100 protein-coding genes, 1 tRNA gene and 10 pseudogenes (2 of these 111 only partly in view) are annotated in these 113,149 nt (G+C 71.6%); 54 read left to right on the forward strand and 57 right to left on the reverse strand.

Annotated elements, in window-relative coordinates; all coding sequences use genetic code 11:
- Positions 1–977 carry the 3' portion of an AI-2E family transporter gene (locus ACGF8A_RS02420; RefSeq protein WP_393103376.1) on the forward strand. The gene continues 73 nt to the left of window position 1, outside the view, so only the last 977 of its 1,050 coding nucleotides appear in the window; its start codon lies off the left edge, out of view; it ends in the stop codon at positions 975–977.
- Between the two features lie 21 nt (positions 978–998).
- Here ACGF8A_RS02420 and ACGF8A_RS02425 read toward each other — a convergent pair whose 3' ends face one another.
- Positions 999–3,152 (reverse strand): SpoIIE family protein phosphatase, encoded by a 2,154-nt coding sequence (locus ACGF8A_RS02425; RefSeq protein WP_393103378.1) that lies wholly within the window; start codon positions 3,150–3,152, stop codon positions 999–1,001.
- Between the two features lie 142 nt (positions 3,153–3,294).
- On the opposite strand from ACGF8A_RS02425, the gene aspS reads away from it, so the two are divergent.
- A complete protein-coding gene (gene aspS, locus ACGF8A_RS02430) occupies positions 3,295–5,058 on the forward strand; it encodes an aspartate--tRNA ligase (RefSeq protein ID WP_393103380.1) in 1,764 nt (587 codons plus the stop codon).
- A gap of 389 nt (positions 5,059–5,447) precedes the next feature.
- On the opposite strand, the pseudogene ACGF8A_RS02435 reads toward aspS, so the two are convergent.
- From ACGF8A_RS02435 to ACGF8A_RS02445, 3 genes and pseudogenes are all read right to left on the reverse strand, one after another.
- Positions 5,448–5,589 (reverse strand): annotated as a pseudogene (locus ACGF8A_RS02435) (Uma2 family endonuclease); the annotation flags it as partial.
- Positions 5,590–5,593: 4 nt separating this feature from the next.
- Positions 5,594–6,463: a helix-turn-helix domain-containing protein gene (locus ACGF8A_RS02440; RefSeq protein ID WP_393103382.1), complete on the reverse strand. Its 870-nt coding sequence runs from the start codon at positions 6,461–6,463 to the stop codon at positions 5,594–5,596.
- 146 nt (positions 6,464–6,609) lie between these two features.
- Entirely contained in the window at positions 6,610–7,185 is a 576-nt protein-coding gene (locus ACGF8A_RS02445) for an ATP-binding protein (RefSeq protein ID WP_393103384.1), read from the reverse strand.
- A 154-nt stretch (positions 7,186–7,339) separates the two neighbouring features.
- On the opposite strand from ACGF8A_RS02445, the gene ACGF8A_RS02450 reads away from it, so the two are divergent.
- Both ACGF8A_RS02450 and ACGF8A_RS02455 read left to right on the forward strand, forming a co-directional pair.
- Complete coding sequence (locus tag ACGF8A_RS02450; protein WP_393103386.1) at positions 7,340–8,218, forward strand: helix-turn-helix domain-containing protein; 879 nt, start codon at positions 7,340–7,342, stop codon at positions 8,216–8,218.
- Positions 8,215–8,490, forward strand: a complete 276-nt coding sequence (locus tag ACGF8A_RS02455) for a DUF397 domain-containing protein (protein ID WP_393103388.1) — start codon at positions 8,215–8,217, stop codon at positions 8,488–8,490. Before ACGF8A_RS02450 ends, ACGF8A_RS02455 begins: the two co-directional genes overlap by 4 nt.
- 83 nt (positions 8,491–8,573) lie before the next feature.
- On the opposite strand, the gene ACGF8A_RS02460 is transcribed toward ACGF8A_RS02455, so the two are convergent.
- The 3 genes from ACGF8A_RS02460 to ACGF8A_RS02470 form a co-directional block, all read right to left on the reverse strand.
- Positions 8,574–8,939 carry a PH domain-containing protein gene (locus tag ACGF8A_RS02460; protein WP_393103390.1) on the reverse strand — a complete coding sequence of 122 codons (366 nt, stop codon included), beginning with the start codon at positions 8,937–8,939 and terminating at the stop codon, positions 8,574–8,576.
- A gap of 95 nt (positions 8,940–9,034) precedes the next feature.
- On the reverse strand, positions 9,035–10,753 hold the full coding sequence (metG, locus tag ACGF8A_RS02465; protein ID WP_393103392.1) for a methionine--tRNA ligase: 1,719 nt from the start codon (positions 10,751–10,753) through the stop codon (positions 9,035–9,037).
- A 140-nt stretch (positions 10,754–10,893) separates the two neighbouring features.
- Positions 10,894–12,606 carry a VWA domain-containing protein gene (locus ACGF8A_RS02470; RefSeq protein WP_393103394.1) on the reverse strand — a complete coding sequence of 571 codons (1,713 nt, stop codon included), beginning with the start codon at positions 12,604–12,606 and terminating at the stop codon, positions 10,894–10,896.
- A 614-nt stretch (positions 12,607–13,220) separates the two neighbouring features.
- Here ACGF8A_RS02470 and ACGF8A_RS02475 point away from each other — a divergent pair.
- Positions 13,221–15,284, forward strand: a complete 2,064-nt coding sequence (locus ACGF8A_RS02475; RefSeq protein WP_393103396.1) for a PhoX family protein — start codon at positions 13,221–13,223, stop codon at positions 15,282–15,284.
- Positions 15,285–15,300: 16 nt separating this feature from the next.
- Here ACGF8A_RS02475 and ACGF8A_RS02480 read toward each other — a convergent pair whose 3' ends face one another.
- The 3 genes from ACGF8A_RS02480 to ACGF8A_RS02490 all read right to left on the reverse strand — a co-directional run bounded on the left by ACGF8A_RS02480 (position 15,301) and on the right by ACGF8A_RS02490 (position 18,731).
- Positions 15,301–17,247: an FUSC family protein gene (locus ACGF8A_RS02480; protein WP_393103398.1), complete on the reverse strand. Its 1,947-nt coding sequence runs from the start codon at positions 17,245–17,247 to the stop codon at positions 15,301–15,303.
- Between the two features lie 91 nt (positions 17,248–17,338).
- Complete coding sequence (locus ACGF8A_RS02485; protein ID WP_393103400.1) at positions 17,339–18,271, reverse strand: hypothetical protein; 933 nt, start codon at positions 18,269–18,271, stop codon at positions 17,339–17,341.
- Between the two features lie 250 nt (positions 18,272–18,521).
- Positions 18,522–18,731, reverse strand: coding sequence for a DUF397 domain-containing protein (locus ACGF8A_RS02490; protein WP_393103402.1), 210 nt, complete (start codon positions 18,729–18,731; stop codon positions 18,522–18,524).
- A 171-nt stretch (positions 18,732–18,902) separates the two neighbouring features.
- Here ACGF8A_RS02490 and ACGF8A_RS02495 point away from each other — a divergent pair, with 171 nt between their 5' ends.
- Positions 18,903–19,349, forward strand: coding sequence for an ATP-binding protein (locus ACGF8A_RS02495; RefSeq protein WP_393103404.1), 447 nt, complete (start codon positions 18,903–18,905; stop codon positions 19,347–19,349).
- Here the strand turns inward: ACGF8A_RS02495 and ACGF8A_RS02500 are convergent.
- Positions 19,346–19,780, reverse strand: a complete 435-nt coding sequence (locus tag ACGF8A_RS02500; RefSeq protein WP_393103406.1) for a hypothetical protein — start codon at positions 19,778–19,780, stop codon at positions 19,346–19,348. The genes ACGF8A_RS02495 and ACGF8A_RS02500 overlap by 4 nt on opposite strands.
- A 120-nt stretch (positions 19,781–19,900) precedes the next feature.
- Between ACGF8A_RS02500 and ACGF8A_RS02505 the strand changes: the two genes are divergently transcribed.
- The 5 genes and pseudogenes from ACGF8A_RS02505 to ACGF8A_RS02525 all read left to right on the forward strand — a co-directional run bounded on the left by ACGF8A_RS02505 (position 19,901) and on the right by ACGF8A_RS02525 (position 26,832).
- Entirely contained in the window at positions 19,901–21,088 is a 1,188-nt protein-coding gene (locus tag ACGF8A_RS02505; protein ID WP_393103408.1) for a PP2C family protein-serine/threonine phosphatase, read from the forward strand.
- Positions 21,089–21,236: 148 nt separating this feature from the next.
- Positions 21,237–22,195, forward strand: a pseudogene (locus ACGF8A_RS02510) (hypothetical protein).
- Between the two features lie 62 nt (positions 22,196–22,257).
- The gene (locus tag ACGF8A_RS02515; RefSeq protein ID WP_393103411.1) at positions 22,258–22,617 is read left to right on the forward strand and encodes a hypothetical protein; all 360 of its coding nucleotides are present in this window, start codon (positions 22,258–22,260) and stop codon (positions 22,615–22,617) included.
- Between the two features lie 4 nt (positions 22,618–22,621).
- A complete protein-coding gene (locus tag ACGF8A_RS02520; RefSeq protein ID WP_393103413.1) occupies positions 22,622–25,477 on the forward strand; it encodes a caspase family protein in 2,856 nt (951 codons plus the stop codon).
- On the forward strand, positions 25,477–26,832 hold the full coding sequence (locus ACGF8A_RS02525; RefSeq protein WP_393103415.1) for an extracellular solute-binding protein: 1,356 nt from the start codon (positions 25,477–25,479) through the stop codon (positions 26,830–26,832). Before ACGF8A_RS02520 ends, ACGF8A_RS02525 begins: the two co-directional genes overlap by 1 nt.
- 21 nt (positions 26,833–26,853) lie before the next feature.
- On the opposite strand, the gene ACGF8A_RS02530 is transcribed toward ACGF8A_RS02525, so the two are convergent.
- On the reverse strand, positions 26,854–28,197 hold the full coding sequence (locus tag ACGF8A_RS02530) for a helix-turn-helix domain-containing protein (RefSeq protein WP_393103830.1): 1,344 nt from the start codon (positions 28,195–28,197) through the stop codon (positions 26,854–26,856).
- A gap of 217 nt (positions 28,198–28,414) precedes the next feature.
- Here ACGF8A_RS02530 and ACGF8A_RS02535 point away from each other — a divergent pair, with 217 nt between their 5' ends.
- Positions 28,415–28,597: a hypothetical protein gene (locus ACGF8A_RS02535; RefSeq protein ID WP_393103417.1), complete on the forward strand. Its 183-nt coding sequence runs from the start codon at positions 28,415–28,417 to the stop codon at positions 28,595–28,597.
- Positions 28,598–28,829: 232 nt separating this feature from the next.
- Positions 28,830–29,561, forward strand: a complete 732-nt coding sequence (locus tag ACGF8A_RS02540; RefSeq protein WP_393103419.1) for a GAF and ANTAR domain-containing protein — start codon at positions 28,830–28,832, stop codon at positions 29,559–29,561.
- A 116-nt stretch (positions 29,562–29,677) separates the two neighbouring features.
- On the opposite strand, the gene ACGF8A_RS02545 is transcribed toward ACGF8A_RS02540, so the two are convergent.
- The gene (locus tag ACGF8A_RS02545) at positions 29,678–30,472 is read right to left on the reverse strand and encodes a hypothetical protein (RefSeq protein WP_393103421.1); all 795 of its coding nucleotides are present in this window, start codon (positions 30,470–30,472) and stop codon (positions 29,678–29,680) included.
- 267 nt (positions 30,473–30,739) lie between these two features.
- On the opposite strand from ACGF8A_RS02545, the gene ACGF8A_RS02550 reads away from it, so the two are divergent.
- Together ACGF8A_RS02550 and ACGF8A_RS02555 are read left to right on the forward strand one after the other, a co-directional pair.
- Complete coding sequence (locus tag ACGF8A_RS02550) at positions 30,740–30,994, forward strand: hypothetical protein (protein WP_393103423.1); 255 nt, start codon at positions 30,740–30,742, stop codon at positions 30,992–30,994.
- Between the two features lie 124 nt (positions 30,995–31,118).
- Positions 31,119–32,072: a nucleoside hydrolase gene (locus tag ACGF8A_RS02555; RefSeq protein ID WP_393103425.1), complete on the forward strand. Its 954-nt coding sequence runs from the start codon at positions 31,119–31,121 to the stop codon at positions 32,070–32,072.
- Positions 32,073–32,208: 136 nt separating this feature from the next.
- Here ACGF8A_RS02555 and grpE read toward each other — a convergent pair whose 3' ends face one another.
- The 3 genes from grpE to ACGF8A_RS02570 all read right to left on the reverse strand — a co-directional run bounded on the left by grpE (position 32,209) and on the right by ACGF8A_RS02570 (position 35,469).
- Positions 32,209–32,655, reverse strand: a complete 447-nt coding sequence (grpE, locus tag ACGF8A_RS02560) for a nucleotide exchange factor GrpE (protein WP_393103427.1) — start codon at positions 32,653–32,655, stop codon at positions 32,209–32,211.
- Positions 32,656–32,770: 115 nt separating this feature from the next.
- Complete coding sequence (locus ACGF8A_RS02565; protein WP_393103429.1) at positions 32,771–34,426, reverse strand: alpha-amylase family glycosyl hydrolase; 1,656 nt, start codon at positions 34,424–34,426, stop codon at positions 32,771–32,773.
- Positions 34,427–34,710: 284 nt separating this feature from the next.
- Positions 34,711–35,469, reverse strand: a complete 759-nt coding sequence (locus ACGF8A_RS02570) for a hypothetical protein (protein ID WP_393103431.1) — start codon at positions 35,467–35,469, stop codon at positions 34,711–34,713.
- Between the two features lie 309 nt (positions 35,470–35,778).
- Here ACGF8A_RS02570 and ACGF8A_RS02575 point away from each other — a divergent pair, with 309 nt between their 5' ends.
- The 5 genes from ACGF8A_RS02575 to ACGF8A_RS02595 all read left to right on the forward strand — a co-directional run bounded on the left by ACGF8A_RS02575 (position 35,779) and on the right by ACGF8A_RS02595 (position 42,372).
- Positions 35,779–37,482 carry a lysyl oxidase family protein gene (locus tag ACGF8A_RS02575; RefSeq protein ID WP_393103433.1) on the forward strand — a complete coding sequence of 568 codons (1,704 nt, stop codon included), beginning with the start codon at positions 35,779–35,781 and terminating at the stop codon, positions 37,480–37,482.
- 199 nt (positions 37,483–37,681) lie between these two features.
- On the forward strand, positions 37,682–39,106 hold the full coding sequence (locus ACGF8A_RS02580; protein WP_393103435.1) for a condensation domain-containing protein: 1,425 nt from the start codon (positions 37,682–37,684) through the stop codon (positions 39,104–39,106).
- Positions 39,107–39,115: 9 nt separating this feature from the next.
- Positions 39,116–40,162: a trypsin-like peptidase domain-containing protein gene (locus ACGF8A_RS02585; protein ID WP_393103437.1), complete on the forward strand. Its 1,047-nt coding sequence runs from the start codon at positions 39,116–39,118 to the stop codon at positions 40,160–40,162.
- A 105-nt stretch (positions 40,163–40,267) separates the two neighbouring features.
- The gene (locus ACGF8A_RS02590) at positions 40,268–40,453 is read left to right on the forward strand and encodes a hypothetical protein (protein WP_393103439.1); all 186 of its coding nucleotides are present in this window, start codon (positions 40,268–40,270) and stop codon (positions 40,451–40,453) included.
- A gap of 38 nt (positions 40,454–40,491) precedes the next feature.
- Positions 40,492–42,372 (forward strand): HEXXH motif domain-containing protein, encoded by a 1,881-nt coding sequence (locus tag ACGF8A_RS02595; protein WP_393103441.1) that lies wholly within the window; start codon positions 40,492–40,494, stop codon positions 42,370–42,372.
- Positions 42,373–42,388: 16 nt separating this feature from the next.
- Here ACGF8A_RS02595 and fxsT read toward each other — a convergent pair whose 3' ends face one another.
- From fxsT to ACGF8A_RS02630, 7 genes are all read right to left on the reverse strand, one after another.
- A complete protein-coding gene (gene fxsT / locus ACGF8A_RS02600; protein WP_393103443.1) occupies positions 42,389–46,339 on the reverse strand; it encodes an FxSxx-COOH system tetratricopeptide repeat protein in 3,951 nt (1,316 codons plus the stop codon).
- A gap of 207 nt (positions 46,340–46,546) precedes the next feature.
- The gene (locus ACGF8A_RS02605; RefSeq protein ID WP_393103445.1) at positions 46,547–48,091 is read right to left on the reverse strand and encodes a hypothetical protein; all 1,545 of its coding nucleotides are present in this window, start codon (positions 48,089–48,091) and stop codon (positions 46,547–46,549) included.
- 113 nt (positions 48,092–48,204) lie between these two features.
- On the reverse strand, positions 48,205–48,513 hold the full coding sequence (locus ACGF8A_RS02610; protein WP_393103447.1) for a trypco2 family protein: 309 nt from the start codon (positions 48,511–48,513) through the stop codon (positions 48,205–48,207).
- Positions 48,514–48,522: 9 nt separating this feature from the next.
- On the reverse strand, positions 48,523–48,669 hold the full coding sequence (locus tag ACGF8A_RS02615; RefSeq protein ID WP_393103449.1) for a hypothetical protein: 147 nt from the start codon (positions 48,667–48,669) through the stop codon (positions 48,523–48,525).
- A 218-nt stretch (positions 48,670–48,887) separates the two neighbouring features.
- Positions 48,888–49,091, reverse strand: coding sequence for a cold-shock protein (locus ACGF8A_RS02620; RefSeq protein WP_007383480.1), 204 nt, complete (start codon positions 49,089–49,091; stop codon positions 48,888–48,890).
- A 151-nt stretch (positions 49,092–49,242) separates the two neighbouring features.
- The gene (locus ACGF8A_RS02625; protein WP_393103832.1) at positions 49,243–49,488 is read right to left on the reverse strand and encodes a MerR family transcriptional regulator; all 246 of its coding nucleotides are present in this window, start codon (positions 49,486–49,488) and stop codon (positions 49,243–49,245) included.
- 175 nt (positions 49,489–49,663) lie between these two features.
- Entirely contained in the window at positions 49,664–50,260 is a 597-nt protein-coding gene (locus tag ACGF8A_RS02630) for a tellurite resistance TerB family protein (protein ID WP_393103451.1), read from the reverse strand.
- Between the two features lie 223 nt (positions 50,261–50,483).
- Between ACGF8A_RS02630 and ACGF8A_RS02635 the strand changes: the two genes are divergently transcribed.
- A complete protein-coding gene (locus tag ACGF8A_RS02635) occupies positions 50,484–50,696 on the forward strand; it encodes a DUF4287 domain-containing protein (protein ID WP_393103453.1) in 213 nt (70 codons plus the stop codon).
- 75 nt (positions 50,697–50,771) lie between these two features.
- Here the strand turns inward: ACGF8A_RS02635 and ACGF8A_RS02640 are convergent.
- Positions 50,772–51,827 (reverse strand): annotated as a pseudogene (locus tag ACGF8A_RS02640) (acyl-CoA dehydrogenase family protein); the annotation flags it as partial.
- A gap of 90 nt (positions 51,828–51,917) precedes the next feature.
- Here ACGF8A_RS02640 and ACGF8A_RS02645 point away from each other — a divergent pair.
- Together ACGF8A_RS02645 and ACGF8A_RS02650 are read left to right on the forward strand one after the other, a co-directional pair.
- Positions 51,918–52,865 carry an ABC transporter ATP-binding protein gene (locus ACGF8A_RS02645; RefSeq protein ID WP_393103455.1) on the forward strand — a complete coding sequence of 316 codons (948 nt, stop codon included), beginning with the start codon at positions 51,918–51,920 and terminating at the stop codon, positions 52,863–52,865.
- Positions 52,862–53,875, forward strand: a complete 1,014-nt coding sequence (locus ACGF8A_RS02650) for an ABC transporter (RefSeq protein ID WP_393103457.1) — start codon at positions 52,862–52,864, stop codon at positions 53,873–53,875. Before ACGF8A_RS02645 ends, ACGF8A_RS02650 begins: the two co-directional genes overlap by 4 nt.
- A gap of 22 nt (positions 53,876–53,897) precedes the next feature.
- On the opposite strand, the gene ACGF8A_RS02655 is transcribed toward ACGF8A_RS02650, so the two are convergent.
- The gene (locus ACGF8A_RS02655) at positions 53,898–54,878 is read right to left on the reverse strand and encodes a hypothetical protein (RefSeq protein ID WP_393103459.1); all 981 of its coding nucleotides are present in this window, start codon (positions 54,876–54,878) and stop codon (positions 53,898–53,900) included.
- Between the two features lie 700 nt (positions 54,879–55,578).
- Here ACGF8A_RS02655 and ACGF8A_RS02660 point away from each other — a divergent pair.
- The 3 genes and pseudogenes from ACGF8A_RS02660 to ACGF8A_RS02670 form a co-directional block, all read left to right on the forward strand.
- Entirely contained in the window at positions 55,579–56,835 is a 1,257-nt protein-coding gene (locus tag ACGF8A_RS02660) for a glycosyltransferase (RefSeq protein ID WP_393103461.1), read from the forward strand.
- A gap of 491 nt (positions 56,836–57,326) precedes the next feature.
- Complete coding sequence (locus ACGF8A_RS02665) at positions 57,327–57,770, forward strand: hypothetical protein (RefSeq protein ID WP_393103463.1); 444 nt, start codon at positions 57,327–57,329, stop codon at positions 57,768–57,770.
- 21 nt (positions 57,771–57,791) lie between these two features.
- Positions 57,792–58,097 (forward strand): annotated as a pseudogene (locus tag ACGF8A_RS02670) (NADase-type glycan-binding domain-containing protein); the annotation flags it as partial.
- 55 nt (positions 58,098–58,152) lie between these two features.
- On the opposite strand, the gene ACGF8A_RS02675 reads toward ACGF8A_RS02670, so the two are convergent.
- The 4 genes from ACGF8A_RS02675 to ACGF8A_RS02690 all read right to left on the reverse strand — a co-directional run bounded on the left by ACGF8A_RS02675 (position 58,153) and on the right by ACGF8A_RS02690 (position 62,667).
- The gene (locus tag ACGF8A_RS02675) at positions 58,153–58,284 is read right to left on the reverse strand and encodes a hypothetical protein (protein WP_393103465.1); all 132 of its coding nucleotides are present in this window, start codon (positions 58,282–58,284) and stop codon (positions 58,153–58,155) included.
- Between the two features lie 109 nt (positions 58,285–58,393).
- Positions 58,394–60,481: a SpoIIE family protein phosphatase gene (locus ACGF8A_RS02680; protein WP_393103467.1), complete on the reverse strand. Its 2,088-nt coding sequence runs from the start codon at positions 60,479–60,481 to the stop codon at positions 58,394–58,396.
- 146 nt (positions 60,482–60,627) lie between these two features.
- The gene (locus tag ACGF8A_RS02685) at positions 60,628–61,470 is read right to left on the reverse strand and encodes an alpha/beta fold hydrolase (RefSeq protein ID WP_393103469.1); all 843 of its coding nucleotides are present in this window, start codon (positions 61,468–61,470) and stop codon (positions 60,628–60,630) included.
- 246 nt (positions 61,471–61,716) lie between these two features.
- Complete coding sequence (locus tag ACGF8A_RS02690; RefSeq protein ID WP_393103471.1) at positions 61,717–62,667, reverse strand: alpha/beta hydrolase; 951 nt, start codon at positions 62,665–62,667, stop codon at positions 61,717–61,719.
- Between the two features lie 458 nt (positions 62,668–63,125).
- On the opposite strand from ACGF8A_RS02690, the gene ACGF8A_RS02695 reads away from it, so the two are divergent.
- Positions 63,126–63,563, forward strand: coding sequence for an NfeD family protein (locus ACGF8A_RS02695; protein ID WP_393103473.1), 438 nt, complete (start codon positions 63,126–63,128; stop codon positions 63,561–63,563).
- A gap of 29 nt (positions 63,564–63,592) precedes the next feature.
- A complete protein-coding gene (locus ACGF8A_RS02700) occupies positions 63,593–64,708 on the forward strand; it encodes an SPFH domain-containing protein (RefSeq protein WP_393103475.1) in 1,116 nt (371 codons plus the stop codon).
- Between the two features lie 148 nt (positions 64,709–64,856).
- Here ACGF8A_RS02700 and ACGF8A_RS02705 read toward each other — a convergent pair whose 3' ends face one another.
- Positions 64,857–65,093 carry a twin-arginine translocase TatA/TatE family subunit gene (locus ACGF8A_RS02705; protein WP_393103477.1) on the reverse strand — a complete coding sequence of 79 codons (237 nt, stop codon included), beginning with the start codon at positions 65,091–65,093 and terminating at the stop codon, positions 64,857–64,859.
- A gap of 173 nt (positions 65,094–65,266) precedes the next feature.
- On the opposite strand from ACGF8A_RS02705, the gene ACGF8A_RS02710 reads away from it, so the two are divergent.
- Positions 65,267–65,656 carry a BlaI/MecI/CopY family transcriptional regulator gene (locus tag ACGF8A_RS02710; protein WP_393103479.1) on the forward strand — a complete coding sequence of 130 codons (390 nt, stop codon included), beginning with the start codon at positions 65,267–65,269 and terminating at the stop codon, positions 65,654–65,656.
- A 6-nt stretch (positions 65,657–65,662) separates the two neighbouring features.
- On the forward strand, positions 65,663–66,595 hold the full coding sequence (locus ACGF8A_RS02715; RefSeq protein ID WP_393103481.1) for a M56 family metallopeptidase: 933 nt from the start codon (positions 65,663–65,665) through the stop codon (positions 66,593–66,595).
- 78 nt (positions 66,596–66,673) lie between these two features.
- Here the strand turns inward: ACGF8A_RS02715 and ACGF8A_RS02720 are convergent, their stop codons facing one another.
- Both ACGF8A_RS02720 and ACGF8A_RS02725 read right to left on the reverse strand, forming a co-directional pair.
- Positions 66,674–67,129, reverse strand: coding sequence for a tellurite resistance TerB family protein (locus ACGF8A_RS02720; protein WP_393103483.1), 456 nt, complete (start codon positions 67,127–67,129; stop codon positions 66,674–66,676).
- 66 nt (positions 67,130–67,195) lie between these two features.
- Positions 67,196–68,176 (reverse strand): sporulation protein, encoded by a 981-nt coding sequence (locus tag ACGF8A_RS02725; protein ID WP_393103485.1) that lies wholly within the window; start codon positions 68,174–68,176, stop codon positions 67,196–67,198.
- Between the two features lie 268 nt (positions 68,177–68,444).
- Between ACGF8A_RS02725 and ACGF8A_RS02730 the strand changes: the two genes are divergently transcribed.
- From ACGF8A_RS02730 to ACGF8A_RS02740, 3 genes are all read left to right on the forward strand, one after another.
- A complete protein-coding gene (locus ACGF8A_RS02730; protein WP_393103487.1) occupies positions 68,445–69,785 on the forward strand; it encodes a hemolysin family protein in 1,341 nt (446 codons plus the stop codon).
- A complete protein-coding gene (locus ACGF8A_RS02735) occupies positions 69,782–70,804 on the forward strand; it encodes a hemolysin family protein (protein WP_393103489.1) in 1,023 nt (340 codons plus the stop codon). The genes ACGF8A_RS02730 and ACGF8A_RS02735 overlap by 4 nt, the downstream gene beginning before the upstream one ends.
- Positions 70,805–70,907: 103 nt before the next feature.
- On the forward strand, positions 70,908–71,897 hold the full coding sequence (locus ACGF8A_RS02740) for a TerC family protein (protein WP_393103491.1): 990 nt from the start codon (positions 70,908–70,910) through the stop codon (positions 71,895–71,897).
- A 645-nt stretch (positions 71,898–72,542) separates the two neighbouring features.
- Here the strand turns inward: ACGF8A_RS02740 and rph are convergent.
- Positions 72,543–72,644 (reverse strand): annotated as a pseudogene (rph, locus tag ACGF8A_RS02745) (ribonuclease PH); the annotation flags it as partial.
- Between the two features lie 244 nt (positions 72,645–72,888).
- Here rph and ACGF8A_RS02750 point away from each other — a divergent pair.
- Positions 72,889–73,206, forward strand: a complete 318-nt coding sequence (locus ACGF8A_RS02750; protein WP_393103493.1) for a hypothetical protein — start codon at positions 72,889–72,891, stop codon at positions 73,204–73,206.
- A gap of 269 nt (positions 73,207–73,475) precedes the next feature.
- Here the strand turns inward: ACGF8A_RS02750 and ACGF8A_RS02755 are convergent, their stop codons facing one another.
- From ACGF8A_RS02755 to ACGF8A_RS02765, 3 genes are all read right to left on the reverse strand, one after another.
- Positions 73,476–73,709 carry a hypothetical protein gene (locus ACGF8A_RS02755; protein WP_393103495.1) on the reverse strand — a complete coding sequence of 78 codons (234 nt, stop codon included), beginning with the start codon at positions 73,707–73,709 and terminating at the stop codon, positions 73,476–73,478.
- A gap of 339 nt (positions 73,710–74,048) precedes the next feature.
- A complete protein-coding gene (locus ACGF8A_RS02760; RefSeq protein ID WP_393103497.1) occupies positions 74,049–74,468 on the reverse strand; it encodes an arsenate reductase ArsC in 420 nt (139 codons plus the stop codon).
- Positions 74,469–74,515: 47 nt separating this feature from the next.
- Positions 74,516–75,151, reverse strand: coding sequence for a low molecular weight phosphatase family protein (locus ACGF8A_RS02765; protein WP_393103499.1), 636 nt, complete (start codon positions 75,149–75,151; stop codon positions 74,516–74,518).
- 102 nt (positions 75,152–75,253) lie between these two features.
- Here ACGF8A_RS02765 and ACGF8A_RS02770 point away from each other — a divergent pair, with 102 nt between their 5' ends.
- Together ACGF8A_RS02770 and ACGF8A_RS02775 are read left to right on the forward strand one after the other, a co-directional pair.
- On the forward strand, positions 75,254–75,568 hold the full coding sequence (locus tag ACGF8A_RS02770; RefSeq protein ID WP_393103501.1) for an ArsR/SmtB family transcription factor: 315 nt from the start codon (positions 75,254–75,256) through the stop codon (positions 75,566–75,568).
- A 55-nt stretch (positions 75,569–75,623) separates the two neighbouring features.
- A complete protein-coding gene (locus ACGF8A_RS02775; RefSeq protein ID WP_393103503.1) occupies positions 75,624–76,463 on the forward strand; it encodes an aquaporin in 840 nt (279 codons plus the stop codon).
- 51 nt (positions 76,464–76,514) lie between these two features.
- Here ACGF8A_RS02775 and ACGF8A_RS02780 read toward each other — a convergent pair whose 3' ends face one another.
- A complete protein-coding gene (locus tag ACGF8A_RS02780; protein ID WP_393103505.1) occupies positions 76,515–76,883 on the reverse strand; it encodes an ArsR/SmtB family transcription factor in 369 nt (122 codons plus the stop codon).
- 190 nt (positions 76,884–77,073) lie between these two features.
- Here ACGF8A_RS02780 and ACGF8A_RS02785 point away from each other — a divergent pair.
- The 5 genes and pseudogenes from ACGF8A_RS02785 to ACGF8A_RS02805 all read left to right on the forward strand — a co-directional run.
- A pseudogene (locus ACGF8A_RS02785) lies at positions 77,074–78,159 on the forward strand (FAD-dependent oxidoreductase); the annotation flags it as partial.
- A 423-nt stretch (positions 78,160–78,582) separates the two neighbouring features.
- Positions 78,583–79,140 carry a helix-turn-helix domain-containing protein gene (locus tag ACGF8A_RS02790; RefSeq protein ID WP_393103507.1) on the forward strand — a complete coding sequence of 186 codons (558 nt, stop codon included), beginning with the start codon at positions 78,583–78,585 and terminating at the stop codon, positions 79,138–79,140.
- A gap of 40 nt (positions 79,141–79,180) precedes the next feature.
- Entirely contained in the window at positions 79,181–79,648 is a 468-nt protein-coding gene (locus ACGF8A_RS02795; protein ID WP_393103509.1) for a YbaK/EbsC family protein, read from the forward strand.
- A 68-nt stretch (positions 79,649–79,716) separates the two neighbouring features.
- Positions 79,717–81,291: a cobalamin-dependent protein gene (locus ACGF8A_RS02800; RefSeq protein ID WP_393103511.1), complete on the forward strand. Its 1,575-nt coding sequence runs from the start codon at positions 79,717–79,719 to the stop codon at positions 81,289–81,291.
- The gene (locus tag ACGF8A_RS02805; RefSeq protein WP_393103513.1) at positions 81,288–82,271 is read left to right on the forward strand and encodes a DMT family transporter; all 984 of its coding nucleotides are present in this window, start codon (positions 81,288–81,290) and stop codon (positions 82,269–82,271) included. The genes ACGF8A_RS02800 and ACGF8A_RS02805 overlap by 4 nt, the downstream gene beginning before the upstream one ends.
- A 91-nt stretch (positions 82,272–82,362) precedes the next feature.
- Here ACGF8A_RS02805 and ACGF8A_RS02810 read toward each other — a convergent pair whose 3' ends face one another.
- Together ACGF8A_RS02810 and ACGF8A_RS02815 are read right to left on the reverse strand one after the other, a co-directional pair.
- Complete coding sequence (locus ACGF8A_RS02810) at positions 82,363–82,581, reverse strand: Tn3 family transposase (protein ID WP_393103515.1); 219 nt, start codon at positions 82,579–82,581, stop codon at positions 82,363–82,365.
- Entirely contained in the window at positions 82,493–85,432 is a 2,940-nt protein-coding gene (locus ACGF8A_RS02815) for a Tn3 family transposase (protein WP_393103517.1), read from the reverse strand. Before ACGF8A_RS02815 ends, ACGF8A_RS02810 begins: the two co-directional genes overlap by 89 nt.
- A 164-nt stretch (positions 85,433–85,596) precedes the next feature.
- Here ACGF8A_RS02815 and ACGF8A_RS02820 point away from each other — a divergent pair.
- Positions 85,597–85,869, forward strand: a pseudogene (locus ACGF8A_RS02820) (flavoprotein); the annotation flags it as partial.
- Positions 85,870–86,460: 591 nt separating this feature from the next.
- Positions 86,461–86,607 (forward strand): hypothetical protein, encoded by a 147-nt coding sequence (locus tag ACGF8A_RS02825; protein WP_393103519.1) that lies wholly within the window; start codon positions 86,461–86,463, stop codon positions 86,605–86,607.
- A 50-nt stretch (positions 86,608–86,657) separates the two neighbouring features.
- On the opposite strand, the gene ACGF8A_RS02830 is transcribed toward ACGF8A_RS02825, so the two are convergent.
- From ACGF8A_RS02830 to ACGF8A_RS02850, 5 genes are all read right to left on the reverse strand, one after another.
- Positions 86,658–87,011, reverse strand: a complete 354-nt coding sequence (locus tag ACGF8A_RS02830) for a MerR family transcriptional regulator (RefSeq protein WP_393103521.1) — start codon at positions 87,009–87,011, stop codon at positions 86,658–86,660.
- Positions 87,012–87,751: 740 nt separating this feature from the next.
- Positions 87,752–88,000 (reverse strand): CBS domain-containing protein, encoded by a 249-nt coding sequence (locus ACGF8A_RS02835; RefSeq protein WP_393103523.1) that lies wholly within the window; start codon positions 87,998–88,000, stop codon positions 87,752–87,754.
- An 84-nt stretch (positions 88,001–88,084) separates the two neighbouring features.
- Positions 88,085–89,590 carry a DEAD/DEAH box helicase gene (locus tag ACGF8A_RS02840; protein WP_393103525.1) on the reverse strand — a complete coding sequence of 502 codons (1,506 nt, stop codon included), beginning with the start codon at positions 89,588–89,590 and terminating at the stop codon, positions 88,085–88,087.
- A gap of 248 nt (positions 89,591–89,838) precedes the next feature.
- Positions 89,839–90,042 carry a cold-shock protein gene (locus ACGF8A_RS02845; RefSeq protein ID WP_028799214.1) on the reverse strand — a complete coding sequence of 68 codons (204 nt, stop codon included), beginning with the start codon at positions 90,040–90,042 and terminating at the stop codon, positions 89,839–89,841.
- A gap of 438 nt (positions 90,043–90,480) precedes the next feature.
- Positions 90,481–90,903, reverse strand: coding sequence for a PIN domain nuclease (locus ACGF8A_RS02850; protein WP_393103527.1), 423 nt, complete (start codon positions 90,901–90,903; stop codon positions 90,481–90,483).
- Between the two features lie 48 nt (positions 90,904–90,951).
- Here ACGF8A_RS02850 and ACGF8A_RS02855 point away from each other — a divergent pair.
- The 5 genes and pseudogenes from ACGF8A_RS02855 to ACGF8A_RS02875 form a co-directional block, all read left to right on the forward strand.
- Positions 90,952–91,539: pseudogene (locus tag ACGF8A_RS02855) on the forward strand (TerD family protein); the annotation flags it as partial.
- A 404-nt stretch (positions 91,540–91,943) separates the two neighbouring features.
- Positions 91,944–92,252 carry a hypothetical protein gene (locus ACGF8A_RS02860; protein WP_393103529.1) on the forward strand — a complete coding sequence of 103 codons (309 nt, stop codon included), beginning with the start codon at positions 91,944–91,946 and terminating at the stop codon, positions 92,250–92,252.
- A 528-nt stretch (positions 92,253–92,780) separates the two neighbouring features.
- Positions 92,781–93,191 (forward strand): annotated as a pseudogene (locus ACGF8A_RS02865) (site-specific integrase); the annotation flags it as partial.
- Positions 93,192–93,604: 413 nt separating this feature from the next.
- Positions 93,605–93,871: a CopG family transcriptional regulator gene (locus ACGF8A_RS02870; RefSeq protein WP_393103531.1), complete on the forward strand. Its 267-nt coding sequence runs from the start codon at positions 93,605–93,607 to the stop codon at positions 93,869–93,871.
- Positions 93,868–94,311, forward strand: coding sequence for a PIN domain-containing protein (locus tag ACGF8A_RS02875; protein WP_393103533.1), 444 nt, complete (start codon positions 93,868–93,870; stop codon positions 94,309–94,311). Before ACGF8A_RS02870 ends, ACGF8A_RS02875 begins: the two co-directional genes overlap by 4 nt.
- A 569-nt stretch (positions 94,312–94,880) precedes the next feature.
- On the opposite strand, the gene ACGF8A_RS02880 is transcribed toward ACGF8A_RS02875, so the two are convergent.
- The 6 genes and pseudogenes from ACGF8A_RS02880 to ACGF8A_RS02905 form a co-directional block, all read right to left on the reverse strand.
- The gene (locus ACGF8A_RS02880) at positions 94,881–95,453 is read right to left on the reverse strand and encodes a transposase (protein ID WP_393103834.1); all 573 of its coding nucleotides are present in this window, start codon (positions 95,451–95,453) and stop codon (positions 94,881–94,883) included.
- A complete protein-coding gene (locus tag ACGF8A_RS02885) occupies positions 95,450–95,989 on the reverse strand; it encodes a winged helix-turn-helix domain-containing protein (protein ID WP_393103535.1) in 540 nt (179 codons plus the stop codon). The genes ACGF8A_RS02880 and ACGF8A_RS02885 overlap by 4 nt, the downstream gene beginning before the upstream one ends.
- Before the next feature lie 280 nt (positions 95,990–96,269).
- Positions 96,270–96,788: a hypothetical protein gene (locus ACGF8A_RS02890; protein ID WP_393103537.1), complete on the reverse strand. Its 519-nt coding sequence runs from the start codon at positions 96,786–96,788 to the stop codon at positions 96,270–96,272.
- The gene (locus ACGF8A_RS02895) at positions 96,776–97,486 is read right to left on the reverse strand and encodes a hypothetical protein (RefSeq protein ID WP_393103539.1); all 711 of its coding nucleotides are present in this window, start codon (positions 97,484–97,486) and stop codon (positions 96,776–96,778) included. The genes ACGF8A_RS02890 and ACGF8A_RS02895 overlap by 13 nt, the downstream gene beginning before the upstream one ends.
- Positions 97,487–98,370: 884 nt before the next feature.
- Positions 98,371–99,608, reverse strand: a pseudogene (locus ACGF8A_RS02900) (IS701 family transposase).
- 123 nt (positions 99,609–99,731) lie between these two features.
- Positions 99,732–100,106, reverse strand: coding sequence for a VOC family protein (locus ACGF8A_RS02905; protein ID WP_393103541.1), 375 nt, complete (start codon positions 100,104–100,106; stop codon positions 99,732–99,734).
- A gap of 105 nt (positions 100,107–100,211) precedes the next feature.
- Between ACGF8A_RS02905 and ACGF8A_RS02910 the strand changes: the two genes are divergently transcribed.
- Entirely contained in the window at positions 100,212–101,600 is a 1,389-nt protein-coding gene (locus ACGF8A_RS02910; protein WP_393103543.1) for an IS1634 family transposase, read from the forward strand.
- Positions 101,601–101,641: 41 nt separating this feature from the next.
- Here the strand turns inward: ACGF8A_RS02910 and ACGF8A_RS02915 are convergent.
- Positions 101,642–101,715: transfer RNA gene (locus ACGF8A_RS02915), tRNA-Gly, on the reverse strand.
- Positions 101,716–102,248: 533 nt separating this feature from the next.
- Here ACGF8A_RS02915 and dcd point away from each other — a divergent pair.
- Both dcd and ACGF8A_RS02925 read left to right on the forward strand, forming a co-directional pair.
- The gene (gene dcd / locus ACGF8A_RS02920) at positions 102,249–102,824 is read left to right on the forward strand and encodes a dCTP deaminase (RefSeq protein WP_393103545.1); all 576 of its coding nucleotides are present in this window, start codon (positions 102,249–102,251) and stop codon (positions 102,822–102,824) included.
- Between the two features lie 32 nt (positions 102,825–102,856).
- Entirely contained in the window at positions 102,857–103,354 is a 498-nt protein-coding gene (locus tag ACGF8A_RS02925) for a phosphoribosyltransferase (protein ID WP_393103547.1), read from the forward strand.
- 80 nt (positions 103,355–103,434) lie between these two features.
- On the opposite strand, the gene ACGF8A_RS02930 is transcribed toward ACGF8A_RS02925, so the two are convergent.
- A complete protein-coding gene (locus ACGF8A_RS02930; RefSeq protein WP_393103549.1) occupies positions 103,435–104,421 on the reverse strand; it encodes a Yip1 family protein in 987 nt (328 codons plus the stop codon).
- A gap of 74 nt (positions 104,422–104,495) precedes the next feature.
- Positions 104,496–105,935, reverse strand: coding sequence for an FG-GAP-like repeat-containing protein (locus ACGF8A_RS02935; RefSeq protein WP_393103551.1), 1,440 nt, complete (start codon positions 105,933–105,935; stop codon positions 104,496–104,498).
- A 175-nt stretch (positions 105,936–106,110) separates the two neighbouring features.
- On the opposite strand from ACGF8A_RS02935, the gene ACGF8A_RS02940 reads away from it, so the two are divergent.
- A complete protein-coding gene (locus ACGF8A_RS02940) occupies positions 106,111–106,470 on the forward strand; it encodes an antibiotic biosynthesis monooxygenase family protein (protein WP_393103554.1) in 360 nt (119 codons plus the stop codon).
- A gap of 335 nt (positions 106,471–106,805) precedes the next feature.
- On the opposite strand, the gene ACGF8A_RS02945 is transcribed toward ACGF8A_RS02940, so the two are convergent.
- Positions 106,806–107,201 (reverse strand): hypothetical protein, encoded by a 396-nt coding sequence (locus tag ACGF8A_RS02945; RefSeq protein WP_393103556.1) that lies wholly within the window; start codon positions 107,199–107,201, stop codon positions 106,806–106,808.
- 28 nt (positions 107,202–107,229) lie between these two features.
- Here ACGF8A_RS02945 and ACGF8A_RS02950 point away from each other — a divergent pair, with 28 nt between their 5' ends.
- Positions 107,230–107,508: a hypothetical protein gene (locus tag ACGF8A_RS02950; RefSeq protein WP_393103558.1), complete on the forward strand. Its 279-nt coding sequence runs from the start codon at positions 107,230–107,232 to the stop codon at positions 107,506–107,508.
- A gap of 363 nt (positions 107,509–107,871) precedes the next feature.
- Entirely contained in the window at positions 107,872–108,192 is a 321-nt protein-coding gene (locus ACGF8A_RS02955; RefSeq protein WP_393103560.1) for a GYD domain-containing protein, read from the forward strand.
- A gap of 25 nt (positions 108,193–108,217) precedes the next feature.
- On the opposite strand, the gene ACGF8A_RS02960 is transcribed toward ACGF8A_RS02955, so the two are convergent.
- The 3 genes from ACGF8A_RS02960 to ACGF8A_RS02970 all read right to left on the reverse strand — a co-directional run.
- Complete coding sequence (locus ACGF8A_RS02960; protein ID WP_393103562.1) at positions 108,218–109,405, reverse strand: NAD(P)/FAD-dependent oxidoreductase; 1,188 nt, start codon at positions 109,403–109,405, stop codon at positions 108,218–108,220.
- 103 nt (positions 109,406–109,508) lie between these two features.
- On the reverse strand, positions 109,509–110,453 hold the full coding sequence (gene sigJ / locus ACGF8A_RS02965; RefSeq protein ID WP_393103564.1) for an RNA polymerase sigma factor SigJ: 945 nt from the start codon (positions 110,451–110,453) through the stop codon (positions 109,509–109,511).
- 571 nt (positions 110,454–111,024) lie between these two features.
- Positions 111,025–113,149, reverse strand: partial view of a (Fe-S)-binding protein gene (locus tag ACGF8A_RS02970; protein ID WP_393103566.1) — the 3' portion only. The gene runs 158 nt beyond the window's last position; only the last 2,125 of its 2,283 coding nucleotides appear in the window; its start codon lies beyond the right edge, outside the window — the gene reads right to left on this strand; its stop codon occupies positions 111,025–111,027.

The following is a 113,149-nucleotide window of genomic DNA, read 5'->3' on the forward strand; positions in this document are numbered from 1 at the left end:
GCTGGGTGGGGATCCTGCTCTGCGGTGAACTGCGCACGGCCGTCGTGCCGGTGCTGCTCGCGCTGCTCGGCACCGCCCTGCTGGGCCCGCTGTACCGGCGGCTGGTCAAGGTCGGCGTCAACCGGTCCGTTGCGGCCGCGCTCACCTGTGTCGCCGTGGTGGCGGTGGTGGGCGGGGCGGTCTACATCGTCGTCGCCGCGCTCATCGAGTCGGGCGACCAGATCGTCGCCTCGCTGCGGCGGGCGGCCGACGACATCGCCCAGTACTTCGGGGCGGCCGGAACCTCGCTGCACGACCTCGCCTCCAACGCCCGTGAACTGCTGGGCAGGTTCGGCGGCACGGCCGCCTCCGGGGTCATCAGCGGGGTCAGTGTGGTCGGGGAGTTCATCGCCATGGCCGTCCTGGCGCTGCTGCTCGTCTTCTTCTTCCTGCGGGACTCCGACCGGGCCGCGCACGGCCTGCGCGCGCTCGCACCGCGCGGGACCGCCGACACCGTGGAGGCCATGGCACGGCGGGCCTTCCGGGCCGTCGAGGGGTTCATGCGCGGCACCACCTTCATCGCCTTCGTCGACGCCGTGTGCATCACCGTCGGGCTGCTGGTCCTGGGCGTGCCCGGCGCGGCCGGGCTGGGCGCGCTGGTCTTCGTCGCCGCGTACATCCCCTATCTCGGCGCGTTCCTCTCCGGTGCCGTGGCCGTGCTCGTCGCGCTCGCCGACCGGGGATTCGTCATCGCGCTGTGGGCGCTCGGGGTGGTGCTCGCCGTACAGGTGCTGGAGGGGCATGTGCTGCAGCCGCTGGTGCAGAGCCGGACCGTGCACATGCATCCGGCGATGGTGCTCCTCGCGATCACCGCCGGGGCGTCGGTCGCCGGGATCCTGGGCATCCTGCTGTCGGTGCCGCTCACCGCCGCCGCCCTCGCCGTCGTGCACGAGCTGCGCACGCGCCACGGAGCACCGCCGGAGCCGGCGGAGTCGTAGCCGACGGGCAGACGCCCCCTGTCAGGGCCTGTCGCCGTGGGTCCCCGAGGCGCCGTCCGGGCGCTCGGACTCGCGCAGCTCGAACCAGATGCTCTTGCCCTCGCCCCGCGGATCCACCCCCCAGGAATGCGCCAGCAGCTCGATCAGCATCAGCCCGCGGCCGGAGGACGCCAGCTCCCCGGGCCGGCGCTTGTGCGGCAGGTCGTCGCTGGCGTCGGTGACCTCCACCCGCATCCGCCGCGCGCCCGGCTCCCCCGCGACCTCGGCGACCAGCAGCGCGTCGGTGTCGGTGTGCACGAGGACGTTGGTGAGTGTCTCGGACAGCAGCAGCACCGCCGAGTCGACCTGGTCGGCGGAGCTCCAGTCGTGCAGCAGCTCGCGCAGCTGCTGCCGGGCCACGGCGACCCGCTCGGGCTCGGCCTGGGCGACCGTCAGCATCGTGCGCCGGCGCCGCGGCGGCGCGACCACGGTGTCGCCGCAGCCGCAGCCCTCGGCGTCTCGGCACAGCAGCAGGACGGCGATGTCGTCCTCGCGCCGGTCCGCGAGCGGGCCGGTGGTGTGGTGGGAGGACGGCCCGTGCACGGCCTGGACCAGGGAGTCCGCGAGTTCCTCCAGGTCGTCGCCCTTGTGCTCCTCCAGGATGGCGCGGATCCGCGCCCAGCCGGTCTCCAGGTCGTGCCCGCCGGTCTCGATCAGGCCGTCGGTGCAGATCAGCATGGTCTCGCCGGGTTCGAGGACCAGCTGGGTGGTGGGGTAGTCGGCGTCCGGGTCGATGCCCAGGGGCAGCCCTCCGGCCGTCGGGCTCTTCAAAACCGTGCCGTCCACCATCCGGATCGCCGGTTCCGGATGCCCGGCGCGGGCGATGTCCAGCACCCCGGTCTCCGGGTCCGCCTCGACATACAGGCAGGTCGCGAAGCGCAGGTCGGCGGGGTCCTCGTCGGGGGTGGCGATGCCGTGCAGGAAGCGGGAGGCGCGGGACAGTACGGCGTCCGGGCGGTGGCCCTCGGACGCGTACGCCCGCAGGGCTATCCGCAGCTGGCCCATGAGGCCCGCCGCCCGTACGTCATGGCCCTGGACGTCGCCGATCACGAGGGCGATCCGCCCACTGGGCAGGGGGATCATGTCGTACCAGTCGCCGCCGACCTGGAGACCGCCGCCGGTGGGTATGTACCGGGCGGCGACACCCATCCCGGGGATCTCCGGGCCCAGCGTGGGCAGCATGGAACGCTGGAGGCCGTCGGTCAGCTCGCGCTCGGTCTCGGCGGCGCCGGCCCGGGTGAGGGCCTGCGCGAGCATCCGGGCGACCGTGGTGAGCACGGACCGCTCGTCCGGGGTGAACGTGACCGGATAGGCGAAGGCCGCCATCCAGGCGCCCATGGTGCGCCCGGCGACGGTCAGCGGCAGGAAGGCCCAGGACTGGCGGCCGAACTGCTCGGCGAGGTGCCAGGTGAGCGGATAGCGCGCCTTGTACTGCTCGGGTGAGGAGAGATAGACGGCGCGGCCGGTCCGTACGACCTCCGCCGCCGGGTAGTCCGTCGCCAGGGCCATGTGCGAGAAGGGGCCTTCGTCGCCGGGCTGGTGCCCGTGGTGGCCGATGATCGTCAGCCGGTCGCCCTCCACACCGAAGACGGCGAGCCCGTCCGGGGAGAAGCCCGGCATCGAGAGCCCGGCCGCGACCCGCAGCACCTCGGCCGTGGACCGCGCCTCGGCCAGCGCCCGGCCCGCGTCCAGCAGGAACGCCTCCCTGGAGCGCCGCCAGTCGCCGGTGACCGCGCGGCGGGCGGCGGGGGTGCCCGGCGAGGGGTCGGTGACCTCCTGGAGGGTGCCGATCAGCTGGAAGGCCCGGCGTTCGCGGTCGTAGCTCGGCTTGGAGCGGCTGCGCACGGTACGGATGACCCGGCCCCGCTCATCCATGATCCGCACACGCACCTCGGCGAGCGTGCCTTCGGCGACGGCCAGGCCGACGACGCTGATGATCTCGTTCCAGTCGACGGGGTGCAGCCGGGCCCTGGTCCGGGCCTCGGTGAGGGTCGTCTGCTCGGCGGGCAGCCCGAGCAGCCGAGCGGCCTCGGCATCCACCGTGACCAGCTTCGTGGCCGTGTCCCATTGCCACAGGCCGGTCGCGAGGGCGGCGAGAACCTGCCCCACGGCGGGCAGGGGCTCACCAGTGCGCATTGCCCCACTCTATGAAGAGGTCATCGGACGCTGCCACCGAAGGCGCACCCCGGTAATCGTGGAGAGGCCTTCCGGGACGGCCGGTACGCTGGGGGTGTTTCACGTGAAACACCCCCGATCTGCGAAGGCTGGATGAACGACGATGCATCGGTACAGGTCCCACACCTGCGGCGAGCTCCGCGCCTCTGACGTCGGCACCGACGTCCGGCTGAGTGGCTGGCTGCACAATCGGCGCGACCTGGGCGGCATCCTCTTCATCGATCTGCGCGACCACTACGGCATCACGCAGCTGGTCGCCCGGCCGAACACGGCCGCCTACGAGGCGCTGGACAAGCTCTCCAAGGAGACCGTCGTCCGGGTCGACGGCCAGGTCGTCTCCCGTGGCGCTGAGAACATCAACCCCGAGCTGCCCACCGGCGAGATCGAGATCGAGGTCGGCGGCGTCGAGGTGCTGGGCGCGGCCGCCCCGCTGCCCTTCACGATCAACACCGAGGACGGGGTCAACGAGGAGCGGCGCCTGGAGTACCGCTTCCTGGACCTGCGCCGCGAGCGCATGCACCGCAACATCCTGCTGCGCACGTCGGTCATCTCGGCGATCCGGCACAAGATGACGGCGCTGGGCTTCAACGAGATGGCGACGCCGATCCTGTCCGCGACGTCCCCCGAGGGCGCCCGTGACTTCGTCGTGCCCTCCCGTCTGAACCCGGGCAAGTTCTACGCCCTCCCCCAGGCTCCGCAGCAGTTCAAGCAGCTGCTGATGATCTCCGGCTTCGACCGCTACTTCCAGATCGCGCCCTGCTTCCGTGACGAGGACGCGCGTGCGGACCGCTCGCCGGGCGAGTTCTACCAGCTCGACATCGAGATGTCCTTCGTCGAGCAGGAGGACGTCTTCCAGCCGGTCGAGAAGCTGATGACCGAGCTGTTCGAGGAGTTCGGCGGCGGACGCCACGTCACCTCCCCGTTCCCGCGGATCCCGTTCCGCGAGGCGATGCTGAAGTACGGCTCCGACAAGCCGGACCTGCGCGCCCAGCTGGAACTGGTGGACATCACCGACATCTTCGAGGGCTCCGGGTTCAAGGCCTTCGCCGGCAAGCACGTGCGGGCGCTGCCGGTGCCGGACGTCGCCGCGCAGCCCCGGAAGTTCTTCGACCAGCTCGGTGACTACGCCGTCACGCTGGGCGCCAAGGGCCTCGCGTGGGTGCGGGTGGGCGAGGACGGCACGTTGTCCGGCCCGATCGCGAAGTTCCTCACCGAGGACGACGTCGCCGAGCTGACCAAGCGGCTGTCGCTGGCCGCCGGGCACGCGGTGTTCTTCGGCGCGGGCGAGTTCGACGAGGTCTCGAAGATCATGGGCGCGGTGCGCGTCGAGGCCGCCAAGCGGGCCGGGCACTTCGAGGAGGGCGTCTTCCGCTTCTGCTGGATCGTCGACTTCCCGATGTACGAGAAGGACGAGGAGACCGGCGCGATCGACTTCTCGCACAACCCCTTCTCCATGCCGCAGGGCGGCCTGGAGGCCCTGGAGAACCAGGACCCGCTGGACATCCTGGGCTGGCAGTACGACATCGTCTGCAACGGCGTCGAGCTGTCCTCCGGCGCGATCCGGAACCACGAGCCGGAGATCATGCTCAAGGCCTTCGAGATCGCCGGATACGACCGGGAGACCGTCGAGGACAAGTTCGCCGGCATGTTGCGCGCGTTCCGCTTCGGCGCCCCGCCGCACGGCGGCATCGCCCCCGGCGTCGACCGCATCGTCATGCTGCTGGCCGACGAGCCCAACATCCGCGAGACCATCGCGTTCCCGCTCAACGGCAACGCCCAGGACCTGATGATGGGCGCCCCCACGGAGCTGGAGGAGGCCCGGTTGAAGGAGCTGCACCTGACGGTGCGGAGGCCGCAGCCGAAGTAGTCCTGCTGGGCGCGGGTGGCTCGGAACCGACGTCGGTTCCGAGCCACTTTCGTATGCAGGGCTCTCACCCAGCCCCTACTCATGGTGCTGACAGGCGCGCTCCCTAACGTCCCGCACCGGCGAGAGCCGCTCGCAGGGCGTCGGGAGTCTGCTCGGGGCGGGGGATCAGCTCGCACTCGGGGCCGATCTCGGCGTTCAACGTGCCTCCGGTCGTCCTGATCAGGATTCAGGCGGCAGCGAAGGCTGCTCCGCCGCCGGTCCCAGATACGTGATCTCTTGATCACGGGGCAGCGTCTCGCGAAGGCGCTCGACATAACGCCTGCCGCGCTCCGTGAGCTGGGCCCTGCGCAGGTCACCGTCGGCTCCGTACCAGGTCACTCCCAGGTCGAGCTCGTGTCGACCGTTGGACGACACCATGTCGTGGACGATGCCTTCCTTGGTGACTTCGAATTTGCCGGGAAGGGTGTCGTCCATGGATGGGACGAAGTCCCGCATGGCCCGGTACCGGTGGGAGGCGCCCTGTCGCGCGTTCATGCTAGGCGGCCTCCGGGAGATCGGTTCGGCAGTCGCGGCAGCGGCCGGGTTCCGGGGCGCGGAAGGGACGGTCGCAGCCGTCGCAGGTCTGGAAGGGGTGCCTGGGCTCCGGGGCCGGTGGGGCGGGGGGCCGGAACGGGGGCGGGGGTGGGAGTCGGGTGGTCAGGCGGTGGGCGAGGAAGGCGGCCGGGCGGATCAGGGGTTCCGTCGGCAGGTTCTCGGTCAGGGCGTGGCGTACGGCGGTGGGCGTGAGGTCGCGTTCCAGCCAGGCGGCGACTCCCGGCGCGAGGTGTTCGGCGTCGGTCGCGGAGAGGAGCAGGCGGGGGTCGTGGCGGCGGAGGCCGGCGAGGATGTCGACGGCCGTCCGGAGGAGGGCGGGGGAGGTGTATGAGGGGTGTGGCACGGCGGGGAGGCGCTTCTTGCGGGGAGGTGGTTTGTCCGCGGCCGGCTGGCGGGTGGGCCTGCTGGAGGTTTCGGTGGGGGTGGTCCGGTGGCCTGGCTTGTTGCAGGAGACCGTGCGGGTGACGATCCGGCCGGTGGGGGTGCGTTCGCGGGTGCGGCGGAGGTAGCCGTGGGCTTCGAGTTCGCGCAGGGCGGCGGCGATGCGGGTGGGGCCCTCCGGGAAGCGGTCGGCCAGAGTCTTGATGTCGACGGCGGTGCCCTGCCGCACCGACTGGATGTAGCACGCCAGGCCGATGGCGAGGAGGGAGAGCTCCTGGTGCTGGACGAGGTGGTTGCCGATCACCGTGAAGTTCTCGGTGTGGCGGGCGTTGTCGTGGGCGACGCCGGATTCCGGCCGCGCGTGGGGGTGGTTTTTGCCCGGGATACGGGACTGGGCACGCGAGGGCGCGCTAGGGTTTTCGGTGTCCATCGGGAAGCCTGTTTCTTCCTCGGTGGTCAGGCCCTCGCACTGGGATGCCAGTCCCGGCGAGGGCCGTCGCATGTGTGTGGGTTGTGTCTTGCTGCGGTGAGCGTAAGGCAGGCAACCGGTCCCGAATCCAGCCGAGTTGGGCATATTCACTCGCGGGAGTGAGTTTGCCCGGCGGGAGGGAGGGGTGGGGCTTGGTGGGGTGCTTTCTCCCCAGTGGGTGGTTCATAGGGAGCGCAGGTCGGACCGGAGTTTGGGGCGTCGGGCTTCGGTGCCGGCTGTGGTGGGGCGGCGAGTTCGAGTTCGGCCCAGACGGTCTTGCGTGGGGGTAGGCCTTGGGTCACTCCCCAGCGGTCCGCGAGGGCGGCTACGAGGGTCAGGCCGCGGCCGGCTTCGCTGTCGGGGGTGGCGGTGGGTTGGGGGTGCGGTAGTTGGTCACCGCGCGTGTCGGTGACTTCGATACGGAGCGTTGTGCCGACCACGTAGAGCAGGAGCCGGAAGCTTCGGCCGGGGACGCGGCCGTGGGTGGCGGCGTTGTTCGCCAGTTCGGCCACGATGTGCGGCGCCGGATCCAATGGGAGTTGCCAGGTGCGCAGTTGTTCGGTGACGAGCAGACGTGCGAGGCGGGCGCCGCGTGGGGTGGGAGACAGGAGAACGCTGAAGTTGCGGATGGGGCAGTCGGGCTGGGCGGGGTGGACTGCGGGCTCGGCGAGTTTCTGATTCACGTCACTCAGCGTGGCCGGATGTGCCTACCGTGAGGAGTGATGACGCCGGTACGTAGAGCGACTGTCCAGGCCTTGTCCAGGGGTGTCCAGGCTGTCCAGAGGGTGCGTACGGGTAGGGGCGTTGCGGCACGGTCGTACGACGAGAGGGTGCGGGATGTCGGTGGTGGACACGGCGGCGGGAGGGCTCAATCGCGAGGCGGATGAGCCGGGTTGGGAGGTGGATCCGGACGATGACTGGGGTGTGGCGGTCATCGCGACAGTGGGGCGGCAGTTGAGGCTGCGCAGGGAAGCGGTGGGGATGCGGGTTCCCGAGTTCGCCAAGGCGGTTGGGTACGGCGAGGATCTCGTCTACAAGATCGAGGGTGGGAAGCGGATTCCTCGGCAGGAGTATCTGGACAAGGCCGACGCGGTGTTGGGGGCGGATGGGCTCATCGCGGCGGCTTGGGAGGACGTGAAGAAGGTCCGGTACCCGAAGAAGGTGCGCGACTTGGCGAAGATGGAGGAGAAGGCGGTCGAGATCGGGGTGTACGTGTGCAGCAGCATCCCGGGCCTGTTGCAGACGCCCGAGCACGCACGTGCGCTGTTGGAATCATGGCTGCCTGCCTATTCTCCCGAGGACTTGGAGCGACGGGTGGCCGCTCGCATGGCTCGGCAGTCCATCTACGAGCGCTCGCCCGCTCCCGCCCTCGCTTTCGTCTTGGAAGAGGCGACGCTGCACCGCAAAGTTGGAGGCACAATGGTGCGGCGACAGCAGTTCGAACGTCTGCTGGAGGTAGGACGGTTGCCCAATGTCACGCTTCAGGTGATGCCGTTGGACAGCACGCCGCACCCTGGCATGAGTGGAAGGATCGAGTTGCTGAAGTTCGAGGACGGCACCGCTGTCGGGCGCTCCGACGGAGCGTTCAACGGTCGCCCGGTCTCGGACCTGAGGGAGCTGCGCATCCTTGAGCTGCGGTATGGCACGATCCGGGCCCAGGCTCTTCCCCCAGGAGAGTCGCTGGCCCTCATGGAACGACTGCTGGGAGAAACATGATCCGCAAGCCCACTGCCGGTGACGCCTCCGAGCTGGCGTGGTTCAAGAGCAGCTACAGCAGCGGCCCTGACGGTGACTCCTGTGTCGAAGTCGCGCTGGACTGGTTCAAGAGCAGCTTCAGCGACGGCCCCGACGGCGACTCCTGCGTCGAGGTCGCCACCACCCCCGGCACCGTCCACGTCCGCGACTCCAAGTACCGCGACGCCAGCCCGCGCCTCGCGCTGGCGCCAGAGGCATGGACGGACTTCCTGGCGTACGCGTCGGGGAGCTGAGTCCGCAACTACACGCGCCCCGCGCCTGGTTGTCACCCGGGCGGGGCGCGTTGTCGTACAGCTCAGAACAGGGCGTTTCCGGCTCAGCGGGCCACGAACTGCGTCAGGATCGCCTGGACCTCGTAGATGTCGACGCCCTTGGTGAACGTCTTCTGGATCGGCATCTGGGAGCCGGAGAGCCAGATCTTCAGTTCGGCGTCGAGGTCGAAGGTGCCGGCGGTCTCGACGGCGAAGTGGGTGATGCTGCGGTACGGGATGGAGTGGTACTCCACCTTCTTGCCGGTGATGCCCTGCTTGTCGACCATGATGAGGCGGCGGTCGGTGAACAGCATGGTGTCGCGGATCAGCAGGTACGCGGCGTGCACCTGCTCGCCCTGTCCCAGCAGCCGCGCGTAGTCCTGCGCGGCCGTCCCCGGATCGATGCTGTGCGCGTTGCCGAACAGAGCCATGAACGGACCCCCCCACTCGAACGCCACGTGACCTTGGCCGGTCACGTGATCTTGAGCCAGGTATACCCGCTGGGTGAGGGGTCCGAGAAGGGCTGTTACGCGGCTGTTTCGCCGCCGAAGCGCTCCTTGTACGCGGCCAGGTCGTCGTCCGTGAGCTTGGCGAAGAGGACCGGCGGGACGGTGAAGGGGGTGCCCGCCGGGACGGAGGACAGGGACTTCGCCTCGTCCGCCGAGACCCAGGTGGCGTCGTCGCCGGTGAGTGAGAATGCCTGGCGCATGGCCGCCGAGGTCGCCGGGATGAAGGGCTCCGACACCACCGAGTACAGGTGGATCAGGTTCATCGCGGTGCGCAGCGTCAGGGCGGCGGCGTCCTTGTCCGTCTTGATCTCCAGCCAGGGGGCCTTCTCCTCCAGGTAGGAGTTGCCGGCCGACCACAGGGCGCGCAGCGCGGCCGCGGCCTTGCGGAACTGGAGGGCCTCCATCTGCTGCTCGTACTCGGCGAGCAGGCGGGCGATCTCCTCGCCCAGCGCCGCCTCCGCCGCGCCGGGCTCGCCGCCGGCCGGGACCTCCTCGCCGAAGCGCTTCTTGGAGAAGGACAGGACGCGGTTGACGAAGTTGCCGAGGGTGTCGGCGAGGTCCTTGTTCACCGTCGCCGTGAAGTGCTCCCAGGTGAAGGAGGAGTCGTCGGACTCGGGAGCGTTGGCGATCAGGAAGTAGCGCCAGTAGTCGGCGGGGAGGATCTCCAGCGCGTGGTCGGTGAAGACGCCGCGCTTCTGGCTCGTGGAGAACTTGCCGCCGTAGTACGTCAGCCAGTTGAAGGCCTTGACGTAGTCGACCTTCTTCCACGGCTCACGGACGCCCAGCTCGGTGGCCGGGAACATCACGGTGTGGAAGGGGACGTTGTCCTTCGCCATGAACTCGGTGTAGCGCACGGTGTCGTCGGCCTCGTACCACCAGGACTTCCAGTCCCGGTTCTCCGGGTCCTCGTCCGACCATTCCTTCGTCGCGCCGATGTACTCGATCGGGGCGTCGAACCAGACGTAGAAGACCTTGCCCTCGGCCGCCAGGTCCGGCCAGGTGTCGGCGGGGACCGGGACGCCCCAGTCCAGGTCGCGGGTGATCGCGCGGTCGTGCAGGCCCTCGTTCAGCCACTTGCGGGCGATGGAGGAGGCCAGCTGGGGCCAGTCGTCCTCGTGACGGGCGACCCACGCCTCGACCTCGTGCTGGAGCTTGGACTGGAGGAGGAAGAGGTGCTTGGTCTCGCGGACCTCCAGGTCCGTGGAGCCGGAGATCGCCGAGCGCGGGTTGATCAGGTCGGTCGGGTCCAGGACGCGGGTGCAGTTCTCGCACTGGTCGCCGCGGGCCTTGTCGTAGCCGCAGTGGGGGCAGGTGCCCTCGACGTAGCGGTCCGGGAGGAAGCGGCCGTCGGTGGGGCTGTACACCTGGCGGATCGCGCGCTCCTCGATGAAGCCGTTCTCGTTGAGCTTGCGCGCGAAGTGCTGGGTGATCTCCACGTTCTGCGGGGAGGAGCTGCGGCCGAAGTAGTCGAAGGCGAGGGCGAAGCCGTCGTAGACCGCCTTCTGGGCGTCGTGCGCCTGGGCGCAGAACTCGTCGACGGGGAGGCCCTGCTCCTTCGCGGCGAGCTCGGCGGGGGTGCCGTGCTCGTCGGTGGCGCAGATGTAGAGGACGTCGTGGCCGCGCTGGCGGAGGTAGCGGGCGTACACGTCCGCCGGGAGCATGGACCCCACCATGTTGCCCAGGTGCTTGATCCCGTTGATGTACGGAAGGGCGCTGGTGATGAGGTGTCGAGCCATGGCTTGGCTGCTCCCAGGTCGGTTGTTTTTCGAACCTTGAAATCGTAGCCGACACGGGTGGGCCGCCCGCTTCCCGTTTTGAGGGGTGAGAGGCGGGCGGCCCGGGGATTTCGCGCTGTGCGGGATTTGCTGTGCGGGATTTACGGTCGCCAGTGCGCGAGGACGCCCTCGTAGAACTCGGCGTCGGTGAGTTCCTTCGGGGTGGGGCCGGCGTGGAAGAACGACGTGTTGCCGGTCTTCAGCTTGCGGAGGTAGTCGAAGGCCTTGTTGTCGTGCTCACCGAAGGCGACGAAGGCGAAGTGGATGTGGGGGTAGGTCTTCGCGGCGACGGTGAGGGCGTGGGTGGCGGGGGTCTTCGCGTCGGGCGCGCCGTCGGTCTGGAAGATCACGAGGGCGGGGGTGCCGGGGGCGGCGCTCTTGTCGTGGTGGGTGAGGACGTCCTCGACGGCGACGTGGTAGCTGGTACGGCCCATGCGGCCGAAGGCGGCGTGCAGCTCGTCGATCTTGTTCTCGTGATCGGAGAGGGTCAGCTCGCCGGTGCCGTCGAGTTCCGTGGAGAAGAAGGTGACGTGGACCGTGGCCTCGGGGTCGAGGTGGGCGGCGAGCGCGAGCGTCTGCTCCGCGAGGGCCTGGGCGGAGCCGTCCTTGTAGTACGGGCGCATGGAGGCGGAGCGGTCGAGTACGAGGTAGATCTTGGTCGGGGTGGCGGTGGTGAGGGCCCGGGACTCGAGGGCGGTGGCGGCGGCGGAGTAGGCCGTGCGGAGGGTGGGGGGTACGGGGGTGCCGTGCACGCCCGCGACACCCTCGCGGCTTTCGTCGCCGGGGGCGGGGGCGGTCTCGTCGGCTTCGGGTGCGGCTTCGGGGGCGGTCTCGTCGGCTTCGGGTGCGGCTTCGGAGGTGGCCTCGCCGGCTGCGGTGGCGGTCTCGTCGGCTTCGGGAGCGGCTTCGGCGTCCGGTGCGGTGGTGGCTTCCGGGTCCGGGGTGGTGTCCGGTGCGGTGGTGGCTTCCGGGTCCGGGGTGGTGTCCGGTGCGGTGGCGGTCTCGGGCTCCGTGGCGGTGGGCTCCTGCGCCGGGCCGGCTGAGGCGACCGGGGCGGGGGGCTCGGCGACCGGTTCCGCCACGACCTCGGCCTGCGGCTGCGGGGCCGGCTCGGTGGTCAGGTCGGCCTCTGCGGGGGTCGCCGTCGTGGGCGCCGGGTGGGCCTGGGCCTCGCCCTCCGCTTCCGGCTGGGGCTCGGCGTCAGCCTCCTTCGACGCGGGGGCTTCCGTGGTGGCCGGCGCGGGCGGTTCCGCTTCCGCCGTCGGCTCGTCGTTCGTCTCCAGCCGCGGGGCGGGCTCCGGGTCCGTGTCCGCGGTCGGCGCGACGCCTGCCTCGGCCTCGGCCTCGGCTTCCGGCGCCGACGGCTCGGCGCCGGCCTCCGTCGTCGGTTCCGTTTCGGTCGTGGGCGTGGTGTCGGTCTCGGGCTGCGGCGCGGCCTCTGCTGCGGGCTGGGCCGCCGGCGCCGGCGCCGGCGCCGTTGCCTCGGGCTCGGCCTCGGGCTCGGCGCTCGTCTCGGTGGTCAGTTCCGTTTCGGCCGTCGGCTCGGCGCTCGTCTCAGCGGTCGGCTCCGCCTCAGCCGTCGGCGTGGTGTCCGGCTCGGGCTGCGGCTGCGGCTGCGGCTGCCGCTGCGCTTCCGTCCCGGGCTCGGTGGCCGACGTGCTCTCCGGCGCCGCCGCCGACGTGATATCCGGCTCGGTGACCGACGTGCTCTCGGGCGCCGTCGCCGACGTGTTCACCGGCTCCGTGGACGACGTGCTCGGCGGCGTGTCCTCGGCGGCGGGCTCCGTCGTCAGGTGCCGCTCCTTCTCGGTCACGGGCTCCGTCGGCTGCCCCGTGCGGGGCTGTTCCGTCGGTTTGTCCGAAAGGGGCGCTTCCGTGGCGTCGTTCGGGGCGGCTGAAACCGGGCGGGTCTGCTGGGGGACCGTCACCTTGTCGAAAGCCGCCGAGACCAGTTCGTGCTCCGAGCGGGGCTCGGGGACGTGCGGGGCCGCGGCCGGCGCACTCTGCTCCGAGGGCGTCGGCTCCGAGGGTGCCGCGGGGGCCTTCGGCGGTGTCGCCGAGGACGGTGCCGGAGGGGCCGTCGGTGTTGGTTCCGGCTGCGTGGAGACACCCTCTGCCTCGGGACTGCGGCCCTTTCGGGAACGGCCGAACGCGTTCCGCAGGAGAGTGAGAATGCCCATTAGCGCAACCCTTCGCGTGAGTTGATGCCCGTCAATCCCTGGCCAGGACGGACACGTAAGGTTAGCGGTCCCGGAAGGGCCGACGGCGTTCGCGTCAAGGGTCGGTCCCGGACGCGCTGCGGGTAAACCTCAACTCCCTGACAGATACTTCCGGTTCACGCGGCGTTCATTCGATGGCTCCGCTCCCGCACAAACGTGCTCCTACCGTCCGTCACGCTGGATACAAGGGGAAGCAAGGGGAGTAAAAGGTGCGCAATCTACTGCCTATCGTCAGAACGAACGACTCGCACAACGGCGGACGGTCCGCCCTGACCTGCCGTTTCCGGTGTGGTGACGCCTGCTTCCACGAGGTGCCCAACACCACCGCCAACCCGTACGTGGGCGATGTCATCGCCGGCGCCCTGAGCCGCCGTGGCGTGATGCGCGCCGCCGCGGTCGTCACCGCGGCCGCCGCCGGTACCGCCGCGGGCGTCGCCGCCGCCCCGCAGGCCGAGGCCGCGCCCGCCGGTCACTGGCCCAAGCCGAGTGGCAAGGGCGCCCGTGGCCTGCGCTTCACGCCGGTCGAGCCGAACACCGACGACGCCGTGACGATCCCCGAGGGCTACGCCCAGAACATCGTCATCCGCTGGGGCGAGCCCATTCTGCGCGGCGCCCCCGCCTTCGACCCGGACAAGCAGTCCGCCAAGGCCCAGGCCGGTCAGTTCGGGTACAACTGCGACTTCCTCGCGCTGCTGCCGGTGCCCGGCGAGCGTGGCCGGCAGATCCTCGTCGCCAACCACGAGTACACCGACGAGATCCTCATGTTCCGCGGCTACGACGCCGCCAACCCGACCAAGGAGCAGGTCGAGATCGCCTGGGCCGCCCACGGTCTCTCCGCCGTCGTGGTCGAGGAGGAGCGCCGTACCGGCAAGCTCACCCCCGTCTCGCGTCACCCGCTCAACCGCCGGGTCACCGCCACCACCGAGTTCCGCATCACCGGCCCCGCCGCCGGCTCCGACCTGCTGAAGACCTCCGCCGACCCGACCGGCCGCAAGGCACTCGGCACCCTCAACAACTGCGCCGGCGGCGTCACCCCGTGGGGCACCACGCTGCACGGCGAGGAGAACTTCAACCAGTACTTCGCCAACGCCACCCGCACCACGGACAAGCGGTACGGCATCGGCACCGGCGCCACCGAGCGCAAGTGGGAGCGTTTCGACAAGCGCTTCGACGTCGCCCAGGAGCCGAACGAGGCGCACCGCTTCGGGTACGTCGTCGAGCTCGACCCGTACAACCCCGACGCCGCGCCGCGCAAGCACACCGCGCTCGGCCGCTTCAAGCACGAGGGCGCGACCGTGCGCCTGACCGGCGACGGCCGGCCGGTCGTGTACTCCGGTGACGACGAGCGGTTCGACTACTTCTACAAGTTCGTCGGCAGCAAGCGGATGATGAGGGGGAACTCCCGCGCCGCCCGCGAGCACAACCTCTCGCTGCTCGACGAGGGCACCCTGTACGTCGCCAAGCTCACCGGTGACTCCCCGGCCATCGAGATCGACGGCACCGGCAAGCTCCCGGCGGACGGCGAGTTCGACGGCAGCGGCGAGTGGATCCCGCTGGCCACCGCGACGTCGCGCGGTGCCGTGTCCCACGTCGAGGGCATGTCCGCCGAGGAGGTGTTCGTCTTCACGCGCCTCGCGGGTGACAAGGTCGGCGCCACGAAGATGGACCGCCCCGAGGACATCGAGCCCAACCCGCACACCGGCAAGGTGTACGTCGCCCTGACCAACAACAGCAACCGCGGCATCGGCACCAACGCCAAGGCGGACGAGGCCAACCCGCGCAACGCCAACAAGCACGGCCACATCCTGGAGCTGACCGAGCGCTGGAACCGGGCCGACGCCACCAGGTTCGCCTGGACGCTGTTCCTGGTCGCCGGTGACCCGAACGACCCGGCCACCTACTTCGCCGGGTTCCCCAAGGACGACGTCAGCCCGATCTCCTGCCCGGACAACGTGGCCTTCGACGACCACGGCAACCTGTGGATCTCCACCGACGGCGCCCAGCTCGGCTCGCACGACGGTCTCTTCGGTGTCGCCACGCGCGGTGACCGGCGCGGTGAGCTGAAGCAGTTCCTGACGGTGCCGAAGGGCGCGGAGACCTGCGGTCCGGTCATCCAGGACCGCCGTGTCCTGGTCGCCGTGCAGCACCCGGGCGAGCTCGACGGGGCGACCGCCGAGAAGCCGCTGAGCGCATGGCCCGACGGCCCCGGCAAGATCAACCGTCCCGCGGTCGTGGCCGTGTGGCGCAAGGACGGCTGCGACATCGGCATCTGAGCCGGCGCCACGGCAGTCAGGTGAGCGGCGACGCGATCGCCCGCGCCGCCGCCACCTCCTGCCGCAGCGGCTCCAGGACGCTGCCCGCCGGGCCCGTCAGGTCCGTGCGGACGGGGACGAGGGTGTCCGTTTCGCGCAGGCCCTCGGAGAGTTCCCGCAGTTGCCGGGCCACCTGATCGACCTCTGCCTCCGACGGCGGCGCGGATCCGTGCCTGATGCGGACCCGAGCCGCCGTCGTCGCGTCCACCATGCGCTCCACCGCGACGACCAGCGGCCACCAGGCGGCGGCGCGCCGGCCGGTCGGCGGGGGCTCGGTGAGCGCCCGCTGGAACTCCGTACGGATGCCGGACAGGTCGCGGTAGAGGCGACGGCGCATCCGGGCGCGGGCCGCGGGGTCGGCCGAGGTGGCGAAGGCCGTCTCGACGTAGAGGGCCGTGTCCGCCACCGCGTCGGCGAGCCGGGCGCCGACACGGGTGTGCCAGCTCTCCGGCCACAGCAGGTACCCGGCGATCAGCGCGATCGCGCAGCCCATCAGCGAGTCGACCAGGCGGGGCAGCAGCAGCGCGGTGCCCTCCTGGTTGAGGACGTCGGAGAGCAGCAGGATCACCGGCGTGATGGCGGCGGTCTGGTAGCCGTAGCCGCGCGGGGTGAGCGCCGGGATCAGCGGGGCGAGCACCAGCATGACCAGTACGTCCCACCAGCCGCGCGGCACCTCCGCGAGTACCGCCGCCGCGACGACCAGCCCGGCGACCGTGCCGAGCGCGCGCAGCAGGGCACGGGAGAAGACCGAGCCGAAGTCGGGCTTGAGGACGAAGGTGATGGTCAGGGCGACCCAGTAGGAGCGCGGTACCGCGATGATCGAGACCAGGGCCTGGGCGATGCCGATGCACAGGGCGAGGCGCAGGCCGTAGTGCCAGGAGCCGGCCGACAGCAGCATGCTGCGGGTGGCGCGGGCCGTGCGGATGCCGAGGGCGGCGGGACGGCCGAGCCGGTCCTCCAGGCCGCCCGGGTCGATGTCGGGGGCGGTGACGACCGAGGAGGCGTGCCGCAGGGCGTGGTCGATGGCGCGGCCGGTCTCCGTGGTCGGGGGCGGCAGGCGCAGCGCGAGCGGCTCGGTGCGGCCGCTCTGCACCGCGTCGGCGATGGCGCGTACTGCCGCCGGGATCTCGGCGGGCAGCGGCCTGCCGCTGAGATGGACGGCGGGGGCGGCCTCCAGGACCGGCGTGACGGCGTTCAACTGCGCGATCAGCCGGGTCAGTTCCGGGCTGCGGCCGTGATGGCGGGCGCGGTGGGACAGGACGAGGTCGTACGCCTGGTTCATGGCGTCGGTGACGGCGTGCCGGGCGTCGTCGTAGGCCACCTCCGACTCGCCCGCGCAGGTGCCGAGCAGGTCGGCGACGCGCCGGTAGGTGCCGGCGACCGCCAGCCGTTCGGGCACCCCTGCGCGCAGCGGCCAGGCCAGCAGGGCGAGGAGCAGCACGAGCAGGCCGCCGCCGCCGATGAGCAGGGCCGGAACCCACCACGGGCCCGGCAGGGGCAGGCCCGCCCCGACGACGCAGTTGAGCAGCAGGAGCAGTCCCGACACGGAGGCGACCGCGCCGATCGTGGAGATCATCCCGGAGATCAGCGCGATGCCGGTCACGGTGACGACGGCGACCCAGCCGTGCCCGTGGACGAGGGTGCCGAGGGTGACGCCGGCGGCGCCGAAGAGCTGCGGCACGGCGATGTTCAGCACCCGCATCCGGTACGCGGCGGCGGTGTCGCTGATGACGCCGTTCAGGGCGCCCATGGCGGCGAGGGCCCCGTAGGCGGGCCGGTCGAAGGCCAGCCCGAGGGCCAGCGGCAGCGCGAGCGCGACGGCCGCCCGGGCGGCGGCGGGCCGGTTGACCGGCGCCTGCTGCGCCCGGAGATTCCTCACCAGCCAGTCGGGCGGAGTGAGGCTGACGGGGAACTCGCGGGCCATGCGCCCATTATGTCCGTTCGGCTCGTCCCGCCGATGGAACTCCTGTGCGAGGACGGTCCCGCCGCCGGCCGGGCGCCACAGGGGCGTCGTCCTACGCCTCGGCCCGGGTCGGTCGCCGGGGTGGAACCGGGCCGGGCGTCCCGGGTACCGGCCGGCGTCGCAGCCGGCGGTCGTAGCGGCCGGTGAGCCAGGTGAGAAGGGCCACCGCGAGGCCGAGGGTGACGAGCAGCCAGGACGCCGTGCGCAAGGTCGCGGTGAGGGCGTCGTAGACGGCGCCCGCGGCGGGGCGGGAGACCGACGCGGGCAGGTCGGACAGCGTGAGCCGGCGTCCGACCGCCACGGCCACGCCGAGCAGGGCGCCGCCGAGGGCCGTGCCGAGGGCGGTCGCGGCGATCGCGCGGCGACGGCAGGTCGCGAGGGCGATCCCGGCGACGGCGAAGGTGACGGCCGCGACGGGCAGCCAGAGGGCGGCGACTTCGAGCACGTCGTATCCCTTTCGGAGCCGGTCCAGATCGCCGGGCGCGAGCACCGCGACCTCGGTGTGGCGGACCGGGATGCGGTGGGCCAGCGGCATGTTCTCGCCGGCCAGGCGGTCCTTGATGCGGGTGGTCACGGGCGCGAGGTCGACGGTCACCGGGGCGGTGCGCGGCCGGTCGTCGTCGCGCAGGGCGTGCAGCACGGCGCCGTGCGTGGCCCGGTTCGCCGCGTCCCAGCCGGCCCGGAAGGCGTCGGTCTGCGTGAACGAGCGCACCGCGTCCCGCGCGAACGGGCCCATCGTGCCCGGCGTCCCGCCGATCCGCCGCGCCACCGCGTCCCCGACGGTGTCCGCGACCGCGTCCCGCACGGCCGGGTCACCGGCCAGCGGCGCCATGGTGCGGACGTAACGCCCGGTGTCGGCCAGGCCGTACGCCGCCCAGGCGGACAGCGCGCCGAGCGGCGTGAACAGGCAGCACAGGGCGATCAGCGCGGCGGACAGGGCGCCGCGCAGCCGGATTGCGCGTGCAGGTGCTGGCCTGGAGGACACCCTTCCAGGCAACGGCCCGAAGCCGGGCGGTGCGAGCGGTACGGCTGCGATCGGGTGTATGCGTCGAGCCGTGGGGGCTCCGCCTCCGGTGGAGGGTTGGGCCGAACGGGTGTTTCCTGGAAGGGAAGTGTTCTCGGACCTCGTCGGACGACAGGGGCGCGCTGCCTGTCGTCCGGTGAGTGGAGGGATGAGGGAAAGTATGGACCCCGGCCACCACGCCGGGGTCCATACGTGTGCGCCGCCGGGGAGGTCAGCCTGCCGAGGCGTACGTCACGAATGCCGTCCAGGCCTGTGGGGTGAGGCCGAGGTGGGGGCCGTCGGTCTGCTTGGAGTCGCGGACGTGGATGGTGCGGGGCGCCACCGCGATCTCGACGCAGGATTCGCCGTCGGTGCCGCCGCTGTAGCTGCTCCTGAACCACGCCGGTTCGGAAGGGCCCCCGGCGAGGGCCTTGCGCATCATGTGTCTCCCAGCAGTTGCTCGATGAAGGCCGGCGACTCCCCGGGCGGGAGGGCCTGCGCTCGTACGAACCGCCCTGACAGCCCGGACAGCGCCGGACGGCATCCGGACAGTCACCGTACGTATTCCCTGAGTGGCTTCTCACGGTAGGTGCGCACGGCCACGCTGAGTGACGTGAACCGGAAATCCGCCGAACTCGACACCGGCATCCGCAGCTTCAGCGTGCAACTGTCCTCCACGCCGCGCGGCGCCCGCCTCGCCCGTCTGCTCGCCACCGAGCAACTCCGCTCGTGGGAGATCCCGTTGGACCCGGGACGGCAGATCGTCGCGGAACTCGCCGCCAACGCGGCGACACACGGCCGGGTGGGGGGTCGTGACTTCCGGCTGATGCTCTACGTCGTGGGCGACGTCCTGCGCGTCGAGGTCACCGACACGCGCGGCGAACGGCTTCCCCGGCCGCAGGCGCCCTCCCCGGGCGCCGAGTCCGGCCGGGGCCTGCTGCTGGTGCAGGCGCTGGCCGACCGCTGGGGCGTGGTCGGGGACCGCTTCCCGCGCAAGACCGTCTGGGCCGAACTCCGCCTCACGGCACGCGACCCGTCCTGCCCACCCCCGGCCGGCTAGGCCCTGTCGCCGTGCGTGTAGTAGCGGTAGAACAGCACCGCGAAGAAAGCCCCCGCGATCACCAGTGACATCAGGGCCGAGCGCAGCACGCTGTAGCCGATCTGGCCGTAGAGGAAGCCGAACGCGACGCCCGCGAAGACCGCCCAGATCAGTGCGTGCGCGCCGCGGTGGACCCGCCCCGCGATCTCCCGTACCGCGACGTACGCCAGGATGAACACGAGGGCGGTGAGGAATCCGAAGAGCAGGTTCCAGCCGGTGATGGGGCCCGGGTCGCGCCGGTTGGCCGCGGCCCAGTAGCCGTAGACCAGCCCGAGGGCGACCGGCCAGGCCCAGCGGGCGATCGCGTGCGTACGGGTGCTGAAGACGTCCGGCAGGCGCGTCGCGCCGGGCCGGGCGGTGGGCGCGCCGGATGCGGGTGCCGCATGAGCCATGGGAGCACTCCTCTCTCCTCGCCCCCGCCTTCCAGGGCACACCGGAGAAGGGCGGGCGGCAAGTCGGCCGGCGCGGGGCAACGGATGCGCAGGGTACCGGGCCGTGTTTCGCTGTGGTGCATGACCAGGCCCGCGAGCGGGCGCGGCGGGCAGAGCCTGCTCGTCCGGTTCACCCGGTCCGGGCGCCGGGAGGCCCTGCACCGGCACCAGATGCTGCGTGTCCGTGGCCGCAGTGTCGCCTGGGTACCTCCGCTGCTGCTGCTCATCACGATCGCGGTGGTGGACGCCAACACCGCCGGCGACTTCCGGATCGCCTCCTGGATCGTGCTGGTCCCCGGCATCGCCGCCGCGATCTGCGGGGCGTGGGGCACGGCGGCCTTCGCGGTGCTGTCGCTGCTGGCGTACCTGATCGTGGACAGCGCCTGGCCCGACGAGTTCCAGGCCTGGATGCCCGACCTCATCCTGATCGCGATGGGCGGCCTGCTGGCCACGGCGGCGTGTGTGGTCCGCATCCGGGGGGAGGAGCGGCTGCTGCGCATCCGAAGCATCGCGGAGACGATCCGCCGTACCGTGCTGCGCCCCCTGCCCGCCGAGTGGGGCGGCCTCTCGCACGCCGCCGTGTACCTCGCGGCCGACACCGACGCCCGGGTCGGCGGCGACTTCTACGACATCCAGCCCGGCCCGCACGGCACCCGCGTCCTCGTCGGTGACGTCCAGGGCAAGGGCCTCGGCGCGGTCGAGGCGGCGGCGGCCTTGCTGAGCACGTTCCGCGAGGCCGGATACCACGAGCCGGACCTGGCCACCGTCGCCGAGCGCCTGACGGTACGCATCCGGCGGCACCGGGACCACGCCGCCGCCCTCGGCCGCACGGACAGCGACCGCTTCGCCACCGCCCTGCTGCTCGGCTTCCCGGCGGACGGGACGGACGCGGTCGACGTCGTCAACTTCGGCCACGACCCGCCGCTCATCGCCGGTCCGCGCGGCGTCCGCACCCTGCCCACGACCGGCGGCCTGCCGCTGGGCCTGGGCGAGCTCGTCCCGCCGGGCGTGCCCACCCTGCCCCCGGTGCGCAGATTCCCCTTCGCCGCGGACGAGACGCTCCTGCTCACCACCGACGGCGTCACCGAGGCGCGGGCCCCGGACGGCACGTTCTACCCGCTGACCGCCGAGGTGACCCGCGCGCTCACCGCCGACGAGCGGACCGCCCGCCCGAGACGGCTGGTGGCCTTCGTGCGGGACGGGGTGCTGCGGCATTCCCGGGGCCGTCTGGTGGACGACACGACGGTGTTCGCGGTGCGCAGGCTCTGAAGCGGGCGCGAGCGCCTCGGCGGTGCCCCGGACGGGCGGTGGCACATCGCGCCGTTTCACGCGCGATCGGGCGGGCGTCGACCGTCCCGGCCCCGCCGGTCTTCGCAGCGGTTACGGTGCTGACGTACGTGATCGACAGGGAGGGACCATGCCGGGGACCGTGTTGCTGGTGGCCGCCTCGCCCGTGGGGAAGGGGCGGCTGGTGGATGCGGCGACGGTGCTTCCCGTGCTGGCGGCCGTCCCGCCCGGGGTGCTGGCGGGCGCCGACACCGCGAACGTCGTGGAGCTGGCCGACCCGGTGGAGCCGCAGGCCGTGCTGACGCGGCTGCGGGCGGCCGCCGGGGCGGTGGGGCCCCTGACGGTGTTCGTCACCGGGCAGATCCTGCTCGACCGGCGCCAGCGGCTGCCGCACCTGGCGCTGGCACGGACGACGCCGGCCACCGCGCGCTACACGGGTTTCCCCTGGCACTGGCTCCGGGAGGAGCTACGGCTGCGCGCGCCGGGCACCACGACCCTGGTCCTCCGCAACGCCGCACCGTCGCCGGGCCGGCGTACATGAAGGCCGTCGCGACCATCCTGCGCAGCGGGCACCGGCCGCCCGTCGAACAGCTGCACGAGCAGGCGCTGAGCCGGATCACCGGGGAGCACCCCGGCCTCGTGCTCGCCACCCGGGCGCCCGGCGCCAGTGATCCGCACGCCGCCGTCTCCGCCGCCGTGCGGGCCGGCCGGCACACCGACGCCGACGGGCTGGCCGCCCGCTGGGAGCAGGCAGCCGCCCGGGCGCACGGCGCCGCCTCCGAGGAGGCGCTGCACTGGTCGGAGGTCAGGGCGGACCTGGCGATGTTCGCGGGGGACGCGGCCCGCAGCTGCCGCACCTGGCTGGCGGTGGCGTCCGCCCGGCTCGCCGCCGGGCAGGCACCGGACACGCCCGCCGTCGAGGCGGCCGTCGACCGTGCCCACCACCAGTGGGGAGAGATCCGCGACCCGGCACGGGCCCGCGAACTGGGTCCCGTGCTCGCCGAGTTGCGCGGCCGGGTGCCGGGCAGGCGGACCGGCGCCCTGGACCACGTACAGCGGCAGCTGCGCCAGCTCCAGACGCAGAGCTGAATCCGCGCCGCCCGCGTCCGCACCCTCCCCAGACGGCAACCCCGGTGCCATGATGGTGAGTCATGGCTTACGGGGACGAAGTGGCCAACCGGGTCATCCGCGTCCGGTTGGACGACACCGCGACCGAGAGCGACATCGGCGCGCTGCACAAGTGGCTGGAGCGGGAGCAGGGTCTCGACGAGATGGTGCGGTCGGGCCGGCTCCGTATCCACGAGCGGCGCCGCACCGACGAGACCGGCGCGCCCATGGGCGTCGGCATGGAGATCGTCATCGCGCTGGTCAGCGCCGGCGCCACGGTCGTCTTCAACCAGCTGCTGGTGCAGGTCGGGCAGGCCGTGGAGGCCTGGCGGGCCAACCGGCGCGAGGTGGAGGACGGCGATCCGCCCGAGGGCCGCGTGGACCCAGTCGACCTCGACGGGTAGGCCGGTGACCCGTTTCGACCCGCGGGGGAGGGTGAACCGGGCACTGCTGGTGGGTGTCTCCCGCTACGACTTCACGGAGCCGCCCCACGGTGTGCCCGGCGAACTGCCGGCCGTCGAGCACAATCTGGACCTGCTTCAGCGGGCCCTCGCCCGGGGCGGGGTCTTCGGCGCGGACGGCGTCACGGTCGAACGCTCGCCCTCGCTGGACGACTTCGGCCGCGCGCTGCGCACGGCCGCCGAGGAGGCCGAGGGGCTGCTCCTGCTGTACTTCGCCGGGCACGGCGCCATCCCCAGCGCGGGTGACGAGCTGTTCCTGCAGATGCGCAACGCGAGCGTGATCGCGGGCGGGCACGCGGTCTTCCCCGGCGCGGAGATGTTCACGACCGTGCTGACCTGGCTGGCCAGCAGCCCCGCCGAGCGGATCGTGGTGGTCCTCGACTGCTGCTTCGCGGGCAACGCGGCATGGATCTGGGAGCACTTCCGGGACAAGCGGCGCGTGCTGCTGCTGATGAGCGTGCAGGCCAACCACCGCACCGACGCGGGGGACGGCGGGACGCCGACACCGTTCACCGCGGAGCTGCTGCACCTGCTCGACGCCCCCGGCGAGCTGGGGTTCCGGGACGTCTCGGACGCGCTGCGCAAGCGGATGACCGAGGGGCGTCACGAGACGATGCGGGGGGAGGTGTGGACGCCGCAGAGCCGGGCGGAGCACGACGAGGACGTGCTGATGTCGGCGCGGGAGCAGCGGGGCGTACGGCCACCGGGCCCCGGCCCCGGTGCCGTGCGGCCGCCGGTACGGCAGCCCGGGCCGTCACCGGACGCGAAGCCCGCACAGCCGCACCGGCCGCACGGACGCAGCGGTGGGCCTGCGGCTTCGGGCCACCCCGGTACCGGACAGCCGCACCGGCCGCACGGCCGGCTCGCGGGGCACGTGGCCCCCGGCCGCCCCGGCGCCGCACGGCCGGCCGCGCAGCGGCGACCGCCGCACGGCCGCGACGGCGGGGCCACGCCTCCGGGCCGGGCCGGTGCCGGACAGCCGCCCGCGCCCCGGCCGCCCCGCCGGTCACCCGGGCAGGGCGCCGCCGTGCCCGGCGGCCAGGTGCCCGCACGCCCGAGCCGCTCACCCGGCCCGCCGCGGTCCGTCCGCCGCCTCGCCCGGCGGACCGGGGCGTGGCGTACCGTCCTGACGGCCCTGCTCTCCCTCACCGCCACCGGCCTCGGCGTCCACGGCCTGGCGGGCCTCGCCGGCGGCCCCTCCGACTGCGCGCCGCCCCTGGAGCTGCGCGTCCTGACCGACCCCGACCTGGAGGCGACGGTCGGCGCGGCGGCCGTCGCCTATCTGACGTCGGAGGCGAACACCACCGGCGACGGCTGCCGGCGCAGCGGCATCACGGTGTACAGCGCGGGCTCCGCCGACGCGGTCACCGCGCTGCGCCGCGAGTCGGGCGCCTGGCACGAGCCCCGGGAAGCGGGACCCAACCCGCAGCGCGACGTGGGCCCCCAGCCCGACATCTGGATCCCGGCCTCGCGGGCGGACGCCGCCCGGGTCACCACCGGCCAGGACACCGACGCGCTGGCCCTGCTGGAGCCGGACGAGCGGGCGCTGGCGTACTCCCCGGTCGTGCTGGCCGTGCCCACGAAGCTCGCCGCCGACTCCCTGGACGAGCGGGTCGGCGGCCCGCTGTCCGGGATGCTCGACGCCCTGCGCGAGCGCCATCCGGACGCCGAAGTGCGCCGCCCCGACCCGGAGTTCGCCGACGCGGCGCTGCTCGCCACGATCGGCCTGTACGGCCCAGGCGCCGACCCCGGCCGGGTGGAGCAGCGGATCGCGCCGCCGGGACCGCCCTCCCGTACGGCCGCCGACCTGCTGTGCGCGCTGCCGGAAGACGACGGCACCGACCACCGCACCGCCGCCCTCGTACCGGAGTTCCTGATGCGCAGCGGCGTCGGCTGCGACCGTACGACGCGCAGCCCGCGCACCGCCCACTACCCCGGCGACGTACCGGGCCTGGAGCCCGTCTTCGTCCGGGTCCGCTGGGAGGGCGCCGACCTCGACCGGGCCGCGCGGGACCGGGCGGCCGAGGACTTCCGGGTGTGGCTGGCCGGGCCGGGCGGACGGGCCGCCTTCGGCGCGGCCGGGTTCCGCGCCGCGACCGGCGACCGGGCCCTGCTGGACACGGACGAGGTCGCGGCCGGGGTGCTGCCCGCGCCGTCCCTGCTCATCGAGTCCGCCGGGCGGGACGCGATGGAGACGGCGCTGCGCAGGTACCGCGACGCGCGCGGGCCCGGCCGGGTGCTGTTCCTGCTCGACAGCTCGGGTTCGATGGCCGGGCGGTGGCGGGGGCCGAGCGGCGGCCCAGGCCTGCTGAAGGAGTCGCTGGGCGGGCTCGGCGGGCGCGACGAGTACGGCGTGTGGGCGGTCGCCGACAGTGCCCGGGACCGGTCCTACGAGACGCTGCTGCCCTTCGCCCCGCACAGCCGCGGTGCCGCCGAGGCCGTGATCGACGCCGGGGCCCGGATCCGGGACGCCGAGGCCGATCCGCACGCCGCGCTGGTGGCCGCGCTCGCGGAGATGGCCGCGCGGGGCGCCGACGACGACCGGCCCCAGCTGATCGTGCACATCACCGACGACGAGGACGCCGGCCGGCTCACCGGCGCCCGCCTCGACGACGTACTGACCCGGGCACGCCTGACGGACGTGCCGATCACGACGGTGTCCCTGGTGAGCGGCGGCTGCGACGCGGGAAGGCCGGGCGCCCTGATCTCCACGGCGAGCGGCGGCCGCTGCCTGGACGCCGACGACGAACTGGGCACAGGGCTGAGCGCCGAGGTGGCCCGCACGGGAACGGGGGAAGAGTGATGATCCGACGGCTCGCGGCCCTGCTGGTCCTGCTGCTGCTCGCCGCGTGCACCGGCGGCGGGGACGGCACGCGGGCCACGCCGACCGCCGATGTGGAGGGCGACATCGTGGTCGCCGGCGGGCGTGACGTCACCGGCAAGAACGGCATACGGCAGCAGCTGATCGACGCCTGGAACCGGCAGCAGCAGAAGGCGGGCACCCTCTACCGGGCCCGCCTGGTCGAACTCCCCGGCGGCGCCGACGAACAGCGCAGCCAGCTGCTCGGCGCCCTGCAGTCCGGCAGCGCCGGCTACGACGTCGTCCTGCTGGACGTGACGTGGGTGCCGGAGTTCGCCGCCGCCGGACTCGTCCGCCCGCTGCCCGACGAGGTGCTCGACACCGACGTCGTCGCGTCCGTCGCCGGCACGGCCCGCTGGGACGGCCGCGTGTACGCGGTGCCGTTCAACAGCGACGTCGGGCTGCTCTACTACCGGCGCGACCACCTCCGCGCCGGGGGCGTGCAGCGCACCGACCTCAGCGGCGGGCTCGACTGGCAGGAGCTGGAGGCGATGGCCGACTCCCTCGACGAGAGCCGGCCCGAGGGCTACGAGAAGGGCTGGACCACCCAGCTCGCCGCCTACGAGGGCCGCACGGTCAACGCCGTCGAGGCGTTCGCGTCGGCCGTGCCCGGCCTCGCCCTCACCGACGCCGACGGCCGCTACGCCGCCACCGCCGGGCAGCTGACGGACGGTATCGCCGAACTGCGCCGGCGCACCCGGGCGCCGTACCTCCTCAAGGACGCCGTCCACTCCGACGAGGCCGCCACCCTCGGTGACTTCGAGGAGGGCCGCACCGCGTTCCTGCGGCACTGGCCCTACGCCTACTTCACCCTCCACCAGACCCTCACCGACGCACAGCTGGGCGTCGCCCCGCTGCCCGGCCGGGCCGTCCTCGGCGGGCAGAACCTCGCGGTGACGCGGGCCTCGAAACGGCCGGGGAAGGCACAGGAACTGATCAGGTACCTCACCGGCAAGGAGAGCGAGCGCTGCCTGCTCGACGCCGGGTTCGCGGCGACGCGCACCTCGGCCTACACGGACGACGCCGTACGCTGCACCGCGCCGGCGGCGGCACCGTCCCCGTCGGGCGAGGGCGCCGACCGCACACCCCGCGACCCCGCGGGCCGCCCCGCCTACGCCCGCCGCATCCTGCTCCCGGCCCTGCGCGACGCCGTGCAGCGCCCGCGCACCGCCCAGTACGGGGCCTTCACCCAGACCTTCACGGCCCGGCTGGGCGCGCTGTTCGGCGACAGCCCACCGGGGGACGCGGCCCTGGCGGAGAGCCTGGACGAGGCGCTCAGAGGGGCACTGCCGCACTGACGTCCCTCGCCGGCGCCCTGGTCACAGGGGCGGCTGCGCGGGTGCGGGCCCGAGGGTGGTGGTGCCCGGCGCCGTCCGGTGGCCAAGGCCCGTCCGGTACGCGTCAAGCGCCGCCTCCACCCGTCCGGTGCGGCGCAGCAGATCGCCCAGCAGCCGGCACAGGTCGGCCAGGTCACCGGCGGCGCCCGCGCGCTCCAGCAGGCTGAGGGCCCGGACATAGTGCTCCTCCGCCGACTCCGTGTCCCCGGCGTCCTCGGCGATCCGCCCGAGCAGCCGGTGCGCGGCGGCGGCGTGCACGGCGCCGCGCTCGGAGGAGAGATCGCCGAGCACGCCGTGCAGCAGGGCGGCGGCCTCCCCGGACTTGCCGCGCCGGTGCAGCACGTCGGCGAGCTCGACGGCCACCTGGCTGCTGTAGAGGGAGGCCCGCTTGGCCGAGAGCATGTCCTGGGCGGCGCGCAGCTCGGACTCGGCGTGCTCCAGGTCGCCGTTCTGGGCGTGGACGTAGCCGCGCATCCAGTGGCAGTTGGCGAGTTCGGTGCGGATCTGGAGCTGGCGGTACATCTCCGCGGCCTTGGCCAGCGAGGCGTCGGCCTCGGCCAGCCGGCCCTCGGCGACCAGGGTGCGGGCGACCTGGCGGTGCATCCGGGCGACCAGCGCGGGGTCGCCGGCCCGGGGCGCGAGGGCGAGCGCGAACTCGGCGGCCTGGGCGGCGCGGGCGTGGGCGCCCATGTCCATGTAGGGGCCGATGGCGGCGGCGTAGAGCAGGAGCAGGGCGTCCGGGTCGTGCAGTCCGCCGCGGTTCAGCTCGTCGAGGGTGGTCTCCAGGAGGTAGACGGCGTACCGGAGTTCGCCGGCGAGGTAGTGGGCGACGGCGCGGCCGCGCAGGGCGGGGACGCGGGCGGGCAGGGGTGCTTCCAGGAGGGTCTGCTCGGCGCGCTCGAAGTGCTGCCGGGCGGCGGCCAGATCACCGGTGTCCAGCGCGCACTCGCCGAGCCCGAGCAGCGCGGTGGCCTGCTCCTCGACCAGCCCGTGCGACTCCGCCTCGGCGAGCAGGGCGGCGTACCGCTCCCCGGCCTCCTCCGCCTCCCCGCCGGCGAGGGTGCGCTGGGCGCCGGTCAGCCGCAGTCTGAGGTCGGTGGCGAGGTGGGCGGGCCGGCCGGTGGCCAGCTCGTCGAAGGCCACGCCGAGCCGGTCGGCGAGGTGCCGCAGCGCGTCGTCGGAGGGGCGGACGCGGCCGGCCTCCAGGGTGGAGATGTAGGCGGGGGTATAGGCCGGTTCGGCCAACTGCCGCTGGGTGAGGCCGCGTTCGTGCCGCAGCTGCTGCACCCTGCGCCCGATGATCTCCGGGTCGTCCCGCTTCGCCATGGGCTTAATCATGCCAGTAAGTGGACTTACGCAGAGGGTGTTTCGGAGGAAGCACGCGCTGCTGGGGGTGGATGGACGGGTGGTCCCGCTGTCGCCGTCCGGGGCCGGCGGGGTCGGCCAACTCCGCCTGCCCCTCTTCCGGTTGGCCCTCACGACCCCCTAGGTTAGGAACAAGATTAAGGCCGCTTAATCCCCCACTGTCGTTGCGGAGGCTGCCGTGCACGGACCCACATCCGCTCCCCACGGACGCCCCTCCGCCCGTTACGCGCGGGCGTTCGCCGCGGCGGTCGTCGCGGCCGTGGGCCTGATCACGGCGGCGAACGCGGGGCCGGCGCGGGCGGCGGAGCCGGTGCGGACGGCGGAGCCGGTGCCGGCGGCCGTGCACGGCGTGCGTGGCTAGCGCGGCGGGTCCTCGCGTGTCCTTCGGGGTCGCGGTGGTGACCGCCGTCGTCGCCGAGCCCCGCCCATGAGCATGCACATGGCCGCCTCGCCGCCGCGGCGGCCTGCGCGCGGTTTCGGCAGGTCCGGCCCGGGGTAGTCGGGCCAGGATCCCGGGCGGCGCGTGGGCGCTGGTGTGGCGCGGCACCGCCACCCCACGTCGTCCGTACAGGTCGTCGGAGGAGGGAGGCGCCGTGCGGCCGAGGGACGATCCGGAAGGGACGTGGGCCGCCGCCGCCATCGCCGACGGGGTCCGGGGCGCCGAGCCCGGAGAGATACCCCGCAGACTGTGCCACGTCGCGGTCCGCCTGCTGCCCGTGGCCCGTGCGAGCGTGTCGCTGTGCAACGAGGGCATGCCCGTGCCGCTGAGCGCCAGCGACGACCGGGCCGCGTATCTGATGGAGGTCCAGGCCACCCTGGGCGAGGGCCCCTGCCTGCACGCCGCGCGCACCGGCGCGCCCGTGATCGCCGCCGACCTGGCGGGCGGCGCGGACACCCGCCGCTGGCCCGTCTTCGCCCAGCAGGCGACGGCACTCGGGGTACGGGCGGTGTACGCGCTGCCGCTCGGCGACGACGCGGGATGCCTGGGGACGCTCGACCTCTACCGCGACGTACCCGGCGTGCTCAGTCCCGGCGAACTGCGCACCGCCGACGTCATGGCCGGCGTCATGACGATCGCCCTGATGTCCCTGCCCACCGGCGAGGAGAGCGGCCACCGGCCCCCGGGCGGCCTCTGGCTCAGCGAACTGGCCACCGAGCACGACGAGGTCTACCAGGCCATCGGCATGGTCATGGCCCAGCTGGGCGTCGCCGCGGACGAGGCGCTGGCCCGGCTGCGGGGGCACGCCTTCGCGCGGGGCCTGACGGTGCTGGACGTGGCGCACGACGTGGTGGCGCACAGGCAGCGGTTCGAACGGGACGGGTAGGGGGCCTGTCCGGCAGGCCCCGGTGCCGGCCGCACGGGGCTCCGGGAACCCTTCCGCCCCGAACGGCGACTGCCGGTGGCACGTCGCGCGGGCCGGGCCCGTGGGACGCCGGGGTGTCAGACCTGTGCCCGAGCCTGCTTGCGCACCTCCGCGAGCCGCTCGGCCCCCAGCTCGGCTACCGCCTGGGTGACCTCGGTGAAGACCTCGCCGAGCCCGCCGTTGGTGACGGTGAACGCGTCCTCGCCCACGCGGACGGCGGCGATATCCAGGGTGAGGGTCTCGCTCGCGCCGCGGTTCACGCGGGTGACCGTGATCCGCAGGCCCTGCCGCGCGTCACCGAACGCCGGCAGCGCCGAGTCGGCGACCTGCACGCCCTGGACGACGCCGAGCGCGGTGGTGGCCGTGAACTGACGGCACTTCTGCGGCAGGCTCCGCAGCCAGACCAGCGCCGCGTCCACCTCCGCGGCCCGCTGGGAGGACACCTGGTAGCGCAGCTGGGCGCCGGCGTACCCGTCGTCGAGGCCGACGACGGCTCGGGCGGGGGCGCCGAGCAGCTCGTCGCCGTACAGCGCGTCGATCAGCCGCTGGCAGTCGGGCATCCCGGCGGGGGCCGAGGCCTTGAGGAACCCGTCCCGCCAGGTCGCGACGCCCTGCGTGGGCGCCCACGGATCCCCGAGATCGGCTTCGGTGACGAGCGCGGACCGGGCCTGGGCGTCGGTGAGGGCGGGAGCGGACTGCGGGGGCGTCGCGGAGACCCCGGCGGAGGCGGTGGCCGACCGGGGGGCGGACGCGTAGCGCGCGACGTCGGAGGCGAGCCCGGAGCAGCCGCCGAGGGCGAGCAGCCCGCTCGCCGACAGGGCGGAGACGAGAAGGAGACGGGCGGCGGAGCGTGGACGCGGGCACGGGGTCATCGGGGTGCCTCCAGGGAACTGCCGACGGGGATACGTCCACGGGAACACCTGAACCGGCAGGTCACCAGCACGCCGGGCCGTACGGGGCGGGCGGTCGGGCCGGATGGGTGAGCGGGTTCGTCCGGGCGGGCCGGAGGCCCCTCCGCCTCTGACCGAACCTCACATCTCGCTCAGATTTTCGAAAGGGCGTGGCTCCGCAGGACGGACTCTCCGTACCTTCCGGATACTTGACCGCCGAGCACGCGATCCCCGAGCCGAGGCGGACCGATGAGCCCAGGACGTAAGCACCTGCCCCCCGTCACCGCCTGCGCGCTCCTCCCGCTCCTGGTCGCCGCCTGCACCACCGCCCACCCGCCGGGCGCCGCACCCTCCGCGCCCCCGTCCGCCACTCCCACCCCCGCACACCGCACCGCCTCCGTCACACCCCCGGAGCTCGAAGCGGAGGCGGGCGAGACCCTCTCCGGCCGGCACCCGGCCACCCGCGGCAACGGGGCCTTCGCCTACTCCGGTGGCCCGCGGTGACGGTCGGCCGGACCGACCCCACCCCGGCCGATGAGTAGCAGGCGCCCCGTCGCCAGGGGCGTACGCGGCGTAAGGTCGCTCGCGGAGCGAGGGGGCTGCACGGCCCGGTGACAAGGAGGCCCGTATGAACGGTCGGCCCATTCCGGTGATCGTCGACTGCGACACCGGTGTCGACGACGCCCTGGCCCTGCTGTTCGCCGTACGGCACCCGGCGATCGACCTGCGCGCGGTCACGTGCGTGGCGGGGAACACCGGCGTGGACGGCGTCGTGCGCAACACCCTCACCGTGCTGGAGCAGGCAGGCGCCGGGGACGTGCCCGTCGCCCGGGGAGCCGCCCGGCCGCTGGTCGAGGAACCGCGTTCGGCCCGCCATGTGCACGGGCACGACGGGATGGGCGACCTCGGGCTGCCCGCGCCGGCCCGTACACCCGTGGACGTGGACGCCGTGACGCTGCTGCGCCGCGAGATCCTCGCCTCCCCGCGGCCGGTGACCCTCGTGCCGACCGCCCCGCTCACCAACATCGCCCTGCTGCTGCGCACCCACCCGGAGGTGACCGCCAACATCGAGCGGATCGTCTTCATGGGCGGGGCGGTGGCCGCCGGGAACGCGACGCCGGTCGCCGAGTTCAACGTGTGGCACGACCCGGAGGCCGCCGCGATCCTGCTCACCGCGGGCGTGCCGATCACGATGTACGGACTGGACGTGTTCACGCGGGTCGTGGTGCCGGCGTCGGACGTACGGCGGCTGCGGGCCGGCTCCGAGCCCGGTGCGCGCCTCGGGGGCGAACTGCTCGCCCACCGCGGGCCGGGGACCGAGGAGGACCCGGCGGGCGGGCTCGGTGACGCGGGGGCCCTCTGCGCGGTAGTCGACCCCGCCGGGCTCACCACGCGGGCGCTGCCCGTCGAGGTGTCGCTCGCGCCGGGCCCGGCCCGCGGGCAGACGGTCGTCGACCTCCGGCCGCGTCCGGGTGAGGCGGAGATCCACGGCGAGGCGGGCGAACAGCCACTGATCGACGTGGCGTTGGACGTCGACGAGGAGCGGTACGTGAAGCTCTGGCTGGCGACCGTGGAGGGTTAGTCGTGCGGGGCGCGCAGGAGGCGGCCGTGCGGGCGGGTGGCCGTGCCGGGAGATCGACGCGCCGGCCACGACGGCACCCCGTACCGGACGGCCGTCGTGGCGTGGCGGCGCGGCGGCGGGAGATTCCGGCGCGGCGTTACTCCGGACCGGTGACCTCGACGCAGGCCGGACGCAGCAGCTGGTCGCCGACCCGGTAGCCGGGGCGCAGGATCGCCGTGCAGGTCGGGCGGGGGCAGGACGGACAGACGTGGTGGGCGAGCGCCTCGTGGCGGCAGGGGTCGAAGGGGTCGCCCACCTCCCCGAACGCCACCAGGCCCAGCGCGCCGGACTGGACCTGGAGGGTCTCGGAGATCTCCCGCAGTCCCGGCGTCATCGGCTCGTGCGCGCACGCCCGTTCCACGGCGTCCAGCACCGGCAGCAGCCCGCGCAGCACGTTGGCCACCGCGATGTGCCGCACGGCGAGCCGGTCCCGCCGTACCCGCTTGCGGTAGTTGTCGTACTCGGCCTTCACGCGCTGCAGGTCGGCGGTGCGCTCGGCCAGTTCCGCGCGGGTGCTCCCGCCGAAGGCCCGGCTTCCGGCCATCCAGGCCACCTCCTCGCCCACCCCTACGACGTCCGGCGCACGTGAGCTGTGCCTACGAGCCCTGGGTAAGCCGAGGGGCGCGGCTTGTCAAGAGGAGCGGGGACGGCCCCAGGGCCTAGCGGCCCAGCCAGACCGTGGTGTCCGGGCCCAGGCGTCCGTCGGGCTCCAGGGGCGCGCTGGACAGCAGCGGTTCGCCGGGCGGCAGGGGTACGGGGCGGCCGGAGAGGTTGGCGAGGCAGCGCCAGCCGTCCGAGCGGGTGAAGTGCAGGACGCCGGGCAGGGTGTCGTCGGACCAGGTCAGTGACTCGCCCTGGAGCAGCTTGCGGCGCAGCCGCAGGGCCGTGCGGTACAGCTCCAGGGTCGAGCCCTCGACCCCGTCCTGGGCCTCGACGGCGTACAGGGCGAAGGTCGCGGGCTGCGGCAGCCAGGCGCCGCTCGCGCCGAAGCCGTACGACGGACCGGTCCTCGTCCACGGGAGCGGCACCCGGCAGCCGTCGCGGCCCTTGCGGACGTGGCCCGTCTGCTCCCAGATGGGGTCCTGGAGGACGGCGGCGGGCAGGTCGGCGACCTCGGGGAGTCCGAGTTCCTCGCCCTGGTAGACATACGCCGAGCCGGGCAGCGCCAGCATCAGCAGCGTGGCGGCGCGGGCGCGGCGCAGGCCGGCCACCGGGTCGACGGCGGGCGCGTTCCCGCCGGACAGCAGCCAGGCGTCGGTGTCCGTGCCCGCCGGGAGCATCAGGCGGCTGGCGTGGCGGACGACGTCGTGGTTGGACAGCACCCAGGTGGCCGAGGCGCCGGCCGCGTGCGCCGTGGCGAGGGAGGCGGTGATGACCTCGCGGAGTTCCACGGCGTCCCAACGCGCCTTGAGATACTCGAAGTTGAAGGCCTGGCCGAGCTCGTCCGGGCGGGCGTACAGCGCGCGGCGGGCGCCGGGTACCCAGGCCTCGGCGACCGCCATCCGGGGCGGGGAGTAGGCGTCGAGGATCTTGCGCCAGTCGCGGTAGATCTCGTGGACCTCGTCGCGGTCGTAGAAGGGGTGGCTGCCCGGGGCCATGGTCGCGAGCGCGGCCTCGTCGCTCAGTTCGGGGGCGCCGAGGTCGCGCAGGGGTTCGGAGAGGTCCTTGGCGAGGGCGTGCGCGACGTCGACGCGGAAACCGTCGACTCCGCGGTCGGACCAGAACCGGAGCGTGGTGCGGAAGTCGGCGCGCACCTCCTCGTTCTCCCAGTTGAGGTCGGGCTGCTGGGGAGCGAAGAGGTGCAGGTACCACTGGCCGTCCGGGACGCGGCGCCAGGCGCTGCCGCCGAAGACGGACTGCCAGTCGGTGGGCGGGAGTTCCCCGTGGGCGCCGCGGCCGTCGCGGAAGACGTAACGGTCGCGGGCGGCGGAGCCGGGGCCGGCGCGCAGCGCCTCCTGGAACCAGACGTGCTGGTGGGAGGAGTGGTTGGGGACGATGTCGACGAGCACCTTCAGGCCCAGCCGGTGGGCCTCGGCGACCATGGCCCCGAAGTCGTCGAGGCTGCCGAGACGGGGGTCGACGTCGCGGTGGTCGGCCACGTCGTAGCCGCCGTCGGCCAGTTCGGACGGGTAGAAGGGGCTGAGCCAGAGGGCGTCCACGCCGAGCGCGGCGAGGTGGGTGAGCCGCTGGGTGATGCCCTTGAGGTCACCGAGGCCGTCACCGTCGGCGTCGGCGAAGCTGCGCGGGTAGACCTGGTAGATGACGGCCTGGCGCCACCACTCGGGGCTCTTGGGGGAGAGATCGGGAGTGCTCACTCGGGCTCCTCTGGGTACGGCCGCTGCGCGGGTCGGGCTGCTCTGCGCCGGACGATACGAGGACTTTGTCCACAACACCGGAAAGGTGAACCTCGGCGTGTGGGGACGCGGGGGGCCGGGAGCACGAGGAGGCGCGCGAGCGCGTACCCGCGCGTCGCACCCGCTGCGGAGGGCCGCGTCGGGACGCGCGCCGGTTCACGCCGGGCGCGCCGCCGCCACCGGCAGGAATACGGGACCGCGGCGCGGTGACGTGTCCTGAAGCCGGCGCGGCGGCCGCCGGGGACTCAGCCGAGGCAGATGACCAGCAGACAGAGCTGCGGTGGTGCGGACTGCGGTGGTGCGGACTGCGGCGGGGCGGGGGGCGGGGTCGCGGGGGCGGCCGGAGGCGTCCCCGGGTCGGCGGGGGGCGTGGCCGGCTGCGGCGCGGCGGGGGCCGGCTCCACCGGGGGGACGGGGGAGTCCGACCGGTGCCGCGGGGGCCGGGGGGCCGAGGGGACGGCGACCGGGGTCTCGGGGCGGGCGCTGTGCGGGGCGGGGGCCGTGGGGAGCCGGTGCGAGCGGCTCGCCGTGGCGTCCGCGGCCGGGGACGGCGTGGCGGCCGGGCGGGGCGCGGTGCGCCGCTCCTGCGGCAGGGCCTGCGTGGGCGGTGTGCCCTGCGCCGGCGTACGCGGTGCGGTCTCCAGCGTCAGCTCCTCGGGCGCCGCGGCCGTCTGGGCGCGGTCGGTGCGGGCGCCGCGGTCCAGGCTCGTGAGGGTCAGCCCGCCGCCGACCAGGGCGACCGCCGTCGCCACCAGGGCCCGGCGCTGACTCCTCCTCCAGCGGATCCGCTGCCTGCGCCGGGCCGCGCGGCCCTCCCGCGCGGGGACCGCCACCGCCTCGGGCCCGTCCTGCGGGACCGGCGGGACGCAGACCGGCTCGGGCTCGGCCTGCGCCCGGGGCGCCGGCGCGATGTCCGGTGCGTAGGCGCCGCATCCGGGGCACGCCAGCGCGCCGTTGAGATGCCGTCGGCACGAGGAGCAGTAGTCCATCTGCCAGTAGTCCATCTGCGCGGTCTTCCTGAGTCGACGCCCCCCGAACGGCCAGCAACGCTAACGACGGATTCCGGCCACGGTGTGCAGCCGGTGTGACGCTCCTGCACAGATTCGCCGGTCCCCGGTCGCCCTCCCGGCACCCCGTTCGCACGAACTCCGGCATCGGCAGGCAACCCGCGCACCGGATTCACCTGTCTCACAGGATGCTCACAGAGTCACGGCCGCCGGGCGCGTGGGGTGCGTCGGTACAGCGGTGGCCGCGCGGACGTGGGCTGTCCGGTCCGATGCCGCCCACCGGCGGCACTCGCAGACGAGGAACCGATGACCAGTCAGCAACACCGCAATCGTGTGAAGCGTTCGGCGCTCGCCGCCGGCACCGCGCTCACCGTCGTCGTGGGCGGCGCCGCCGTCGCCTCCGGGGCCGGCCCGGCGAGCACCACGCCCGGCAAGCCGAAGCTCAGGCTGATCGCCGCGTCGAAGTCCGTGACGCTCGATCGCTGGGAGGGGGAGCCCGGGGTCCACCTTGACCTCGGGACGTACGTGACCGTCGACAACGCGCCACTGGAGTTCAAGGTGACGCGGAAGTCGTACAAGGACCCGGTGGTCGCCCGGCAGATCCTGCGCGACGGCCGCAGCGTCCGGACCAGGACCCTGCCCGCCGGCCTGGTGAAGGACTTCTCCGGGCTGCCCGGCTTCCTGGAGGTGTCGATCAAGAACGCCGCGGGTCAGGAGGTCTCGAAGTCCAAGGGAACCTTCTGCCCGAACAACGCCTCCGGCCGGCTCCGCCCGGACGCCCCGGCCACCTCGCACTACCCGGAGAGCTGCCCCACGAACCCGTGGACGCTGGGCTCCGTGTGGGGCGTGGAGAAGGGCTGGGCGTCCAACTCCAGCACCGTGGACTACGACAGGCCCGTGGACCTGCCGGCCGGCGAGTACACGGCAAAGGTCGCGGTGGCGAAGAAGTACCGCGACCTGTTCGGCATCCCGAACGACCAGCCGTCCGTCAAGGTGACCGTCCGGGAGATCAGCGACGGGGGCGGCGGTGAGGGCGCGGCCGCCTCGCGCTCCGGCGCGCAGCACGGCGGCCACGGCGCGCACAGCGGGCACGGTGCGCACGGCGCCGCCGCGCCGGACGCCCACACCGCCCACCACTACGGCCCGCGCGGCGCCGACGCCCCCACCCCGCCCCAGCTGTCGCACGCCGTGGCGGACCGGGGCCGAGCCTCGCACCTGGGCGACGGGCCGGGCCACACGGACGGTTCGCGGATCGCGCCCGCGCTGAAGCCCCACGCGAAGCGGCCCTCCGGGCGCGCGGGCGTCCCGGCGAACGTGCCGAAGCCCGACCTGCGCTCGCTGCCCGCCTGGGACATCGCCATCACGGACGGCGAGGACGGCGACGTACCGGGCAAGGACTACCTCGCCTTCAGCGCGAACGTGTGGAACGCCGGGCCCGCGCCGCTCGTCGTGGACGGGTTCCGCAGCCCGGGCGCGGACCTGATGGACGCCTACCAGTACTTCTACGACGCCAAGGGCAAGCAGGTCGGGTACACGCCCACCGGCACCATGGAGTGGGACCCGCGCGTCGGGCACGAACACTGGCACTTCACCGACTTCGCCAGCTACCGCCTGCTGAGCGCGGACCGGACGAAGGAGGTGCGCAGCGGCAAGGAGGCGTTCTGCCTGGCCAACACCGACGCCGTGGACTACACGGTGAAGAACGCCAACTGGCACCCGTACAACACGGACCTGTCGACCGCGTGCGGTCAGCAGAACTCCCTCTCGGTCCGTGAGGTGCTCGACGTCGGCTCCGGCGACACGTACACGCAGTACCGTCCGGGCCAGTCCTTCGACGTCACCGACCTGCCGAACGGCACGTACTACATCGAGGTGATCGCCAACCCGGAGAAGCGGCTCAAGGAGACCAACCTCAACAACAACGTCGCCCTGCGCAAGGTGGTCCTGGGCGGCGAACCGGGCGCCCGCACGGTCAAGGTCCCCCCGCACCACCTGATCGACGCCCCCTGACCGGTCCCTCGTGACCCCTCGCAGGACGCCCCCGGCCGCCGTGCCGGGGGCGTTCCCCTGTATGCCCGCCGTTCGTATGCCCGCCGTTTCTTCCGACACCCCTGAGCGTTGGTCCCGTTGTGCACCGAGCGATGACCAGCAGACACGGGTGCCCGGCCGGTCGTCTCCCGTGGGCAGACGAACGGAGAATGCTGTGCGAATGACCGACATCCAGCGCTGCGAGATCCGCCCCGGGCGGCTCGTGGAGTGGACGCTGCACCCGGCGGCGGTGCGGGCCGCCGCCGACATGCCGGAGGACACCCGGCCGCCGGCGTACGTCCAGGAGTCGCACGTGCGCACCGCGCGCTCCGTGCGGGAGGACGGCCTGTTCGTGCCGACCTGGCTCGGCGCGGCCTTCGACATCCCGGGCCGGGTCGACCTCGGGACGCTGCAGGAGGCCCTGCGGGCCTGGACCCTGCGGCACGAGACGCTGCGCAGCGGCTTCCGCTGGATCGGTGACGACATGCGGCGCTTCACGCTCGACGCGGACGCCGTGCTCCTGCACCGCAGGGACCAGGGCGCCTTCGGTGACGCGGGCAAGCTGACCCGGTACCTGCAGGACCGGTTCGACACCGTGGCGGACGCGCTCAGCTGGCCCAACTTCATCTACACCGCGGTCGTCCGGGACGACGGCACCAGCGTCTACATGGCGTTCGACCACAGCAACGTCGACGCGCACTCCATCCACCGCATCCCCGCCGAGATCCACGAGCTGTACGCCTCGGCCGCCGCCGGCCGGCGCCTCGACGCGCCCGCCGCCGCCAGTTACGTCGACTTCTGCGCCCTGGAACGCACCGAGGCCGACCGCCTCGACGACACCCACGAGATCGTCAGCCGGTGGCGGGAGTTCATCGTCCAGTGCGACGGGAAGCTGCCCAACTTCCCCGTCGAGCTCGGTCTAGATCCCGAAGGGCCGCTGCCCACGCAGAAGTTCATGCAGGAGATGCTGGTCGACGACGCCGACGCCGCGGCCTTCGAGGCGTACTGCCGCCCCTACGGCGGCAGCCTGGTCGGCGTGCTCGCCGCGACCGCGCTCATCGTCCGTGAGATCGGCGGCCAGCAGGTCTACCGCACGGTCGTGCCCTTCCACACCCGGGTCCGCTCCCAGTGGTCGGACTCCGTCGGCTGGTACGTCGGCGGCGCCCCGATCGAGGTCCCCGTCGCCCAGGCACCCGACTTCGACGGCGCCCTGCGCATGGTCCGCGCCGCCCTGCGCGAGAACCGCCCGCTGTCCCGCAAGCCCATCGCCCGCGTGCTGAAGCTCCTCGGCGCCGACTTCCGCCCCACCTCCCCCGACCTGTACTCGATCGTCTCCTTCGTCGACGCCCGCGCCACCACCGGCTCCGAGCACTGGCAGGACCTGAAGGCCTACGGCCTGATCCGGGTGTCCTACGGCGACCAGGTCTGCGTCTGGCTGACCCGCCTCCACGAGGGCCTCCAGCTCGCCAGCCGCTACCCGGACACCGACATCGCGCGCAAGAACATGCGGCTGTTCACCGAGCGGCTGCGGGAGCACGTCGTCGCCGTGGCCCGGGAGGCCCTCGTCGCCGGCCGCTCCGGCGTACGCCCCACGCCCCACGGGTAGGGGACCGGTGTGACGGACCCGGGGGAGCGAGGGCTGGACGCGGCGCGCGTCGCCGAGGTCCTCGTCGCCGGCCGGCCCGGACGGCGGGGCTCCGGATACCGGGTGACCACCGGCTGTGTGCTCACGGCCGCCCATGTCGTGTCCGGTGTCGTCGACCGGCTGAGCGTCCGCTTCGACGCCGACCGGCCCGGCGAGTGGAGCGCCGAGGCCAGGGTCGTCCTGCTCGAGGAGGCCGCCGACGTCGCCCTGCTGGAGCTGACCCGCCTGCCGCCCGGCCGGCCCGCCGTCCCCGCGGCCCGCTACGCCGCCGTCCCGGACGCCGACGTGGTGCTGCCCTTCAGCGCCATGGGCTTCCCCCGCTTCAAGCTCCGCGAGGACGCCGGCGCACCCGGCCGGTACCGCGACTCCTGCCATGTGCGCGGCACCGTCTCCGTCTTGTCCAACCGCCGCGAGGGCACACTCGAACTGGCCGTCCAGGTCCCGCCCGCCGACGTCGAGCCGGAACGCTCACCCTGGGAGGGCATGTCCGGCGCGGCGGTGTGGTGCGGGGGCGCGGTGACAGGCGTGGTGAGCGTGCACCACCGCGCCGACGGCCTGGGCAGGCTCGCGGCCCGGCGGGTGGAGCGGTGGTACGACGAGCTGTCCCCGGACGCGCTGGAGCGGCTCGGCCGGTACGCGGGGCTGCCGCCGCGCGCCGCGCTCGCCTCGGCCGGCGCCACGGCCGCTGCCCGCCCGGTGGCCCCGCTGGCCGGGCTCCCCGGCGAACTGCCCCTGCGGGAGCTGGTCGGCCTGGTGGACGCGCTCACGGCGCTGCCCCTGCTGCGCGGCCCGAACGGCATGACCCTGCTGCTGGACAGCATCAGCGACCGGATCGCCGCCAACAGCCCCCGCGACCCCCGGCTGCGCATGGACGTCTACGGCGTCCTGCGCACCTGCCTGCGCTACCCGGGCACCCTCGATCAACTCCTGGAAGCGGTACGCCTGCTGGAAGGGCCGTCGCCGGAACTGGAGCGGGTCGACCGGGCCGCCGCCCGGCTGGCCGGGCGCGACCACTGACGTGATCTCGCGGGGCGGCCGGGATGTGGGGTTTCGACTTGTGGTCCGCTGGGTCATGATGGTTGGGAGCCGACAGCGCGCTGACTCGTAGGCACGGGAGGGGACTTGGCAGCCGTGGAGGAAACGATGCCTGCCGTCGAGTCTTGTCTCGTCGATCTCTCGGGGGTCTCACTTGAAGCGCTGCGCTCCATGGATGGCACGGCCTTTACCGAGTCGCTGGAGCAGCTGCTGCGCCACATCGACGGACCGCAGGCCATCACGGTGTCGTACAACCCGTCCCGGTTCGACTGACCCGGTCCGCGTGACGGGCATCGATCCGTGGAGGACGCGTGGCCGCTGACGCCATGACGGCCGGGGAACTTCCGCGGTTCCACCGGCTGTCCCGGGCCGGCGCCCTGGCGCTCTCCCACGGGGACGGCGACGGCGCCCTCGTGACGGAACTGCTCGGCGCGGAGCGCAGCCGTCGCCTGCTGCTGATGCGGGCCCTGGACAACGCGCTGTCCCGCGACGACGACCCCCGCGTGTCCTACGCGCGGGCCTGGGCGCTGCTGGAGCGGGCGCAGCAGCGGGCGCCGGAGGCGTTCGAGGAGGTCCTGATGTCCCCCAGCACGGGGATGTGGGTCTCCCTCGCGGTGCGCCGGATGCGCGGACGCGTCTACGAGGAAGCCCCGCGGTGGGTGGCCGTCGGCCATCTGGCGGCGCTGGCGGCGGCCGCGGGCACGCGGGCCGGGCTGGACTTCTCGATCACCGTCCCGGTGCGCCGCGGGCTGGTTCCCCTGCCGACGCTGGGCTGCGCCGTCCTGCCGGACGCCGAGCAGTGGGACACCGCAGAGGTGGCGGGGTGCGCGGGCCGGCTGCGTGTCACGGGCGCGCGCGGAGCGGTCGTCGAGGTCGCGCCCGGCTGGGACCGGCGCGGACCCGACTGGCTTCCGGTGCGCAGGCTGACGCTGGGATCCGGGCCGGACGCGAAGTCGCTGGTGCTGGAGGAACTGGACCCGTACCGGACGTTCCCCGCCCCGAGCGAGCCCCGGCCGCTGTCCACGGCGGAGGCGGCGGCGTGGGAGTCGATGCTCGGCGAGGCCTGGAAGATCCTGCTGCGCGACGACCCGGTCAGTGCCGCCGCCATGCGCCACGGGCTGATGTCGGTGGCCCCCACCCCGACGAGAGAAAGGTTTCGGCCGCACAGCAGCACGGCCGGCGACGCCTTCGGCGGGATCACGGCCTCCCGCCCCGACGACGTACCCCAGCTCGCCGCGACCCTGGTCCACGAGTTCCAGCACACCAAGCTGGGCGGCCTCATGCACCTGGGCCCGCTGACCGAGCAGGCTCCCGACCCGCCGACCCCCGCCTGGCTGTGCTACGCCCCCTGGCGCGACGACCCGCGCCCGCTGGGCGGACTGCTCCAGGGCATCTACGCCTTCCTCGGCGTGACCCGGTTCTGGCGCGCCCACCGGCACAGCGCCGACCCCGCGTACGCCCCCCTGGCCCACTTCGAGTTCGCGATGTGGCGCACCCAGGTGTGGTCCGTGCTCAGCGAGGTCCGCGGACACGAGCAGCTGACGCCGCTGGGGCGCCGGGTGCTGGACGGGCTGAGCGAGCGGTGCGCCGGGTGGATGGGCGACGAGGTGCCCGCGGCCGAGCTGCGGCTGGCCCACGAGGTGGCCGGGGATCACCTGACCCGCTGGCGGGCCCACCATCTGCGTCCCCCCGCCGCCGCCGTCGAGGAGGCCGTACGCGACTGGCGGCGCGGCGCCGACCGGCCGCCCGCCGCCCTGGCAGCCGAGCCCGACGTCGTCCCCGACACCGAGGCCCGCCACCTGGACAGCGCCGCCGTCCTCGCCCGCCACCGGCTCAGCGACCCCGACGGGACCTGGCGGCACACCGTGGCCGGGAGCGTCGACGGCGTCGAGGCGCCCGACGTGCTGCTGATCCGCGGTGACCGCGAGGAGGCCCGGGACGTCTACGCCGGCCGGCTGACCCGCAAGGGGGTGCCCGTGGCCGCCTGGGCGGGCCTGGCCCGCGCCCTGACCGGGGACCCACGCCACGAGCCGGCCGCCCGCCTGCTGCGCTGCTTCCCGGAACGGGCCAGGGCCGTGCAGGACGCCCTCGTCGCGGAGACCGGCCGGGGCGCCGACCCCGTACGCCTGGCGGCATGGCTGGGGCAGGACCAGGACCAGGGCCTGTCCGGCCGGCCTGTTCTTCGGTCCTAGGACGGGCCCGGGGGCCTCACAGGGGCAGCGGGTCGATGTCGCAGTTGGCGCGTTCGCCGTCGCGGAACTGGGCGGTCGCCGGGTGCGCGGAGCCCGCCTCCACCTGGAGTCCGGGCGCGTCCAGGACGCGCTCCATGCGTGCCAGGGTCTCGGCGCGCAGGGCGGCGCCCCGCTCCCGCTCGCCGACGGAGACGAGGTCCGCCGACAGGTTGCCCGCGCAGACCAGCGTCGTGGGATGGTCCTCCCCGAACGTGGTCCGGCACAGCGCCAGCGTGTCCTCGCCCCGGTGCCGGGCCTCCTCGTGCAGGCCGAGGGCGGCCAGGTCGCTGGCCAGGTTGACGGCGCAGATCAGGGCGAGCGGATGCCCGGCGCCGAGCCGGTCGGACAGCGAGCCCAGCGCCGTCTCGTCCAGGCGCCGCGCCTCCTCGGCCCCGCCGAGCAGTCGCAGGGTGACGGCCAGGTCGACGTCGGCGGAGAGGACGTGCGGGTGGTGCGGGTCGTAGATCTGCCGGTAGCCCTCGCAGGCCTTCAGGCCCCGGGTGCGGGCCGCCTGGAGGTCGCCGTTCTGCCGCAGCGCCACCGACAGGGTCAGCGCGGCGGCCAGCGAGCGCGGGTGGGTGTCGCCGTAGCGGCGGGTGAACTGGGCGTGGGCCTCGGTGGCCAGTTCCAGCGCGCGCAGGTGGTCGCCCTCCTTGCGGCAGGCCTCGCTCAGCTGGCGCATGGTCTCGATCGTGGCCGGGTTGCCCTGCCCGAAGACGTCCTGGTAGGCGACCAGTACGGACTGGTGCAGGGCGCGGGCACCGATGTAGTCGCCGGTCTCGCGCACGTCGATGGCCACGTTGTTCTCAGTGGTCAGGGCCCGCTGGTCGTTCCGCCCGAACAGGCGCAGCTTCCGGTCCAGTGTGCGCCGGTCGAGCTCCAGCGCCTGGCGGAAGTCGCCGACCAGACGCAGGCTCACACCGAGGTTGTGGGCGATGTTGAGCGTCGTCGGATCGTCCTCGCCGAAGGCGCGGTGGGCGCGTTCGTAGGCGACCCTGTCCAGTTCGGCGCCGGTGGCGAAGCGGCCCTCGACGCGGCGTACGGCCGCCTCCAGCTGGAGCGCGTCGAGCGCGTCCTCGCGGGTGTCCTCCTGGTCGGCCGGGGCGGTGCGGTCGTAGACCTCCCTGAGGTGGGCCACCAGCCGGGCCGCGTCGTCGAACCGGCCCACCACCCAGTACATGAAGCACAGCCACTGCCCCATCAGCAGGGTCTGCTGGTCCTCCTCGCCGAAGATGGCCGTCCAGGACTCCCAGGCCTGCTCCGAGAAGTCGAGCGAGACGTCGTGGTCGCCCCAGTAGTAGAGGTACTCGGCGATGTTGCGCACCAGCTGGCGTACCCACGGCTGGTCGGACTTGATCGCGTCGGAGGCGATGACATGGCTGTACAGCTCCGCGTAGCGGGGCCAGCTCGACGGGGCGGTGGGCGTCTTGGGGTCGGCGGCGGCCAGCAGGGTGTGGGCGCCGTTGCGCATGCGGGACTGCTCCTCGGGGTTCATGCGGTTGTTCAGGACGAGCTGCACCAGGCGGTGCATCTCGATGGAGTTCGTACGGTGGTCGATGCGGGCGAGGGAGTAGCGGTTCACCTCCCTTATCGCCCGGGCGAGCCGCATCGGGTCGTTCAGCGCCGCGTCCAGCTCGGGGAAGATGCTGCTGTTGCCGAGGCCGGAGAAGATCGACCGGGAGATCGGGTCGGGCGCGAAGTAGGAGCACAGCTGGAGCAGCCGCAGCGCCGAGGGGCTGCGGGTCTCCAGGTGGTCTAGGGAGACGTTCCAGGCGGCGGCCACGGGGAGTTGGTAGTCCGGCGGCGGCGCCACTTCGAGCAGCTCCATGCGCTTGTTCTCGAACAGCCGCAGATACTCCGACGCGGGCATGCCGGTCTCCGCGCGCCAGGCCGCCGCCTGTTCCAGGGCCAGCGGCAGGTCGCCGAGCGCCTCGGCCAGCGCGTCGGCCTCCTCCTCCCGGAGCGGCGGCCCGGAGCGGCGCAGCAGCTCCTTGCTCTCCTCGCGGGTGAACACGTCCACTTCGAGGGAGCCGCCGACCTGGCCCCAGCGCCGGTTGCGGGAGGTGACGAGGATGGTGCCGTTGCCGCCCGGCGGGAAGTAGTGGCGGACCTGCTCGGGGTTGTCCGCGTTGTCGAAGATCAGCAGCCAGCGGGAGAACGGCCGGCCCTCGCGCAGCGCCTCACGGACCGCGGGTCCGGCGATGTTGGCCTCGGTGGTGGTCACCAGGCCGAGCCGCTGGGCCAGTTCCACCAGCGCCTGGCCGATCTGGCCGGGCCGCTCGGCGGGGATCCACCACACGATGTCGTACTCGGACTGGTGGCGGTAGGCGTACTCGATGGCGAGCTGGGTCTTGCCGACGCCGCCCATGCCGTGGATCGCCTCCGGCAGCACGGTCGTGGTGCCCTCGCGCAGCCGCTGGCCGAGCAGCTCCAGCAGCTCGTTGCGCCCGGTGAAGTTCGGGTTGCGCGGCGGCAGGTTCCCCCAGACCCGCGGCTGTGTCGTGCGGTCCCCCGTCTCCACGGTCCGCTGGGGTGTTGTCGGCATCTGCGAGGCTCCTTCGGAGGCGGTCCGGGGGGCGGGGCCGGTGGCGGCGTCGGGCACGCGGGCCGGTGCCGGCCGCCCCGGCACCCCAGGTCGTGATTTCTCCAGGCTGACCGCGTAACGCCGATCGTGCCAGCTCAGCACCTGCGCCAGCATGGCGGCACGCTGGTCGTAACGGCCCGACAGCGCGCGCAGGGCGGTCAGCTCCACCCGGAGGAAGGCGACGTTACGGCTGCTGACGTGCGGCATCGCCAGGGTGTCCAGCGGCTCGGCGGGCGAGGGCAGCAGGGTGCGGGCGAGGTCGTCCGCGGCGAACAGGGCACGCACCTCGCGCAGTACCCGCCCGGTGGCGCTGCGCCGCCCGAGCGCCAGCAGCTCCTCGCGGATGTCGGGGGCGAAGGAGAACGCCACGTCCGCCGGCCCCTCGTCATGCTCCCAGGTGGGCCGCACCAGACCGCTGATGAGCAGCTCGGAGACATGGACGGGACCGGCGTCCGGGGTGGTGGCGACGATCCTGCGGATGACGGGCAGGCTCAGCGGCGCCGCGGCCAGCCGGGTCGCCAGGGTGAACCCGGTGGGGCTGGCGACGGCCCGGAAGTCGCTGACCCGTTCGGCGGCGGGCAGGGTGCTGAGCGGGTCGGGCAGTTCCTCCGCCCAGGGCAGCGCGCGGGCCGCGTCGGGCCTGCTCTTCCACTCCCGGGCCTGGATGGCGGCCAGATCCAGCCATTCGGGCTCCGGCCCGGAAACCAGCCGGATGAGCGCGCCCGCCCATCGCCCGGTCAGCGCCAGCACGGGTACGACGACGGCGGTGCCGTCCTCCTCGGCGGCCGGCTCGCCGGTCTCGCGCAGCCCGGCGGGGGGTTCACGCTCCTCCCAGTCCCAGGAGTTGTTGGCGGCCCAGTCGCGCGGGGCGCGGATGCGTACCCGGTGCACGTCCAGACCGGTGCGGAACCACAGTTGCTGCGGCAGCAGATGCACCACGGCGACCGGGGAGGTCCGCGCCCAGCCGCGCAGCAGCGGCTGGACGGCGCCGAGCCGCCAGCCGGCCGCGAGGCCGTCGGTCAGCACCAGCACCACGCGGCGGCCGTCCTCCGGTGCCGGGCCGAGGGGTTCCTCGGGGCTGACCCGGGCCGGGGCGGTCTCGTCGGTGCCGAGCAGCCGTAACACCCGCACCCGGGAGAAGGTGCCCGCGCGTTCGAGTTCCTCGATCAGATCGTCGCGTACCGTCTCGTGCCACACCCGCATGGTGGGGTGGGCGTCGACGACCAGAACCGCTTCCGCGGGTCCGGGCCCGCGGGGCTGCTGCCCGAGCCGGCCGAGGACCTGGGCGGCCTCGCGGCGTTCCCGTGCGGCCTCTCCCGGTCGCCGGCCATCGTCATCATGCATGCGTGCCCTCAAGGCGTCGTAGTGACGATGAGCGGGTGGCGGAGCCGCACGGACCCCCGGCACGCGTGACAGCCACGGGCAAAGCCTCGCAGCGGTTCCGCTCGTGAAGCAAGTACGCACGGGGGCTCGCGCAGGGTGTACGCGAAAGCATGACGGAAGCACCGGGGCCGACCTGGAACACAGGCGGGCGGTTACGCGCACGCTCGTTCAATTCGGGTCACCCTTCGGCTCGCGGGCGGGCGGTCCGTGCACCTGTGCCCCGGTCGGCCGCTCGCCCCGCGCATGGTCGGGGCCCGGGGGCACGGGCCTGCGTTCCGGGTCGTCGAGCAGGATCGCCAGATGGCGCCCCACGTGGTTGTCCCACCCCTCGGGCCCCATGGCCAGCGCCTCCTTGCGCCATCTTCCGGTCCGCTCCAGCAGACCGGCCAGCCCGCGGTCCTGCACGATGTCGGCGACGGCCTCCTTGAAGGCCGGGTCGGAGCAGTCGCCGCGGTGCCAGATCATGGCCGGGACACCCGCCCGCAGGCCCGCGAGATACGCCTGCTGGCTGGAGACCGAGTCCGTGCCGGGCGGTTCGCCGAGCACCAGGCAGACGGCGTGCTCGTCCTCCTTCAGCTCCCGCTCCAGATGGAAGTGGGAGTGCCCGGGCCGGTTCCAGTACGAGTGGGTGTCGGCCGGACGCTCCTTGAAGTGCCGCCACTTGTTGTGCCAGGGGCGGTGCCAGGAGGCTCTGCGCAACCGCTCGAAGCTGCGCACCAGGACGGCGTAGTCCATCACCAACGGGGTCGGGGAGGGTGAGCCGGACTCCTTGTGCCACCACTCGACGGGTTCGCCGAGCATCTCCCACGGGAGGATGAACTCCAGCACCACCGGCTGACGCAGATCCGACCAGCGTTCCTCCGTCTGCTCTATCAGCAGTTCGACCTCGCAGGGGAGTTCGTCGCGGTGCAGATGCAGCGTCTCGCCGGGGACCGGGTGCCAGCCCTCCGCGTCCGACTGGCGCCAGTGGGAGAGGTAGTAGCGGTCGCGGTCCACGCCGTCCGGCTCGAACTGGATCATCAGATACGCCGGCATCAGCGAGGACGTCACCGGCTCGGGCGCGCCGCCGCGCTGCCACTGGGCCATCTTGTCCTCCAGACCCCAGGTGCGGGCCTGCCGGCGGTTCCAGCGGCGCAGCTGCTCGGCCGCGTCCCGCTGCCCGTCCTCGACCAGCTGGTCGGCGGCCAGGGACACGAACGCCATGCTCACCGGCAGCTCCTTCGCCACCGAGTTGTCCCCGGCCAGGCGCAGGAACACCGCCCAGCCCGTGTCGCACCACGGCGGCAGCTCCTGGGTGCGCGAACGGCTCGCCCGGCGGGCCATCGCCGCCAGCGTGGAGGCGGAGCGGATCTCCCGGAGCAGCGGCCGCAGCGGATGCAGGTCGGCCCCGTCGAAGAAGTCGACGGCCTCCCACTCGTCCACCAGCCGGCGCAGTGCCGTCACGGCGGTCGACCGCTGCTCGACGTAGCCCAGACAGCGCACCAGGCACGGCATGCCGTCCGGGACGCCCGCGCACCTCTCCACCAGATGCAGCAGCCAGGGCCGTAACGCCTCGCCGCGTAACGGCTCCACCGGCTCGCCGAGTTCCTCGCCCAGCATCGTCACCAGCAGGTCCGCGCTGCTGGTGTGCCGCATCGTGGCCGACTCCTGAAGGACGTCGACGACCTCGGCCACCAGCTCGTTGCGGACCCGTGCAGGGCTGCGCCCTTCCACCCCCGTGACCTCCCGACCGCCACCAGTCCCGCCTGAGTTACCACTGACAGTGCCGACCAGCGTACGGCCAGTCGTCCCCCCACGTCAGGGGGTCGAGGCGAGCGCCCTGCGGCTCACCGCTCGCCTTCCACCTCAGCACCCGTGACGAGCACGCCGTGGTGCGTGCCGTCCGGGGCGACGAGTTTCGGCTGGAGGGTCAGGCAGATCCGGTGCGTCCGCGACGACTCGGCCTGTGTCTCACCGCCCGCCTCCACCACCCAGAACCGCACCTTTCCCCCGGCCCCGCCCGTCCGCCCCACGGCGACGGTCGCCTCGATCTCCACCGGCCCCAGCTCGAACCGCACGGGGCCGTCGCCGCCACCGGCCAGCGCGGAGTTCAGCTCGTGCCTCAACTCCCGGATCATTTCGGCTAGTTCGACCATGCCGGGATCCTAGCCCCTGTCGTCGCGCTCCCGTCCGCCTCGCGACGCGTCGCCGGCGCGCAGGGACTCGACCGCCGGTCCGGCCGGCGTAGCGACGACCGCGTCGGCCGCCGGGAGGGTGGCCGCCGGGTCGGCGGTGCGGGTGAAGACGGCCACGGCGTAGCGGCCGCCGTCGGGGTACCCGACGGCGCCGACCTCGATGCGCGGCGTCGAACAGGGTGCCGGTCCTGGCCGGCGGCATGGACGCCGTCGAGGGGGAAGCCGGGGGCCTGGTGGGTGCGGCCGGGCCTGGTTCCGGGAGGTTTGCGAGCTGTTTCCGGGAATGCGTCGGGGCCCGCACCTGAATGGGTGCGGGCCCCGGTCTGCAATACGCGTCAGGCGGGAACGATGTTCTCGGCCTGCGGGCCCTTCTGGCCCTGCGTCACGTCGAAGGTCACCTTCTGGCCTTCCTGAAGCTCGCGGAAGCCCGAGGTGGCGATGTTCGAGTAGTGAGCGAACACGTCGGCGCCGCCACCGTCCTGCTCGATAAAGCCGAAGCCCTTTTCCGCGTTGAACCACTTCACGGTGCCAGATGCCATATTCAATCTCCCTTAAAAACGAGTGCTCCTGTCACGCTAGCACAGTCCTGGGTTTATGGCCTGGGCATTTCCGGTGCATCCGAATTCCGTTTTTGGCTGCAGACATTCTGCAGCCGCTGCGACAGATATACGTCGGCCCCGGCCCGTGGTCCTATTCCTGGCCCTTCAGCTGCCGCCGGGCCTCCGCCAGCTGGTCCTCCAGCGTGATGATGCGGCAGGCGGCGTCGATCGGGGTGCCCTGGCCGACCAGTTCGCGGGCGCGCGCGGCCATGCGCAGCTGGTGGCGGGAGTAGCGGCGGTGGCCGCCCTCCGAGCGCAACGGCTCGATCAGCCTGGCCTCGCCGAGGGCTCGCAGGAAGGCGGGCGTGGTGTCGAGGACGGCGGCGGCCCGGCCCATGGTGTAGGCGGGGTAGTCGTCGTCGTCGAGGTTGTCGACGGTGAAGGCGGGATCAGCGGGCACACGATCAGGGGGCACACAAAAACCCTAGCCTGAGCGAGGGGCGATATCTGCGTCGGCCGCAACAGAATCGCCCCCCGTCGCCCGCCCGGCGTTCAGCGGGTCGGACCCGCGATCAGAGGCCGAACTCCTGCGGCGACAGGCCCAGCACCGAGCACGCCTCCCGCAGCACCTGCTCCTCGGCCGGCGCGATGTAACCGTCCGCCCCGGCGATGACGAAGCCGGTCTGGACGACCGCACGGGCCTCCGCCGGCTTCTTCGCCGCCTTGGCGATCTCCTGCATGACCTGGTTCTTGCCCTGCGGGAAGTCGAACGTCAGCTGGTCGACGTGCTTGCTGAACCGCTGGCGCAGCTGCTCCGGCGGGAAGTTCTGCAGGACGTCGTTGTTCAGGATCAGCGACTCCATCTGCTGCCGCTCGGTCGGGTCGACATGCCCGTCCGCCGCCGCGACCAGGGCGCACATGGCCATGCTGGCATCCCGGTAGGCGCCGCTCTTCAGCTCCGTCTTCAGCGAGCTGAGCTGCGACTTCAGCGTGCTCACCAGCTGGGCCCGAGAGCCGCCGGAGGATCCGGAACCCGGCCGGCTCCGACCGCCGAACGCGCCCTGGCCCGCGGGCCCGCCGTGCCCGCCCTGTGCGCCGGAGCCGCGCGCGCCCTGGGCCTGCTGCTGCAGACCCTTGGCCTGGTCCTTGATCCGATCCCACATAGCCATCCCGTGCCACCTCGGCTTCAGCCGTGTCGTTCCGGTCGTCGGTGTGCGTGCGCACACGTCGTCGTGGCAACGCCTGCCCCGTCCCCGGAGTTCCATGGCCGCGCCCGGACGGCCCAAGGTGAGTGACGCAGATCACTCCGATGTGACGATCACTTCTGTGCGCCCCGCCGGTCGTCACCGTGTCGAACCTCAGCACTCCTCCGGCAGACAAGGACGTGACCGCATGACCGCACAGGTGAAGGGCCCCGCCGGCTACTTTCCCTCGATCGAGAAGAAGTACGGCCGTCCCGTGGCGGAGTGGAAGGACCTGATCCGCGCCTCGCCCCTGACCAGGCACATGGAGCTCGTCGCCTGGCTCAAGTCCGAGCACGGACTGGGCCACGGCCACGCCAACGCGCTCGTGGCCCACACCCTCGCCGAGGGCACCGGCAGATAGGCCCGCCCTGGCCCGGGGGGGGGGGGGGGGGGGGGGGGGGCCCCCCCCCCCCCCCCCCCCCCCCCCGCGCCCGGATCAGACGAACGCGCTCTGCCCGCTGATCGCCTTGCCGGCGATCAGCGTCTGCATCTCCTGCGTGCCCTCGTAGGAGTACAGGGCCTCGGCGTCGGCGAAGAACCGTGCGATGTCGTGGTCCAGCAGGATCCCGTTGCCGCCGAAGATCTCACGGCACCGGGCGACGACCTCGCGCATCCGGGAGGTGACGAAGGCCTTGGCGAGCGCCGAGTCCTGGTCGCGGAAGATGCCGGAGTCCTGGAGCCGGGCGAGCTGCACGAGCATGCCCCAGGACGCGGTGATGTCGCCCAGGCAGTTCACCAGGTGGTCCTGCACCAGCTGGAACCCGGCGATGGGGCGACCGAACGCATGGCGCTCCTTGGCGTACTCCAGCGCCAGTTCGCACGCGCCGATCATCACGCCGAGGGCCATCCAGGCGACGCCGCCGCGGGTCTGGCGGAGGATCTCCGCGACATCACGGAAGCCGTTGATCCGCTGGAGCCTGTTCGCCTCCGGCACCCGGACGCCGCTGAGCGTGATCCGGGCGTTCTGCACGATGCGCAGCGCGATCTTGCCCTCGATCTTCTCCGGCCGGAAGCCCGGGGTGCCCTTCTCCACGACGAAGGCCTTGACCTGGTCGTCCCCGACGTCCCTGGCGAACACCACGACGAGGTCGGCGAGGGTCGCGTTGCCGATCCACTTCTTCGCGCCGTCGAAAATCCAGGTGTCGCCCTCGCGCCTGGCGGTCGTCCGCATGCCGCCCGCGACGTCCGGGCCGCCTTCCGGCTCGGTCAGCGCGAAGGCGCCGATCTTGTCCAGGGTGGCCATCGGGGGCAGGAACCGCTCGCGTTGCTCCTCGCTGCCGCCCGCGTAGAGGGAGTAGAACCCAAGTCCGTTGTGCACGCCGAAGAACGTGCAGACGGAGGCGTCGGTGCGGGCCATCTCCATGCCCAGCATGCCGCCGAGCAGGTGGCTGACGGCCGGCTTGTGCTCACCGTAGCCCTCGTAGCCGAGCGCGATCAGACCGCTGCCGCGGAACTTCTCGATCAGCTCCGGCGGCAACTCCTCTCTGGCCCAGGCGTCGTATGCCCTCCGTCCGGGATGCCGAACGGCGTTGACAGGAGAGGCCGCCGCCTTCCATCATCATTCCACTAATCAAGTAGTTAAATGGTGGTGGATGACGTGAGTGACGGTCAGTACGCCGGGGACACGGCGTTGGAGGCCTCCGGCGTGGGGGTGCGCTACCGGCGGGGGTGGGCCCTGCGGGACTGCTCCTTCCGGCTGCCGGCCGGGCGGGTCTGCGGACTCGTCGGGCCCAACGGGGCGGGCAAGACCACGCTGTTGGGTGTCGCCGCGAACATGCTGGAGCCGACGGAGGGCACACTCCGGGTGTTCGGCGCCGCCCCCGAGTCGGCGGAGGCGGGCCGGCGCACGGCGTTCCTCGCCCAGGAGAAGCCGCTGTACCGCCGCTTCACGGTGGCCGAGACCCTGCGGCTGGGGCGGGAGCTGAACCCCGGCTGGGACCAGCGGGCCGCCGAAGACATCGTGCGGGCCGGGAACGTGCCGCCGCACGCCAGGGTCGCCACCCTCTCCGGCGGGCAGCGCACCCGCGTCGCCTTCGCGCTCGCCTTCGGCAAGCGGCCCGACCTGCTGCTCCTCGACGAGCCGATGTCCGACCTCGACCCGGTCGTACGGCACGAACTCATGGGCACGCTCATGGCCGAGGCCGCCGAGCGCGGCACCACCGTGCTGATGTCCACCCACGTCCTGGCCGAGCTGGAGAACGTCTGCGACCACCTCGTCGTCATCGCCTCCGGAGGAGTGCGCCTCGCCGGTGACGTGGACGAGCTGCTCGCCGTGCACACCCTGGTCAGCGGCGTCCGCGAGGACGAGGGCCTGCCCGCAGGCCTGGCCCGGCACACCGTCGTCGAGTCCCGCACCACCGGAAGGCAGTTCACCGCGCTCATACGTGCCGAGGGGCCGGTCACCGGCCCCTGGGACACCGTCACACCCACCATGGAGGAACTCCTGCTCGCCCATCTGCGCTCCGCCGCGGCGTCCCCGCTGATCACCCCGACCGCGCAGGTGCACGACTCCCGGACGGTGACCGCATGAGCGCCGTCACCGGCACGCCGGTCACCACCGGGACCGGGGTCCCCGCCGCCCGCCGCCTCCGGCTCGGCGGCATGACCTGGCTGGTCGGGCGCCAGCACCGGGCCGCGTTCCTGACGGTGCTCGGCGGGAGCGCGCTCCTGCTGGCGTGGATCGTCTTCCAGCGCGCCCGTCTGACCGACTTCCTGACCGGCTACGGCTGGCCCGCCAACGACCTCGCGGAACTGGGCCCGGAGTTCGAGCCCTACGCCGCCGCCTTCGGTCCCGTCTCCATCGCGCTGGGCCTGATCCCGGTGGTGCTCGGCGTGTTCGTCGGCGCCCCGCTGCTCGCGGGCGACCTGGAGCACGGCACCGCCAAGCTGGTCGCCGCCCAGAGCGCGACCCGCACCCGCTGGCTGGCCACCAAGCTGGGGCTGACCGCGCTGGTGCTCACGGTGAGCACGGTCGCGCTGTCGCTCGCGTTCGGCTGGTGGTGGGCGCCGGTCAAGGAGCAGACCACGGTCCTGGACTGGACGAGCGGTGCCGCCTTCGACACCACCGGACCCATGCTCGTCGCCCTCACCCTCTTCACCGTCGTGTGCGGTGTGGCGATCGGCGTGGTGCTGCGCCGCACGCTGACGGCGATGGTGGTCACCTTCGTGTTCACGGTCGGCGCCCGGATCGCGTGGGGCGAGGCGCGGCCGGCGCTCGGCGACGTGGTCACGGTCACCACGGACGAGGGCGTCGTCGCGGAGAACTCGTTCCCGGTCCTGCCCGACGCCGCGTACCAGATCGACCAGTCGTATCTGACCGGCAGCGGCGAGCTGCTCGGCTGGAGCACCTGCGTCCGGTCGGAGACGGAACAGGCGCGCGAGCTGTGCCTGAAGCAGGCCGACGTGGTCGGCTGGTCGGTGGACTATCTGCCGATCTCCCAGATGGCCGGCATGCAGTGGCTCGGCGCGGCGATCCTGTTCGCCCTGACCGCGGCCGTCGCGGCCTTCCTCTTCCTGTGGGGACGCAAGCGCCTCGTATGACCGTACGGGCCCCGCAGGGCGCCTACCGGCGGGTGGCGCCCTGCTTGGGGATGAGCCGCGACGAGGAGTCCCTCTCGCGCGAGGTCCGGGCGGAGGAACCGGCCGGCGGCTCCCGGCGGCCCTCCCGGGACGCGGAACCGCGGGATTCCTCGGTGCCGGGAGCCTGGAGGGGCGGGCGCGAGCGGTGCCGGGGCAGTGTCCGCCGGGGCGGACGGGTCAGCGTGATCTGCCTTACGAGCTGCTGAAAGCAGGCCAGCGCCGCCAGACCCGGCAGGGCAGCCGTCACGGTGTCGACGACCGTACGGGGGGCCTGCGCGACACATAAAAGCATCGCCGCGGTCGAAAAGAGGAGAATCACACACCAGGAGTGCACGGCCCGGCGCTGGTGGAGGGCGGCGCGCAGCACGGACAGCGAGGCCACCAGCCAGGGACCGTAGATCAGCAAGGGCCACAAGGAAACAATGCCGTCGTGAGTACGGGAAACGGAGAGGCGCAGGGGTTCGTAGACGGCCATTCCGCCGAAGAAACTCACGCTGCACGCGATGACGGCCGCCAGGGCGGCGAGAAATCTGCTGACCGCGCGGAGGGCGTTGCGGCCGACACGTTCGCGGGGCTTGCGGTGGCCTTTGGGGGAATCCCTCAGCGGTGGCAGTTCGGCCGTGATCTCCTGGAGATTGCCGAGCGGGGTGCCGGGGACGGGATCGGTGACCGAGGCGTCCGCCGCGGGAATGCCGGACGCCTCCTCCGCCAGCGCGTCCTGCAACATGAACGCGAGTTCCTCGGCGGGGTCCCAGGCGGCGTCCGGGGGAACCAGGGGGTTCGGGCCTGCCTCCGCCGGACCTCGATGCCGGCCGGTGCCATGGGTACCGGGCGGGTCGTAGGAGCCCTGCGGATCGTAGCCGCCACGAGGGTCGAAGGTGCCGCGGGAGTCATAGGTGCCGCGGGAGTCGTAGGTGCCACGGGATTCATGATTGCCATGAGTGCCATGGCTCTGTGTATACATAGCGAATTCTGGCGAATCCTGCTATTTCACCGGTGTGAAACCGGTCGCGGGCTGAGAGCCGAGCCACCTCCGGGCGAGATCGGCCTCGAGCTCGGCCATGACGTCCAGGAAATTTCGGAGAATCGGCTCGGTGGCCCGGAGAGCGACCGGAGGGCCGTCTTTGGTCAGAGTGCCGTTGATATCGGCCGAGCAGTGGGCCGGGGCCGGAATGTAAGTATAGGGACCCAGCGTCACCGCATGTCCCGCAGCCCTGCCCCCTCGCTGCTGACTCGCCAACAGGCCGAAAATACCGTCCCTGGTTGCCTTGGTCATATCCAAACTAACGGCACCCCATTCCGCCGGATGCGCAGCAAACGGGTGAAGGATTAAGGTAATAAAACGGTTGCCGCGTGTGACATAAAGTGATGACTCGCCTTACATTCTGGAGCACCGTCGATGATCGGACATCCGTGTCGGTGTGACCTGGATCACCGGTGACGGGTGCATAGCGACAGGCCCGCCGACGTCTTTACTCCAGGTGCAGGCAACCGGCGGGAGCGGGGACGGTGCGGATGGACCCGGCGGCTGCGACCGCGCGGGGCGAGCCGGAGGGCACCTCGGCGTCGGTCACCGGCCCGTGACCGCGAAACCGTGCCCCGTGGACGCCGGCGCCCACGTACCTTCGGCATACCCTGCGCCGAGCACGAACAAGGACGAACCAGTGACAGAACGAGGGACCGCCGCCGTGAAGGACCTACATCCGCTGCCCCGACGCACCCCGGTCCCGACCGATCACCCGGATCCCGTCCTGGACGTCGTCGTCCCGGTGTTCAACGAGGAGACGGACCTCGAGCCGAGCGTCCGGCGGCTGCACGCGCACCTGAGCGAAACCTTTCCCTACGCGTTCCGGATCACCATCGCCGACAACGCCAGCACCGACCGCACCCCGGAGATCGCCGCCCTGCTGGCCGGTGAACTGGCCGAGGTGGAGGGGCTGCGGCTCGACGAGAAGGGCCGCGGGCGCGCCCTGCACGCCGCCTGGTCCCGCTCGCCGGCCCCGGTGCTCGCCTACGTCGACGTGGACCTGTCGACGGAACTGGCCGCCCTGCTCCCGCTCGTCGCCCCGCTGATATCCGGGCACTCCGACATGGCGATAGGCACCCGCCTGGCCCGCGGCTCCCGCGTGGTGCGCGGCCCCAAACGGGAGATCACCTCCCGCTGCTACAACGCCCTGCTGCGCTCGACCCTCGCCGTGGGCTTCTCCGACGCGCAGTGCGGTTTCAAGGCGGTACGGCGGGACGTGGCGGAGCGGCTGCTGCCCCTGGTGCGGGACACCGGCTGGTTCTTCGACACCGAGATGCTGGTCATCGCCGAACGGGCCGGGCTGCGCATCCACGAGGTGCCGGTCGACTGGGTGGACGACCCCGACAGCCGGGTCGACATCGTCTCCACGGCACTGGCCGACCTGCGCGGCATCGCCCGGATCGGCTCGGCGCTGGCACGCGGCACCCTGCCACCGGCCGAACTGCGGCGCAGCGACGGCGCGGAGCCGTCGGGCGGGCTGGTGATGCAACTCGTGCGGTTCGCCGCCGTGGGCGTGGTGAGCACCCTCGCCCACCTGCTGCTGTACTCGCTGTTGCGCCCCGTGGTGGGGGCCCAGGCCGCCAACGCCGTGGCGCTGCTGATCTGCGCCATCGGCAACACGGCCGCGAACCGCCGCCTCACCTTCGGCATCCGCGGACCCGGCGGCGTGATGCGCCATCAGGCCAGGGGACTGGTGGTGTTCCTGCTCGGCCTGACGCTCACCAGCGGCTCGCTCGCGCTGCTGCACCAGGCGGCCCCGTCGGCCGGTCCGCGCGTCGAGCTCGCCGTACTGATCGCCGCCAACCTGACCGCGACCCTGCTGCGCTTCCTGCTCTTCCGGGCGTGGGTGTTCGGCACCCGGCCCCGGCGGCGGACGGAGCCCGGGGCCCCATGACCACGACGCTCCCCGGTCCGGCCGCCTGGAACGCGCGGCTGCCGGACCGGTCACCCGTGCCCGCACGCGGGCACCGCCTGCGCCCCGCGGCCGCTTCGGCCGGCAGAGCCTCGACGTGCTGACCTCCGTGCCCGTGGGGCGTGACGACTACCTCTTCGCCATGCCGTTCGTGGACACCCGCCGGCCTCCCCCGACGACGAGACCCCCGACGGCTCCACGCAGCCCACGCCCCCCGCCGCCACCGCTCCGGAGACCCCGCCACCGCACGCCCCAGCCACCCCGGCGGACCCCACCTCCCGGAAGTCACCCGCCGCCTCGCAGGTGCCGCCGACCCCACCGGCGCAGCCGGCCCCGCCACCGCAGCCGGCCCCGCCACCGCAGCCGGCGCCGCCCACCCCGCGGCCGCCCACCCCGCGGCCGCCCGCCCCCGGCGGCACCGCCGGTCCCCGTTCCCCGGCCGCCCCCGCCCCGGCGCGCCGGAGCAGGACCCCGTGCCCGAGCGCCCCGCCAAGCCGGTGGCACCCCGACCCGTCGTACGTCCCGCCGCGGCGCCCGACGACGTGGCGGGCAAGCCCTGCCCGGCCTGCGGCACGCCCAACCAGCCGGGCCGGCGGTTCTGCCGGCGCTGCGCGGCCGAGCTGGAGCCCGCCGCCGAGCCGGTGCCGCTGCCGTGGTGGCGGACGGTGTGGCCGTTCCGCCGCCGGGTGCGGGCGAGTTCGGGCCGTGCCTGGCGGTTCTTCGTGATCCTGGCGGTCGTGCTGGCCCTGTGCGCGGGCGGCTTCCTGCTCCTCCCCGCCGGACGCGCCCTGATCGAGGACACCCGCGACAAGCTGGGCAAGGCCAAGCCCGTGACCCCGGCGAACATCGAGGCGAGCGCGGAGGTCGCACGGCACCCGGCGACGAACACCACGGACGGGCTGAGCAACCGCTACTGAGGCGCGCCCACGGCGGGCGCCTCGGTGACGTACACCTTCCGCGAGCCGTTCCGGATGGTCGACCTGACCATCACCAACGGAGCGTCTGCGAAACCGCAGGACTACGCCCGTCAGGGGCGCGCGCTCCAGCTGGACATGGAGGTGACGACGCGGGACGGCGGGAAGCGCCACGAGGTGCTCCCGCTCAGCGACAAACCGGGTCCGCAGACGATCCCCACCGGGATCAGCGACGTGACGGCGGTCCGCCTGGTACTGCAATCGCCCGTCGGGCAGGCCCAGGGCCGCCATCTGGCCCTGGCGGAGGTGGAGTTCTTCCAGCGCGGCTGACCGGAGAGCGTGCGCCCGCCCTGCCCCGCGCCGCGGCGCGAAGGCGCCCACGCCGTCAGGCCCCGAGCCCCGTGACCCTCACCGGCCGCCCGTCGGCGGCCCGTACGGCGGCGTCGCCGCAGCAGTTGCCGAACAGGACGTGGAGCCGCTCGCCCCGATGGGCGAGGTACGCAACCGCGGCAGCCACGCGGCGAGTTCGCCCTCGTCGTACGCGTGCCGGAACCCGTCCGCCTGCTCCCGGTGCCCCAGGCGGCACCACGCCGGTGGAACCGCCCGACGGACCGCCGGCGCGGCCCTCAGCTCGGGTGGATCACCAGCAGGGCGACGTCGTCGCTCCGGTGCGCGCACTCCCGGGCGTCCCGGACGAGGGTGTCGGCGAGGGCCTCCACCGGCTGGTCGCCGGCCCGCGCGAGGCGGCCCGCGAGGTCGTCGACGACCTCGTCGAGGTCCACACCGGGGACCTCGACCAGGCCGTCGGTGTAGAGGACGAGCACGGCGCCGGGCGGCAGGGTGATCCCGGTGGCCGGGTAGGTGGCGGTGGCGTCGATGCCCAGCAGCAGGCCGGGCGGCACGCGGAGCACCTCGGTACGGCCGCCGGGGTGCCGCAGGACGGGCGGCGGATGGCCGGCGGTGGCGAGGCAGGCGCGGTGGCGCGCGAGATCGAGATGGACGTAGAGACAGCTGGTGAACAGGCCGGGGTCGAGGTCGGTGAGCAGCCGGTTGGTCCGGGTGAGGACCTCGCCGGGGCTCGACCCGGCGGTGGCGTGGACCGCCGTGCGGACCTGGCCCATGAGCGCGGCGGCCTGCACGTTGTGGCCCTGGACGTCCCCGATGGCCGCGGCGGCGGTGGTGTCGTCGAGCCGGATCAGGTCGTAGAAGTCGCCGCCGATGCCCGTGCCGTGACCGGCGGGGAGGTAGCGCGCGGCCACGTCGAGTCCGGGTATCCGGGGCAGGGTGTGGGGCAGCAGCCCGGCCTGCAGGCTGTGGGCGAGCCGGTTCGTGGCGTCGTAGAGGCGGGCGCGGTCCAGGGCCTGGGCGATCAGGCCGGCGAGTGAGGTGAGGACGGCGCGCTCCTCGACGGCGAAGGGGCGGGACCGGTCGTAGGCCAGGACCAGCGAGCCCACCGGGCGCCCGGACGTGATCAGGGGCAGGAAGGCCCAGGCGGCCATGTCGTCCTGGAGCACCGCCGGAGGGTAGGCGCGCTTCAGCCCGGCGAAGTCGGCGAAGAAGGCGGGGACGCCGGTGGTCAGGCAGCGCGCCGCCGGGGTGGCCGAGGTCAGGGGCGCGGCGTCGAAGCGGCTCATCAGGTCGGCGGAGTAGCCGCGGTGGCCGATGATCCGCAGCCTGCCCTCCTCCGCGGTCATCAGGGCGAGGGCCTGCGCTCCGGTGGCGGGCAGGACCAGGTCGGCGACCCGGTCCACCACGTCCCGCACCCCTGCCGCCTCCGTGAGGGTCGCCGCCAGATGCATCAGGTGGTAGAGCGCGGCGGCCCGGCCCCTGGCGGACGGCGGGGCGGGGCCGGGCGAGAGCGCCGCGTCCGGGGCCTGCGCCGCGAGGACGGGCGCGATCCGCACGCTGACGCCCGAGCCGTCCGGATAGAGACGGAAGGACAGCCAGCGGTCGGGTGGGCGCAGGGCGGTGAAGGACGTGGGCCGGCGGCTGACGACGGCGGCCCGGTAGCGGTCCTCGGCGACCGGGTCGTTCAGCCACGGCAGCACTTCCCAGGGCCGGGCTCCCAGCAGTTCGGGCGGGGCGGCGCCGAGGAGGGCGGCGGCGCTGGCGGTGACGAAGGCGATCCGGCCGTCCATGTCCAGCGCGCAGCAGCCGCCGGGGAGGCGCTCGGCGAACTCCTGCCCGGACTGCGTGCGGGCCGTCCAGGACGGATCGGCGCCCGGCGCGGGCACGAGGACGGGCTCGGCGTCGTGCACCACGGGGTGGCCGCTGTCGGCGGCGGTCCGCAGCATCGCTCCCATCCGCCGGCAGACCTCGCCGATCGCGTCCCGCTCCCGCTCGCGCAGCCGCGCCGGGTGCGACGCGGACCACTGGAGCACGAGCCCGCCCCACCGCGCGCCGTCGGTGGTGATCGGCGCGGCGGCCAGCACGAAGGGGTACGGCAGGACGAGGGCCATCTGCGGATAACGGCGGGCCAGCTCCTCCTGACTGCCGAGCCACACCAGACGGTGCTCGCGCACCGCGTCGGCCACCGGCGTGGTGGCACCGAGGGCGACCCGCCCCCACGGCGCGGCCACCTCCCACGGCACGCCGCTCAGCACCGCCAGCCGCAGCACCCCTCCGCCCGGTTCCGGCAGATACACGGCGCCCACGCAGGCGCCGCTGTCCCGCATCCCCTGCACCAGGGCGTCCGCGAGCGACTCCGCGTACATAAAGGGACGATACGCCCGGACGGAGGGGGTGGCACTCCGGCCGGGCGGCCGGGCCCGCCCGTGCGCCGGTGACCACCGCCACCCGGGAGGCGCGGGCGAGGGGCGGGGCGGCGCCTTTGCCGCCCCGCCCCGCCGGGGTGCGCCGGTCAGCGGACCGTCCGCGCCGCCTTCTCGATGACGTCGGTGACGGCGTCCGGGTGGGACACGCTCACCGCGTGGGAGGACGGGATCTCCGAGATCCTGGCCTTGGCACGCTCGGCCATGTAGACCTGCAGTTCCCGGGGGATGATCCGGTCCTTCGTCCCCACCACGGCCCAGGAAGGGATGGTCTTCCAAGCGGGCTCACCGGAAGGTTCGTCGAGGGCGGTGGCGGCCCCCGGACGCTGCGTGACCGCCATCACACCGGCGGTACTCGCGGGGACGTCCGCGCCGAACGCCTTGTGGAACTTGGACTGCTCGATGTAGAAGTCGACGTCCTTCGAGCCGTCGGGGTTGGTGATCGGCACGGGGCGGAGCACCTTGCCGATGACGCTGCCCTCGAACCTGCTCACCAGCTCGTTGGCGCTCTCGCCCTTCTCGGGGAGGAAGGCGTCGGCGTACACCAGCGCCTTGACGTTGCCGGAGCCGTGCGCGGCGTTGCTGATCACCGTTCCGCCGTAGGAGTGCCCGACCAGCACCACCGGCCCTTCGATGCCGGCCAGCACCGCCTTGACGGCGGCGGTGTCGATGCTCACGCCCCGCAGCGGGTTGGCCGCGGCCACCACCGGGTAGCCGTCCTGCTTCAGCCTCTTGATGACGCCGTTCCAGCTGGAGGAATCGGCGAACGCGCCGTGGACGAGCACGACGGTCGGCTTGGCGGACTTCTGGGGAGTGCTCTTGGCGGCACTCGCCGGACCCACCGACGTGGCGAAAAGCGCGGTGGCTACCGTTGCGGTGGCCATGAGCGTGAGAGGCGTGCGGGCACGCCGGAAACGCGAATGACGGTACATGAAGCGCCCTTTCGAGGCAGAGGTGTCAGCCATGCCCGATGGATGGACATGGCGCAGGTGCGGCAGGAGGCTGCCGCGGTCGGGGAGAGGCGGACCGTGGGCGGCGGGCGGGAGCCGACATGGGGGCTCGCCCCGCCTGTCCACGGTGCGCCCGCAGAGCGAGGTCCGCGCGCACCGGCGCCGAGGCGGTGAGCAGCTACGGGGCCGCGAGTCCTTCAGGCGCCGCGGGTGACGGGCGCGGAACCCTCAGTTGCCGTGGAGGACGGTACGCAGGGTGCGGACGGCCTGCTCCATCGCGGCGGTCGTGGCCTGCGTGGGCCGCAGGGGGTTGAGCATCAAGAAGTCGTGCAGGATGCCGTTGTAGCGGACGCTCGTGGTGGGAACGCCGGCCTGGGTCAGCTTGCGGGCGTAGGCCTCGCCCTCGTCCCGCAGCACGTCGTTCTCGTCGACGATGACGAGCGCGGGCGGCAGGCCCGCCAGCTCCTGCAGGCTCGCCCGCAGCGGCGAGGCGGTGATCTCCGCCCGCTGCGCGGGATCGGCTGTGTAGCAGTCCCAGAACCAGGCCATGCCCTTGGCCGTGAGGAAGGGACCGTCCGCGAACTCCCGGTAACTGTCGGTGTCCTGGGCCGCGTCGGTGACCGGGTAGTACAGCGACTGGTGCACGAAGGTCACGTCGCCGCGCTGCTTGGCCATGATGGTCAGTGCCGCGGTCATGTTGCCGCCCACGGAATCGCCGGCCACCGCCAGACGCGAGGCGTCGAGGCCTTCCTCCGCGCCCTTCGCGATGATCCACCGAGCGGTCGCGTACGCCTGCTCGATGGCGACCGGGTACCTGGCCTCGGGCGAGCGGTCGTACTCGACGAAGACCACGGCGGCGTTCGCCCCCACGGACAGCTCGCGCACCAGGCGGTCGTGGGTTGCGGCATTGCCGAGCACCCAGCCGCCGCCGTGCACGTAGAGGACGACCGGCAGGGTGCCCCGGCTGCCGGCCGGCTTGACGATCCGGACCCGCACGTCGCCCACCCCGGCGGGCACCGTGGTCCACTTCTCCTCCACGTCAGGCTTCTCCACCGGCGCCGCCTGCAGGTCGTCCAGGACCTTCCGGGCGCCCTCCGGTCCGAGTTCGTACAGGAACGGCGGGCTGGCCGTCGCATCCGCGATCTCCTGCGCCGCAGGCTCAAGAACGGGCTTGGTCATCACTGCACTCCTGGGGTTCGGCAGGCTATTTCCTTCTTTGACCCTTATGACAGGGAACCTGCGGGACGTGTGACACGGGCCGGGCGCCCGCCGGTGGGCCGTGCGCCAGCGGCACCCACGTCGCCACCCTCGCCACCCTCGCCGGCGTGCTCGGCGTGCTCGGGCCGCCCGGGAGCGCCGCGCCCGGGACGGCCACAGGTGGAGCCTTCCGGCGGCCGGCCGTGTTCTCCCGCACCGATCCGGCCCCGGCCGCCAGGAGCGCCGTGCGGCAGCCGCAACGCCTCCTTGCCGGGATCCGCCCCGTCGGCCCCGGCTGTCAGGGGTCCGGACGGCGCCCTCGGGCCCGGGGTGGCAGGGCGGCCCGGCCCGGCGATCGGGAATCACGGTTGCCGTGCCTGTTCCGTACGGCGGTCCGGGAGGTAGCGTGGTGGGGAAGGCCCCTGAAGGAGGGCGATTCGATGCCGTGGTTCGTATGGCTGCTCGCCGCCGCGGCGTTGGGCGCTGCGGAGTTCTTCACCCTGACGCTGGTCTTCGGGTTGCTGGCGGGCGCCGCGCTGGTCGCCGCCGTGGTCGCCGGTGTGGGCGTCGGCCTGCTCGGCCAGCTCCTGGCCCTGGGGGTGGCCGCGGCAGTGGGCCTCTTCGTCGTCCGCCCCGTCGCGCTGCGGCAGATGGCGCAGCAACCCCTGACACGCGAGGGCAGTGACGCGCTGATCGGCAAGCGGGCCGAGGTCGTGCAGGAGGTCACCGCCACCCGCGGCCTGATCAAACTGTCCGGCGAGGAGTGGTCCGCCCGCGCCTACGACGAAAGCCTTGTGATCCCGGTGGGAGCGCTCGTGGACGTCATGGAGATCGAAGGCGCCACGGCCCTCGTCTACCCCCGCGAGCTCCTTCCATGAACGGCTGAACACACAGCAACGGAGGCACGGTGGATCCAGTGGTCATCCTCACCCTCGTGGCGGCCATCGTCGTCGTCTTCCTGGTGGCTTCCACCGTGCGGATCGTCCCGCAGGCGCGCCGCTACAACATCGAACGCTTCGGCCGGTACCGCCGGACACTGCAACCCGGCCTGAACCTGGTCGTGCCGGTGGCGGACCGCATCAACACCAAACTCGACGTGCGCGAGCAGGTCTATTCGTCCGACCCCAGGCCGGTGATCACCGAGGACAACCTCGTGGTGAACATCGACACCGTGCTCTACTACCAGATCACCGACCCGCGGGCGGCGGCCTACGAGGTCGCCGACTACCTGCAGGCGATCGATCAGCTCACCGTGACCACGCTGCGCAACGTCATCGGCAGCATGGACCTGGAGGAGACGCTCACCTCGCGCGAGGAGATCAACTCCCGGCTCCGGGCCGTCCTCGACGACGCCACCGGCAAGTGGGGCATCCGGGTCAACCGTGTCGAGATCAAGGCCATCGATCCCCCGCACACCATCAAGGAGGCGATGGAGAAGCAGATGCGGGCCGAGCGTGACAAGCGCGCGGCGATCCTGCACGCCGAAGGGGAGCGACAGGCCAAGATCCTGACCGCGGAAGGCACGAAGCAGAAGGACATCCTGGAGGCGCAGGGCACCCAGCAGGCCATGATCCTGCGGGCGGACGGCGAGGCGAAGGCGGTGGAGCTCGTCTTCCAGGCCGTCCATCGCAACAACGCCGACCCGAAGGTCCTGGCCTACAAGTACCTCGAGACGCTCCCGCACCTGGCGAGCAGCGACAACAACACGTTCTGGGTGATCCCGGGGGAGCTGACCGAGGCGGTGCGGACCGTCACCCGTGCGTTCGGTGAAGAGTCGACGGCGGGTACCGCCGGGGCCGCGCAAGCCGAGGAAGCAGTCACCGCCGGCGCCGGCGCCGACGACACGCCCGGCGAAGCCCGTACTCCGGAACTCGACGCGGGCTGGACGGTCTCGCTCGACGCCGCCGCGGCCGCCGACGAGGCGGAGAAGCAGGCCGCGGCCGCCGTGAGCGACGCCAAGGCGGAGGCCGAGGCGGCGAGATCGCCCCAGGCGCCGCGCCGGGGTCAGACGTCCGGCGGTTGAGCCCGGCCCCGGTTGCCGAGCCGCTCGCTGAACCTGCCGGCGGCGACAGCGGTGCTCGCACGGTCGCGGTCCAGGGCGGCCTGCTGGGCGCGGGAGGTCCGCCCGGTCACCGCCGGTGCGGGCCTGCTGGGCCCGGGAGGCCGCCCGGTCACTGCCGGTGCTGATGCTGCCCCGGCGCCTGGGGCTTCGCGGCGTCCGGGTCGGCGGTCTCGCCCTGGATCACCCGGGGCGCCGCCCGGTCGTCCTCGTCCTTCATCGCCCTGGCCTCCGCCTTGAGGATCCGTGCCGACTTGCCCGCCGAGCGGGCCAGTTCGGGAAGCTTCTTCGCGCACAGGACGGCGATGACGACGATGAGGATGATCGCGAGCTCGCTCAGTCCGAACATCAGGGTCCTGTCCTTCTGGAGAGGTCGGTGGCATGTGCGCGCAGGTTGCGCGTCCACCTGAATCTACAGCACTGTAGAAATATGGGTAGACGGCCTCCGGCGCGCTTCTTCCCTACGATGTATCGCTCGATGTATCGCACATGACGCGCAGATCAGCGGAAGGGAGACAGGGCATGGCGGATGACCGGCAGCGTTCCCGGCGCCGGGGACAGGGCGAACTGGAGGCGCTGGTCCTGTCGGCTCTGCTGGAGGCGGACGGACCGGTGACGGCCGGCTGGGTGCAGGAACGGCTGGGCGGCGATCTCGCCTACACGACGGTGATCACGATCCTGACCCGGCTGCTCGCCAAGGGCGCGGTGACCCGGGAGCGGGCGGGCCGGTCCTTCGCGTGGACGCCCGCGTCGGACGAGGCGGGTCTCGCGGCGCACCGGATGCGCAAGGTGCTGGACGCCGAGAGCGACCGGGAGGCCGTGCTGGCCAGCTTCGTCACGGGGCTCGGGCCCGACGACGAGCGGCTGCTGCGCGAGCTGCTGGGTCAGTCCCGCGACGAAGGGGAAGACTGACGCCGTATGGGGGTCTTCGTCTTTCTGCCGCTGGTCCTGCCGCTGACGGCGTGGCCGATCGCGCGCCTGGCCGAGCAGCATCTGCATCCCCGCACCTCGACGAGGCTGCTGACCGGTGTCGCCGCGGTGATGGCGATGTGCAGCACGGTGTGCCTGGGGCTGGTCATGGTGGTGGGCACCGCCCAGCTGCCCGGCAACCCGCTGCCCGACGGCTGGTCGGACCCCGAGGTGCGGGCGGCGGTGCCGTACGACGAGGTCGTCGGCAAGGCGGCGATCCCGGCGCTGTGTGCCGTGGTCGTGGCCTGCGCCCGGACCCTGTGGCGGCACGGAAGGGTACGCCGACACGCACACCGCGCGCTGGCCGGGCTGCCGGGGACCACGGTGGCCGTACTGCCCGACGAGGTGCCGTACGCGTACGCGCTGCCGGGCGGCCGACGGGGCCGGGTGGTGGTGACCACCGGCCTGCTGGACCGCCTCGAACCCGCCGAGCGCCGGGCCCTGTTCGCCCATGAGAGGGCCCATCTGGCCGCCGGGCACCACCGTTTCCTGCTCGCCGTCCAACTGGCCGCGCGGGCCAACCCGTTCCTGCGCCCGCTGCGTACGGCGGTGTCGTACACCGCCGAGCGCTGGGCGGACGAGGAGGCGGCCCAGACGGTGGGCAGCCGCCGGACGGTGGCGTGCGCCATCGGCAAGGCCGCGCTGGTGTCCCGCGGCACGCCGGTCGTGACACTGGCCGGCTTCGCCGCACCGGGGCCGGTGCCGCGCCGGGTGGCCGCGCTGCTCGGGCCGGCTCCGGCGGTGCGCCGCTGGCCGTCGCTGTTCACCTCGGTGGGGCTGGCGGCGTGGTGTGCGGCTGTCGGGACGGCCGTGTCGGCGATGTCGTCCGCGAACGCGGCGGTGACGATGGTCCTCATCCTGCACGCGGCGACGCCCCTTTGAGCGTGGCACGCCCTGCGCGCGGTGGTGCCGGGGCGGGGCGCTGCCCGCGTCCCGCCCCGGCACCAGACCGACCGCCGGTCAGAGGTCGAACTCGTGCGGCGGCAGGTCGAGCGTGTAGCACGCCTCCCGGACCACGGCCTGCTCGTCCTTGTCGAAGTCGCCGTCGGCGCCGCCGATGACGATGCCGATCTGGATGACGGCACGTGCCTCGGCGGGCTTCTTCTTCGCCTTGGCGATCTCCTGCATCACGCTCACCTTGCCGAAGTCGAAATCGGCGGCCAGGCGGTTGAGGTTCTCCTCGAAACGCCGGCGCAGATCGTCGGCGGGGAAGTTCTGCAGCACCTCGTTGGTCGCGATCAGCTGGGCCACGCGCTGTCGCTCGGAGGGGTCGACGGTGCCGTCGGCAGCGGCGACGAGCGCGCACATCGCCATGCTCGCGTCGCGGAAGGCGCCGCTCTTGAGGTCGTTCTTCTTCGCCATCAGCTGGGTCTGCATCGTCGATGCGGACTCCTTGAGGCGGTCCCACAGGGCCATGAGGACTCCATTGACGGTCGTCGCCTACTTCTACAGTCTTGTAGAAGTTATCAGGAGGGGGCGGGTTCAGCCCTCCTCTTCCTCCTCCTCGCCTTCGAAGAAGTCCCCCACCTCGTCGACGACCTCGGCCGCGACCATGCCGCCGACGACCCCGGCCGCGAGCCCGGCCGCGCCCGCGGCGACGGCCGTGCCCATGCCGGGGCCGGAGTGGTGTCCGTCGTGGTGGTGGCCGTGGTGGCCGTGCCCGTGGTGGTCCTCGTGGCCGTACGCGGCGTGCGCCGCCCGGCCCTCCACCAGCAGCCGGATCCAGCCGTCGACCTCGGTGTTCCAGTCGCGGGAGTCGTGGTGGCCCACGGTGAAGCGGGTGAGCGCGTCGTGACCGGAGGAGAACAGGCCGCCGCGCTTGTCGGCCTCCAGGACCACCTCCAGACCGGCCGGGCCGGCGAGGAAGGTCAGCTCGATCTCGTTCACCTGGTGCGCGTACCGGGGAGAGGGAGTGATCTCGATCTCCTGGTAGAAGGGCAGCTGCTGCCCGGTGCCGCCGATGCGTCCGTACTCCAGGTCGGCGGAACGGAAGCCGAAGCCGAGCTGGCCGAGGGCCTCCAGGATCGCCTCCTGGGCGGGCAGCGGGCCGACGGTCAGCGGGTCGAGGTCGCCCTTGTCCCTCGCGCCCGCCACCGACAACTCGGTGCGCACGCCGAGGACGACGCCCAGCGGCTGGCCGTACAGCTCGGTGACCGGCGTCTCCCAGGGCAGCGTCACGCTGAACGGCACGGAGCGCTCCTCGCCCTCGGCGAGCCGGAAGCCGCCGCCGACGGTGAACCGCTCGAAGGTGACGGCGCCCTCGCTCTCGCCCTCGTCGTGTTCGGCCTCGACCCGGGCTACCAGCTCCAGGGTGATGTGCTCGATCTCGAAGTCGGCGGTGCCGCCCCTGAGGTGCACCTGGCCGGAGAGTGCGCCGCCGGGCCGGGCGGGGCCCGGGTCGAGGACCGTGTCGACCGTGGGGCCGCCCACGCCGAGCGAACCGAGCAGTCGTTTGAACACCATCGTGGCGTTCACTCCTTCACGTGCGTTTCCGTGGGAACAACCGGGTACGCCGGGTCGTTCTCTACAAGCGAGTAGAAGCATAGGATGGCCAGACCTGCGGGAGCGGGTGTCACGAACCCTCCAGGCGGGAAAGTCCGAAAACGGTCGACGCCCAGCGACCCACCGACCCGAGAAGGAGACACGAGCCCGCGATGGGTGAGCCTCCCAGTACCAGCCGTGCCATGCCCCGCACGCCGTCCCACGAGCACGAGGGAACGGGGGTGGCACGGTGACCGAGGTCCTGCTGCTCCTGCTGGCCCTCCTTCTCACCCTGGCCTGCGCGGTGTTCGTCGCGGCCGAGTTCTCGCTGACCACCGTCGAGCGCGGGGAACTGGAGCGCGCCGCCGAAGCCGGCGAGCGGGGCGCCGAGGGCGCGCTGAAGGCCGTACGCCGGCTGACCCTCCAGCTGTCCGGTGCCCAGCTCGGCATCACCGTCACCTCGCTGGTGATCGGCATGCTCGCCGAGCCGTCGCTGGCCGCGCTGCTGCGGGGCCCGCTCCAGGCGGCCGGCCTGGGCGGTGCCGCCTCTCCCGTGGCGACCGTGCTGGGCGTGGTCGTCTCCACCGTCGTACTGATGGTGGTCGGCGAGCTGGTGCCCAAGAACTGGGCGATCTCCCGGCCGCTGGCCGTCGCGAAGGTGGTCGCCGGGCCGCAGCGCGGCTTCACGGCCGCGTTCGGCCCGTTCATCCGGCATCTCAACGGCACCGCGAACCGTTTCGTGCGCCGCATCGGCCTGGAGCCCGCGGAGGAGCTGGCCTCCGCCCGCTCTCCCGAGGAACTCGGCGCGCTCGCCCGGCACTCGGCCGCCCGGGGCGCCCTGGAACCGGACTCCGCCGAGCTGTTCGTGCGCACCCTGCACCTCGGCGAACTGACCGCGGAGAACGTCATGACCCCGCGGGTCGACGTCAAGGCACTCGAAGCGCACGCGACGGCCGCCGACGCGGCCAACCTCACGCACGCCACCGGTCTGTCCCGCTTCCCGGTCTACCGCGACAGCCTGGACGAGGTCATGGGCACCGTCCACATCCGCGACGTCCTCGCCCTGGAACCGGGGAAGCGGCTCGTCACCCCGGTCACCGACCTGGCCACCGCGCCCCTGCTGGTCCCCGACAGCCTCACCGCCGACCGGCTGCTGGAGCGCCTGCGGGCCCATCGCACCATGGCCGTCGTCATCGACGAGTACGGCGGCACGGCGGGCGTCGCGACGATGGAGGACATCGTGGAGGAGGTCGTCGGAGAGGTCCGCGACGAGCACGACCCCGTCGAGGCCCCCAACCTGCTGCCCGCGCCCCGCAGCGGGGACGGCCGGGGCATCTGGGAGGCGGACGGCGGTGTCCGCCTCGACCAGCTCGCCGCCGAGCTGGGACTGACCGCACCCGAGGGACCGTACGAGACCGTGGCAGGCCTCGTCGCCACCCGTCTCGCCCGTATCCCGGCCGAGGGCGACACCGTCGACCTCGACGGCTGGCGGCTGGAGGTCATCGAGGTCGGCCATCACCGCGCCGACCGTGTCCGCATCACCGAACCCGCAACCGCCCGTCCGGTCCAGCTCGCAAAGGACGCCCGATGACCGCGCTGCAGCTCGCCATCGGCGCCCTGACGCTGCTGACCAACGCCTTCTTCGTCGGTGCCGAGTTCGCCCTCGTCTCCGTGCGCCGCAGCCAGATCGAACCCCGCGCCCAGGCGGGCCACAGGCGGGCGCGGTCGACCCTGTGGGCCCTGGAACACCTGTCCGCGATGATGGCCACCGCCCAGCTCGGCATCACCGTCTCCTCGCTGGTCCTCGGCGCGGTCGCCGAGCCGGCCATCGCGCACCTGCTGGAGCCCGCCTTCGAGGCGGCCCACCTGCCGCCCGCCCTGGTGCACCCGATCGCGTTCCTGATCGCGCTGACCGTGGCGACGTATCTGCACATGCTGATCGGCGAGATGGTGCCGAAGAACATCGCGCTCGCCGCCCCCGTCCCCACCGCCCTGCTGCTCGGCCCGCCCCTGGTGGCCCTCACCCGGGCCCTGCGGCCGTTCGTGTTCGGGATCAACGCCTTCGCCAACACCCTGCTGAGACTGCTCCGCGTCGAGCCGAAGGACGAGGTCGAGGCCGTCTTCACCGACGACCAGCTCGCGCGCATGGTCGTCGAGGCGGGCGAGGCCGGGCTGCTCACCCCCGCCGACGGCGAGCGCCTGCGCGACGCGCTGGAGCTGGGAACGCGGCCGGTGGGCGAGATCCTCGTCCCCGCACGGCGCATGCACACCGTCGACCACACCATCACCCCGGCCGGGCTGGAGCGTGTCGCCGCCGGCGCGGGCTACTCCCGCTTCCCGGTCACCGGCCCCGACGGCACCCTCCTCGGCTACCTGCACATCAAGGACACCCTCGGCGCGGCCGACCGCGACCGGCCGTTCCCGCCCACCGCCCTGCACCCGGTCACCCGGGTGCGCATCGACACCCCGCTCGACGACACCCTCACCGCTCTGCGGGCCGAAGGCAGCCATCTCGCGGGTGTCCTCGGCGAGGGCGGCAAGGTCATCGGCTTCGTGACGATGGAGGACGTCCTGTCCGAGCTGGTGGGACCGGCCCCGGCCGCCGCCTGACCACCGGCCGCCCCGAGCGGGTGCGTGCGACAAGCGGGAGCGGCTGCGTCAGACTCTTCACTACGACGGACTTCTCACACCCGCCCGCACGAGGGGACTCGCGATGGATGTGCCGGTCTGGTTGTGGGTGGCGTTCGCCGTCACCGTCGTGGTGTCGCTGGCGGTGGACCTTCTGGCGCACCGCGAGGCGCATGTCATCGGCTTCAAGGAGGCCGCCGCCTGGAGCGCGGTGTGGGTCGGCCTCGCTCTCGTCTTCGGCGGGGTGGTCTTCCTGGTCCTCGGTACGACTCCGGGGGTGGAGTACACCACCGCGTGGCTGCTGGAGAAGAGCCTGTCGGTCGACAACCTCTTCGTCTTCGCGCTGATCTTCGCCTACTTCAGGGTCCCGCGCGAATACCAGCACCGCGTGCTGTTCTTCGGCGTCATGGGAGCGCTGATCTTCCGCGGTGTCTTCCTGACCGCCGGAGTAGCCGTGGTCAGCCGGTTCACCGCGGTCCTGTTCGCCTTCGCGGCCGTCCTCTTCTACAGCACCTACAAGATCCTCAAGGAGGAGGAGGACAGTTTCGACCCCGGCAAGAGCTTTGCCGTGCGGCTGCTGCGCAAGGTCATGCCCGTGCGGGACGAGTACGCCGGGATGAAGTTCTTCGTCAAGGAGGCCGGCAAACGGGTCGCCACGCCGCTCCTCGCCGTGGTCGCCGCCATCGAGGCAGCCGACCTGATCTTCGCCGTGGACAGTGTGCCCGCCGTCCTCGCGATCAGCGACGACGCCTTCATCGTCTACACGAGCAACGCCTTCGCCATCCTCGGCCTGCGCGCCCTGTACTTTCTGCTCGCAGGTCTGCTGGACCGGTTCCACTACCTCAGCACGGGACTGGCGCTGATCCTCTCCTTCATCGCCGTGAAGCTGATCCTCCAGGCATCCCACGAACTGTTCAGCAGCAGCATCCCGGAGATCCCGTCGCTGGTGAGTCTGGCCGTCATCGTCGTGGTCCTGGCCGGGTCCGTCGCGCTGAGCATCCGGTACCCACGCCCCATCGCCGAGATCGAGCCCTCCCCGGCCTCCCGGGAACATGACCACCCACCGGGAAGCTGATCTGCCGACGGTGTCGTCAGTCCGCCCGCGGCCTGTGGAAGCGGCCAGGAGACCGTCCGGGCGTGCCGGTGAGCCGGCCCGCCGTGTCGTGGACCGCCACGAGTGCCGCCCGGCGCCGGCGCAGCAGGTCGATCGCGCCGGCGACCGCGGCGTCCTCGGTCAGCCCGGGTACGGGCGGCCCGGCGCGGGCGTGTCACCATCCTCCCGGCCGAGTACGGCTGGCGCGGCTCGGTCACGACCCGGCCGCCTTGCCTGCCGGCACCCCACAGCGCCGTACGGCCCGGCGGTTACGAAGTCGCCTCCTCGCCCCGTCTCCGCTCGGGCTGCGGCCCGCGTTCGGAAGCGGAGCATTCCGGGTTGTGGCACGGGCCCGTCTTCCACACGGGTACGAACATCCCCATGGTCTTGTGCCGCCTGACCTCCACGTTCACGGGACTGCCGCACGCGGGGCACGCGCGGGTGGCCCCCTGTCGTGCCGTCGAACGCCTGTCAGCATCCATACCTGAAGAATAGGCACTCTTCGCCGGCAATTGGCGTTCAGTGTGCCCATCACGCACTGGACTCACGGCGGCAAGGCGCCCGGCCCGGCACGCACCGCACCGCACTTTCCGGTGGCCGGGCGCGAGAGCCCGGCTGCCGCGATGTTCCACGGACTCCAGCGGCCCTGCCCGCGGCCGTGACCCAGCCTTCGCCGCTGCCCTTGCGCCACCGCGGGACGCCTTCGGTGACGGAGACGGAGCAGAGAAGACCGGGGCAACCGCCCGGTCGTGCGGCGAGCCGAGGACACCGGCTGTTTTGGAGACGGGCCGGTCGCGCGCCGGACCGGCCCGGCCCACGCACGACCGGGCGAGGAGTGGGCACGGTGGTGGCCCGCGGTGTCCGCGGTGTCCGCGCGGTCCGGGCGCCCGAGAACTTCCGGATCCCGGCAGTGACGGCGGATCACGTGCGGTGGCAGACTCCGCGCCGGGAAGTACGGGAAGAGGAGCGGGACGTGACGGTTTTCCTGTGGTGCTGGATCGGCCTGTTCACGGCGGTACTGCTGCCGCTCGGCATCGCCATGCTCCGCGGCTGGGCGCCGAAGAGGGCGCGCGCACGCTGGTCCTCGCCGCGAATCCGGGTGCAGGGGGTCTCCGCGCTCGTGCTGTACGTGGGTGGCCTGGTGCCGGCGGTGGCCGAGTTGGCCGGAGTGTCCCCCGAGGCCCTGGACCTCCTGCGGTCCGCGACCACACCGCACCTGCTGTTCCTGAGCCTGGGCCTGCAGGGTGGCGCGGCCCTCTCCGACCGGTTCGCGCGGCGGACCGGGCCGTGACCCCGGCACATCTCCGGTCGCCCGGTCCCAGGTCGTCGGCGGAGGCCGCGAGCCCGGCACCGGCCGGACGCGGAGGGGGTGCGGGTCGTCCAGCGGGTGGGGTGAGCCCGGTTGTGCCGGCAGGGCGGCCGGGGAGAGGCTGAGCCTCTCTCCCCGACCGCCCTGGGAAGGACGGGTGGACTTCTTCGATGTGCGGTTTTGCGGTTCTGCGGGATTGCGGGTTCTGCGGTTCCGCGGGATCGCGGGCGGCAGATGCCCGCACACGTTGGTCAGTTACAGAAGTTGAGGATGGGGAGGAGGCCGTTGCCGCACTGGAACTCGTCCCCGTCCCCGCCGCCGTAAGCCGGGGCGGCCTGGGCCGTGACATGTGTGGCGGGCGTCGCGGCCACCGCTGACGTGGCGGTTGCCACCCCCGCGGCACAAGCGATGCCGACGGCGGCACTCACCGCCAGTGCTCGGGAGATCCGGGAAACTGCCTTCTTGGAGCGAGGTGTGGTGTTCATGCACTCACCATGCAGACCCTCGCGACCTGTTGCTTGCTGAGCGCATCCGACAGGGTGACCCTCCGCGGGCACGGCTCCGGAGTCGCTTCCCGGGCTACGCCGGCCTCGGGCGCGACCATGCGAAGCACACTGCTCGGAAGCCCCCGGCACTCATGACCGAGTCCGGCCAACTGGTGAACCCTGCGGGCTGGTTGGCGCGGTGACGGGCGGCCATGGAGACAGGCGGCGCGAGAGCGGCCCGCCCTGATCACCTGACAGACGTCCCGCCCGTCCGCGTCGTCGGAGAGCGCCTGCTACCCGCACGACCTGTTCCACGCGGGCCAGTGCCGGTCACCGGGGTCATGCCTCCCGCTGCGCGTCGATCTCGGCGATCAGGGCCTCGATGCGGGTCTCGATCTCGTCGCGGATCGGGCGGACGGCCTCGACGCCCTTGCCCGCGGGGTCTTCCAGGGCCCAGTCGAGGTACTTCTTGCCAGGGAAGATGGGGCAGGCGTCGCCGCAGCCCATGGTGATGACGTAGTCGGACGCCTGGACGGCCTCGGTGGTCAGGATCTTCGGCTGGGCCGCCGAGATGTCGATGCCGACCTCCTTCATGGCCTCCACCGCGGCGGGGTTGACCTGGTCTCCGGGAACGGAGCCGGCGGAGCGGACCTCGATCCGGTCGCCCGCGAGGTGGGAGAGGAATCCGGCGGCCATCTGCGAGCGTCCGGCGTTGTGGACGCAGACGAACAGTACGGAGGCGAGCGGGCTGGACGGCATTGGTTCTTCCTTCGTAAGTGAGCCGGGAGCTTTGTGCAGGGGGTGGTTCAGGTGCTCGGCAGAGAGGCGAGCAGGTCGGTGATGTGGGCGTCGAGCTCGTCGCGGATGCCGCGTACGACGGCGATCGGGGCGCCCTCGGGGTCGGTGACCGGCCAGTCCAGGTAACGGCGGCCCGGCAGCACGGGGCAGGCGTCGCCGCAGCCCATCGTGATGACGATGTCGGCGGCCTGAACGACCTCTTGGGTCAGCGGCTTCGGGAAGGCGTCCGTCAGATCGACCCCGGCCTCGGTCAGGACCTGGGCGACCAACGGCTCGACCTCGGCGGCAGGGTGGGTGCCGGCGGAGGAGACGACTACGTGGCCGCCCGCGCGGTGGGCGAGGAGGGCGGCCGCCATCTGGGAACGGCCGGCGTTGTGGCTGCACACGAACAGCACGCGGGGCAGGCCGACACCCGGTGCGCCCTCGATGTGGGTGAGGGCGTCCAGGCGCTCGGTGGCCAGGTGCTCGGCCAGGACCACCAGGTGAGTGCGGACCCTGGCGTGCTCGGCGAGCCGCTCGTAGGAGTCGATGACCAGGCGGTGGATCGTCTCGGCGGAGAAGCGCCCGCGGTAGCGCAGGGCAAGGCGGGCGATGCCGGACGCCAGGCGGTCGTCGGGCAGTACGGGTGGCGGGGATGCGGTCATGGGAACCCCTTCGGGGCATGGGTCCCCACGGATGTGGGGATTCGGGTCCCAAAGATCAGCTCAGACTGGTATCAGCTCGGAGTGGTGTGAGAGTATCAGCCCATGCTGACGTCAGTCGACACTGATCTGTTGCGGGTGCTGGCCGACCCGCTCCGCCTCCAGATCGTCACCCTGCTGGCCAGGGAAACGCTCTGCACCACACACCTGATCGAGGAGACGGGGGCCCGACAGACCAACCTCTCCAACCATCTGAAGGTGCTGCGCGAAGCCGGGGTCGTGGAGACGGAGCCATGCGGCCGGTTCACCTACTACCGGCTCAAGCCCGACGTCCTCACCTCACTGGCCGGGCAGTTCGCCGACCTGGCGGAGACCGCGCGTGCCACCGCCGAGAACAACGTCAAGCGGTCCTGCCCCTGATTCCACGGCGCCCGTTCGCCGCACGTCGTCATCCCGCACGCACCGAGGAGCCCTGTTGACCGCCGTCGAGGCCACCGAGTACGACAGAGCCGGGGAGGCCGCCACCCCCGCCGCCGAGCCGCAGCAAGCTTCGGGCGCCACCCCCGCCGCCGAGCCGCAGCAAGCCCCGGGCGCCACCCCGCCCCAGACCCCTCCGCTGATCGCCAAGGCTGCCGCCGAACTGGTCGGCACGGCGGCGCTGGTGGCGGTCGTGGTCGGCTCCGGCATCCAAGCCACCGGCCTGACGAAGGACGTCGGCCTTCAGCTGCTGGCAAACTCCACGGCCACCGTCTTCGGCCTCGGTGTGCTGATCCTGCTGTTCGGCCCGGTGTCCGGCGCGCACTTCAACCCCGCCGTCACACTCGCCGGGTGGTTCACCGCCCGACGCGGCGGCGCCGGTGTCACTTTGCGCGAGGCCGCCGCCTACATCCCGGCCCAGATCGCCGGGGCCGTCGCAGGTGCCGTCCTGGCCGACGCGATGTTCGGCGAGCCGCTGGTCAAGTGGTCCACGCATGACCGCTCTGCGGGACATCTGCTGCTCGGCGAGGTCGTGGCGACGGCCGGGCTGGTCTTGCTGATCTTCGGCCTGGCGCGCACCGACCGGCTGCGTTTCGCACCCGTAGCGGTCGCCTCATACATCGGCGCCGCCTACTGGTTCACCTCATCCACATCCTTCGCCAACCCGGCGGTGACCGTCGGCCGGGCCTTCACCGACACGTTCGCAGGCGTCGCACCCAGCTCGGTCGCGCCCTTCATCGGCATGCAACTCGTCGGTGCCGCGGTCGGCCTGGCGCTGGTTTCGGCCATCTTCGGCCCCGGCCGCACGGTGCAGGAGCAGCCGCGGCCGGCGAGCTAGACAGCCAGGCACTGCCCGGCCGTCCCCGCCTCACGCCCGTCGGTGCTCGGCTCAGCCGAGAGTGCCGAGCATCCGCCCCATCGCGGCGACCACCGACGGCTCCACCCGGTAGTACACCCAGGTGCCACGCCGCTCGGAAGTCAGCAGCCCGGCTTCTCTCAGCTTCTTCAAGTGGTGGGAGACGGTCGGCTGCGAGACGCCGACGTCGGAGATGTCGCACACGCACGCCTCGCCACCCGCGTGTGAGGCGACCAGTGAGAACAGACGCAACCGCACCGGATCGCCGAGCGCCTTGAACATTCGCGCGGTCCTCTCCGCCTCGTCGGCGGTCAGCGCGCGCTCGGTGAGAGGCGGGCAGCACGGCACCACGACGTCAGAGCCCGCCGGCTCCAGTAGTGACAGCCCGTTCGTATTCGACATACGTCTATGTTGACATACGTCGAACCAAGTGGGCGAGGGCTGGACCGGCCCCCGGCCGCGACACGGATGGATGCCGCCGCGCCGCGCCTCACCCTCCCGGATTCGACATACGTCTATGTTGACGCTTGTCGAATCAGGTGCCATCCTGGCCCGTAAGACATCGACAAACGTCGAAGCAAAGGGGAATGCCGTGATCGCGCCCACCACCGGCCAACTGCCCGTCGTGGTCATCGGAGCCGGCCCCGTCGGCCTGGCCGCCGCTGCCCGCCTCGTCGAGCGCGGCCTGCAACCGCTGGTCCTGGAAGCCGGGCCCAGCGCCGGCACCGCCGTCCGCGACTGGGCCCACGTTCGCCTGTTCTCCCCCTGGGCCGAGGTCACCGACCCCGCCGCCGAGAAACTGCTCGCACCGACCGGCTGGGTCCGCCCCGACGGCACCACCGTTCCCACCGGGGGCGACTGGGCCACGGAATACCTGCAGCCCCTCGCCGACATCCTCGGCGGCAGGGTCCGCTACGGCGCCACAGTCACCGGCGTCGCCCGCGCGGGCCGTGACCGTGTCGTCGACTCCGGCCGCGACGAGCAGCCCTTCACCGTCCACATCCAGCTTGCCGACGGCCAGGAGCAGCGCATCGCCGCCCGCGCCGTCATCGACGCCTCCGGCACCTGGTCCGTCCCCGGCCCGATGGGCGCGGACGGTCTTCCCGCCCTCGGCGAAAAGGCGGCGCGCGACCGCGTCTCCTACCGCGTCCCCGACCTCGGCGACCCGGCTGTCCGTGCCCGGTACGCGGGCAAGCGCACCGCCGTGATCGGCTCGGGCGCTTCCGCCTTCACGGCCCTCGCCCACCTCGCCGACCTCGCGAAGGAGGAGAACAGCACGCACACGGTGTGGATTCTGCGCCGCGGTATCGGCGAGAACACCTACGGCGGCGGTGAAGCCGACCAGCTTCCGGCCCGCGGCGCCCTGGGCCTGCGCGCCAAGGCCGCCGTCGAGGCAGGCCACGCCAGCTCTGCCACGGGCTTTCGCACCGAGGCCGTCGAGCGGGACGCCGACGGACGTCTGATCCTGGTCGCCGAGGACGGGCGCCGCCTCGACCCGGTCGACGAAGTCATCGTCCTCACCGGCTTCCGCCCCGACCTCACCTTCCTCTCCGAGATCCGCCTCGGCCTCGACGAACGCCTCCAGGCCCCGACGGCGCTCGCGCCGCTCATCGACCCCAACGTCCACTCCTGCGGCACCGTCCACCCCCACGGCGTGGGTGAGCTCGCCCACCCCGAGTTGGAGTTCTAGGGGGGGGTTGGCGTATAACCCGCCGACGCGCCCCCCGGGGGGGCCGCTTCGCGGGTATCTCCTCCAACCGCCTGGGAGCTGTTCTTGCAGGGTGAACGAGGATCAGATACTCGCGGTCTGTCACTGTGGGTAGTTGCTTCTGCTTCCAGGATCTTCTCGGCCGTCTTGCCAGGGAACACCTTCTATCCGCAGGCCACAGGCGGCGCGTGCTGCTGGGCCTCGGGGTACTGGTCCCGCGTCGTCGAGTGTTTGCGTACAACTATGCGGGGGGTGGCGACAGGGGGTGCTGTCGCTCTGGAGTCCGGGCGACGAGCGTCTCTTCCCGATCGGTGGTCGTTATAGCGACCGATCGGCCGTCTTGCCAGTCCTCGGGGGTGACCAGTACGCTCCGTGGCTGTGACGAGTACGAGCGTGACGGCCCAGGTCGGCGGCAAGATCCGCCGTGCCAGGTTGGCCCGGGGCCTGTCCTTGAACGAACTTTCCAGGCTGGCTTCTGTGGCGAAAGCAACGCTGGCCCAGCTGGAACGCGGGCAGGGCAACCCGACGCTGGAGACGCTGACGTCTCTGGCGACGCACCTTGGTATCCCGCTGCCGGAGCTGTTCTCGGCAGACAGTGCTCCGCAGCCTCACGTGACCCGGGCCGACCAGGGCATGGTGGTGCGGGATGACGGCCTTGTGCTGCGACTCGTCCACAGCGCGACCGGGGAACGTGCCCTGTACGAGATATTCGACCTGCGTCTGGCCGAGGGCACGTACGAGTCGGACTCGCACGGTGAAGGTGTGCTGGAGCACCTCATCGTCCATGACGGAGAAATGCTGGTCGGCCCGCATGACAGGCAGGTACATCTCCGCCCGGGTGACTTCATCTCGTTCACCGCGAACTGCCCCCATTCCTACGAGAGTCTGCACGGTGAGACCCGTGCGACCCTCGTCGTCTTCTACCCCGCACAAGTACCCGACCGCCGCTGACCTTCTTGGCCCCGCCGTCGGGAAGCAACCTGGAGCACCTGTGACGTCAGCCCTGGAACGTGTCCGCACAGCCCTGACCCTGTATGGCCACCCCGGTGGCATTACCGAACTGCCCAGCCCGGCGCCCACCGCGGCTGCCGCCGCCGAGCAGCTGGCCTGCCCGGTCGGCGCCATCGCCAACAGCCTCATCTTCGAAGCTGACGGCACACCGCTGCTCATCGTGGCCAGCGGCGGCCACCGTGTGGACCTGAAGAAGGCAGCAGCCCACGTCGGTGTGCGCAAGGTACGGCGTGCAACCCCGGAGTTCGTCTTGGAGGCGACGGGGCAGGAGGTGGGAGGGGTGGCTCCCATCGGCCATCCCGCGCCGCTGCGGACCCTGGTGGACACCGCGCTGGCCGACTATCCGCAAGTGTGGGCCGGCGCTGGGCTGCCGCACACCATGTTCCGCACCACCTTCGAAGACCTGGTCGCCCTGACGGGAGGTGAGGCCGCTGCCATAGGAGTCTGACCGGCCTGTCGTCACTGCTCGCACTCGTCACACCGGACCCTTTCCGCCTTGTGAGAGCAGGAGACGTCATGAGTACCCAGCAGGACCTTGTGCTGTTCGTCAACGCGAACGACACCTCACGCCACACCTCAAGTGCCAACACGTCGATCTATCCGAACTTAGGGTTACTCACCCTGATGAGTGCCCTCCGTGACAAGCTCGGCGCCGATGACACTCAGCTCGGATATCTCGACGGCGTCGTCTACAGCAACGAGACGATCGAGGAGTTCATCGACGCCCATGCACACCGCTTACACGCGGTGTGCTTCAGCGTGCTGACCGCCAACTACGGCGCCTCCATAGCCATGGCCCAGCGCGTGAAGCGGCTGAATCCGAACGCGCTGGTAATCCTCGGCAACGACCACTTCTCCGCCCTGTACGAGCGGATCATGCGGCGGCAGTCCGACGTCGATTTCGGGTTCTACGGCAACGATGTCGTCACCGGATTCGCCGACTTCGTTGCCGACTCCCTGCGCGGGCGCATCAAGACCCCTGACGCCTATCCGGGGCTCGTCCATCGGGCAACGGACGGCACGGTGGCCAAAGTGCCGGAGGACGCGGGCGAGTACGCCACATTACCGCTGGTCGACTACTCGCTCGCGGACAGTGTCCTGCCGCACCAGGATCTCTACCTGCAGGGACAGCAGTCCGTGTACTTCTTCATGCGCGACCGGGAGTTGCGCAGCCAGGTGGTCGACATCGGCCGGGGCTGCGTCAAGTTCGCAGGACCGCGGTTGGACGGAGTCCCCCTCAACGCCTGTGACTTCTGCGGCATCATCCCCGGGTCGAAGGAGATCGTCCTGCCCGAGGTCGACAAGGCGTGGGCCATCCTGGAGAACGCCTACCGCCAGGGCTACAACTACTTCTACGTGACCGCGGACGAACTGCCGCTCACCATGTGGCGGCTGTTGCGCGGCATGGCGGCCAACCAGCCGGAGTGGTTCCGTCAGCTGCCGGAGTCGCAGCGGCCGGGCATGTTCGGGTACGCCAGGGCAGAGGCATTCGCCACCGTCCCCGACCGGATCGACGAGCTGGTGAACGTCCTGGGACTCGACCATTTCTTCATCGGCTTCGACGGACTCTCCGACATCTCGCTGCGGGTGATGAACAAGCAGCCGTTGGGCGGGCGAGGCCGCCGCGATCTGCCCATGGCACACAACCTGCAAGCCCTCTCAGGAGTGGTGGACCGGGGCGGCATGATCACCGCGGGGCTCGTCGTGACCCATCTGGGGATCACCCCGCAGATCATGGCCGAGAACCACGCGAAGCTCACCGAGATCGTCGACAACCACCCCAAGACGTTCGCCGCGCTCGACTTCGGGCCGCTGTGTCCGATCCCGGGCTCCCAGTCGTTCAGGTACCTCACCCACCCGGAGTTCGCCGAGCAGCGCGCCGCCGAGCACGGGCTGCGGGTCGACCGGGATTTCCTGGAGTCCCGCAAGGACTTCTACCGCTCCAGCGACGACTTCGACATGGACGAGATGATCGCGGACTTCGTCCGAGGCTGCTGCCCTGACATCACCATGGACCTGGTCCACGAATACCTGGCGGCCATGGAGGATCTCGCCAATCGCCACGGCATCGTCATCGGCGGCGGCGTGTGAAGCCTGCTGCTGCCCGCCGCCGCATCCCAGCGGCGGGCCGCCCCTCCTCCAACGCAGCCGGCGCCGCGACCGAGGCCCGGCGCCGCGCCGAGGCGCAGGGTGCGGCTTTGATGATCCTGGCCTCGCTGGTCATCGGGGCATCGTTCGTCGCCAGCAGCCTGCTGACCCACTTCCCGGTATGGGGCGGCCAGGCCATCCGCTTCACAGCCGCAGCCCTGGTGCTCAGTGCCCTGTGCGGACGCCGCTGGCGTCTCGTGCAGACATGGTCGGCAGGGGTGTGGCTGCGCGTCGCCGGGCTGGCCGTCACCGGCATGCTCGGGTACAACGCCGCCATCATCACCGCCGAGCGCACCGCCGAGCCCGCAGTCCCGGGCGCCATCGTCGGCTGTGCCCCGTTGGCTGTCGCCCTGCTGTTGCCGCTGATGCAGGCACGTTCCCCCGCTGCCCGGGGTCTTGTCGCCGCCGGGCTCGTCGTGCTGGGGACGTATGTCGTCCAGGGCTTCGGACGCACGGACGGCAGCGGACTGGGCTGGTCCGCCGTCGCGCTGGCCTGCGAAGTCGCCTTCACGCTCCTTGCAGCATCCACCCTCACGCTCACCGGCCCTCTGCTGGCCTCCGCGTGCGCATCGGGCATGGCCGGGCTGATGGCAGGCGCCACCGCCTTCGCGGTGGAAGGCACCTCCTGGCTGCGGATCCCGCACACATCGGAGGCGGCGGCACTGGCCTGGCAGGCCGTCGCCGCCACCGCCATCGGGTTCCTGTGCTGGTGCCGGGGCATCGACCAACTCGGCACCGAGCGTTCAGCACTCTTCCTTGGCCTCATCCCCCTGTCCGCCGCGGCAACCGCCCCCCTGGTCGGCACCGGACAACTCAGCGTCGCGCAACTCATCGGCTGCCTGCTGGTCGCCGGAGGCGTTGCCCTCGGCATGAGTCGCACGGCGGGATCGCGTGATGCTGCGTCGCACGAGGGACCGGGCTGACAGGCCGAGTCAGTCCGTGCCCGTTCCGGGCGCCGGGTGGGCAGCAACTGCCCCTGCCCGGCGCCCGATCACAGCCGATCCTCCATGAGCGTCAGAGGCCATCCGCAGGAAGGCGAAGCGCGCTGTCGTACGGGCCGGGCGGGATGTGGAGGGTGGCGGTGTCGTAGTCCCCGAAGCGAAGCACGTTGTCCCTGCGGTGCGGGCTGAGCGCGGCGATGTCGTCACCGCTCAGCTCCCGGCCTTGTGCGGCCATCTGGCGCAGCGTGTCGGTCATGTCGACGGTGGTGGAGAAGATGATGCTGTTGGCCATCAGGTCGAGGAACTTGACGGCCTTCTCCTGGAGTTCGGGATCGCGGGAGCGCAGGTAGCCGGTCCCCGCCGAAGTGCAGCCACTTCGTGTACCCGTTGTATGCCTCGGCCTTGTTCGTCGCCCTGGTGATCTGTTCCCGCAGCTGCGGGTCCGACAGGTAGCGGAGTAGAACGATCGTCCGGACGGCGCGGCCGACTTCGCGGAAGACCCGGTAGATCTGGTTCTTGCGGGAGTGGTTGTTCATGCGCCGCAGGAGGGTGACGGAGGACACGGTGCCTTCCCGTACCGACAGGCCGACCTGTATGAGGTCCTTCCAGCCGTTCTCGATGAGCTGCCAGTCGATGCAGGTACGCGGATCAGCGGAGAACAGCGCGTCGATATGCCGGTAGCGCACCTGGGGATCGGGGCGGTGGAACGTGAGGTCCTGGAAGTTGCGTATCCGCGGCAGCAGGTCGATGCCGAGCAGGTGGGCGAGCCCGAAGACCGGGAAGGACTGGCCCTGGGTGTCGGCGTGTACGGTGTCCGGCCTGACCTCCGACTCGTTCGCAAGGAGTGCGTCGATGAGGTAGACGGCTTCCCACACCCCGCAGGGGATGAACCGGGAGAAGAGCGCGACGTAGGTGTCGGAAACGAGGTGGTGGGCGATACCGCCGTAGCCGCCGTAGCGGATCGAGGTCTCGGCGAGAAGGTTGTCGATGACGGTGTCCATCATGGTGCCGTCCACCGCCGCCACCGACCCATCCCCCCACGCCGCCGTCAGATCCAGGCTGGCATGGGCGTTGACCACGTCAGCTCCGCACCGGTTGAGGACTGGAATGGTGAAGTGGCGCTTCGCGATCGCGCCGATTTCGTGCGCCGTCACGCTGCCCCGCATGTGGCGCACCGCCTGGGCAGGGCCGAGCCCGGAACCGTAGACGAACGCGGTGGTCACGTAGCGCGGCAGGGGTTCCTTCAGCTTCGGCTCGCTGCCCGAGCGCGGGCCGGGCCGTTTCCACCAGTCCGTCCAGTGCGCCGCCCGCGCCATATGTTCCAGGACGCTGCGGGCGGGAAGCCGCTCGGAGAGAGCTTCTTCCAGCTTCTCCGCGGAGGCGGTGCGCTCGCCTGCTCTGCGTACGGCAAGGGAGGGGACGCCGGTGACAGGGTCGATGGTGAGGTCCTTGTTGTCCGGATACCCGGCGTCCACGGTCTCGGCGATCGTGGTGAGCCGCTCGCGCAGCCGTGCGGTGAACTCGCTCGCGGTGGCCGGGAAGCCGGCCTGCTCGCAGAAGCCCGCGAGCTTGGGTTCGCACTGCTCCCAGGGCAGGAGCATGCGGGTCCAGTCACCGTAGGCCTCGGCGCCGATCACGGCGACGTCACCGCAGCGCAGTTCCTCCACGAGACAGGCGAACACCATTGCCTCGAAATGGCGGCGGACCAGCATCCCCGGCTGTTCACGGGAGTAGACGGTCTTCAGCCACATCTTCGGCGCGAACGACAGGTCCAGCCGTACCGACTCCCCGCTCTCGTCCTTGCGGGTGGGATGCGTGTCCGCCACGAGGGGCCGGGTGAGGTGCTGGTGAGCGAGGACGTGGTCCAGCGCATCCAGCACGCTGCGGTCGGTCGAGGTCGCGGTGAACGACAGACGGCGGGCGATCTTGAACATGGTCGGCCGGTCCGGCTTGAAGAAGCGCTCCACCAGCGCCGTGTAGTTGCTGCCCCGGTAGGCGTCCAGGGCCTCCAGGTCCGCCAGCTGGGCCTCGAACCCGCCCGCCGCCTCGATCGCAGCCCGGGCGTTCTTCAGCGCCAGCAGGTCATCCAGCGACGCCTCCCCCTCCCACGCGCCGGGAGCGGCCTCGCCGCTGCCGCGCAGGGCGGTCAGCACGTCCCGGAAGGTGGTCAGGAGCTGCTCGGTGGTCTCCTTCTGCCGCTTCTCGATCTCAAGCAGCTCTTCCTGGGCCCGCTTGAGGTGCCGGGACATGCGCTTGGAGAGCATCACCACGGTCTCGTCCCGCACCGCCGCCTGCACCTGCGCCAGCAGGCACACGGTCATCGCGGTGCGGCGGGGCTCGGCGATGTCCTTCATCTCGCCCACCGACAACACCCTCGCCTGCTCGGCCAGCGCGGCCACCTTCGCCGACGGTGTCTTCCCCACCCAGAAGACGGCATCCCCCAGCCCGTCTACCCTCTCCATCCGCTCCGCATGCGCCCTAAACCGCGACCACGTCGCCCGCCGGGCGGGCTGCTTGATCCACGCGAACAGGCTCTGGTACTCGCCCTCGACGACCTCCAGCATGCCCGCGACCCGCTCCCGCGCCCCGTCACTCATGCGCGCGACAATCGCCTCGCACTGCGAGGCTTCCACCTCCGAGCGGATACGGGAAGCCATCCGGTCCAAGGTGGAAAACGCCGGCAGCTCCAGCCGCTCCTTCTGCCGGACCAGCTCCTCCAGCGCCACGTTCACCAGGTCCGCGGTATGCGCCTTCACCGGCGCCGCCACCCGCATCGCCGCCTCCGCGACCGCGCGGGCCTCGCCCGGCCTGTGCTTCAGCTCCAGGCGCTCACGTACGGCGGAACGGTACCGCTCCTCACTCCGCTCGGAGTCCGCCTCTGGCACCGTCCCCGCAGCGAGCCCCGCCTGATCGCGCACGTGAACCACGACCACCTCGGGTATCTCCCCGAGCTTGGGGACACGACCCAGCCGTGCTGCGGACTTCAGCATCACCAGCAACGCCAAGACCCGGCCCGGGCGGTCATGCGTACGTTCACGTGCCCACTCCACATCCTCCGCCGACGGCGTGAAGTACTCCCGCAACTCCCGTTCCGAGATAAGCCTCTTGAACCTCGGATACGCCGTCCGCTCCAGCGACGCCACACCAACCGCCCCACGCCCGACCGACTGACAGCGGCCACCATAAACAGCGACGATCTCGGTAGCGGGGCCAGGGCCAGATCACGGAGCGTACGCGCACTCACCGTATTTGATCGTCACGCTCTGCTATGAAGTGGCGGCTATTACGCGTATCTCCTCCGCCCACCTACCTGGTCGGCATGAAGTCCTACGGCCGCGCCCCCACGTTCCTGGCGATGACCGGCTACGAGCAGGTCCGCTCCGTCGCCGCCGCCCTCGCAGGCGACCGCGAAGCCGCCGAGCGCGTCGAACTGACACTCCCCGAGACCGGGGTGTGCGGCGGCGCCGGCCTGTTCGACGACCCCGACGCCGCCCAGAACGGCGAGGGGAGCGGATGCTGCGCGCCCCCGCCCACTCTCCAGACCGGACTCGGCGCGCCGGCCCATTCCGGTGGCTGCTGAACCCGCACCCACACCAGGAGGTCCGCCCCTCCCGCCCGCAGTGTGCGCTCCGCGTCCCCGATCCCGATGCCTCCACCGCCTTCCGCCGCAAGCGGTTCGGCACCGAGCCCGCCAAACTCTGCGACGCCACGCCGACTTCGCCAACGCAGATCCCCCGACCGAGCCCGTCCTCATCGAAGGCACCCCGGACGAGGCGACCTGCACGGACCGCCTCGGCGTGGAGGCCGAGGCGACCGAGGCCGTCCGCACTGCCACCACCCGCCTCGCCGAAGCCGGCCTCGCCACCGACGCGGAGAACGACACCACCTGCTGTGGTGCGCCGCAGCACCGACCAGATGCCTTCGACCGGGTTGAGGTTCCAGGTGCGGGTGGGTCGGCGGCGTCACCGGGAATCCGGCCTCGTCCTCGGAGACGGGCCGGGCCCCGCGCGCGGCCACGCTGTGACACGGGGCGCGAAGACCGGTGGGCGGAGCGCGTGCACGGGCGGGCACTGTGCGGGGCGGGGCCCGGCGGGGGTCCGGTTGGGGAACGCCTTCGCGCGTGCAGGGCTTGGGTGAAGCCGCTTTACGCCGCAAGGCCGATGGTCAGGGCATGGGCGGCAGTCGTGGCAGCGCCGAGTTCCGCTTCATCCGCAGCGTCGACGACGCCGTGCACCGGTCCTACGCCGCGGTGGTGGCCCGCCTGGACCGCCCGGCACTTCGACGGACGCAGTCCGCAGAACGGTCTGCCACGGGTTGAGAAGGGCTCGGGGCAGCGGACGGCCGTCCTGCCGGCACGTTTCCTCGTGGTCAGCCGGCACCGGGAACGGAATTGTCGGGCGCTTCATGCCCGGCCCGGCGGCGGTACTCGGCGTTGATGCGCTGAGCTTCCTCGAGCTGGTCCTCAAGGATGACGATGCGGCAGGCGGCCTCGATCGGAGTGCCCCTGTCGACGAGCTCGCGGGCGCGCGCCGCGATCCGGAGTTGGTAGCGGGAGTACCTGCGGTGTCCGCCCTCCGAGCGCAGTGGCGTGATCAGGCGAGCCTCACCGATGGCTCGGAGGAAGGCCGGGGTGGTGCCGAGCATCTCGGCGGCCCGCCCCATCGTGTATGCGGGGTAGTCGTCGTCGTCCAGACGATCACTGAGGGGGATTTCTGCTGTCATGTCACCTCGTTGTGCAACGCGTCGAGGGGCCCTGGTGCCGTACGGCACCAGGGCCCCGAAGGAAATTCAACACCATCTGTCGGCCCTCATGCTGTGCCGACCTTCTGTTTTCCGCTACCAGCCCTTCAGAGGGGGGTGCGGGGATCGCGGCTGCGTGACCGGAGACCACCTTCCAATCCGGGGTCTTGCGGTACCCGGGGCGAGTGCTTCTCGGACCGGGCGATCCTGATGGCGTCTGCTCCTCCGTCCTTTCTCCGAACTTGGTGAACTGGTACTCGCGGCACTGCTCGGTGGTGCTGTTGGCGGCCCCTCGACCTGCGGGCCGCCCAGTGCGGTCCTCAGTCCCGTCACCGTCCTGCGAACATCTTGGCTTCGGGACTCCAGAACCGCACTGACCTGCGAACTTCACGTACTGCAACCCGCCAGTTCGTGTCTGCCGGGCTTCGCTTGACCGGTGTCAACGAGGAAAAGGCTAACCGCGCCGGAGCTCAATGTCTACTCTGACAAGAACAGATTTAAGCCCTGTGGGGGAACAGATAGCCTGCGACCTGCAGCAACGGGCGGCGCAGCCGTCGTGAGTCGCCTCCCGCCCGTGCAATCCGGGTCAGGCCGTCAGGTGTCACGAGTGCCGCGCGCGGTCCAGCCGCGGAGAACGGAACGGCGAGACAGCCGTGAGGGCCCTGCCGACACACGTCGGCAGGGCCCTCACCGGGATCCTGATGGCGGTTTGCCGCCCGTCCTCATCCGTCCAGACAGGCGGCGCCGAGCACTGCGAGGACGTCCCGCAGCCGGATCTGATCCGTGTACGCGGAACTGCCGCGGTGGACGGCGAGCTCGGCCAGGGTGATCGAGCCCGTGCACTGGTCGTCTCCGTCGCACAGGAGGAGGTACTCGACACGGGCACCGGCCATCACGGACAGGGCGACCTCGACGGTCATGTCGTCACTGACCCGGGGTCCGTTCGCCGCCATGTCGTCGACCGCGCTCATCGGGGAGACAACCGCCTGTTGTCGCTGCGTCTGAACCGGTGTCAAAGGGGGCCTCCTCGGAGTCGGGTGAGCTTCTGGTCGATGTCACTGGCCCGCCGGGTCGAAGGCGGGCCGCTGTGCCCTGCGCCGCTTCGCCTGTCCGGTGGGGCGCCCTTGGGCGGAGCGGTCGCGGCGGCCCCGGGACGAGGGAGTCGCGGAGGACACGGCGCGGCGGGGACGCGGCACGGCCGGTGCGGTGATGACGACGGGGACACCGGAAGGGGCCTGGGCGCCTGTGATGCGGGCCAGCTCCGCCTCACCGGACCGTACGGCGATGATCTGCGGGGTGATGCCGGCCGAGGCCATGAGCCGGTTCATGCCGCGGCGCTGGCCGGGGGTCACCAGGGTGACGACGCTGCCGGACTCTCCGGCGCGGGCGGTACGGCCGCCGCGGTGCAGGTAGTCCTTGTGGTCGGTGGGCGGATCGACGTTGACGACGAGGTCGAGGCCCGCGACGTGGATGCCGCGGGCCGCGACGTTGGTCGCCACCAGTACCGTCACGTGTCCGGTCTTGAACTGGCCGAGGGTCCGCGTGCGCTGCGGTTGGGACTTGCCACCGTGCAGGGCCGCGGCGCGGACGCCGCTGTTCAGCAGGTGCTCGGTCAGCCGGTCCACGGCGTGCTTGGTGTCCAGGAACATGATCACGCGGCCGTCTCGTGCCGCGATCTCGGTGGTCGCCCGGTGCTTGTCCGCTTGGTGCACGTAGAGCACGTGGTGCTCCATCGTGGTGACCGCTCCCGCGGACGGGTCGACGGAGTGGACCACCGGGTCGGTCAGGTAGCGGCGGACGAGCAGGTCGACGTTGCGGTCCAGCGTGGCGGAGAAGAGCATCCGCTGCCCTGAAGGGCGCACCTGGTCGAGCAGCGCGGTGACCTGGGGCATGAAACCCATGTCGGCCATCTGGTCGGCCTCGTCGAGGACGGTGACGGCGACGTCGTCCAGCCGGCAGTCGCCCCGGACGATGAGGTCCTTGAGCCGCCCCGGGGTCGCGACGACGACCTCCGCGCCGGCGCGGAGCGCACCGGCCTGTTTGCCGATCGACATCCCACCGACCACGGTGGCCAGCCGCAGACTCACGGAGCGGGCGTACGGGGTGAGCGCGTCGGTGACCTGCTGGGCGAGCTCGCGGGTGGGGACGAGGACCAGGGCCAGCGGCTGTCGTGGCTCGGCGCGCCGGCCCGCGGTACGAGCCAGGACCGCCAGGCCGAAGGCGAGGGTCTTGCCCGAACCGGTGCGGCCGCGGCCGAGCACGTCACGTCCGGCGAGGGAGTTGGGCAGGGTGGCCGCCTGGATCGGGAACGGCACGGTCAGGCCCTCGTGACCGAGCGCGGCCAGCAGCGGCGCCGGCACGGCGAGATCGGCGAACGACTCGACGGCGGGCAGCGCGGGCGTGACCGTCACGGGCAGCGCGAACTCGCCCTGGGGTGCGGTCTGCCGGCGATCGTTGCCCTGGGAACGCCGGGGAGCCCCCGAGCGCTTGGCGGCGGAATCCCGGGAGCGGTCGTTGGTACGGGCGGTGCGGGCCGTGCGGGCGGTGCGTGCGCGGTTCAAGCGGAACCTTTCCTCGATGTGAGCACGTAGGCACGTAGCAAGGAATTTCCGCAGCGAAGCGAAATGAACGGCGCGGAGAATCGCGAGAACGAGCCGGAAATGATGGGCGCCGAGTCGTATTGACGGGGGAATACGTCACCCTTTGGTGATGGGGTGGGCCTTCCCGTCAAGCGCCCTGAAATGCAGCGAGCCGGGGCCCGCACCCCAAGGTGCGGGCCCCAGCTGCGAAGTATGCGTTGCTGCCGGTGTCAGGCGGGAACGATGTTCTCGGCCGTCGGGCCCTTCTGGCCCTGCGCGATGTCGAACGACACCTTCTGACCTTCCAGCAGCTCACGGAAGCCCTGGGTGGCGATGTTCGAGTAGTGGGCGAAGACGTCGGCGCCGCCGCCGTCCTGCTCGATGAAGCCGAAGCCCTTTTCCGCGTTGAACCACTTCACGGTGCCGGTAGCCATGTCATTTCTCCTTCGGAGACGATGTCCGGAATTCGCCCTGTGCGAATTCCGCGTCGCCGTGCTGATTACCCCGTCGGAAAATGAACCTTCTGGCAACCACACCTGCAACTGAGAACGACGTTAGCATGATGCGGCCGGCTCTGCCTGGTCAATAATTCCGCTCGGGTCGGCGGTCGAGGAATACTCGCCGTGTGCCGTACCTATTTCTCACTTCACGGATACAGATATTGACCCGCACGGATGCAGCGTTCCTTGCCCAACGTTTCCGGCCGCAGGGCCATGACCTCCCTCGATGAGCTGTCCGCCGCCGCCCTCGTCATCAACGGACGGGACAACGGCGAACGCGCCGAGACCTCACTGTCGCGACGAAGGTCACACCGGTCCGGAAGAGACGACGCCACCGGAGAGACGAGAGAGCGCCCGCACCAGGACTCCTGCTCATTTCCCGGCTTCGGGGCCGTACCACTGGAGCGCCTGTCCAGTGACGGCGGCGATGCCCTCGAAGTCCCGGTCACGGTGCAGCAGCGTCAGTCCCTGCAACTCGGCCGTGGCAGCCACCACGAGATCGACGGCTCCGGCACCGCGGTGCTGTCCGCGCTGGGCAAGGGCCTCCTGGACCCGCCGGGCGCGGTCGTAGGCACGGTCGTCGACCGGCACCCAGCCGAAGAGCAGGCGCATGTCTTCGATGCCTTGTGCCCGGTCGGCGGCGGAACGCGCGCTGCAGAAGAATTCCAACTCGGTGATGGGGCAGGTGGCGATGAGCCCGGCGGCGGCCGCCTGGTCCCATCCGTACCGCTCGGCGTCGCCGCGCAGCATACGGGCGAGCGCGCTGGTGTCGATCAGGTATTGCGCGGCGTTCACCGGCGGTAGTTTCCTTCGTCCTCGAAGAGATCGAGGTCGAAGGCGCCGGACCACATCGATCGGATCGTGGTGGCCGCGAGCCGGTACGGCGGTGCCCACTTCGGGGAACTGGACGATCTGCAGCTGACGTTGGCCGACGGCTCCGGCGAGGGTCTGCTCCGGTTCGTGATCGAGGATGCCGGCCAGGTGAGCGCATTCATCTTCGGTGAGCTCCACCGCCGCGGCGGAGAGTGGAAGCTACGGGCTGTCGGACAGGGCTACGACGCCGGACTGGCGGGCCTGGCAACGGACTTCGGCGTCGACATCGAGGACGATGCGGCTGCCGAGGAGGCGCTGGACGTCGCGGCCGGCGAGGAACAGGCGGATACGACGGGCCCCACTCCCGCCGCCGATCGCGGACCGCAAGCGACCCTGGAGGCCATCCCGGCGCCCCGGCAGCCCGACGACGACGCCGGATCGAGGAAGCCGCCTGCACGGCCCCGCACCGCCAGGAAGAAGGTCACCCTGCCGAGGGCGGTCCGGCTTCATCCGCAGTGTCGACGACGCCGTGCACCGGTCTACGCCACGGTGGTGGCCCACCTGGACCGCCCGGCACCTCGACGGGCACAGTCCGCAGAACGATCTGCCACGGGTTGAGGCGGCAGGGCCAGAGAGTGCCAGATTGGACGAGACGCACCCGGACAACAAAGACCCCCGGGTCGATGACCTGGGGGTTTCACATGGAGCGGGTGACGAGAATCGAACTCGCGCTCTCAGCTTGGGAAGCTTGGGGGCTCAAGGGGCGGTTCCTACTCTGACCTGCGACGGAGCGGCCTCGGTGCTCTCCTGAGCATTTCCCGGTACCTCGGTGTTCCCCGTGGTTCCCCGCTGGATCTGGCACGCGTCTGGCACGGACCTCTTCGTCCCGAACTACGGGCAGGGCCGGTTGATGAGGACTGTCGAGTACGTGAGCCGGTCCCCTGGACTGGTGGCATCCAGCGTGGGCGTGGTGGTTGTGTACTGCCGCACCTGCGCATGACACGAAGGCGGTGCACCCGTGGGTGAGCGACCACGTGCTCGGGCCTGTTGTAAAGGGGACCATTCGCTGCGAAGGTGGCGCCGTGTGGATGGCAATCATGTCCTTGATCCTGTTGCTTGGTGCGGTTTCGGCGATCAACAAGGCACGCAAGGGACAGTGGTACACCGCAGGAGGGATCTTTCTCCCCATCCTCGGCGCGGATGTGATGCTGTTCGGCGGAGTGGAACGGCACAACTCGCTGCTCTTCTGGCTGGGTCTCGCCCTCGCTGTCGTCGGATTCGGTCTGGAGCTCGTCGCTCACCGGAGAACTCGTCATCCTGTGCCCCAATAGACGACTGAGCACCAGTTTGGAAGATCGCGTATGCGGGTCCCTGCTGATCTGCCAAGCGCTTGAGCTGGGAGCGAGTGCGGCTGGACTCGTGATTCACCGTGGGTCCCCGCAGTCTCCTGCCTGAACGGGCGCGCAGCGGGCACGGCACACTAGCGATGGTGGCAGCGACGATTCTGGCAGGGGAAATGTGAGCAAGGGTTGGCCTGAACGTTGGTGGACGACGGCTCTCGTAGCTGTGGCGTTGACCGGCATCGTGTCCTACGACGTCTGGTGGGTCGCAGGGATCCTTGCGGAGCCAGTCGTGGACTGGTGGGAACTTCTTGGGCCATGTCTGGGGGGAACCTGGTTCGCGCTGCTAGCAGCTCAAGCTGCTCGTCGAGCGATCATCCTCTACAGGGCGGCACGACCCGTAGGCGGTGAGACGCAGGCTGGCCACTGAATCTGTGGCAGGACTGCATGGACCTCGACCAGCGCGGTCGGTGGAGTCTCAATGGGCGAGTCAAGAGCTGTCTTCTTGCCCTGCGGTTCATTCCCGCGTTCCTCCGCCGGGAGCTCCGGTGGCACCTGGAGTCGTACGCCGAGCTGGGGCCGGACGGGCTGGTCTTCGGTGAGAAGGGGGCACCCTTCCGGCGCAGCACCTTCGGGCGGAAGTGGCGGCGGGCGCGGGAGGTCGTCGGCATGCCCGAGGGCTTCCGGTTCTACGACCTTCGGCACACCGGGCACACGCTCTCCACCCGGTCCGGGGCCACCCTCAAGGACACGATGGTCCGCGCCGGGCAGTCGTCCGAGAAGGCCGCGCTGATCTACCAGCACTCCGACGAGGAGCGTCAGGAAGAGGTCGCCGCCGGCCTCGACGCGACCGTCCGGAAGGCTCGGGCCGCCGCTGCCCGGGAGGCCGACGAGAAGCGTTCTGGCACGGATCTGGCACGCGACGAGTGATCACCGTGAACAGCAGAAAGGCCCGGGTCTCTGACCTGGGCCTTCTTCGTGGAGCGGGTGACGAGAATCGAACTCGCGCTCTCAGCTTGGGAAGCGACGGCGCCCGGACCGGCTCCATGGGCTCTGACCAGGGCGGATACCTGGCCCTCAAGATGGTCGTGCTGGCCGGGATGCACCGCTGTTGACCGTGGTTTTCTGTCCTTACGGGCACGCCATGGGCATGGCTCCCGAGTAATTGGTCCGGGGGCGGGGCGACGGGTCTAGGGAGGGATCTGCCCCAGGTGCTCGTGTCCAGGACGACTGTGGTTGCGGACGCGCATGCGCGGCGGTCGCCGGCTGTCCATGGGTGGGGCCTGTGGAACAAGGGGAAGCGCGCGGATACACCAAAACGGTACATGGACTATACTTGGTACATGTCCATGAAGCGCACCAACGTCTACGCCGACCCCGAGGACCTGGCGATCATCAAAGAGGCCGCCAAGCGCCGGGGCATAAGCGAGGCTGAGATCATCCGTCAGGGCATCCACCTTGCAGCCATGGCGAACCGGGTCTGGCACGAGCCGCTGTTCTCACGCACCTTCGAGGGGCCGGGGCGCACACTGTCCAAGCCGGAGGTCCGCGACACGGTCGCGGAGGCCGTCCAGCGGGAGACCAGCTCGGGTTCCGGATCCGTCGCGTGATCATTGTCATCGCCGACACGTCCGGCCTTCTGGCAGCCCTGGACTCGGCTCATCCGGAACACGGGGCGGCGAACGAGGCGATCATGGCGGCGGGCCTGCTGGTCATGTCCCCGCTCCTGCTGGCCGAACTGGATCACGTGGCGACGCGTGAGCTCGGCAGGGAGGCTGCCCTCAGCGCGGTCGACGACCTGAGGCGCTGGATGAGCCGGGGTCGTGTCGTCATGCCGGAGATCACGGAGGATCACCTGGGTGCCGCCCAGTCTGTCCGTGTCCGCTACCGCGCGCTGGACCTCGACCTCGCCGACGCTGTGAACGTGGCGCTTGCCGCCGACTACGACACGGACGCGATTCTCACCCTCGACCGACGAGACTTCCGGACCGTACGCCCGTTGGGTCGCTACAAGGCGTTCCGGGTACTCCCCGACGACCTCCCGCTCTGACGCAGGGCCCTCGGCGGTCAAGTGCCCGCTCCCGCAAGGGGCTTGTGCACCGCCCACAACGAAGCACGTGCAGGACGGGCGTCCGCCATCGCCCAGGAACAGCAGGCTGAGAGCTCGCTTCCGGCTCATCCAAGTGAAGGCGCAGGTCAGCGCTACGTTGCGATGTGATGGGGCCGCCCTCGCGAGGCGCGCGTGCCCTCCGCGTGCCCAATCTCGGGTGTGGGAGCACTCGTAAAACCCAGCAACAACTCCCGAGTGAAACAAACCCCAGGCCGCTGACCTGGGGTTTCATTATGGAGCGGGTGACGAGAATCGAACTCGCGCTCTCAGCTTGGGAAGCTGCGGATCTCTAGGACCTGATCGGTGGGCTGACCTGCCCGAATGGCTGGTTCGTGGTCTCTTCGGGCTGGGGTGTTTTCACCGTGATTCCCCGCTGTTCCCCGCTCGATCTGGTGCGCTTGTGGTGCGGTCTCCGCGGTGCGCGACTCCGACGAATCCACCGTACGAGCAGGCGCGTTGGATAGCGCCTCAGAGACGGTGTTTGGGTGGTGGGCTGTGTGCAGGGACGTTCACCTGCGTTCATGGGCGGCTGTTTCCTGAGGTTTTCGCGGAGGGGTCGGTGGGTTGATAGTCAGGCCGGTGGCGGTGAGGCAGCCGTCGATCAGGCGAGGCTGGAGCTGGATTCTGCGTAACTCGCGGCGGAGTTTGCGGTCGAGGTCGTCGGGTGTGTCGAAGGCGGTGTTGGCCATCGCTCTGCGCACGAGTGACCAGACGGCCTCAACGGGATTCAGGTCGGGCGCATACGGCGGAAGCCGGACGGTGGTGAGCCAGTCGTGCTCGGCCTCGTACCGTTTCAGCCCGGTGGCCAGGTGGGTGTTGAGATTGTCCCAGACCACCACGATCGGGCCGCCGAGCTGGATGTGTGCCCGTACCAGCAGGTCCCGGTAGTCCTTCCAGGAGAAGCTCTTGCGTGCGCCCTTGAGCAGGAGATGGGTGCGGGGACGGTGGATGAGACGGCTCTTCTCCCCGGGTTTGTAGCAGCACAGTGCGGCGACCGAGGTCCGGCGGCGGGAACGGCCACGCACGCGGACGACAGGAGTGTGTCCACGCCGGCCCCAGGTGCGGCCACGGGGCGGCGTCATCGAGAAGCCGGCTTCGTCCTCGAAGACAATCCAGGCCTCGCACGCCGCCGCGAGCCTTTTACCTGGGGCCACACCTCCTTCTTCCAGAGCTCCACGGCGTGCTCGTCACGCTCGAGTGCTCTGCGGGTGGGGGCCTGCCAGGACCAGCCGTGCCGTTTCAGCAACCGCCACACTGTCGCCACCGACAGGTTCTCCCGCAGCTGCCGAAGGATCACCGTCTGAACCCGGACCAGGGTCCACCGTTGGTCCTCGAAACCGTGAGCTGCCGGTCCCTTGCCGAGTTCCTCTTCCAGCACGGCGAACTGGGCGTCGGTGACGGTCGGGGCGTTCGCCGGACCCGCTGAGCGCAGGGCCTCCATGCCGCCCTCGCGCCAGGCACGACGCCAGCGTTCCACCGACCGCACGCTCACCCGCAAGTCCTTCGCGATCACCGCGGTCTTCTCACCCGCCGCGAACCGCTGCCCGGCCTGAAGCCGGATCCCCTCACGAAACGCCCGACGCTCAGCGGTCAGGCCCCCACCCTCCGGATACCTCACCCCACCGGCATACCGCAGGGATCATGAACCGTCACCACCCGACGACAACCCGAAAACCTCAGTAGCTGCGAGAGGCTGGAATCCGGTCCTGTCTGAACGGCCGTGGACCGGGAATGAGACGGAGCCTTGCCAGCAGGGTGCCGTGTCCGGTCTCTCGTGCATGACCACAGGCATGGGAGACGAGCTGCACATCACGCGGGCAGCCGCGCAGCCTCTCACCACCGCTGTGGGGAGAGGCTGCGACACACGCTGGATCTTGGCCTGCCTGCGGGCCGAGGGGTCAGCCTGTTGAGGGGGCTTCCTCTGAGGCGGGATCGCCTCGGCCGACGGTGACCGACCAGGTGACGGTCGACGGTGCGGTCACCGATACGGTGCCGGGCTTGTCCGCAGCACTGAGAGCGAGCTGGTTGTAAGTGACGGCTGCTTCCCCAACGCTGCATTGAAGGGGGAAGGACGTTTTCACAACAGGCACGTTGACGGTGATCGAACCGTCTCCCTTGCAGCTCACAGCAACGATGAGTGCCTTGCCCTTGGCACCACCTGCGTACTCAAGGCTGGCGTTGCCGCGAGTGACCGCACGCTGCCCGGCAAGGGTTTCACCCATTCCCGTATCGAGTTCCGGCGGTGTGGGAGCGCCATCCTGCTGTGTGGGTGAGGTGCTGGCAGCCGAGGGGGCCGAGGAGGTGGATGGGGCGTCGGACCGTTCGTCGCTGTCGCTCTCCGGTGATGTGCAGGCGGTGGCTGCCATCAGCATGATGGCCCATACGGCGCCACGCCGACGGGTGGTCAGTTTTCCCACAGGTACCAGCCCACGCGGCGGGGGGTGTAGAGGGTGACGTTGTGCTTCACGCCGCGCGTGCAGTTCATGTACACGTACTGGCTGTAGCCCTTGGACTTGAGGCGGTAGACGCCGTAGCGAGCATTGGTGGTCTTCTTCGGAGGCGTTGAGACCTCCACCCTGTTGCCGATCTTCGCGGAGAGCTCGGTGGAGACGTCGACGCCGAACTTGCCTTCGATCTCGATGACGGCGGCCTTACCGCTCACCTTGAGTTCGCCCGAGACGCCGATGCGGACCGTGCCGCTGACTTCGGAGTAGAAGATCGACTTGGCGGTGTGCGACGTCCCGTTGTAGTTGGACTGCGTCGCGCCTACTCCCTTGTGGTAGTCCTTCTCCTTCGAAGTGGGGTAATAGCGGTAGCCGTCCACGCAGGCCTGCGCGTCCGGTGTGGCCTCGTTTCCCGGCTTGGACGAAGGCGCGGGCAGGCTCAAAACGTCGTCGTCCAGCGTCACCGAAGGAGCGGGCGCATCTGTCGTGGGTCCTCCCTCGACGAGGTCGGTCTCCTCCGGCTCCAGCGGAGCAGCGGTCTCCATGACCGCGACGTCGGTGACTGCGGGAGTCGGGTCTTCAGCGGCTGCCGGGCCAGTGGCCGCGACCACGGTCGCGAGGGTCAGGCAAGCAAGGGTCAGCGCAGTTCTCGGAATGCGCGTGTTACTCATGGAACCACCTGGTCTCGGTGGATCGCCCCCGTGGCGATCAAGTAGTCGAGACACTACGGAGAGGGCATGCACAGAACAACCACAAGTTCGGAAGTATGAGCGGGATTTGAGGTCCCCGCATCCCGCTGCTCAACAGGCCCTCCCGGACTCAAGCCCTGCATCACCAACACGCTTTCCAACTGTGGTGGTGTCCGGCAGGGCCGCGAACAGGCCGTTCACCTGCGTTCATGGGCGGCCGGTCTTGGAAGGAGCTTCCGTCTTCGGTCCCGTCTGAACGTGCGTGAACGGCACTGAATGAGACGGAAACTGAGACGGTCGACCGAGGGCGGCACGAGGGCGTGGGCACGGCCGGTTAGGTCTATGTGGTGGGAGAACCGCAGCGCTGACACGGTCGATACGTCACGTCCCGTGCATCGCCCAGGAGCATCCAACTGGCATCAGCTAGGTTTCGTCCGTCGCCGACCATGAGGCCGCAGTGCTCGTTACCGTGGAAGACCTCACGGCTGCCGGCAGCACTGGCGCGCACCAGTACCGCTGGCTCCCCGGAGCGGTCGACACCTTCGTCTGCGTAACACTCCTGCATGTACTCCATCGCGTCACGCTGGCCGAACGCACTGGTATACGGGAGCTCTCTTCCCCGCATGCTTATCCTCCGTCTGGGCCCGAGCTCCATCGCTCAATAAGGCAGACCTACCGCAAGTCGTCCTCTCAGATGTCCGGTTCGGCGAAACTCAGCAAGCCGCCCTTGGCTGTGCTTGGGAGATCGACGCATCCGCTACACCGGGGCTCCGCATGCTGCGCCTGCCCCACGGTCGTTGCAGACTGCCGGCGGCGACTTCACCCTGCGACCACCGCATTAGTACTCCAGCTGTAGATCGTGATCTTCATGGCTGGGATGCGACTTGCCGCTGGTAATGGCTGGTGCGTGATCGCTGCTGATGGCGGCGTCGCCAGTCGGACCAGCCGAGTCGGTGAGCGACGTCGTGGAGGGGCTGGACGACGAGAGTGATGAACAGGCGCTGGATTTCGTTACAGGACAGCGGGACCAGCGTGTCCGGGGCGGGGTTGCGGGCGTGTTCGTCGGCGCGGACCACGGCCAGGAAGGCGTGGGCGAGCATCGCCAGGGTGACCCAGCGGCTCCACGAGGGGTAGCGGCGGACCTGGTGCTCATCGAGTCCGGCCAGCCCCTTCTCGGATTGAAAGGTCTCCTCGACCCGCCATCTTGATCCCGCGACCCGAACCAGAGTGGTCAACGGCACCGAACTGGGCGAGTGGCAGCGGTAGTAGGCCAGTTCGCCGGTTGTACGGTTGCGGCGGATCAGCAGCTGGTGACGGCCTGGGCGGGGATCGGCAAGGTCGATGACGGCCCAGTCGTAAAACCGCTGCCCCTTCGCGCCGCGTCCGGCCGAGAGCTTCTGCCAGGCCCGCCTCGGCACCTTCGCCGCGAGGGCATCGGCGCAGAACTTTCCTGCGCCCGAGGGTACTTCGGCTGCGCAGGCCACCGCAAGGACGTAGCCGATGCCGCGTTCCTCCAGAGCCGTGTGCAGTTTCGGGTTGCCGCCGTAGACCTCGTCCCCGGTGACCCAGCCCACGTGGTGTCCGGCGTCCAGAAAGCGTTCGATCATCGTGCGGGCCAGTTCCGGCTTGGTCGCGAAGACGGTGTCCTCGCCGAGCCCGGCGGCCCGGCAGCGGTCCGGGTCGCATGTCCAGGAGCGTGGGATGTACAGCTCCCGGTCCACCGCCGCGTGTCCCCGGGCGCCGGCGTAGACGAGGTAGACCGCTACTTGGGAGTTCTCGATCCGTCCGGCTGTTCCGGTGTACTGGCGCTGGACGCCGACCGTGTGGGTGCCCTTCTTCACGTCGCCGGTCTCGTCGACGACCAGTACCGCGGCCTCGTCGTGGAGGTGCTCGACGACGTATTCGCGTACATCGTCGCGGACGGCGTCGGCATCCCAGACGGCCCGGGACAGCAGATGCTGCATGCCGTGCGGGCTGGCCTCCCCGGCCCATTCCGCGATCGTCCAGCAGTTTTGCGCGGCAGGTCCGACAGCAGGCCGAGCACCAACCGCCCGGCCCGCAGCCGGGGTTCGTAGCGGCTGAACCGGCCTGCGATCCGGCTCATGGCCACCTCGAACGCCTCCCGCCATCGGGCGAGATCTATGCTGTGGCCTGCGGCCACCGTCTCATCGTCAGTCCACACAACTCACGATGATCAACGGTGGCCGCACCCCTGCGGTCCCTCCTGTCAGTCCCGGACGAGACAGAACGGGTGACCTGCCGGATCCGCGAAGATGCGCCAACTCCGCTTTCCCTCCCCCTCATCGAGCAGTGTTGCGCCCCGGTTGAGGACGTCTTCCTGGGCTCGGTCCAGGTCCTTGACACCCAGGTCGAGGTGGAACTGCTGGGGCCGAGCAGGCTCCGGCCACCGTGGTGGCTGATGGTCTTCCACCCGCTGGAAGGCGAACACGAGCCCGTCGGTGTGAAGCGTTGCCCAGCCGTCGTCGAGCGACCACCGCGGATCCTGCTGGTTCACTACACCACCGAGAAGCGACTGGTAGAACCGGGACAGCTCAACGACATCGGCACAGTCCAGCACCACACACTGCAGCTTGGCGATCACGAAGGGCAGCGTCTCACGACCCCTGATCACGATCTACAGCTGGAGTATTAGTCGGGCGAGCTACCCGTACTGTTGGTCCGACGGTGGGTAGCGTTCCACCATAGGATGGGGAGAGCTTGGCTGCTGGACGGGCTATGGAAACTCCTGGGCATCGACACCGCCCTGGCCTCGCGCATCGACGGGCGGAAGTTTCGTACCGCCGTCGAGCGCACCCTGTTCGCGCTGGTCGCCAACCGGGCGATCGCCCCGGCCTCCAAGCTCGCCGCCGCCGAGTGGGCCACCTGCGACCAGGTGATCCCCGGCCTGGACGCGCTCAGCGAACAGCACGCCTACCGGGCCATGGACTTGCTGGTTCAGGCCGATGTCCAGGGCGCCGTGCAGGAGGCGGTGTTCTTCTCCGCCGCCCACCTGCTCAACCTCGAGGTCGACCTGGTCTTCTTCGACACCACCTCGACGTACTTCGAGCGCGACGAGGCCGACGACCCGGACGGCGAGGACTCCAGCCTGCGGCAGTACGGGCACTCCAAGGACCACCGCAAGGACCTGCCGCAGATCGTCATCGGACTGGCCGTCACCCGCGAGGGCATCCCGGTTCGCTGCTGGACCTGGCCCGGGGGCACCAACGACCAGACCGTCATCACCGAGGTCAAGGACGGCCTGCGGGACTGGCGGCTCGGCCGGGTGGTCACCGTCTGCGACACCGGCTTCTCCTCCGAGGCCGACCAGTCCTACCTCAAGCGGGCCGGCGGCCACTACATCACCGGCATCAAGATGCGCGAGGGCTCCCGCCTCGCCGACCAGGCCCTCGCCCGCCAGGGCCGCTACCAGGAAGTACGCGACAACCTGCGCGTCAAGGAAGTCCACCTCGACGGCGACGAGGGCAGGCGCTTCATCATCTGCCACAACCCCGCCGAGGCCGAGCGCGACCAGGCCCGCCGCGAGGACCAACTCGCCGCGGCCCGTGAGGAGCTAACCCGCATCAAGACCGCCCGTCGAACCGACGCGGCCAGGGCGAAGGCCAAGGCCGCCAAGACCGGCAAGCGCGCGGCCCCCTCGGACGCGCCACACCGCAAGGCCGAGTGCGCGCTGCGTGACCACCCGGCGCTGGGCCGCTGGCTCAAGCAGCACCCCACCACCGGACGGCTGTCCATCGACGCCGCCAAGGTCGCAGCCGAGGCCCGCCTGGACGGCAAGTACCTGCTGGCCACCAGCGACCCGGACCTGCCCGCTGAGGACGTCGCGCTTGGCTACAAGAACTTGCTGGAAGCCGAACGCGCCTTCCGCACCATGAAATCCACTCTCGACCTGCGGCCGGTCTACCACCGCCTCGACGAGCGGATACGCGCCCACGTCCTGCTGTGCTGGCTCGCCCTGCTGCTGATCCGTGTCGCCGAACGCCGCACCGAACAGACCTGGCCCACGATCAACACCGAGCTCAGCCGGATCCACCAGGTCATGGTGCGGATGTGGTGCGTGCCCCGGCCACTGGTCTAGACAACAAACAACCCCCGGGTCTATGACCTGGGGGTTCGTGTTGGAGCGGGTGACGAGAATCGAACTCGCGCTCTCAGCTTGGGAAGCTGATGTTCTACCATTAAACTACACCCGCGTAAGACGCCGACCGAGGTCGGTGTCCGAATGCTCGCTTACTGTACCTCATCGCAGGCCCCCGGCGCCGATGCCGTGGGGCCTGCGGTTGTTCGGAGGGTGGGATGTGGCTGCGGGGCGCGGGAGTTGGGGCGTACGGTGGAGGTGCGGGAGAGGGGCTGGGCGGAGTCGGAGTGCCGCCTGGAGGGGCGTCCCATTCATCCCGTAATGTGGCCTTCCTCGTCAGGGCGTCAGCCAGACGCGGTTCTTTGGGGAAGGGACTTCAGGACTTGATGGAGCGCACCGTCGTCCGCTGTGCCGATGGGCACGTGTTCACCGCCGCCTCGTTCCCGATGCAGCAGGCCGATCGCCTCGGCCCCGGTCGGCTCCTGCGCTGTCCGCGATGTGCGCGGCTGCGCAGTGTCGTGCCGGTGAGTCTGCAGAAGCGGTAGCGGACAGAGAGGCAGAGCCAGAAGCAGAGGCAGAGGTCTCGCCGTGGGCGCGTGGGGTCGTCGCGATTGTGGTGGCTCCGCGCGCCTTGCGTATCCTCGGGGCGTGCTTCTCTCAGACAAGGACATCCGGGCCGAGATCGACGCCGGGCGGGTGCGGATCGATCCCTACGACGAATCCATGGTGCAGCCGTCGAGCATCGACGTGCGGCTGGATCGGTACTTCCGGGTGTTCGAGAACCACCGGTACCCGCACATCGACCCCTCCATCGAGCAGGCCGATCTGACGCGGCTGGTCGAGCCCGAGGGCGACGAACCGTTCATCCTGCACCCCGGCGAGTTCGTGCTGGCCTCGACGTACGAGGTCATCACGCTCCCGGACGACCTCGCCTCCCGCCTGGAGGGCAAGAGCTCGCTCGGCCGTCTCGGGCTCGTCACCCACTCCACCGCCGGGTTCATCGACCCCGGGTTCTCGGGGCACGTGACGCTGGAGCTGTCCAACCTCGCGACGCTCCCGATCAAGCTGTGGCCCGGCATGAAGATCGGCCAGCTGTGCATGTTCCGGCTCAGCTCGCCCGCGGAGTCCCCGTACGGAAGCGAGCGGTACGGGTCGCGGTACCAGGGGCAGCGCGGGCCCACCGCCTCCCGGTCCTTCCTCAACTTCCACCGGACCCAGGTCTGAGCTTCCTGACTGACGTGAGTGACATCAGTGACATGAGTGACGTACGAGAGAACCTCACCTACGAGCAGTTCGGCGTCGCCGTCCGCGAGCTGGCGCAGGCCGTCGCCGACGACGGGTACGAGCCCGACATCGTGCTCAGCATCGCCCGAGGCGGGGTGTTCGTGGCCGGCGGGCTCGCCTACGCCCTCGACTGCAAGAACATCCACCTGGTGAACGTCGAGTTCTACACGGGCGTGGGGACCACCCTGGAGATGCCCGTCATGCTGGCGCCCGTCCCCGACGTCGTCGACTTCTCCGACAAGAAGGTCCTGATCGCCGACGACGTCGCCGACACCGGCAAGACGCTCAAGCTCGTGCGTGACTTCTGCCTCGACGCGGTCGCCGAGGTGCGCTCCGCCGTCATCTACGAGAAGCCCCACTCCCTCGTGCGGTGCGAGTACGTCTGGAAGCGCACCGACGAGTGGATCAACTTCCCGTGGTCCGTCCAAGCCCCCGTCGTGAAGCGCTCCGGGCAGGTGCTCGACGCCTGAGCGGGCAAGGCGGCATCCGGCCACGAAAGGGGCCCCGGCGATCGCCGGGGCCCCTTTCGTGGCCGTGGGGAGAACGCGCGCTACACCGTGCCCAGCTTCACGATCGACAGCAGGGCGATCAGCTGGATCGCCGACGCGCCGAGCGCCTTCGGCCAGGGTAGGTCGTGCGACTTGGAGACCATCAGCGTCAGCAGGGCGCCGCCCGCGACCCAGGTGGCCCAGCCGAGGATCTGGACGAAGGGGGCGTCGCCGCCCAGGAACGTCGCGACGAGCAGCCGGGGCGCGTCCGAGATGGACATGATCAGCATGGAGAGGCCGACCGTCGGCTGCCACGCGCCGTCGCCGCCCAGCTGGCGGGCGAGGGTGTGGGTGACCACGCCCAGGACGAACGCGCTGAGCACCATCGCGACGGCCGTGGAAAGGACGATCGGGATGGCGTTGGAGAGGGTGGCGTTGATCGCGTCCTCGCGGGCGCCGTCGAAGCCGAAGACCGCGAGCAGGCCGTAGAGGAAGGTCACGACGAGGGCCGGGCCCCACATCGTGTAGTCGCGCATCCGCAGGAACGTCTGGCCGGGGGCCAGGACGATGCCCCTCAGCAGCTCCTTCCAGTGCAGGCGCGGGCCGGCCGGGGCGGCCGGAGCCGTGCCGGCGCGGTAGGTGCCGCCCTGGCTGTACGGGTCCTCGCCGACCGCGAAGGCCTGCGTGTGGCCCGGGTTGTTCGCGGCGTACGGGTCCGGTCCGCCCTGGTGGTACACGCCGTCGTCGCCGAAGTACTCCGGCTCGCCGCCGCCCGGACCGCCGTAACCGCCGTTCGTCTGCGGCCAGGGGGCGTTCCCGTAGCTCTGCTGCCCTGGGTGCGGGTGCCGCTGCGGGGCCTGGGGGTAGCCGTACGACGGCCCCGGCGCCTGCTGTCCGTGCGGGGGGTGTTGCGGTCGCGTGTGCGGGGCGCGGTCGTTCCGGCCGCGTCCGATCCTGAATCCAGCCACGTCATCGAACGTACCTGGTCTCGGAGAGCGGCGGGCCGGGCCCGGGGTACCGGGCCCGGCTTTGCTGCCGAGCTGTGACATCCCCTACGGACGTCATGTGGAGGTCCCTTACGGGCCTTTCCACATGTCCCTCAGGGACACCCCTGAGGTGTGCGTCACCGGGAGATGACCCAGCCGAGCGCGGCGTTGCCCTTCAGTCCGGCGCCGGCGGCGGTGAAGGACTTGGCGCCCGTGGCGGTGAGGCCGGTGGTGGCGCCGCGCAGGACGGTGACGCCGCCGGCCTCGTTCTCGTAGGCGGTGCCGACGACCAGGTCGGCCCTGCCGTCCTTGTCGAGGTCGGTCAGGCGGACCGCCTGGCCGAAGAAGTCGCCGGTCTCGTTGCTGCCGGGCACGCCCGTGGTGTTCTGGGTGTAGAGCTTGGCGCCCGCGCCCGTCAGCCCCGAGGCCGAGCCGAAGAGGATCATCACGGAACCCGTGTCCTTCGCCGGGCCGTTGTCCTCGCCCGGTGTGCCGACGGCGACGTCGGCGTACTTGTCGCCGTTGACGTCGCCCACGGCGACCGCCGTGCCGAAGCCGTCGGCGGCCTCGCCCACGTCGGGCACACCGGCCGTGTCCTGGTGGATGACGGTCGGCGTCTGCGCCGGGTCGGGGCCGTTGCTGCCGCCGTACCAGACGGTGATCTGGCCGCCCTTGTGGCCGCCGGGCCTGGCCCTCTCCGGGTCGGTGTGGTCGCCGAGGACGACGTCGCCGTGGCCGTCGCCGTTGATGTCGCCGATCGCGCCTGCTTCGCCGTCCGCCTTCTCCAGCTTCACCTGGGCGTAGTCGGACTCGGGGTGCTCGGCGTGGCCCGTGGGGTCGTGGCGGAAGTAGCGGATGTCGCCGCGCAGGTCGGCGTCCGTGGCGAACGGGTACAGGCGCTCCGCCGCCCGGTCGCCCGTCAGGTCGCCGGCGAACACCTCGTACGTGGAGCCGAGTTCGCCGATCCCGTGGTGGCTCAGCGGGGCGCCGGTGCGGGTGAAGGGCCCGCGGTAGAGGTGGGTGTGGCTCTGGCCGGTGACCGTCACGTCCGTCCTGCCGTCGCCGTCGAAGTCGCCGGTGGCGACGCCGGAGGAGTAGCCGCCCCACTCGGTGAGCTGGCCGGCCGGCGGCTGCGGCAGCGCCGAGGCGCCGGTCAGGCCCTTCGTGCCGCCCCAGACGACGAGGACGGAGCCGATGCCCTTGCGGGTGCCGACGCCCTCGTACTGGGAGCCGACCACGAGGTCGGCGTACTTGTCGCCGTTGAGGTCGCCGGCGGCGAGGCTGTAGCCGAAGCGGTCGGAGGACTCGGCGGTTCCCGGGACGCCGGCGGAGTTCTGCGTGATCACGGTCTTCCTTGCGGTCGAGATGCCGGAGGAGGAGCCGTACATCACGACGACCGCGCCCGCACCGCTCGCGGAGCCGACATCGGCGTTCCACGCGCCGAACGCGACGTCCCGGTAGCCGTCGCCGTTGAAGTCGCTCGCCAGTCCCGACGGCGCGGCGGCGGCGGTGCCGGGGAGGGCGGTGAGCAGGCCGGTGGTGAGCGTGGCGGCCAGCAGGAGGGTGCGCTTGCGCAAGGCGGGCTCCAGGGAATTCCAGTGGTGACAGCTCTCGGGAGACCTCTGGCGGGGCCGGAGGGTTGTACGTGGTTCGGGGGCCTCGAGGAGGAAGGGTTGGTGGTGTGGTGGTGTGGTGGTGGTGCGGACCGGATCCGGTACGGCGTTCAGCACGCGCAGCGGGCAGGATGGAGCCATGAGCGTAGTCAAGATCAATGTGCTGACCGTCCCTGCCGAGCAGCGGGTAGTCCTGGAGAAGCGGTTCGCGTCCCGCGCGCACGCCGTAGAGGGCTCCGACGGCTTCGAGTGGTTCGAGTTGCTGCGTCCCGTCGAGGGCACGGACAACTACCTCGTCTACACCCGGTGGCGGGACGAGGAGTCGTTCCAGGCCTGGATGGAGGGGCCGATGAAGGCGGCCCACCAGCAGGGTGGCGGGGCCGGGGAAGGGGCCGGGGAAGGGACCGGGGAAGGCGGAGAGCGGCCCCGGCCCGCGGCTTCGGGGTCGACGCTCTGGTCGTTCGACGTGGTGCAGCAGGCGGGGCCGAAGGACGCGTAGGGGCGTTCGGAGGCGGGGCGGCGGTCCCGGCCCGTGCGGGGCAGGGGCCGTCGCCGTCGTCGCACCCGACGGGCCGGTCGTCCGGTCGCACTGTCGGGCCCGTCGTTCTGTCGTCCGGTCCCACCGTCCGGCCCGTCGACCGGTCGTCCGGTCGTCCGGCCTCTGGCCGCCTGGCCGGCCGCGACGGTGGGCCGGTGGACGGTGCGGCTGCTCGGCGGGCCGGTGGACGGGTGCGACGGCGGGCCGGTGGACGGGTGCGGCTGCTCGGCGGGCCGGTCGACGGTTCTGGGCCTTCGGTGGGCCGGTGGACGGGTGTGGCTGTTCGGCTTCGCGGCTCAGCAGTTCGCCCAGGCCTCGGCCAGGGCCGCGGGGATCAGCGGGATGTCGCCGCAGCCCTGTGCGCCACGGGGGAAGCTGTCGCCGGCGACGTAGCTCCAGCCGCCTGTGGTGGTGGTGCGGAAGTACTTGGTCACGCTGCCCTCGTCCTGCATGGCCACGAGTTCGTCGAGCGTGGCTCCGGGGGTGGCCTGGAAGCGGGTCGCGGCGTAGCGGACGTCGCCGCACCGGCCGTAGAAGAACTGCTGCGGGGCCGGCTGGATGTGGCGGAAGCGGGGGAAGCTGCGCCGGTAGGCGTCGGTGACGGCGGCCTTCACGTCGGCGCCCGCGGGGAGGTTGTGGCAGCCCGGGGTGCCGGTGGAAGTGCTCGCCGGGGTGGGGGTGGCGGCCTTCACGGGGCCGGTGGTGCGGGATGGGGTGGGGGTGGCCGCCGGGCTCGGGGGCGTGCTGGTGGTGGAGGTGCCCGGCGAGGGGGTGGCGGGGATGGCGGACGGCGTGTCTGCCACCGGGGCGGCATGCGGGGAAGGCGATGCCGCGGACGACGCGGTCGCGGAGGACGCGGTCGCGGCGGACCGGGAGCCCGGTGAGTCCTGGCACCCCGTCAGCACCAGGATCCCGCCCATGACGGCGATGACCGACGCACCTCTGAGACCCCGCATCGCGCATCCTCTCCTCGACCGGCGAGCCCTGGGCGCCGGGTGATCGGCCGGCGACCAGTTCCAAGACACGCCGTACGGGGCCGGGGTTGCGCGGAGCGGCGCACGGGATGGTCTCGGTTCCATATACGCGCCGGTCCGTCCGCGTCAGACGGTGGCGGTCGGGACCTCGGTGCCGGTGAGCCGGTGGGCGGCTTCCCGGCAGGGTGCTGCGGCGTCGGACCGGGGCTGGCGGGGCGGTGGTGCGGGTGACGGTGTCCGCCGGGTCCTTGGGGTCCCACGTGATCCCCCGGCGGCCTGGGTGGGGTCCTACGAGTGAATCCGGCCCCCTCTTGAGTGGTCGCCGGCGGGGCAGCGGGAAGGGCCATGGGGCACACCACAGCCGACCAGCGCCGGGCAGGAGCACCCCATGCCGAAGTTCCTCATCCAGGCCACCTACACCACCGAGGGCACGAAGGGGCTGCTCAGGGAGGGCGCGAGCGGGCGTCGTGCCGCCGTCGAGCAGGTCGTCGGCGGCCTCGGCGGGTCGGTCGAGGCCATGTACTTCACCTTCGGGGAGGACGACGTCATGATCATCATCGACTTCCCGGACCCGGTCTCCATGGCCGCCGTCAGCCTCACCGTCAAGGCCAGCGGCGCCCTGCGCACCCGGGCGACGCCTCTCCTGACTCTCGACGAGATCGACGAGGCCACCCGCCGGCAGGTTTCCTTCCGCGCTCCCGGCGAGTGATCCGGGCCCGCCCGCGCCGTTCCCGTCAGGCGGCAGCCGACGCCGCTTGTGCCGCCGTCTCCCGTGCGGCGCGGCGGCGGGCCGGCATCCCGAGGGTCGGGTTGGCGACGCCCCAGGCCGCGCCCTTGCAGACCAGCTCCTTGTAGAGGGCGGCGAGCCGGCCGGTCAGGGCCGCGTCGACCGCGCGGTCGTCGGCGGTGACGTACTGGATCAGGCCCTCCTTGCGGCCCAGCGAGATGCACTGGTTGAAGTAGCGCAGCGGCGTGTTCGGAAGCTTGCCGCCGGTCAGGCGGGCCGCGATGGCGTCGGCAGCCTGCCACGCGGTGGGGATGCCCGAGGCGCACGACATCCGCAGCGGCTTGTCGCCGGGGCCCTTCACCATGGCCGCGTCGCCGATGACGTAGACGTCCGGGTGGGAGACCGAGCGCATGGTGCCGTCGACCACGAGCCGGCCGGTGCCGTCGGCCCGCAGGGTGGTCGCCCTCGCGATCGGGTGGACGGCGAAGCCGGTGGTCCACACGGTGACCGCGGCCGGTACGGAGGTGCCGCCGGCGGTGACGACGTGGTCGGCCTCGACGCCGGTGACCGCTGTGTGCTCGTGCACGGTGACCCCGAGCCGGTCGAAGACCTTCCGCAGATGCCGGCGGCCCTTGGGCGAGAGCCAGTCGCCGAGGCCGCCGCTCGCCATGAGGGCGACATCGAGGTCCGGACGGGCCTCGGCGAACTCGGTCGCTGCCTCCAGGCCGGTGAGGCCGCCGCCCACCACGACGAGGGGCTGTCCGGCATCGAGCCGCGCCAGGCGCTCGCGCAGCCGCAGCGCTCCGGGGCGGCCGGCGATCTCGTGGGCGTGCTCGGCGGCGCCGGGGACGCCCTGGCCGTTCCAGCCGCTGCCGAGGGCGTAGACCAGGGTGTCGTACTCGAGTTCCTCGGCGCCCTGCGTGGTGCGGACGGCGGCGGCCCTGCGCTCGACGTCGACGCCGGTGACCTCCGCGATCTTCAGTACGACGCCGGTGCCCGCGAACATCTCGTCGAGGGGCCGGGGCCTAAGCTGCCGGCCGGCGGCGAGCTCGTGCATCCGGACGCGCTCGACGAAGTCGGGCTCGGCGTTGACGAGGGTGATGACGGCGTCCTCGCGGCGCAGCCGCCTGGCCAGGCGTCCGGCGGCGACGGCTCCGGCGTATCCGGCTCCGAGGACGATGATGCGGTGCTGCATCTGCATGCTCCTGTCTTGAGCGGGTTCGCCCCTTGAACCGGGCGGCCCGCCGTTTCCTGACAGCGAGACGATGTGAAGCAGCTCACATCGACGACGGGTGGGGTCAGAAGGCGTGGAACAGGGGTTCGCCGTGGTCCTCGGCCGCCCACCGCCGGGTCGCGCGGGTGAGCTTGTCGGGGTTGGCCTGGTTGCGGAACGCGGAGATGCCCTCGGCGGTGATCTCCAGGCACATGACGCCGACCACCCTGCCGTCGATCACCGCCACGATCGCGGGGCCGCCGTTGGCGCTGGTGACATGGACCTCGGGCGAGCCGCCGACCATGTCGCGCTTGGCCTTGGCCGGTTTGAACAGCCCCCGCATGAACTTCGCGACCGCGAGAGCGCCCTCGAACGCCTTGGCGCGGGCCGGGACCTTCCCGCCGCCGTCGCCGATCGCCACGGCGTCCTCGGTGAGCAGCCGTACGAGCGGCTCGGTCTCGCCGGTGGTGGCGGCCGCGAGGAACTCGTCGACGACCCGCCGGGCGGCGGCCATGTCGATCTCCGCGCGGGTCCTGCCGTCCGCGACGTGCTTCTTGGCGCGGTGGTAGATCTGCTGGCTGGAGGCCTCGGTGATGTCCAGGATCTCGGCGATCTCCCGGTGCGGGTAGTCGAACGCGGCCCGCAGCACGTACACCGCCCGCTCGCCGGGGGAGAGGCGCTCCAGCAGGGCGAGGACGGCGTACGACACCGATTCGCGCTGCTCGGCCGTGTCGGCCGGGCCGAGCATCGGGTCCCCGGCGAGCAGCGGTTCGGGCAGCCAATGGCCCACGTAGGTCTCGCGCCGTGCGCGGGCCGAGGTGAGCTGGTTGAGGCACAGGTTGGTGAGCGCCTTCGTCAGCCATGCCTCGGGGACCCTGATGTGGCCGGTGCCGGCGGCCTGCCAGCGCAGGAACGTCTCCTGTACGGCGTCCTCCGCCTCGCTCGCTGAGCCGAGCAGACGGTAGGCGAGGGCCTCCAGCCGGGGCCTGAACGCCTCGAAGCGGTCCACGTCGTTCACGGTCAGGGCCATGGGCGGGATCCTAGCGAGTCCGGTGCGTGCCGCCGGCGCGCGGTGCGTCCCCTGCCGTGCGAGGGCTGTCGACGCCCGCGTCGCCGGCTGCGTGAGGATCGCCGTCGAGGCCCGCGTCCCGTCGGCCACGTCCCGTCGGAGTCGGCGGTGGCGTGGCGGGGCCGTGGAGTTCGCGTCGTGCCGGGGTGGGTGGTGTCGTGCCGGGGCCGTTGGCGCAGGCGTCCTACCGGTGTTGCCGTTGGCGCAGGCGTCCTACCGGTGTTGCCGTTGGCACAGGCGTCCTACCGGTAATGCCGCTGGCTGGGGGCCGGGGCCGTGGAGGTGCGCGTCGGGCCGGGGTTGGCGGTGCCGTGCCGGGGCCGTCCACGGAGATGTCCCACCCGTGTTGCCGATGGCCCGGGGCCGTTGACGCCCGCTCCCGTAGCCGTCGCCGGTGCCGTGCCGGAGGCCGAAGTGACCCGCGTCGCCGGCCTCCGTGAGGAGCGCCGACGGCCGGGCGTGACCCGTGCAGTACGACGGCGCCCCCGTCCGCCAGGGACGGGGGCGCCGGCAACAGGCCCGTCAGGGAGGGCTACTTCACCGGTTCCGGTTCCGATTCCGTCTCCGCGTCCGCCGAACCCTCCGGGGCGGCGGGGGTCTTGACGGAGTCGAGGAGGAGCTGGGCGACGTCGACGACCTGGACGGACTCCTTGGCGGTGCCGTCGTTCTTCTTGCCGTTGACCGAGTCGGTCAGCATGACCAGGCAGAACGGGCAGGCGGTGGAGACGATGTCCGGGTTGAGGGAGAGTGCCTCGTCGACGCGCTCGTTGTTGATGCGCTTGCCGATGCGCTCCTCCATCCACATCCGGGCGCCGCCGGCGCCGCAGCAGAAGCCGCGTTCCTTGTGGCGGTGCATCTCCTCGTTGCGGATGCCGGGGACGGCGGCGATGATCTCGCGCGGCGGCGTGTAGATCTTGTTGTGGCGGCCCAGGTAGCAGGGGTCGTGGTAGGTGATGATGCCCTCGACCGGGGTCACCGGGACCAGCTTGCCCTCGTCGACCAGGTGCTGGAGCAGCTGGGTGTGGTGGATGACCTCGTAGTCGCCGCCGATCTGCGGGTACTCGTTGGCGATCGTGTTCAGGCAGTGCGGGCAGGTGGCGACGATCTTCTTGGCCGACCTGGGCTTGCGGGACTCCTCCGTCACCTTGCCGTCGTCGTCCAGCTCCTCGCCGAACGCCGTGTTCAGGGCCATGACGTTCTCCATGCCGAGCTCCTGGAAGAGGGGCTCGTTGCCGAGGCGGCGGGCGGAGTCACCGGTGCACTTCTCGTCGCCGCCCATGATCGCGAACTTGACGCCCGCGATGTGCAGCAGCTCCGCGAAGGCCTTGGTGGTCTTCTTGGCGCGGTCCTCCAGGGCGCCGGCGCAGCCGACCCAGTACAGGTACTCGACCTCGGTGAGGTCCTCGATGTCCTTGCCGACGACCGGGACCTCGAAGTCGACCTCCTTGAGCCATTCCAGGCGCTGCTTCTTCGCCAGGCCCCAGGGGTTGCCCTTCTTCTCCAGGTTCTTGAGCATCGTGCCCGCCTCGGACGGGAACGCCGACTCGATCATCACCTGGTAGCGGCGCATGTCGACGATGTGGTCGACGTGCTCGATGTCGACCGGGCACTGCTCGACGCAGGCGCCGCAGGTGGTGCAGGACCACAGCACGTCCGGGTCGATGACGCCGTTCTCCTCGGCGGTGCCGATCAGCGGACGCTCGGCCTCCGCCAGGGCGGCGGCGGGGACGCCGGCCAGCTGCTCCTCGGAGGCCTTCTCCTCGCCCTCCATGGTCTTGCCGCCGCCGGCCAGCAGGTAGGGCGCCTTGGCGTGCGCGTGGTCGCGCAGCGACATGATCAGCAGCTTCGGGGAGAGCGGCTTGCCGGTGTTCCAGGCGGGGCACTGCGACTGGCAGCGCCCGCACTCGGTGCAGGTGGAGAAGTCCAGCAGGCCCTTCCAGGAGAACTGCTCGACCTGGGAGACGCCGAAGACGTCGTCGTCGCCGGGGTCGGTGAAGTCGATCGGCTTGCCGCCGGACGTCATGGGCTGGAGGGCGCCGAGGGCCGTCCCGCCCCTCGCCTCGCGCTTGAACCAGATGTTCGGGAACGCCAGGAAGCGGTGCCAGGCCACACCCATGTTGGTGTTCAGCGAGACCACGATCATCCAGATGAACGAGGTCCCGATCTTGATCATGGCGACCAGGTAGACCAGGTTCTGCAGCGTGCTGACGCCGAGGCCCTTGAAGGCGAGGACCAGCGGGTACGAGGCGAAGTACGACGCCTCGTAGTGGTCCACGTGGTGCAGGGCCCCCTCCAGGCCGCGCAGCACGTAGATCGCGAGGCCGATGGTGAGGATGACGTACTCGACGAAGTACGCCTGGCCCGACTTGGAGCCCGCGAAACGGGACTTGCGGCCGGCCCGGGACGGCAGGCTCAGCAGCCGGATGACGATGAGCGCGGCGATGCCCAGGATCGTCATCACACCGATGAACTCGATGTAGAGCTCGAACGGCAGGAAGCCGCCGATGACGGGCAGCACCCAGTCGGCCTGGAAGAGCTGGCCGAACGCCTGGGCCAGGGTCGGCGGCAGCGTCAGGAAGCCGACGGCCACGAACCAGTGGGCGACGCCCACGATGCCCCAGCGGTTCATCCGCGTGTGACCGAGGAACTCCCGCACC

The sequence above is a fragment of the Streptomyces sp. NPDC047706 genome, from assembly GCF_043204795.1.
GTDB lineage: Bacteria > Actinomycetota > Actinomycetes > Streptomycetales > Streptomycetaceae > Streptomyces.

Coding starts and splice junctions, on each gene's coding strand:
- ACGF8A_RS02425 (WP_393103378.1), bottom strand. CDS start 3,152: ATGCGCACTGGTGAGCCCCTGCCCGCCGTGGGGCAGGTTCTCGCCGCC.
- aspS (WP_393103380.1), top strand. CDS start 3,295: ATGCATCGGTACAGGTCCCACACCTGCGGCGAGCTCCGCGCCTCTGAC.
- ACGF8A_RS02440 (WP_393103382.1), bottom strand. CDS start 6,463: ATGGACACCGAAAACCCTAGCGCGCCCTCGCGTGCCCAGTCCCGTATC.
- ACGF8A_RS02450 (WP_393103386.1), top strand. CDS start 7,340: ATGTCGGTGGTGGACACGGCGGCGGGAGGGCTCAATCGCGAGGCGGAT.
- ACGF8A_RS02455 (WP_393103388.1), top strand. CDS start 8,215: ATGATCCGCAAGCCCACTGCCGGTGACGCCTCCGAGCTGGCGTGGTTC.
- ACGF8A_RS02460 (WP_393103390.1), bottom strand. CDS start 8,939: ATGGCTCTGTTCGGCAACGCGCACAGCATCGATCCGGGGACGGCCGCG.
- metG (WP_393103392.1), bottom strand. CDS start 10,753: ATGGCTCGACACCTCATCACCAGCGCCCTTCCGTACATCAACGGGATC.
- ACGF8A_RS02480 (WP_393103398.1), bottom strand. CDS start 17,247: ATGGCCCGCGAGTTCCCCGTCAGCCTCACTCCGCCCGACTGGCTGGTG.
- ACGF8A_RS02490 (WP_393103402.1), bottom strand. CDS start 18,731: ATGATGCGCAAGGCCCTCGCCGGGGGCCCTTCCGAACCGGCGTGGTTC.
- ACGF8A_RS02500 (WP_393103406.1), bottom strand. CDS start 19,780: ATGGCTCATGCGGCACCCGCATCCGGCGCGCCCACCGCCCGGCCCGGC.
- ACGF8A_RS02505 (WP_393103408.1), top strand. CDS start 19,901: ATGACCAGGCCCGCGAGCGGGCGCGGCGGGCAGAGCCTGCTCGTCCGG.
- ACGF8A_RS02515 (WP_393103411.1), top strand. CDS start 22,258: ATGGCTTACGGGGACGAAGTGGCCAACCGGGTCATCCGCGTCCGGTTG.
- ACGF8A_RS02525 (WP_393103415.1), top strand. CDS start 25,477: ATGATCCGACGGCTCGCGGCCCTGCTGGTCCTGCTGCTGCTCGCCGCG.
- ACGF8A_RS02530 (WP_393103830.1), bottom strand. CDS start 28,197: ATGGCGAAGCGGGACGACCCGGAGATCATCGGGCGCAGGGTGCAGCAG.
- ACGF8A_RS02545 (WP_393103421.1), bottom strand. CDS start 30,472: ATGACCCCGTGCCCGCGTCCACGCTCCGCCGCCCGTCTCCTTCTCGTC.
- ACGF8A_RS02550 (WP_393103423.1), top strand. CDS start 30,740: ATGAGCCCAGGACGTAAGCACCTGCCCCCCGTCACCGCCTGCGCGCTC.
- ACGF8A_RS02555 (WP_393103425.1), top strand. CDS start 31,119: ATGAACGGTCGGCCCATTCCGGTGATCGTCGACTGCGACACCGGTGTC.
- grpE (WP_393103427.1), bottom strand. CDS start 32,655: ATGGCCGGAAGCCGGGCCTTCGGCGGGAGCACCCGCGCGGAACTGGCC.
- ACGF8A_RS02570 (WP_393103431.1), bottom strand. CDS start 35,469: ATGGACTACTGGCAGATGGACTACTGCTCCTCGTGCCGACGGCATCTC.
- ACGF8A_RS02575 (WP_393103433.1), top strand. CDS start 35,779: ATGACCAGTCAGCAACACCGCAATCGTGTGAAGCGTTCGGCGCTCGCC.
- ACGF8A_RS02580 (WP_393103435.1), top strand. CDS start 37,682: ATGACCGACATCCAGCGCTGCGAGATCCGCCCCGGGCGGCTCGTGGAG.
- fxsT (WP_393103443.1), bottom strand. CDS start 46,339: ATGCATGATGACGATGGCCGGCGACCGGGAGAGGCCGCACGGGAACGC.
- ACGF8A_RS02610 (WP_393103447.1), bottom strand. CDS start 48,513: ATGGTCGAACTAGCCGAAATGATCCGGGAGTTGAGGCACGAGCTGAAC.
- ACGF8A_RS02620 (WP_007383480.1), bottom strand. CDS start 49,091: ATGGCATCTGGCACCGTGAAGTGGTTCAACGCGGAAAAGGGCTTCGGC.
- ACGF8A_RS02625 (WP_393103832.1), bottom strand. CDS start 49,488: ATGGGCCGGGCCGCCGCCGTCCTCGACACCACGCCCGCCTTCCTGCGA.
- ACGF8A_RS02630 (WP_393103451.1), bottom strand. CDS start 50,260: ATGGCTATGTGGGATCGGATCAAGGACCAGGCCAAGGGTCTGCAGCAG.
- ACGF8A_RS02635 (WP_393103453.1), top strand. CDS start 50,484: ATGACCGCACAGGTGAAGGGCCCCGCCGGCTACTTTCCCTCGATCGAG.
- ACGF8A_RS02645 (WP_393103455.1), top strand. CDS start 51,918: ATGGTGGTGGATGACGTGAGTGACGGTCAGTACGCCGGGGACACGGCG.
- ACGF8A_RS02650 (WP_393103457.1), top strand. CDS start 52,862: ATGAGCGCCGTCACCGGCACGCCGGTCACCACCGGGACCGGGGTCCCC.
- ACGF8A_RS02655 (WP_393103459.1), bottom strand. CDS start 54,878: ATGTATACACAGAGCCATGGCACTCATGGCAATCATGAATCCCGTGGC.
- ACGF8A_RS02680 (WP_393103467.1), bottom strand. CDS start 60,481: ATGTACGCGGAGTCGCTCGCGGACGCCCTGGTGCAGGGGATGCGGGAC.
- ACGF8A_RS02685 (WP_393103469.1), bottom strand. CDS start 61,470: ATGTACCGTCATTCGCGTTTCCGGCGTGCCCGCACGCCTCTCACGCTC.
- ACGF8A_RS02690 (WP_393103471.1), bottom strand. CDS start 62,667: ATGACCAAGCCCGTTCTTGAGCCTGCGGCGCAGGAGATCGCGGATGCG.
- ACGF8A_RS02695 (WP_393103473.1), top strand. CDS start 63,126: ATGCCGTGGTTCGTATGGCTGCTCGCCGCCGCGGCGTTGGGCGCTGCG.
- ACGF8A_RS02705 (WP_393103477.1), bottom strand. CDS start 65,093: ATGTTCGGACTGAGCGAGCTCGCGATCATCCTCATCGTCGTCATCGCC.
- ACGF8A_RS02710 (WP_393103479.1), top strand. CDS start 65,267: ATGGCGGATGACCGGCAGCGTTCCCGGCGCCGGGGACAGGGCGAACTG.
- ACGF8A_RS02715 (WP_393103481.1), top strand. CDS start 65,663: ATGGGGGTCTTCGTCTTTCTGCCGCTGGTCCTGCCGCTGACGGCGTGG.
- ACGF8A_RS02720 (WP_393103483.1), bottom strand. CDS start 67,129: ATGGCCCTGTGGGACCGCCTCAAGGAGTCCGCATCGACGATGCAGACC.
- ACGF8A_RS02725 (WP_393103485.1), bottom strand. CDS start 68,176: ATGGTGTTCAAACGACTGCTCGGTTCGCTCGGCGTGGGCGGCCCCACG.
- ACGF8A_RS02735 (WP_393103489.1), top strand. CDS start 69,782: ATGACCGCGCTGCAGCTCGCCATCGGCGCCCTGACGCTGCTGACCAAC.
- ACGF8A_RS02740 (WP_393103491.1), top strand. CDS start 70,908: ATGGATGTGCCGGTCTGGTTGTGGGTGGCGTTCGCCGTCACCGTCGTG.
- ACGF8A_RS02755 (WP_393103495.1), bottom strand. CDS start 73,709: ATGAACACCACACCTCGCTCCAAGAAGGCAGTTTCCCGGATCTCCCGA.
- ACGF8A_RS02760 (WP_393103497.1), bottom strand. CDS start 74,468: ATGCCGTCCAGCCCGCTCGCCTCCGTACTGTTCGTCTGCGTCCACAAC.
- ACGF8A_RS02765 (WP_393103499.1), bottom strand. CDS start 75,151: ATGACCGCATCCCCGCCACCCGTACTGCCCGACGACCGCCTGGCGTCC.
- ACGF8A_RS02770 (WP_393103501.1), top strand. CDS start 75,254: ATGCTGACGTCAGTCGACACTGATCTGTTGCGGGTGCTGGCCGACCCG.
- ACGF8A_RS02780 (WP_393103505.1), bottom strand. CDS start 76,883: ATGTCGAATACGAACGGGCTGTCACTACTGGAGCCGGCGGGCTCTGAC.
- ACGF8A_RS02800 (WP_393103511.1), top strand. CDS start 79,717: ATGAGTACCCAGCAGGACCTTGTGCTGTTCGTCAACGCGAACGACACC.
- ACGF8A_RS02810 (WP_393103515.1), bottom strand. CDS start 82,581: ATGGCCAACAGCATCATCTTCTCCACCACCGTCGACATGACCGACACG.
- ACGF8A_RS02825 (WP_393103519.1), top strand. CDS start 86,461: ATGGGCGGCAGTCGTGGCAGCGCCGAGTTCCGCTTCATCCGCAGCGTC.
- ACGF8A_RS02830 (WP_393103521.1), bottom strand. CDS start 87,011: ATGACAGCAGAAATCCCCCTCAGTGATCGTCTGGACGACGACGACTAC.
- ACGF8A_RS02835 (WP_393103523.1), bottom strand. CDS start 88,000: ATGAGCGCGGTCGACGACATGGCGGCGAACGGACCCCGGGTCAGTGAC.
- ACGF8A_RS02845 (WP_028799214.1), bottom strand. CDS start 90,042: ATGGCTACCGGCACCGTGAAGTGGTTCAACGCGGAAAAGGGCTTCGGC.
- ACGF8A_RS02870 (WP_393103531.1), top strand. CDS start 93,605: ATGTCCATGAAGCGCACCAACGTCTACGCCGACCCCGAGGACCTGGCG.
- ACGF8A_RS02880 (WP_393103834.1), bottom strand. CDS start 95,453: ATGACGCCGCCCCGTGGCCGCACCTGGGGCCGGCGTGGACACACTCCT.
- ACGF8A_RS02895 (WP_393103539.1), bottom strand. CDS start 97,486: ATGAGTAACACGCGCATTCCGAGAACTGCGCTGACCCTTGCTTGCCTG.
- ACGF8A_RS02910 (WP_393103543.1), top strand. CDS start 100,212: ATGGGGAGAGCTTGGCTGCTGGACGGGCTATGGAAACTCCTGGGCATC.
- ACGF8A_RS02925 (WP_393103547.1), top strand. CDS start 102,857: ATGAGTGACGTACGAGAGAACCTCACCTACGAGCAGTTCGGCGTCGCC.
- ACGF8A_RS02930 (WP_393103549.1), bottom strand. CDS start 104,421: ATGTCACAGCTCGGCAGCAAAGCCGGGCCCGGTACCCCGGGCCCGGCC.
- ACGF8A_RS02940 (WP_393103554.1), top strand. CDS start 106,111: ATGAGCGTAGTCAAGATCAATGTGCTGACCGTCCCTGCCGAGCAGCGG.
- ACGF8A_RS02955 (WP_393103560.1), top strand. CDS start 107,872: ATGCCGAAGTTCCTCATCCAGGCCACCTACACCACCGAGGGCACGAAG.
- ACGF8A_RS02960 (WP_393103562.1), bottom strand. CDS start 109,405: ATGCAGCACCGCATCATCGTCCTCGGAGCCGGATACGCCGGAGCCGTC.
- sigJ (WP_393103564.1), bottom strand. CDS start 110,453: ATGGCCCTGACCGTGAACGACGTGGACCGCTTCGAGGCGTTCAGGCCC.